The organism is Mycolicibacterium gilvum (assembly GCF_900454025.1).
In the GTDB taxonomy this organism is placed as follows: domain Bacteria; phylum Actinomycetota; class Actinomycetes; order Mycobacteriales; family Mycobacteriaceae; genus Mycobacterium; species Mycobacterium gilvum.
Window position 1 is genome coordinate 5,394,501 of sequence record NZ_UGQM01000001.1, and the last position, 115,343, is coordinate 5,509,843.

The window sequence follows — 115,343 nt, forward strand, 5'->3', positions numbered from 1 at the left end:
TCGCGCAATTCTGTCCGGACTTCGAGTTTCCGGCCGGTCTTGGACACCAGCTCCGCGCTGACCTCGTAGGGGACCCCCAGCAACACCGGCGCGTAGAACTCGGTATCGAACCTGCGGGTGACGGCCATCTCACCGACGACGTACAGCAACATGCCCACCATGTCGTCGAGTACGGTCATGACTGCGCCGCCATGTGCGATACCGGGTGCGCCGCGATGTCTGCCGTCGAAGATATGCCTGGCACCCACCCCGTCGCCATGCCGACGCGCTCGCAGGCGATGACCGTGCGGATTGTCTGTGCCGCAACCAAGGCACCACGGGTGGTGCGCATCAAGGTAGTCGCCGTCGGCGGCGACAGCACGATCCTGAAAGCTATGCCACCATGCGATGGCCGAATCTTCTTCCGCTTGCTCTTCGATGACGAAACCCTCCTAAATAGACCCTCGTAGCGCGTGGTTCACCACACGACTGAAGAATTGCGCCGGCGTCGACTGGGCTGATCGCCGGTAGATATGTATGTAGGACTCGTTAGCCCGCCGAGATCATCGCTGCGACACACCTTCCGATTAGGACACTGTCGGCTATCTGGTCCTGCCCGTAATCCCTTGGACTGCAGTGTATTCATAGCCGGCCAGATCGCGTCACAATGAACTGGCACACAGTCCGCAGCGCCTCACAACTCCTGGGAGAAGGCGTCACGCTGGGCTCCAGCGCCAGCCATGAGCGGGCCGTACCGGTGATGCAACTCTGTAACGATGTCGGTGAAGGGGAGATCGTGGTACCAACCGCGGTCGTTGAGGTACTCCATGTGTTGGCTTCCCCCACCGTCGTAGGCATGGAGGAGCGCATCGGTGTGGCCGTCGAAGTCGATCGGAGGTACACCGAATCGCGCGCAGAGCTCGGCATTGAACGCCGGAGTGGCCTTCACCCAGCGGTTGTTGAGTTGTAATTCGCTATATCCGTGGTAGACGAACACGTCGGTACCTCCCATCCGGGCACGCAATGTGGTGGTCTGCAGATGGTTGCGCACGTCCGCGAATCCGAGCCGGGCCGGAATGCCCGCCGCACGAGCTGCCGCGGTCAGCAGCACCGCCTTCGGTATGCAATACGCCCTCGACGCTGTCGCTACATAGCTCGCCCGATAATGCTCGGGATCGTCGTCGGTGCTATAGGGATCGTACCAAATCCTGTCCCGCACAGCGGTGAAGATCAACCTCGCCTTCTGCACAGGGTCACGAACGTCACCGACCGCGTCCTCGGTGAAGCGCTGTACATCGTCGTGCTGCCAATCGAGGAACCCAGTTGTCTCCAGGAAACTCGATTCGTTTGAAGTGTCGCTCACAGATAGCCTTTCAGATAAGCCTCGAGGCCGGTATCGACAGTGCCAACGGATCGACTGGCCGTTTCGAGGGCTTCGACGAGGCGTGTTTCGGAGTCCGGGATCGTCGCGGCGATTTTGGCCGCAGCGAGACTACGACTCCGTAGCGATGTGCCGGCATCGGTGGCTGCGGCCGCAAGCTCAGACCACGCTTGGGAAGCGTGTCGGGCCGCGGCCGCCGCTTCGGCTGCGGCGGCGTCCCCGAGGAGATCGGCGATATTCTGGCAACCTTGTGCTTGCAGCATACGAAAGAGCCCGCCACCGGTTCCGGCTTTCTCGATGAACGCCCCGAGCCCGAACAATGCCGCGGTCAGGGCGTCGTCATCAAACACCGTTGGCCAATGCCGTACGTCATCGGCGAACTCCTGCACACCCTTCAAACCGGAGGCCTCGACTTCAGCTGCCTCGATGCGCAGTAGCGGCGCACCTACGGCACCGCCGCGCATGAAAGCTGCGCTCGCGGCTAATGCAGTGGCGGCAATCGGCCCAAGGTCGGGCACTCGCTCCGGCCAGTCGACGTGATATGTGGTGTGCCGGGTCGGTGTAGGGAACCCTACCGAGGACCGCGCCCGGCGCAGGTCGTCATAAGCCACCGTTTGGGTGGTCTCGCGGTCATTATCGACCACATAGGCAACCCCTTGTTCGTCATCATATCCGGTGATGACGATGTCGTGACGGCTCATGTGCAATCGGACGCGCAGGTAAGGAAGTTCGCCGATGTCAGCCCAGACCATGACGGGTCGGCCCTTGTCGACTTCGTCGGTAACAAATGACCATCCCACGTCTGCGTCATCGGTCGATCGCACTACGCAGTTTGCACCAACTCGGGAGAGGTAGTCTTTTTCCAGGTCGCTTCCTCGTCCTACCAGGTAGATCTGGGGAAACAATTGCGTAGAGCGGACGTACGAGAAGTCCAAGGCTCCGCCGAGGGTGAAGACCAATCCTTCACTGAGTGTTTCTGTCCCCCATCCTAGTTGTGCCCATTCAGTAAGGTCACGCAGCGCACCGGAACCACAGTGCCCTCCTCTCCTGTGGGGATAGGGAATTTCAATCCTCGCCATCGCCGCTTCCTCTCTTGTCCAATAGCACTGTTAAGACTCATCGAAAGCTACGTTCCATCAAGGCGTCGCGGCTGGCGGTAGGTGCCAGAACTGGTCGACCGCAGCCAATCTCACCCGCGCAGCTCGACCGCCTATGACTATGGGAAACATTGCTTTCGATCGCTATCCGCATCAAAGCGTCAACGGTGAGAGCCCCTGACCCGCAGCATCGCCATCGTTGTACTGAGCTCGCTTGGTGCCGTTTTGCGCTTCCCTGCTTTCGGTGCTCTGTCAGAATCGGATGAGTCCTCGGATGTTGCGGCCTGACCGCATGTCGTCGTAGCCCTCATTGATCTCATCGAGGGTGTACTCACGGGTGATCAGCTCGTCGAGTTTGAGTTGTCCGGAGTTGTAGAGTTCGACGAGCCGCGGGATGTCGTGGGCGGCGTTGGACGAGCCGTAGAGGGCACCGCGGATCTGCTTTTCATACAGCGTTAATTCCAGCAGCGAGCCCGACATCGACGTGTCTTCGGGGTGTCCGATCGCGGTAATGACCACACGGCCGCGTTTACCGACCAGTGATAGCGCCTCAGCGGTGTAGGCCCCTTCGGCGACGTCGGTGGTCAAGACGCAGACGTCGGCGAGTTTGCCACGGGTGATGTCGCTGATCAGTGACCAGGCCTCATCGATGGTGGCAACGGCATGCGTCGCGCCGAAACCGCCAGCTTGTTCGCGCTTGAACTCCACTGGGTCGACAGCCACGATGGTCAACGCGCCAGCGATGCGGGCGCCTTGGATCGCATTCATGCCGATGCCGCCGGCGCCGATCACGACCACGGTATCCCCGGCGCGCACGTCACCGGTGCGTACCGCCGAGCCGTAACCGGTCGTGACACCGCAACCGATCAAGGCCGCCTTGTCCAACGGTGTCCCGTGGTCAACCTTGACCAAGGAGGCCTTCGGCACCACGGTGTATTCCGAGAACGTGCCCAGCAAGCACATCTGGCCGACATCCTCGCCGCGGGCATGGAAGCGGTAGGTGCCGTCGATCTGGGGTCCCATCATGATCGCCGCACCCATGTCGCACAGGTTTCCCATCCCGCGCGCGCAGTAAGAGCAGTGCCCGCAAGACGGCAGGAACGTCAGGATGACCGAATCGCCCTCGGCCAGGTCCTCGACACCTGCACCCACCTCGACCACGGTGCCGGCGCCTTCATGACCACCGACGACGGGCAGCGGAAACGGCAGATCACCGGTCACCAGGTGTTCGTCTGAATGGCACAACCCGCTGGCGGTCAACCGGACCAGCACTTCATCCGCACCGGGCGGATCCAGCTCGATCTCATCAACCTCCCACTTCTCTCCCAAGCCCCAGAGCACGGCAGCGCGTGTTTTCATGTGTGTCCTCTCCTCAACGTCGGTGCTTCCGTAGCAGTGGATGGTTCACGCCAGCGTCTCGACGGCGAGCTCACCGTCGGCATGCTGGCGGCGCAGCTTCTTCTTGTCGAACTTGCCAGTAGACGTCAACGGAACGTCGGCGACGAACGCCCACCGTTCCGGTAGCCACCACTTGGCCACCCGTGCACGCAGGAACTCAGTCAACTCCGCAGCGGTGGCGGTGCAGTCAGCGGCCAGGACCACCACTGCCAGCGGCCGTTCCTGCCACTTGTCGTCGGGCACTCCAATCACCGTGGCGGTGCGTACTGCAGGGTGAGCGGCCAACTCGTTCTCCAATTCCACCGAGGAGATCCACTCCCCTCCAGACTTGATCACGTCTTTGGCGCGGTCGGTGAGAGTGATGAACGCATCGGCGCTGATGGTCCCGACATCCCCGGTGCATAACCAACCGTCCGGCGACACCGCCGGACTGTCATGCTCGTAATAGGACTGAGTGATCCACGGGCCGCGGATCTGAATCTCCCCCACCGACAGTCCGTCCCAAGGTTGTTCTGCACCGCTGTCATCAACGATGCGCGCCTGCACACCGGCCACTACCCTGCCTTGGGTTCCCCGCAGGTAAAGGGACCTCTCCGGGGTGTCGGTGTTCCGCGGCAGAGCGACCGCAGCCAGCGGGGAGGTCTCAGTCATCCCCCAGGCCTGCACGATTCGGATGCCCAGTTCGTCATAGGCAGTCATCAACGACCTCGGAACCGCCGAACCACCGCACGCCACCATCTCCAGCGAACTCACGTCGTGGCCGGGATTGTCGCGCAGGTAGTGCAAGACATCGGTCCAGATCGTCGGCACAGCGCCCGCCATCGTGGGCCGGGCCGCCTCGATCATCTCCACCAATGGCCCCGCCTGCAGGAAACGGTCAGGCAGCAGAAGCTGCGCCCCCGCCATCATCGCCGCATACGGCAACCCCCAGGCATTAGCGTGGAACATCGGAACGATCGCCAACACCGTGTCGTCATGACCGATGCCCAAGGCGTTCGAGGTGCACGCCGATTGAGAGTGCAACCACGTCGAACGGTGGCTGTAGACAACGCCTTTCGGGTGCCCGGTAGTACCGCTCGTGTAGCACATCGCTGCGGCCGACTGCTCGTCGACGTCGGGCCAGTCGAACGTGCTCGGCTGGGCTGCCACCACATCGTCGTAGCGAAGGACGTCCTTTCCGCAGCCCTGCACTGCGGTAAGATCACCCGTGCCGGTCACCAGCACCGTGCGCACCGAGGTCATCGACGGCAACGCCGCCGCCAACAGGTTCAGCACCGTACCGTCGACGATGATCACCTGATCTTCGGCATGATTGGCGATCCACGTCAGCTGTTCAGGTGGCAGCCGCAGATTCAACGTATGTAGCACCGCACCCATCGACGGCACCGCCGCGTAACAGTCCAGGTGCTCCTGGTTGCTCCACTGCAGCGTCGCGACACGCTCGTCTCCACAAATGCCTATCTCGCGCAACGCATTCGCCAACCGCGCCGCACGCTGCCCCAACTCATGATACGACACCCCAGAGATCTGTTGGGGTCCGCGTGCGGTCAACACCTCGCGATCGCCATGGACTGCCGCAGCATGGGCCACGATCGCGGGCACCGTCAACGCAACGTCCTGCATCGTGCTCCTCATCGAGAGCCCGCCCGACAACCCTTGATGAGGCGACGGTCACGCATCGATGAGGTCCTGCCGATCCTGACTCTGCAGCATCAACCGGTACTCGGGGAACAGATTCTTGGCCTGCGGAATCAACTTGATCAACTTCGGCACCGGGCCCTTTGCGCGCACCGTCCCCTTGGCCATCGCCATCGTCAGGTTCACCTTGCCCAGCCAGAACTTGTTTCCAGTGTCCGCCGACATGAACAACTCCACGTTGGGCACCGCGGTACTGGCCGCTCCGGTCTCCACCACCTTCTTCGGCATGTCCACCGTTACCACCGCGTCCGGATCGGTGTAGTGCACCCGTAACACCACACCCGAATTTGCGAGCTTGTCCGCCAGTCCCTCCTTCTCCAAGCCCCGTTGAAAGATCCCACCCAAGAAGGCATAGACCTCGTCCTCGTCCTTGAATACCGCCACCGTCAATCTCCACCAATCTCGTTGTCAGAACAGAACAGTCGCGAGCATCGACTCAAGACGATGCTCCCCCCGCAAAAATCGTCACGCCTGTTGGCGACCTCCACTAGCTTCTGATGCGCTGCGGTAACACCGCCGAGGTGCCCGGCGGCATCCGCTAGCCAGTCCCCGCGGCCAGCGGAGTTGGATGGCGGTTCTCGCTGACGTTCGTCTCCGACACACGCGTCGCAATCGCAGTCGCCGTCCCATCGCCCATGCAGCCATGACCTCAGACCGAGCCGGCGAGCATGAGTTCGGCCCGTTCGACGGGGACCTGCTGCGTAATGACCCGCTTGCTGAACATGAAGTCGCGGGGGCGATTGATGCAGTCGGCGGCGATGAGCTCGCCGGCACGCAGGTAGAAGCAGGTGAAGTCGCGGTCGCGGGTCGGGTCGCCGCTGAGGACCACCTCGTCGTACCCGGTGTTGAGACCCGCGATCTGGAGCTTGAGGTCGTATTGATCTGACCAAAACCAAGGCAGCGCTGATATCTTCTTGGACTTCCCGCACAAAGTCGCCGCCGCGACTTTGGCCTGCTCGGCCGCACTGGGCACGGACTCCAGACGTATACGGCGGCCGTAACGAGCCATGTCGTGGCTGACGCAGTCCCCGGCGGCCATGATGGCGGAGTCGCTGGTCTGGGCTTGGTCGTCGATCACGACGCCGTTGTCGACGACCAAGCCCGCGGCAGCGGCGAGCTCGGTGTTCGGCTCAACGCCGATGCCGACAATGACGAGGTCGGCGGAAATCGATTCGCCACCGGCCAGGACTACTTCGCCGACTTTGCCGTCGCCAGACAGAGCCTCGACCCGCGCGCCCGTCTGGATGTTGACGCCCGCCTCCCGGTGGATCCGGTCGAAGAACGCCGATACCTCCGGGGCGGTCACCCGTTCGAGGACGCGCTCCGTCGCCTCGAGCACGGTGACCTCTAGACCCAACGCACGCAAGGAGGCAGCCGTCTCCAATCCGATGTAACCGCCGCCGATGATCACGGCTCGACGCCCCGGTCTGGTGGCGTCTCGGATCATCTCGACGTCCGCCGCGGTGCGTAGGTAGAAGACTCCGGCCAGGTCGGCGCCTGGGGTGGAGAGCCGACGGGGGCGCGCGCCCGTGCACAGCGCGAGCCTGTCGTAGGGCAGCACCTCGCCGGTGCTCAGCGAGAGGTGACCCGCTGCGCGATCGATTGCCTCCACCGTCGCATCCAGAACTTCGATTCGCAGCTTTGTGTAAAACTCGGCGCTGCGGATCGCGAGCTTGTCGACTGTGCAGTTCCCGGCCAGATATGCCTTCGACAGCGGAGGGCGTTGGTAGGGCGCTGCCGATTCATTGCCGACGAGGACGATCTCGCCGTCCCATCCTTCTTGACGAAGGCTGGCCGCCAGTTGGGCGCCCGCGTGGCTGGCGCCCACGATGACCGCTCGATGCAAAGTCATGCGCCGGCTTTCGGGGTGAGGCGGACCATCAGCTTGCTGATTCCCCTGACGAAGTTGGATTGCACGTATTCGGGCTCACCAATGACCTCGATCTTCTCGAAACGAGGAAGCAGCTCCTCCCACAGGATCCGCAACTGCATCTCGGCCAACCGGTTGCCCATACAGCGGTGGACGCCGAACCCGAAAGAGATGTGGTTGCGGGCGTTGTCCCGGTCGATGATGAAGTCGTCGGGCCGATCGAATACGCGCTCATCGCGGTTTCCCGATGCGTACCACATCACGACCTTGTCACCCTTGCGAATGAACTGACCATTCAGCATGGTGTCGGCCTTGGCGATCCGGCGCATGTAGGCGAGTGGCGTCTGCCATCGGATAATCTCGGAGTTCATGTTGGGGATCAGGTCGGGATTTGCTTTCAGCTTCTCGAACTGGTCCGGGTAGCGGTTCAACGCGAGAACGCCGCCGCTCATCGAGTTCCGGGTCGTGTCGTTGCCTCCGACGATCAGCAGCAGAAGGTTGCCCAAGAACTCCATCGGCCGGTCGATCAGGTCTTTGGTGCTTTCATTGCTCTGCAGCATGGTGATCAGATCGAACCCAGGCTCTTCTCCGGCACCGGTCCGGGCCGCCTTGTCGTGCCAGTGCCGGCTGAGATCTCGGGCCATGGCGCGCATGCCGACGAACGTCTCGTCAAGGTCCGAGGGACCGCCGTTGGTTTGCTCCATCGAGGTTGCCAGATCCGACCACTCGACAAGCTTGCGACGCTGCTCGTACGGAAAGTCCAGCAGGGTCGCAAGCATTCGAGCGGTCAGCTCGATCGAGACGTCGTGAACCCAGTCGAACGGCTGATCCACGGGGAGGTTATCCAGCACCTCCCTTACGCGCGAGCGAATCAGACCCTCCATTTCCCGTAGGTTCTTGGGTGCGACCACCCCTTGGACAGCCGCCCGCTGCAGGTCGTGGCGTGGTGGATCCATCGCGATGAACATCTTGATATCCAGGAAGCGGGGCGGCACCCCGATGACGATCAATGGCTCAGCGGAGAAGACCTCATGATTCTTGTCGACGGCCACGATGTCGGCATGCCGGGTGACGGACCAAAACGGGCCGAAGGCACTGTGCCGCTGATAATGGACCGGAGCTTCGTTACGCAGGCGCTCGTAGTATGACTGCCAGCGCCCCTGGCGATAGAGAAAAGGATTGCTGAGATCGATGTCGGCGAGTTCGACCTCCTCGGCCGGCGGAATAGGACGCTCTACAAAGAGTTTCTTCCCGTTCGTACCGGTCACCCAACGCCGAGTTTTGTCGTAGGCGTGTGCACCTTGAATCTGCAGGTCGATCGGGATGGTCGCCTGAACTTTCTCGGCGACCTTTTCAGAGATTTTTACCATGTTTGACCACTTCCCTTCGTCGTCACATCTGGAACTCCGGCAGATGGACGATCAAGCCGTCCCATGCCTCGGAGGCCGTCATCTGGCAGGACAGCCGAGAGGTCGGCTGACGCTCGGGGTTCATCGCGAGCATCTCCTCTTCGCCGACGCCGGAGGAGCCGACCTGATCGGACCACTGCGGATCGACGACGACGTGGCAGGTACCGCACGCCGCTTCGCCTCCGCAGTCGCCGTCGATGCCAGGCACTGCATTGTTGGTCGCGACCTGCATGAGTGACTGGCCTTCATCGAGAGGCACCTGGTGCTTGTCGCCGTCGTGGGAGACAAAAGTGACAACGGCCATTACCGACTCCTCTTAAGTTGCCCTGAATGTGAATACTTGTTAACAGGATTGTCCAATCCGAGCGCTTCCGCTATGTTTGCGCGGATCAGGAACTTGTGGATTGGGCTCAGGGGGCACGATCGGTGAAGTTCAGCAACGCCGGTGTGCCTCCGGTCGCGTTCGTGCAAATGCTGGAGAGCCAGGCACTCGACCCGGACGCCGTCGCGCGGCTTCGCACCATCATGGCGCGCGAGGGAACCGACGAGGCGACGCTGATGCAGCACGATGTCCAGGCGCCACTGCGGTGGTTTCGCGATCTGTACCCCGATCTAGACGTCGACCGGGCAACCCTGCTCGGCTTCTCGTTTGCAGGACAGGCACAGTTGACATCTTTCGGCCCGTTGAGCGTCCCGCTGGTCAGCGCAGGCTCGGTAGCCGAGATCGTCGAGCTGCTCACCTATCTACCGTTGATCACCACGGCGATCAATGCACAATTCCGTCCAAACGACCAAGGTCTCACCGTCGGGCTCTGGGGGCACACAGGCGATCGGGCCCTGGACTGCTTAGCAGTCACATATACCGGCTCGGCGTTGTTACGACTGCTGGACATGCTCGTCAGTGACGCGCTGACCGTCACGCTCCACTTGAGTTGGTCAGCGCCGGTCTCCCTGAACAAACTCGCGGCAGAGATGGTACTAGCCGGGCGCCTGTTCTTTGACGCACCGATGTCCTACCTTCATGTTCCCGTCAACGCGCTCAATGAAGTGTGCCGGTTCTCCGATCCCCTTGCGTATCGACTCGCCGTCGCCGAGCTGAGGCGGACCCTCGACGAGCAGAGCGGAGCCACGTCCTTCTCCAAGAAGGTGAGACGGTTGTTGGACGAGGATCCCGGACAGCGAAGTTGCCAGCGGGTCGCAGACGAACTCTCGGTATCCACCAGCACACTCAAACGCCGGCTCGCCGAAGAGGGCACCACGTTTCGCGAGTTGCGCCAGTCGTGTCTGCGGGAGAGCGCGATGATGCTGTTAATCACCCGATCAATGTCGGCAAGCCAGATCGCGACCGAGCTCGGATACGGCGATCTTGCTAACTTCTCACACGCCTTCAAGCGATGGACCGGCCGCTCTCCGAGCGAGTACCGACGCTCACAACGCTGAGGATGTCCCCGCACGCCCGGAGATAGCCGGTCATGGGTAGCTTCTTCTTCTGAAAAGAAGTAACCGGTGCTTAAGAATCAGCCACGACGTCACCGAACGGCCGTGGAGGCCGCTGACCGAAGTCGAGTGAGTCATCAGTAGCAGGCCAAACCGTGCCCGACACGGCGACTGAACGGCAGAGCCGGGCGCTGGTGTGAATAGTCATTCGCTATTGTCGATACATGCCAGCGAAGACAGTCCGCACCGAACTCACCTCGGGCGCCATCGAAGGATTCACGCGGGACGGCGTCAATCGCTGGCGTTCCATTCCCTACGCCAAGCCACCAGTCGGCGCGCTGCGGTTCAAGGCTCCCCAGCCGGTCGAAGCGTGGGACGGCGTCCGACCCTGCCACCGATTCCGCTACTGCGCTCCACAGCCCCGCCGATACACCATCGTCGGTCCGGGCAAGTTCCAGCCCATGAGCGAGGACTGCCTCACCCTCAATGTCGTTGCACCCGACGGCGGCTCGGACCGACCTCTGCCCGTGATGTTCTTCATTCACGGCGGGGCGTACTTCCTGGGCAGTTCCGCGACACCGATCTATGATGGCGCGTCGCTTGCCCGCAGCGGTTGCGTGTACGTATCGGCAAACTACCGCCTCGGCGCGCTAGGGGCTGTCGACCTGTCGTCGCTGTCCACCGCAGACATCCATATTGACGACAACCTCTACTTGCGTGACCTCGTGTCGGCGCTCAGGTGGGTACGCGAGAACATCGCGGCATTCGGCGGCGATCCCGATAACGTGACGATCTTCGGAGAGAGCGCGGGCGCGCACGCCGTTACCACTTTGCTGGCCGTGCCAGCGGCGAAAGGGCTTTTCGCACAGGCTATCTCACAAAGTCCGGCCGGCGCGCTATCCCGCTCCCAGGAGCTGGCCGCGGAGTTCGCCGCCAAGTTCGCATCCATTCTCTGCGCCGACGAGCGGGAGCCCGCCCGCCTCCTGTTGGCGGCGCGTCCGGCTCAACTGGTGAATGCATTCGATCGCTTGCTCACCACGAGTGCATCGGACCTTGCTGGCGGTTACCCGGTGGGATGCACATTCGGAACCGACTATCTACCGTCCGAGCCCATTCAAGCGATGCGCGACGGCAAGGCGTACCGTGTGCCGCTGATCGTCGGTACGAACGCCGACGAGGGCCGGTTGTTCACTCGCTTCCTCAAACTCCTCCCGACGAACGAAGCCAAGATCGAAGCGTTACTAGCGGGAGCGGAACCCACCTGTCGCGAGCGAATTACTGCTGCCTATCCCGAATATCCGGCCCCCGATGCCTGTATCCGACTGGGGGCCGACTTCACATTCGGATCGACACTGTGGCAGCTCGCGGATTCCCACAGTCGGCACGCCCCCACATATCTGTACCGCTATGACTTCGCCCCGCGAACTCTGCAATGGGCCGGGCTGGGTGCCACCCATGCGACGGAGCTTCTTGCGGTGTTCGACGCCTACCGCACGCCGCTCGGTCGGCTACTCAGCGCCGGAGCCGATCGCCGCTCGGCCCTACGCGTGAGCGACGACATGCAAGGGCGCTGGGATGCTTTCGCACGCACCGGAGTTCCAGGAGACGGCTGGCCGCGCTACACCAGCGACGCCCGTCCGGTCCTCGTCTTCGATCGCGCTTCGCGAGTGGACAACGACCCCCACGCCGACCGCCGGAAAGCATGGGAAGGTTTTCAAGTCCTCGGACGCTGACGAGCGGTTCCCCGCGGCGACGCATGCGTTCACAGCATTTGGCACCGATTGTTTCTGGGAGCCAAGGGTGAAACGGTGGCAAGGAGCACCTCCGGCGTGCCAATCCCAAAAGGCCGAAGAGGGCCACATTCTTGCCGAGGACTTGACGTACGAATGCAACCCCGTGTTGCGGCCTTGGGATCCGATCTCGTCAATCGCTCGAACCGAATGCGGCCGACGAGGTGGCGAACCCAACATTTACGGAGCTGGCCACGCCGGTCGGGTTGCGCCGCCGGACGCAACGCGTTCGCTCACCAACTGGTCCTCGCGACATTCTGCCGGGTAACGTACTGCGAGTGAACGAGCCCTCACATCGGGAGGGCGGGTGCCGATCAGGACGGGGATTGATGAGCGAGGAAGCGATCACCTACGAGGTCGTCGACGGGGTGGCCTGGTTGACGATCAATCGCCCCGAGGCACGGAACGCGCTCAACGGGGCGGTCCGGCAGGGACTGTTCCACAGCGTTCACCGCTTCAACGCCGACGACTCCGCCAAGGTTCTGGTGCTGACCGGGGCAGGCGATAAGGCGTTCTGCGCCGGAGGGGACCTTAAAGAGATGGCGGAGACGGCGCTCACGGTTCCGCCGCCAGACTTCGCGCCGCAATTCGGGCGCAACATCCAGGTCGCCAAGCCGACCATCGCCGCGGTGAACGGCGTCGCCTTCGCCGGCGGATTCCTACTGGCCCAGCAGTGCGACCTCGTCATCGCAGCCGAGCACGCCAGGTTCGCGGTCAGCGAGGTCAAGGTAGGCCGCGGCTCGCCATGGGCTGTCCCGCTGTCGTGGCTGCTGCCGCCGCGGATTGCGCTGCAGATTTTGATGACCGGCGACCCGATCACTGCCGAGCGCGCCCGCGAGGTAGGCATGGTGAACGAGGTCGTGCCCGCAGCGGAGCTGCGGGTACGAGTTCAGGAGATCGCCCTGCGGATCGCTTCCAACGCACCGCTGTCCGTACTCGCGGCAAAAAAGACCGTATACCTCTCCGCAGCGCACCACCTGACGGAGGCCTACGCCCACGCCGACCAGATATGGGAGCCGGTGTACCTCAGCGCCGACGCGCTAGAGGGTCCCGCCGCGTTCCGCGAGAAGCGCACACCGGTTTGGAAGGGACGTTAGACGTGGCCGTGCCGATGGAGTCCTTGATCACCGACATCGGGGCGGAAACGGCCGAGCTGTGGTCACTGATCGCCGAGCTGCCCGAGGGGCAAGCCGGGTGGGACGCGCCCACCCCCGCGGCAGGCTGGGCGGTCCGCGATCAGATCAGCCATCTTGCGTTCTTCGACGACGCCGCGGTGCGCTCAGCCACCGACCCCGAAGGGTTCACGGCCGAGGTGCTGCCCATGCTCGCCGACGGCCGGATCTCCCCGGACACCATCGCCGAGCGCTACCGGCCGATGCCGACAGCGGAGCTGCTGTCCTGGTTCGACGGCGCGCGCCGCGCCCTCGTCGCTGCCTTCGCAGCGATCGACCCCTCGATGCGGGTGCCGTGGTTCGGCCTCCCCATGAGCGCGGCTTCCTCGCTGACCGCGCGGATCATGGAGACCTGGGCGCACGGTCAGGACATCGCCGACGCGCTGGGAGTGACCCGTGTGCCCTCGGCCCGGTTGCGCCACGTCGCCCACATCGGCGTGGGAGCGCGGGCGTTCAGCTACATGGCCAACGGCCTGGAGGTGCCCGAGGAACCCGTCCGTGTCGAGCTCACCGCACCGGGGGGCACGCTGTGGACCTGGGGCCCCGACGGCGTGCCCAACCGGGTCACCGGCACTGCGCACGACTTCTGCCTGCTCGTCACCCAGCGCAGGCATCGCGACGACACCGCACTGCACGTCACCGGTCCGCTCGCCGACCAGTGGCTCTCCATCGCGCAGGCCTTCGCCGGACCTCCCGGTGGCGGGCGCACCGCAGGACAGTTCGACGGAGGTGTGTCGTGAGGGACCCGGTACGCATCGGAAATTGCTCGGGCTTCTACGGCGACCGGATCGCCGCGGCGCGGGAGATGGTCGAGGGCGGGACGGGCGAGCAGAGCATCGACGTGCTGTGCGGGGACTACCTCGCTGAACTGACGATGCTCATCCTGGCGAAGGCCCAGGCGAAGGATCCGGCGGGCGGTTACGCGCGCACGTTCCTGACCCAGATGGAGCAGGTGTTGGGCACCTGTTCCGACCGCGGTATCAAGATCGTGGCCAACGCCGGTGGGCTCAACCCGGCCGGGCTGGCCGTCAGATTGCGCGAGCTTGCGGACCGGCTCGGTATCACCGTCCGGATCGCCCACATCGAAGGTGACGACTTGCGCGGGAACCTCTCCGCGATCACCCCTGCGGTCGGTGAGGTCAAGCCGGTCTCGGCCAACGCCTACCTCGGGGGTTGGGGTATCGCCGAAGCGCTGGGTGCGGGCGCCGACGTCGTCGTCACCGGACGGGTGACAGACGCCTCGCTGGTCGTCGGCCCGGCCGCCTGGTGGCACGGGTGGGAGCGCACCGACTGGGACCGGCTCGCCGGTGCCGTCGTGGCCGGCCACGTCATCGAATGCGGACCACAGGCCACGGGCGGCAACTACGCCTTCCTCGACGAGATCACCGACCGTCGCTACCCGGGCTTCCCGATCGCGGAGGTGGCGGCCGACGGCTCGTCGGTGATCACCAAGCACGCCGACACCGGGGGGCTGGTGTCGGTCGGTACGGTCACCTCCCAGCTGCTCTACGAGATCGCCGAGCCGGCCTATCTGGGGCCCGACGTGGTGACTCACTTCGACACGATCTCGCTGGCCCAGCAGGCCGAGCACCGGGTGGCGATCACGGGTGTCACCGGCAGCCCGCCACCGGAGACGCTCAAGGTGGCGCTGAACGAGGTCGGGGGCTACCGGAACACCATGACGATGGTGCTCACCGGCTTGGACCTGGAGGCGAAAGCCGCGTTCGCGCAGCAGCAGCTGTTCGACATCCTCGGCGGCCGGGGATCCTTCGCCGAGGTCGACGTCCGGTTTCTGCGTTTCGACACACCGGACGCCCCCACCAACGACCAGGCGTGCGCGCACTTGCGGATCACGGTCAAGGACACCGACCCGCGCAAGGTCGGCCGGGCGTTCTCGAGCGCAATCATGGAGATCGCTCTGGCCGGGTATGCCGGCTTCCACACCACCACGCCACCCACGTCGGAGTCAGTGTTCGGCGTGTATCGCCCAGCGACCGTGCCCCGGTCGAGCGTGACGCAGGTCGTGGTGCTGCCCAACGGTGAGCGCCGGAGGATCGCCGATCCGCCGACCGGTAGCGTGCCGGCCGCGAAGGTCCGGGGCAGCGCGGCAGCCGCGCCGCCGACCGAGCCGACATGCCGCGCGCCGCTGGGCGCGGTTCTGGGCGCGCGGTCCGGCGACAAGGGCGGCAACGCCAATATTGGTCTCTGGGCCCGCGACGACGCCGGCTATGCCTGGGTGCGCGAGCACTTAACCGTCGAGCGACTGCGCGGGCTGCTCGGCCCGGAGGCTGCGCAGCTGCGCATAGAGCGATTCGAGCTGCCCAACCTGCGTGCGCTCAACGTTGTGGTGCACGGGCTGCTGGGGGAAGGCGTGGCATCCTCGACCCGGCCGGATGCCCAGGCGAAGGGCTTGTGCGAGTACCTGCGCTCCCGCATCGTGGACATACCGCAATCCCTTGTCGGCGCGACCTGACAAATCCCGAATTTGGAGTAGCCGGGCCACTCTGTCGACGTATCGCCAATCAAGTCGCCGTCCTCTGCCTGCTGCTTGACGTAGCCCCTTTGCCAAAGCCGTGTTGCCGAACGATGTGATGACGATCGGATGACGCCAACAGCGTCCGGCAGACGGAGAGATGGCTTTGTCCAGTTCCTTGCCGAACTGGACATCCAAAGAGGGCGCAGCGATCTGCCCACGCGGTTGCCGATCTTGGCCAATGAGCGGGCACATCCACGAATGGGGATCACACGCGCAGGCGCCAGCCACCTGCCACTGGGCGTCTACATTTCAACTCAACCTGGGATTGTGAGCAGGTGTTAACGTTCGTAGTGTAGCTCCCGGCGCTGCAGTGCTGCGCGAGCCCTGGTTGCGAGCGAAGGAAGGTAGTAGTGAACAAGGTGGTCGTTGCCGGACGTACCCGGGTCGGCGGCGAACGTCGGGAACGGATTCTCGCCTCTGCCACCGAGTTGATTGCCGAGCGGGGCTACCACGCTGTCTCCATGGCCGACATCGGCGTTGCATCAGGGGTTGTCGGGCCGGCCATCTATCGCCATTTCAACAGTAAGAGCGATCTACTGGCGGCCCTCTTCGAGCGAGTGGTGGACAAACTCCTTAAGCGTGCGACGGCGATCGTCGAGCAGTCCCGCGACGAGGCGGAGGCGCTGACCCTGCTGGTGTCAGACCAAGTCGCCTTGGTAATGGATCAACGCGAGCTGGCAATGGTGTATTACCGCGAAGTGCACAATCTGTCGGATCAGCACCAGAGCCGGTTGCGCCGAAAGCAGCGACTCTATCTAGAAGAGTGGGTACACCTCGTCGGAGAATTGCGGCCCGCGGTCGATGAGATTGAACTTCGGGCGATGGTTCATGGAGCGATCGGAGCCATTCAATCGATCTTGCACTACCGCGGCACTGGCCTGGCTCCCGAACAGACCTCTGCGCTGCTCGTTGCGATGGGTCACGCCGTGCTCGGCGTCCCCGCGTCGAGTCACCAGGTGCGCGGCGTGAACACTGAACCATCCTGTCCGCGTCCCGGTACGCCGCAGCACTAAGCAGGTCCAGGGTGTCAGCAACACACGAAGACGACCTCGCTCAGTATGTCTGCACGACGGTCTTGAGGGCGACAGCCGCCAGGAAAGGACTCATCTAATTGCCTGGCTGCATGCCCAGGGCTTCACGATTGATCAAAGCCGACTGGTGGCCCCAACCCCTCTCCTTCTTCCTACAAGCCGCGTACTGGGTGATGAGGGACGGTACGTCTCTCTGCGCGAGCTGAGCACGGAAACCGGAATCCAGACGAAACAGTCGCCATATTGCGGGCCCTCACGGAAGGCATCGGGCAGGCCACGGAGATGATGCGTGGCTTCGCGCGCTGAACATGTTGAAAGCTTCAGCCCGACGATTTGGAGAGGCTCGCGAATCGACTCGCGACTGCTGCGCGCGAGGCTGCCAACCCACCGGTTGAGATTCGTGAAACCCTCGGGGCGCGGTCATGCTGGTCTCATCACGACCGACGCCGCTGGTGACGACGATGCTGGACCTGATCGACAGCGCGTCAGCAAATGACCTGCCTTCCTTGAGGATTGGCGTGGCGTCCGGGTCAGCGGTCTCGCGCGCGGGCGACTGGTTCGGCAACCCCGTGAACCTGGCCAGCCGAGTGAGCGCGGCGGCGCGGCCAGGCGCAGTGTTGGTGGGACTCCACGCGGGTGATCGTCGACGACGCAGGCCTCCGGTGGTCGTCCGCCGGCGCATATCGTCTGAAGGGCGTCAGCAGCAAGGTCAACCTGTCTCGGGCGCGGCGCGCCCAGGCCGGCCGAGTAAGGCCCCCGTTTGAAGCGAGCTCGCCGGGTATCCGCCTAGTGAACAGTGACCGCCTAATGAACAGTCACCACCGACTTGATAAGCGAACGCCACCTCGCTATCGCGGCCCCTCGTAACCAATCTAGCGGTCGAATTCGATCTAAAGCGACCGAGCAATGATCTCCTTCATAATCTCGTTTGTCCCACCGTAGATCTTCTGAACGCGAGCATCGGCCCACATCCTGCCGATGGGATACTCGGTCATATAGCCGTAGCCGCCGTGGAGCTGCAAGCAGTCATCAAGGGCGACCATCGCACGCTCAGTAGTCCACCATTTCGCCATCGCGACGGTGGGGATGTCGAGTTCACCGCGCAGATGGCGGGCGACGCAGTCGTCGATGAAAACGCGGCTGATGTGGGCGTCGGTGGCGACCTCGGCGAGCTTGAACTTGGTGTTTTGGAAGGCGAAGACGGGCTTGCCGAAGGCATGCCGATCTTTGGTGTATTCCACAGTGAACTCGAGCGCTGTTTCTAGTACTGTCACTGCACCAAGCGCAAGGATCAATCGCTCTTGGGGAAGTTGCTGCATCAACTGAATGAACCCCTGGCCTTCAGTCGTACCCAGGAGGTTCTCAACCGGAATGTGCACATCTTCGAAATAGAGCTCGGAGGTGTCCTGTCCGCGCTGACCGACCTTGTCCAACACCCGACCCCGCCGAAAGCCCGGTCGATCGCCTTCGACCAAAACCAACGAGATTCCGTTCGCTCCGGCACTGGGGTCGGTCTTCGCAACGACGATGATGAGGTCGGCCTGAGCGCCGTTGGTGATGAACGTTTTGGAACCGTTGACAACGTATTCGTCTCCAACGCGCGATGCCTTGGTCGTGACAGATTGGAGATCGGAGCCAGTGCCCGGCTCCGTCATCGCAATCGCGCCAACCATCTCACCAGTTGCCAGTCTGGGAAGAAAGCGTTCCTTCTGCTCATCGGTGCCGTACTCGAGCAGGTAGTGGGCGACGATTCCACTATGAAGCGGCGCGCCCCATGCCGAATCGCCGATGCGGGCCTGTTCCTCAATCAAGACTGCTTCGTGAGCGAACGTTCCCCCACCTCCGCCGTACTGCTCGGGGATTGACATGCACAGCAACCCAAGATCACCCGCCCGGGTCCACAGGTCCCGATCCACGTGGTGCTGCTCGATGAAGCGGGCACTGTGCGGCGCGACCTCCTTCTCACAGAACGTACGTGCCAAATCCCGCAGTGCGTCGAGGTCGTCGTCCATCCAGCTAGAGCGGTTGGCTGCCATTACAAAGTCCTCACTGTGTTTGCTTGCGCACCGATCCCGCAATGGTCTCGCTTCGCCTGTGGGTACATGGTGTACCACGAATCGCACGCCGGGTACAACACGTACCCAGAACTTTCCAGAGCGCGGGGCGTTACGGTGACATCGTGGAGCGACAGCACTGGGTGGACACCACAGCGGTACGCCGCGCGGCCAGTAGGTTGCCGGGCCGTGAACTACGTCGTGAACAGATCATCGAAGCGGCGCTCAGCGCAATCGAAGAGAACGGGCCCCACGCACTCACGGGCCAAATCGCAGACAAGGCCGGTTTGGGACGCACACACTTCTACCGCCACTTCGCAAGTAAAGAAGAACTCGATCTTGCCGTGGCTCGTCACGTCCACCGCGAACTCACTGCGAAGATTCGCCTAACTCTGGATGTCCAGGGATCGCCGCTAGACGTGATACGCGCGCCGGTCACTCAGCACGTCATGTGGGCTGACGAACACCCCAACCTCTATCGGTTCCTGGTGAACCGACACTATCGGCGCAGCACCGAGAAGACCGCGCCCGGCAGCAGCGCATTCGCCTCTGAACTCGCCGTCGCGGGTGCCCGTTACTTTCCTCGCTACGGCGAGGACTCAGAGGCGGCAGACCGCAATGTCGCCGCCATCATGGGCTTGATGGACGCTTCGGTCCTATGGTGGCTGGACCATCGCGACTCCACTCGTGACGAACTCGTCATTCGGTTGACACGGCAAACCTGGTTGATAATCAATGACAGGCTGCAGGAACTGGGATTCCAGCTTGATCCCCACTTACCACTCTGCGAACCGAAAACCTGACCAGGTACAATTCGAGCCTCCCCACGCTAAACCCTCCGTCTTCGACACCGCCATCAACGATGATTGCGTTGGCGCCGCTCACCGACGCCGCGCATCAACGCGAAAGCTTTCAATCCAAGCGACGGCGCAGCATCGCTAGTGCGCGCAACTACGCCACGCCACCGAGGAACTACCCGGAATATCTGGCGACTCTCCAGCAACTCGAGTCCCGCGCGGGCCACGGCCGCAGCATCCATTGGACGCGGTCCGGCGAACAGAAGCGCCGCCCCAGGGTCGGCAACCCGGTCGGTGACCATTTTCGTACTTACCACGTCAGGGCATAGCGCCCGTGCGTGGATTGGCAATCCCGCATGGTCAAGGTCGCCCTGCAGCGATGTGGTGAACGACAATACGGCCGCTTTGGTTGCTGCGTACATCGCTAATCCAGGGATGGGCGCCAGAGCCGAGAGGGACGCGATGTTGAGGATCGCGCCCCCACCCGCGCCCATAGCGACAACTGCCGCGTGTGAGCCGGCAACGACACCTCGTACATTGACATCGAGGATCGACGCAATCTCGGCATCGCTGTGACTCCAGCTGTTACCCGCGAGTAGGATCCCAGCGTTGTTTACCCACACCGCCAGAGGGCCAGCGGCTAAAGCCTGAGCAGCGACTTCCCGATGACCCGACGGATCTCGTACGTCGTGCGTGGCGCTCCAAGCGCCACCGCCGACCTCGGTGGCAGCGCGCTCCGCTGCGTCGCCATCCACATCCGTGAGCAAAACCTTGTGACCGGCAGCGGCGAGTTGTCTCGCGATCTCCAGACCAATCCCTCGACCTGCTCCTGTGACGACGGCTGTTGATGGTTCTAGCATGACCATCCTTTCCGGCAGTTTGCGTAGGTTTGCCGACTACGGTTCGCCGGGGTTTGTTGAGGATCTCCGAGGCCACTTGGAGGACTGCGTCGATTCCGCCGGCGCCCTGTAAGGGCGATGTGCTCGGCTAAGCACTCAAAAGTCTCGTGGAATGACCTAGATATCATCGGCGACACAACGTAATAGGTAGGCCGTCGACAGGGAACAGGCAGGGACGTATTGTCCCACCGAACGCGGTAGCCGTCATCCAGACTCCAGGTGAATTCCCGCAGCATCTCGTGCAGTATTGCCTTCACCTCCAAGGTGCCGAAGTGCATCCCGATGCGCTTGTGCGCGCCTCCTCCGAACGGAAGCCAGGCGAAGCGGTGGGCCTGATCCTCGCGCCGTGGCGGCTCGAGTCGCGTTGGGTCAAACCGGTCCGGCTCGGTCGACACTGTGGGCGCAAAGTGGTTGACCGCAGGCGTGATGACGACGAGCACTCCGGAGGGGACGTAGTAGCCATCAATTAGGGTGTCGGTCACCGTCTTACGCATAACCAACGGTACCGGTGCAACTAGTCTGAGCGACTCCTTGATGACCAAGTCCATCGCCGTAAGCCCCTCCAGGTCCTCAATGTCCGACAGATCGTCGCCTAGACGGTCAGACTCAGCACGAAGTCGATCCTGCCATTCAGGATTCTTCGCCAAGAAGTACGCCACAGCGGCAGTGGTGATCGTTGACGTGTCATGAGCGGCCATCATCAGAAAGATCATTTGATTTATGCTGTCCGCATCAGTGAAGCGTTCGCCGTCCTGGCGCGCGCCTCACATAGCGCGGCGAGTAAATCACCATTCTGCCCCGAGCGTGCCGCCGGTAAGTTCCGGGCGAAGGCCAACGAGAGGCAATCCCTGATCGCCGATAACTGGCTTCAATCCGCTACCGGTCGGCGGCGCGGCAAGTTCGCGAACCGGCCATCGTCGACTCACTCCTGGATAGCGCGCTCGACGCGCTGCGGGAGGGGATTCAGTAGTACCGACAACAGCCGGTCACGGGACTTGCTTGCCGAACCGGACGGCGATTTGGTCATCGAGTGCCCCCTTGATGTTGTTTCTCGCATTATCGGAAGGATTTCACCCATCGTTTACACCGGTGACCACCCTGTCAACGGCGGTCACAGTTGCCGCTCGAATGTCAGCGACTCCCCGCCGTCCTCGGATACCCGTCACTGAACAGAGCCGCCACTAGTCGACGCTATCGGCCCCGCTTGGGGCATAGGGCATGTCGGCCAGATGGGTGTTGGCCGGCTCGGGTGTCCCCCTGCGCGACGAGTTCGCGGGCGCGGGACGCGACAGGACGTAAGCGCGCCGCTTCGGCCTGCGCGCACGAAGGCGATACAAGAAGGTCGGGCTGGGCCAGTTGGTAGAGATCGACCCCCGCGCCGAGCGATACCAGCTCGTGCACATAGTCCACACGGATCTGTCCAGGCGGCGACTCAACCGGTCGTTGAAGCGCTTCTCCACATCGGCACGGACCTCGATAACACTTCCTGGATGGGCACGGAGAACCTTCATCAACCTGACGATGTGTCGGGCCTGCGATTCGAGCATGTAGACGATGGACCCGGATCCCACGTTGGTGTTGGGCCCGTACATCATGAGGAAATTCGGAAACTCTGGCACCGATAGGCCGTAGTAGGCGTGCGCGCCATCCGCCCACACGTCCGACAATTTCCGGTCCGAGCGGCCGTAGACCTCCATCGGGGAAAGAAACTCGGTGGCACTGAAGCCAGTGCCGTAGATGATCACGTCGGCGGCGTGGAAGTCGCCGTTCACCGTGCGGATTCCGCCAGGTTCTACTGCCCGGATATCGTCGGTGACCAATGAAACGTTGGGACGTGCGAGCGCGGGGTAATAGTCGCTGGAGAACAGAATCCTCTTGCACCCGGGCGCATAGTCCGGCGTCAGGTGGGAACGCAGCCGGGCATCCGACACCTGGCGACCTAGGTGCCGGAGGGCGATGACTCCCAAGACTCGCGCTACTGGCTTCGCGTCGACGAGTGCCAACGCCAAGAACTCGAATATCGTCCAAATCATCAGACGTTCGCTGAGCCGCAGAATGGGCAACTTGCGCAGCAGTTGGTGATGCCGCCCACCGTACTGACGGTCGAATTTGGGCAGCACCCATGGGGCTGACCGTTGGAAAACGTCCAAGTGCTCAGCGCCTGCGGCGACCACCGGGACGAACTGCACCGAACTAGCGCCGGTGCCGACGACCGCAAGCCGCTTGCCGCTGAGATTCAGATCGTGGTCCCAATTCGCGGAATGAAACGACGGGCCCGCGAAGCCCGAGATTCCAGGAATATCAGGAACTGAGGGTCGGGACAGCTGGCCCACGGCCGAAATGACGACATCGCACTCCAATTCCTGACTGGTAGTCGTGGTCAGACGCCATGTGTTCGTGCGCTCATCGAAGGCCGCCTTAGCGATTTCGGTTTTGGTCCGAAGGAGGGACAGCAAACCACTTTCGTCGGCGACGCGGCGAAGGTAGGCGAGGATATCGCCTTGTTCTGCGTAACGCCGACCCCACCTGGGATTCGGCGCCGAGGAGATCGAGTACAACTGCGACGGGACGTCACAGGCCGCCCCTGGGTAGGTGTTCTCCCGCCAGACTCCCCCGACACCATCGCCCTTTTCGACAATGAGGACCCTGTCGAACCCTGCGCGTTTGAGGCGAAGTGCAAGGGTAATTCCGGCGAAGCCAGCGCCGATGATGACGATCGAGGGGTTACCAGGGGGATTGTCCTGGGTTGGTTCACGTTTCACGGGTTTCATCGTTAGCTCATACAACCTTCGTGCTGGGGCGCCTCGTGGTCAAGGCGTGCGCAGGGACGCTGTCAACGGACGGTGGCCGAAGTAGCCAAGAACTCGCCACCGAGCCTGAGGGCCTCACGTGCTTCTGGCAGTAGGCGAAACATCGCCTGGAAGACATGGATCTGGCCGCGGAAAACTTGCAACTGCGAGGAGACCCCTGCAGTTTGCAGACGTTTGGCAAAGACTCTGGAGTCGTCGAGCAACATCTCTCGTCCGCCGACCTGAATCAAAGTTGGTGGCATGTCCGTGAGATCAGCATCGAGCACGCTTATCCTCGGGTCGGCTGGATCGGCGCCCGCCACGTACAGACCAATTGTTCTCGACGCAGAGATGGCGGACGCAAAGGGGTCCCGTCTGCGCAGATCACGGTCCATCGCGAGTTGGCATGTCAAATCCAGCACCGGCGACATCAGCAGCATGGCATCCGGCGTCGGCAGTCGATGTTCCCGAGCGCCAAGCGCCGTCGCCGCAGCAAGCTGGCCGCCTGCGGAATCGCCGGCGAGCGCCACCGTGCCAGAAGACGCGGTGATCGCGCTTCCCTCTGTCAACCATCGATAGGCGATCAGTGCATCATCTGCGGCCGCCGGGAAGGGATATTTCGGGACCAATCGATAGCGCACGGCAAATACCGGCCTGCGGGCGGCCGCGGACAGTTCGCTGATGAGGCCACGGTGGGTCTCGGGAGAGCACATAGAAAATGCGCCGCCGTGTATATAAAGAATCGGCGGAGCATCCGAGGCCACGTTGGCCGCCTTGACCCAGTCGCCTCGCACACGTTCACCGGCGAAGGGCGTGTCTACCTTCTCGACACTGATTGCGCGCCTTGGCCGCGACACCACGAGTGTTCCCCGTAGCACGCGGTCCATGACCGCGAAGCCATGGTCGTTGGCCGGAATCACTTGCGTGAGAGGTCGAAGAACGCCTCGCGCCGTTGCCGCGACCAGGTGGCTCGCCATGCTCGGATTCGGCCTGGCAGGTGAACTCATCCGGCGGTGTCCACCTTCTGTGGGGCAGTGTCCGCCTTTTTCGCCGGTCGCCGTTCGAAACGGTAGTCGGCCAAGTCGAATCGTCGACTGCGCCAGATCGACTCGACCGTCGTCGTGGGACGCAGAGGCACGTCCCCATGCTTGTCGAAGTAATAGCTGTTCGCGCCCGCGCAGCTGTCCTGCCAGAAGACCTGCGTATGCCGCCGTGCCAGCATCTCCGCGAAGAAGCGTTGATTCGCCTCCTCGCGTACCTCGACGTAGTTCGAGTCGGCCGTCCTGGCATGCCGGAGGCAACGGAGAATGTGACCCGCCTGTGCCTCGATGAGTGCGAAGTAGGACGACCCGTTGTATCCGTACGGGCCAAACACTGAGAAATGGTTCGGGAATCCTGGCACGCTGACTCCCTCATATGCCTGGAGTCGGTTCTCGTCCCACCACTGTGCCTGGTCTCGGCCGGCGACACCTCTGAGCGAGTAGGTGGGCATGCTGTCCGATTCCATGACCTTGAATCCCGTTGCCAGGACGAGCACGTCGATCTCGTGTCTGACGCCATCGGCCGTAATTACCGCGGTCTCATCCACCCGGGTGATGGGGTTGGTTTCAAGAAGGACGTTCTCGCGGTTGAACGTCTTCAAATATTCGTTGTGAAAGCTTGGTCGCTTGCAGCCCAGCGCGTAACGCGGCGTCAGCTTCTCCCGAACGACCGGGTCGGTGACCTGCCGACGCATATAGCTGATCGCTGCACGCTCGATCGCCGACGCCAGCGGTATGGCGGTATGGAAGTGCGCTGCGACGGGAAAGGTGAGTTCGACAAAGGCCTGGCTGGCTCCCCGCGCGGCGATCTGCGCTCCGGGTGCGAGCCGGAGAAGAGCACTCAGCGGGCGGGGCACCGCGAAGTCGAATTTCGGCAGACACCATATCGGGGTGCGCTGAAAGACGGTGAGTGTGTCCACGTCCTTGGCTATCGAGGGGATCAGTTGCACCGCCGAGGCGCCCGTCCCGATGACGGCGACCCTCTTTCCGGTGAGGGTCTGCTGGTGGTCCCAGCGCGACGTGTGCATCGTGACCCCGCCGAAGTCCCCGACCCCCGGTATGTCCGGCGATTTTGGTCGCGTGAGAACCCCGGAGGCATTGATGACGAACCTCGCTGTCAGTTCCTCGTCCGTCGAGGTAAACAAACGCCACAATGTCGATTCTTCGTCGAACTCAGCCCTCACAACCGTGACTCCGAAGCGGATGCGCGACGCGAGGCCATATTTTTTCACGCAATGCTTCGCGTAGTTCTTCAGTTCGATCCCCGGCGCATAGGTACGGGACCACGACGGGCGTTTCTCAAAGGAGAATTGGTAACTATATGACGGAATGTCTACTGCAATCCCCGGGTAGGTATTCCAGTACCAGGTTCCACCCACCCCTTGGGCCTCATCAACGATGAGGAAGTCCGAGAAACCTTCCTTCAGCAGCTTGATGCCCACTCCGATCCCGGAGAATCCAGCTCCGATGACCAATATCTCGTGGGTGGGGACCTCGTACGTAGGGGCTCCGGAGGTGGGGGCATTCTCGTCGCCCGCAACATGGACACTCAAGCGTCTTTCCTCACTCTCGAGGCTGCGCGCTTAGGCGGTACCTTCCCGACGCCCACGTCCAGGATGTCGGCTTTGACGTCAGACCGCGTTGGCAGGGCGCCTGCGCTTTTTCGGCCCTGGGCTACCTTGGCCTTGCGGCCCTGGGCAACCTTGGCCACATTCGAGCCGTTTTGGGCGTGTTCGGTTGGGTGGTGCTCAGTTCGTGCGGTTGTCGGGGTCGTTACATAATCACCCATGTCGACCTTGGACAGTGCGCGCTTGAACTGGGTGGCGAAACCGGGGTACATGGTGCCGTTGTATCCGTCATTCGTGAGGTACCAGCTCTTGCAACCCGAATTCCAAGTCGTACTTCCCAACCGCTGCTGTACCTCGCCGTGGTAATTATTTTGCCGATCTTCGCGGACCTCGAGCGTACTGAGATCATTCGCGATGATCGCGCCGATGGCTTTGACGATGTAGTTGATCTCGGCCTCCATGTACACGAGGGCCGAGTTATGGCCGGGCCCTGAATTTGGTCCGAAGGTGAAGAAAAGATTGGGATAGCCTGCGACGGTGACGCTCCGGTACGCATAGGCGCCCTGGGACCACTCGTCGGAGAGCTCACGACCATGCGCGCCTCGGATGGGAAAAGGTGTGCCAGCCTTGCATACATCGAAGCCGGTGGCGAAGACGATGCAGTCCAGTTCGTGTTCGATGCCATCTGCGGTCCGTATGCCATTCGGCGACAGGGTCGCGATCGGCCATGAGACGAGCTTGCAGTTGTCGCGCTGAAGAGCGGGGTAGTAATCGCTGCTCATCAGCATCCGTTTGCAGCCGGCACGGAAGTTCGGCGTCAGCTGGCGCCTGAGCCAAGTATCCGATACCTGCCTCCGCAAATTCGCCTTCGCCAGTAGCTGGATGCCAGTGGTGACCGGGGTATCCCAGACCATGCCGACGGCCATGAGCTCGTGGCCCCAAAACCACGCCTGCCGTCCGACGTTCTGCACGCGAGGCAAGCGACGAAACGCCGTCCGCACCCACTGCGGATGGGAGAAGTCGGGCCGAGGGAGGACCCAGCCGGGGGTGCGTTGGAAGACCTTGACCGACCGCGCAGTCTTCACCAGTTCGGGAATGATCTGAACAGCGCTGGCTCCGGTGCCGATCACGGCGACACGTTTGTCGCTCATGTCGTAGTCGTGATCCCAACGCGCACTGTGGATCTTGTGACCATCGAAGGTGTCCAGTCCGCGGATGTCCGGCAGGCTCGCATTCGCCAGCGGCCCACTGGCCATCACTGCGGTGCGCGCCGTGAACTGCGAGCCGTCAGCTGTCTGCGCCGTCCACAGTGCGCTTTCCTCGTCGAACTCCAGACCGGTGACGTTCACTCCGAACCGGATGAAACGCGACAGCGAGTACTTGTCGACCATCGTCTTGATGTAGCCGAGGATCTCGGCGCTGCCCGAATACGCGCGGGACCAGTCCGGATTTTGCTCGAACCCGTAGGAATAGAGCAGCGACGGGATGTCGCACGCCGCGCCGGGATAGGTGTTGTCCCGCCAGGTACCACCCACCTCGTCGGCACGTTCAAGGACAACGAAATCGTCGATACCCTGTTGTAGCAACCGGATTGCGGTTCCCAGGCCGGCGAAACCCGCACCGACGATCAAGACGGTCGTGGTGTCGCTCATCTGGCCACCGGTTCGTAGGTCAGCTCTTCTGTCCACGTCGGTGACTTACCGAGCACCTCGGTGGGGAAGTGGTCGATCGCGGTACCCAGCCGCTGCGAAATGAAATGCAATGGCTGAGAACGCTTGATGCTGGCGGACATGTGAGCCTTCAAGATGTGGTAGCCCGGAACGCGGCGCGTGAACTCACTACGATCTCCGACGTTCTCGTACCGCATCACCGCGTTGTAGAGCTTCTCCTCCGACAATCCCATGGCGTTGAGATTGGTCAACATCCTGGTGAGCAACGGCACGTAGAGGACGCCGCCGAGAAGGATTCTCGGGTCGATGAGCGCCCCCATCGTCTGAGTCGCATGAATGCGCATGGGGCTGGCGCCGAGGTCGTTCAGAACCTGGAATCCCACTGCCAAGTGCCGCGATTCGTCGTTGTTGACCTTGTTGAAGACCTCGGCGCAGAGCGGATCCTGCACCTCGTCGAGAAGGAACTTGAGCAATGCTCCGTCGAGCGCAGTCTCCAAGGCTGGGATCGCCGCTCCGATCACCGTCAGCGGGAGGGCCTCGGCGTATCGGTCGATCCACTCGATGACCAGTCGAATATTCTTGTTCGGCACCGGGATTTCCCCTTCCTCGAGCATCCCCCACCGCTGCATGAGCGCCAGCTCCGCGTTGGCGTGCCGCTGCTCCTCGGCATGGAAATACCGGTAGATGTCACCTAGAGCCTCGAACGGCGCTTTCGGCGCCATGGCGGCGAACGCGCGTGCACCGACGTGTTCTATCCACACCACGTCAGCCATGAACTGCTTCAGTTCGGGCCGCTGCTCATCAGTGATTTTATCGGCGCCCGGCGCATCCCAATCGATGTCGGCCAGCGCCCACTGCCGATTCTTGATCGTCTCGAGCATATCGCTGTATTTGAATGCCATTGGAGTCTCCTTTGTCTTTGTCTGGAATGACTTAGCGCGCGATTCGCTCAACCAAACCGAGCGCACGGGTATACGTGGCAGGCACTGCCCGCTTAAATAACCAGAGAATCTTCGCGTCGACTTGGGGTAGGACGTGCAACTGACCGCGATCGTTCGCGTCCAACGTTTTGCGCGCCACCGATTCCGCCGACACGCCGGTCCACTTCATCAAATTCGTTGCCAGCTTGGCGGCCGACTCCTCAATACCAGGGTTATCGACGATGTTGGTCTTGACAAATGTCGGGCACAGTACAGTCACCGCCACACCAGTACCACTCAGCTCGGCCGCCAAAGTCTCGGATAGCGAGAGCACGCCGGCCTTGCTGACGTTATAGGCACCCATCCGGGGCGCTGCTCCAAAACTTGCAGCCGATGCGACGTTGATAATTCCCCCGCTGCCCTTCGCACGAAGTCGCGGTACGAAGATCTCGCAGCCGTAAATCACTCCCCACAAGTTGACTGAAAGTGTCGCTTCCCAGTCCCGCTTGGGCGTCGCGCCGATGACATTGCCACCGATTCCGATGCCCGCGTTGTTGATCACCAGGCTGGCTGCCGCGCCGAACCACTTCTCGGCGCTGTCGGCGAGTTCGCGGACCTGCTCTTCGTCCGTGACATCGCATGCGATGTCGAGCCCCTCGCCGCCGGCTTGGACGACGAGCCCGACCGTCTCCTTGGCACGCACCGGGTCGATGTCGGCACACACCACTCGTCCACCTCTACGGGCGAGCTCCACCGCGAAGGCACGGCCAATTCCGCTGCCCGCTCCCGTTACGACCGCGTTGGCGCGGCGGCTCAGGCGAGGCGGTCTGTCCCACCTCAAGATATCCATCACTACTGAATCCTTTGCAGATTACGGCGACGCCTGACCTGTGAGACAAGCCGGCCTGCAGCCATCTGGTGGCGGCGAACACAATTGTGGTCGCCTGCCACCAGTTTGATGCGGCGCTCCTGCCTTTGTCAAGATGTATTCGTGCGGACAAAGGCAGCAAGGTGGGGCGGGCGTACTGGCGCCGAACGACGGGCTGACCGGCGGCGGCGCCTAGTGAACGCGGCGACGGAGATCTGGACGGAAAGCGGATGGGCTGCCGTGACAATGCGTGGGGTCTGCTCCAGAGCCGCGCTGAACGACCGATATTTCTACGAGGAGTTCAAGACGCGCGATGAGTTGCTCGTAGCAGCGTGGGACAACGTGCGGGACGAGATGCTCGGCGAGGTTTCGGCAACATTTGCCGAACGCGTCGGTCAACCACCGATCGAAACCATTCGCGCCGCAATCTCGATCGTTGTTCTCCGCATCGCGCAGGATGCCGGGCGAGCACAGATCCTGCTGACACAGCACGTCGGCAGTTCAACATTGCAAGATCGCCGAGCGGTGGCCTTGCAGGAAGCAACCCAGCTCGTCATGGCCGCCAGCAAGCCGCATCTGAAGCCTGACGCAGACGAAATGGCTCTGCGTATGGACACGTTTGTAGCGGTCGGCGGCTTCGTCGAACTGATCAGCGCTTGGCACGCAGGACTACTGGTCGATGTAAGTCAGGTCGACATCGTCGAACATACGAGTAGACTTGCTGAGACGCTGGCTCGCCGCTACGTGGTTGATAAGTTTGGCTAGCTGGTACTCCGGAGGCAATTTCCCGGTGGCGGAGGCTGCATTGGCCGCAGGGGTCGTGACACACCGTTGACTTACCTTAGAAACGGTGGAAGGTCCGTCTCGTCGACCTGCCAAGCCGACGCTCCTGCTGTCGAATGGCGGCTTCACTCAGAGGCCAATCTGCTTGGCGATGATCTCCTTCATGATTTCGGTGGTGCCGCCCCCGATACCCAGGATGCGCGAATCGCGATAGTGCCTTTCGACCTCGGTCTCGCGTAGGTAGCCCATGCCACCGTATAGTTGGACGGCCGTGTCAACGGCGAGCGCGCAGGCCTCTACGGCTTGGTTCTTGGCCATCGAGACCATCCGCACGTCGGTGTCTCCGGCGACGATGCGGTCCACAGCGGCACGGGTGTACGTACGGGCGACGTCGACGGCCGTCGCGATATCGACGATCTTGTGCCGCACCACCTGTCGGGTGGATAGCGGTCGACCGAAGGTTTCGCGCTTCTTCACCCAATCCAGCGTCAGGTCGAGGCAGCGCTGGGCCGTGGCGTAGCACTGGACGGCGATGAAAGCACGTTCGACCTGGAACTGTTGCATGATCTGCAGGAATCCGCTGCCTTCGGGGCCAACCAGATTGACCACCGGCACGCGCACGTCGGTGAATCCGAGTTCGGCGGTATCGGAGCACAGCCAGCCCATCTTCTTCAGTGCCCGCGAGACCAAGAAACCCGTGGCGCCACGCTCCACCACGAGCAGAGAAATCCCCGACGGGCCCGGGCCGCCGGTACGCACGGCGGTGGTCACGAAATCGGCGCGGACACCCGAGGTGATGAACAGCTTCGCACCGTTGACCACGTAGTGGTCGCCGTCGCGCCGTGCGGTAGTGCGGATGCCGGCGACGTCAGAACCGGTGTCGGGTTCGGTGATGCCAAGGCTGCCGATCTTCTCCCCGGCCAGGGTCGGCGCCACGAAGCTGCGGATCTGCTCGGGATCGCCCTGCGCGGCCATATGGGGCACTGCGATGTGATGCGTAAGTAGGCTGGCCAGTAAGCCCGACGAGCCGCCGGCCTCCATCACGGCCTCGGTGAGCAGCACCAGGTCGCGCAGGTCACCGCCGGAGCCACCGATCTCTTCGGCGAACCCGATGCCCAGCAACCCCGCTGCGGCTGCGCGGCGGTGGAGTTCTCTAGGGAGCTCTCCGGCGTCCTCCCAGTCTTGCAGGTGAGGAACGATCTCCTTCTGGGTGAACGACATCGCGAGGTTGCGCAACGAGATGCGCTCGGGCGTCATCCACGGGTCGGCTGCGGCCGCCTCCGCTTCCCGCTGATCCGGCTGTTTCATGTGAGTTGCTCCTGCTGTGATCACTCGGGGACGGCACGATTGCCACGTCGACCCCATTGTCGTCGAATGTTAATGACCGATAACGTAGCGTGTCAGGAGATCGACGTTGATGTCACCTGGAGGAAAGTTGATTGACGTCCTGCCCGACCGGGTCGACACCCGCGCGCCGGTATACCTCGAGAATCGCGAGGGACTCATCGCGCAGCTCCATGCGCTCGCCGAACAGCTGGCGCTGGCCAACGGTGGCGGCGGCGAGAAGTACGTCGCCCGGCACCGTAGCCGCGGCAAGATGCTGGCTCGGGAGCGCGTCGAGCTGCTCATCGACCCCGACACGGCCTTCCTGGAACTCTGTCCGTTCGCGGCGTGGGGCACGAAGTTTCCGGTGGGCGGCAGCGTTGTGGTCGGCATCGGCATCGTCGAAGGCGTCGAGTCGATGATCATCGCGCACGACCCGACCGTGCGCGGCGGAGCCTCGAACCCCTACACCTTCCGAAAAGTGTTCCGGGGCATGGCAGTCGCCCGCGAGAACCGGCTGCCCATCATCAACGTCGTCGAGTCGGGCGGGGCGGACCTGCCCACGCAGGCCGAGATCTTCGTGCCCGGGGGCCAGCTATTCAACGACCTCACCCAGCACAGCGCGCAGGGCCTGCCGACACTGGCGCTGGTATTCGGTAACTCGACGGCAGGCGGCGCGTACATCCCCGGCATGTGTGATTACGTGGTGATGGTCCGCAACCGGTCCAAGGTCTTCCTCGGTGGTCCGCCGCTGGTGAAGATGGCGACCGGCGAAGTGTCCGACGACGAGTCGCTCGGCGGCGCCGACATGCACGCCCGCACCTCCGGGCTGGCCGACTACATGGCCGAGGACGAGCAGGACGCCATCCGGATCGGGCGGCGCATCATGGCCAGACTGAACTGGCGCAAGCTCGGGCCCGGCCCGACACAGCCACCGACCCCCCCGCTGCGAGACCCCGACCAACTCCTCGGGATCGCTTCGGTGGACCCGAAGGTTCCCTTCGACCCACGTGATGTCATCGCCCGAATCGTGGACGGGTCCGCCTTCGACGAGTTCAAGCCGCTATACGGCACCTCGCTGGTCACCGGTTGGGCCTCGATCCACGGATACCCGGTAGGGATCCTTGCCAACGCGCGCGGAATCCTGTTCAGCGAGGAGGCGGAGAAGGCCGCCCAGTTTATTCAGCTGGCGAACCAGATCGACACGCCACTGGTGTTTCTGCAGAACACCACCGGCTACATGGTCGGCGCGGAGTACGAGCAGGGTGGCATCATCAAGGACGGCGCGAAGATGATCAACGCCGTCTCCAACAGCGCTGTCCCACACCTGACGATCGTGATGGGCGCGTCCTACGGTGCGGGCAATTACGGGATGTGCGGGCGGTCCTACTTTCCCCGCTTCCTGTTCACCTGGCCCAACTCGCGTTCGGCCGTCATGGGCCCGGCCCAGCTCGCGGGCGTGCTGTCGATCGTGGCCCGCGAGTCGGCCGCCGACCGGGGGCTCCCGTTCGACGAGGAGGCCGACGCCCAGATGCGCGCTGCCGTCGAGGGCCAGATCGAGCGTGAGTCGTTGGCGCTGGCCAACAGCGGCAGGCTCTACGACGACGGGATCATCGACCCGCGCGACACCCGTACCGTTCTCGGGTTCTGCCTTTCCGTGGTCCACAACAGCGAGATCCGTGGCCAGCGTGGCTACGGCGTGTTCCGGATGTGATGGCGATGCCCGTGATCAAGAAGCTGCTGGTGGCCAACCGGGGAGAGATCGCCCGACGCGTGTTTCGCACCTGTCGCGAACTCGGCATCGCGACCGTCGCCGTGTACTCCGACGCCGACGCCGACGCCTGGCACGTGGACGATGCCGACGAGGCCGTCCGGCTACCGGGTTCCTCGCCGGCGGAGACCTACCTCGACGGTGACCGGGTGATCGCCGCCGCCCTCCTCACCGGCGCCGACGCCGTGCATCCCGGCTACGGCTTCATGTCGGAGAACGCCGGCTTCGCGCGGGCCTGCGCCGACGCCGGGCTCGTGTTCGTCGGCCCGCCGCCGGATGCCATCGACGCGATGGGTTCCAAGCTGACGGCCAAGGCGATGATGGCCGATGCGGGCGTGCCGGTTCTCCCGGGCGGCGACGCGACCGGCCTGGACCCCGACAAGCTGCGCAAGCTCGGCGCCGAGATCGGCTACCCGCTGCTGGTCAAGGCGAGCGCGGGTGGCGGCGGGCGCGGCATGCGGGTTGTCGAGTCGGCCGACGACCTCGACGGAGCCGTGGCCTCGGCCTCGCGCGAGGCGATGTCGGCGTTCTCGGACGGCACGGTGTTCCTCGAGCGGTACGTGCAGCGTCCCCGCCACGTTGAGATCCAGCTGTTGGCCGACATGCACGGCACGGTTGTCTCGCTGTTCGAGCGGGAGTGCTCGGTGCAGCGCCGCCACCAAAAGGTCATCGAGGAGGCGCCCTCGCCCGTCGTCGACGACGACCTGCGCGCCCGGATGGGCGCGGCGGCGGTCGCGGCGGCACAGGCCGTGGGTTACGTCGGGGCCGGAACGGTCGAGTTCGTCCTCGACGCGAACGGCGGCGATGACGACGGGACGTTCGCCTTCCTGGAGATGAACACCCGGCTGCAGGTCGAGCACCCGGTCACCGAACTCGTCACCGGGCTCGACCTCGTGCGCCTGCAGTTGCTGGTGGCGATGGGTCGGCCACTGCCTGCCGAGGTGAGCAAGCCGCGGATCACCGGCCACGCGGTCGAGGCCCGGCTCTACGCCGAGGACCCCACGAAGGGCTACCTGCCGCAGACCGGAACGCTGCGCACGATGCAGATCCCCGACCACGTCGGGGTCCGGGTGGACTCCGGCGTGCGCGACGGCTCGGTGGTCAGCCACCACTATGACGCCATGCTGGCCAAGGTGATCGCCTGGGCGCCCACCCGCGCCGAGGCGCTCGGCGCGCTGTCCGCCGCGCTCGCCGGCGCCCGGATCCACGGACTCACCACCAACCGGGATCTGCTGGTTCGCGTTCTGCGCCACGACGAGTTCGCCGGACGCGGCACCGACACCGGGTTCCTCGACCGCCACGACGTGGCCGACCTCGGCGCAGCCCTCATCGACCGCGACGGGGAGGGCTTGCACGCCATCGCGGCCACACTCGCCCAGGTCGCGGGACGCCGCGCGGCGGCCCCCGTCCAGCCGACGCTGCCTGCCGGGTGGCGCAACAACCCGTCCCAACTGCAGTCCACCGGATGGCTGACCGCCGACGGCCGCGAGCGTCGGGTGGGCTATGCGCTGCTCCGCGACGGCGTCGAGGTCGAAGTCGACGGCAAACCGGTCGAGGACGTCAGGGTGCTCGTGCAGCGGCCGGACCGGGTGGTCCTGGAGACCGGCGGGGTACGGCGCGGCTACGACGTCGTCCTCGACGGCGACATCGCCTACGTTGACAGCCCTGCCGGGTCCACTGCGTTCACCCAGGTACCGCGGTTCCTGGACCCCAGCACGCTCAAGCCGGCGGGCTCGCTGACGGCGCCTATGCCGGGTTCGGTGATCCGGCTGCCCGTCGCCGCGGGCGACGTCGTGACGGCCGGGCAGGCCTTGGTCGTGGTGGAGGCGATGAAGATGGAACACACCATCGCCAGCCCGATCGACGGGATCGTCGCCGAACTCTCGGTCGAGGTGGGTCAGCAGGTGTCCACCGGCGATGCCCTCGCGGTGGTCGGAGCGGCCGACAGTGCAGACGAGGATTGAGCACCATCAGACCCGTCACCGGCCCCGGTGGCGGGTGACTTCGAAGTAGGAGAGCGGTATGGAACTGCACGAGACCGAGGAACGGCGAGCGCTGCGCAAGGCCGTGTCCGAGATCGCCAAGGACTTCGGGCACGACTACTACGTGGCCAAGTCGCTCGGCGGGGAGAAGAGTTCGGAACTCTGGCAGGCCGTGGGCAAGCAGGGGTTCCTCGGGGTCAACATCGCCGAGCAGTACGGCGGCGGTGGCGGCGGCATCTACGACATGCAGATCGTCGGTGAGGAACTGGCCGCGGCCGGCTGCCCGCTGCTGATGACGGTGGTCTCCCCCACCATCTGCGGCACGATCATCGAGGCTTTCGGCAGCGACGAGCTAAAGGCGCGCTGGCTGCCGGGCATCGCCAGCGGCGAGATCATCATGGCGTTCGCGATCACCGAGCCGGATGCGGGCTCGAACTCTCACAACATCTCCACCCACGCCAAGCGCGTCGGTGGGGATTGGGTGCTCAACGGCACCAAGTACTACATTTCCGGCGTCGACGAGGCGGAGGCCATCCTGGTCGTCACCCGCACCGCGACCGACGACCGCGGCCGCGGACGGCTGAGCCTGCTGGTGGTCCCGACCGACGCGCCCGGGTTGACCAAGACCCTCATCCCGGTGCAGGCGGTGACACCGGAGAAGCAGTTCACGCTGTTCTTCGACGACGTGCGGGTGCCGGCCGAGAACCTGATCGGCGCGGAAAACGACGGTCTGCGTCAGGTGTTCATGGGCCTCAACCCCGAACGCATCATGGGCGCCGCCCTGGGCAACGGCATCGGCCGCTACGCGCTGGACAAGGCGTCGGCCTACGCGCGCGAGCGCAAGGTCTGGGACGTGCCGATCGGAGCCCACCAGGGCCTGTCCCACCCGCTTGCGCACGCCAAGATCCAGCTGGAGCTGGCCCGGCTGATGACCCAGCGGGCGGCCTCACTGCACGACGCCGGCGACCCCGGTTCCGCGGAGGCGTCGAACATGGCCAAATACGCTGCGGCGGAGGCCGGCATCCTGGCCCTCGACCAGGCGATCCAGACCCACGGCGGCAACGGGTTGGCCACCGAGTACGGGCTGGCCACTCTCTGGGGCCCGGTGCGGCTGATGCGCACCGCGCCGATCAGCCGAGAGATGATCCTCAACTATGTGGCTCAGCACAGCCTGAACCTGCCCCGCTCATACTGAGCATCCTTCATCCGTTCGTGTCCGCTTCGGTCTACAAGACGGACGGTGGTGATCGGTCGCCCGCCGGGGCCGGGTCCTGCCTTACCGAGCATTTGTCAACCAAAACTGCCGAGGAGGCAAATCAACATGGATCGCGGTATCGGTCAGTGGGTCACCAAACGGGCCTTCCTCAACGGGCAGCGCACGGCGTTCGTCTGCGGTGACACCAGCTTCACGTACTCCGACTTCGATCGGCGCACCAACCAGGTCGCTTCGAACCTGTTGCGTCTCGGCGTCCGCAAGGGGGACCGGGTGGCCATACTGCTGGTGAACTCGGTCGAGTTCATGGAGGTCCTCCTCGGCTGCGCGAAGATCGGCGCCATCACCATCCCGATCAACGTCCGACTCGCAGGCCCGGAGATCGGCTACATCCTCGCCGACTCCGGCGCCGACGTGTTCGTGTTCCACGAGCCGCTCGCGGCGGCGGCGGTCAGCGCGCTGGCCGAGCCGGGGGTCCGGGTCCGCCACACGGTCCGGGCCGGGGGCGCCCCGGCCGACGGCGAGATCGCCTACCCAGACCTGCTCTCCGGCGGCGCCCCCGAGCCTCTCGACAGCGACGTCGAGGGCCGCGACGCCGCGTTCATCATGTACACCTCGGGCACCACCGGCCGCCCGAAGGGCGCCATCCTCACCCACGACAACCTACTGTGGAACGCCATCAACGTGCTGGGCGCCGAACAAGGCCTGACCGGCAGCGACGTGACTGTTGCAGTCGCCCCCATGTTCCACATCGGCGGGCTCGGGGTACATACGCTGCCATTGCTCTACGTCGGCGGGACCAGCGTGATCCTCCCGTCGTTCAACCCGGTGAGCACGCTCAAGGCGATGGCCGAAAGCCGCGCCACCGTCCAGTTCATGGTGCCGGCGATGTGGTCGGCGCTGACCCAGGTGCCCGACTTCGACTCCTACGATCTCTCCGCGTTGCGTCTGGCCATGGGCGGCGGCGCACCGATGCCGCTGACTGTCATCGACTTCATGCAGCAACGTGGCGTCCCCTTCACCGAGGGATTTGGGATGACCGAGACTGCACCCATGGTCTCGGTCTTGGACGCCGCCAACATCACGACGCGGGCCGGATCAATCGGCCGGGTCGCCATGCACGTCGATGCCCGCATCGTGGACGCCGACGACCGGGACGTCCCGGCCGACACCGTCGGCGAACTCCTGGTGCGCGGACCCAACGTGTTCGTCGGGTACTGGATGAAGCCGGCGACCACCGCCGAGGCCTTCCGGGGCGGCTGGTTCCACACCGGCGACCTCGGCCGGATCGACGCCGACGGCTACATCACGCTCGTCGACCGCAAGAAGGACATGATCATCTCGGGCGGGGAAAATGTCTACCCCATCGAGGTCGAGCAGGTGCTGTTCCGTCACCCCGGTGTGCTCGACGCCGCGGTGGTCGGCGGTCCGGACGACAAGTGGGGTGAGCGCGTCGTCGCGGTGGTGGTGGCCGACCCAGCCGCCGAGCAGGAACCCAGCGCCGACGAACTGATCGCCTGGTGCCGCGAACGGCTGGCGCATTTCAAGTGCCCCCGCGAAGTGCACCTCCTTCCCGAGCTGCCCCGCAACGCCACCGGCAAGCTCCTCAAGACCGAGCTGCGCAAGCGATTCACCGGCGTCGAGGGCGGCGTCGTCCAGCGCTGAGGCACGACACCGGAGGCGGAGCGCGGGTTTGGGAAGTGTTGTCACGACGAGTAGCCACGGTCGCCGCTGCAAATAGCTGAAGATGTTAATCGTCGCTAACGTCTAGCGCGTGGCAAGACCACGCGCGCCACTTGTCGGATGTTCTTATCCTCGATCCACCGATGAATTGGCTGGTCGTGGGGTGTCGGAATGAGGAAAGTGCCCTCTGAGCTGCGATGATGAGTGTTCTCTACGCACTTATCGGCACAACTCGGAAAGGCACTTCCGGTGCAAGTGTCCCATAGGTTCGCCGCATCGTCGGCGGTCTTCGATGATGAGCGTCTGGTGTCGTGCGCAGGCCTGGTACCGGTGATGGCCCTTGCCGAGCAGACCGGACTGTCATCGTCATTGGCCGACAAAGTTCGGTTCAGCTGCGAGCGGGTCAAGTCCGGTGCGGCCAATCCGTCGCCGAAGCTGACCACGCTGATCGCCGGGATGTGCACCGGCGCGGACAGCATCGACGACCTCGACGTAGTTCGTAGCGGCGGGATGAAGACCCTGTTCGGCGAGGTGTACGCCCCGTCGACCATCGGAACCTTGTTGCGGGAGTTCACCTTCGGCCATGCCCGGCAACTGGAGTCGGTGCTCAGTGAGCACGTGGGCGCTCTGTGCGAGCGTGTCGATCTGTTGCCCGGCGCCGACGGGCGGGTGTTCATCGACATCGACTCACTGCTGCGCCCGGTCTACGGCCAGGCCAAACAAGGTGCGAGCTACGGCCACACCAAAATCGCCGGCAAGCAGATCCTGCGCAAGGGTCTTTCCCCGTTGGTGACCACCATCAGCACCGAACACTGCGCTCCGGTGATCACCGGAGCACGACTGCGGGCGGGCAAGACCAACTCGGGCAAAGGCGCGGCCCGCATGATCGCCCAAGCCGTCGCCACCGCCCGCGGCGCCGGTGTCACCGGGCGCATCCTGGTGCGCGGCGACTCGGCCTACGGCAACAGCAGCGTGGTCACCGCCTGCCGCCGCGCCGGTGCCCGGTTCTCGCTGGTGCTGACCAAGACCGCCGCAGTCGTCGCGGCCATCGCCGACATCAATGACACCGCGTGGATCCCGGTGTGCTATCCCGCCGCGATCCCGACACCGGTGCCTGGATCTCCGATGCCGAAGTCGCCGAAACCACCTGCACCGCTTTCAGTTCCACGAAGACTCCGATCACGGCACGGTTGATCGTGCGCCGGGTCAAAGACGCCCGATACCCCGACGCCCTGTTCCCGGTCTGGCGATATCACCCGTTCTTCACCGACACCGACGAACCCGTCGACGTCGCTGACATCACTCACCGCCGCCACGCGATCATCGAAACCGTGTTCGCCGACCTCATCGACGGACCCCTGGCCCACATGCCCTCGGGACGTTTCGGGGCGAACTCTGCCTGGATACTGTGCGCGGCCATCGCCCACAACCTGCAGCGCGCCGCCGGCATCCTGGCCGGCGGTGCACACGCGGTGGCTCGCGGCGCCACCCTGCGCCGACGCCTCATCACCATCCCGGCCCGACTGGCCCGCCCCCAACGCCGACCCATCCTGCACCTACCAGCCCACTGGCCGTGGGCGACGCACTGGCTCCGATTGTGGCGCAACACCATCGGCCACAGCCCGCCAGCAACCGCCCCCACCTGACCAATCCGCCGAAAGGCCACGACCGGAGCACACAGGAAAAAGCTGGACAGACCAGCCGATACCCCCTGCTCACAGCCAGCAAGCGACCACCAAACCATTCCAGCCTCAGCCACGACAGCTCATCGGTGGATCAAGGCTTATGCCTCCTGGTTGTCTGGGCCGACAAGTCGCAACCTGCGCCACGACTCGCCTGTCGCCTTGCGCGATGGGTGCTTGAGCGTGTCTGACGTCGATGAGCTTCGGTGAATGGGTTGCTTCAGCTCCGTACGGCGGCGATCGACGACTCCACTCGATCAGCCTGCCCGCAGCAGAGCCCCGCGGCAGCGTCGAAACATGAATCGAACTCGGATTATCAGGCCGGGCGGCGCCGGATCGTCGCGCTGACCATCCTCAGATTCGGCGTGTTCGTCAGTAGACGGCACAGTTACGCAGCAAGGGCGTTCGCGGGACACGAACGACTAGGACCGCCCCAAGGCTTGTGTTGGGTTCAGTGCTACTTCGCCGAGCCAATAGCACATCAGTAGGGCGACCTCGACGTCTAATCGTTCCGCGGCGATCGGGCGACCGCGGCGCTCGAGTGCTCGATTTACGCGATACTTGACGGTATTGGCGTGTATCTGCAATTCGTTGGCGGCGGCTTTGAAGCTGGAACCGGCACGCAAGAACACCCTCAACGTGTCTCGTAGACGCTGGTCCGATGCAGTGTTCTGAGCCAACGGGCCCAGCACATCGTAAATCCATTCCTTCAGAGTCGCGTCATCGGTCATCAGCATCGAGGCCAGGGCCACACCGGGATCTCGTGCAGCGACGATCCGGTGCCGTGAGGAGCCGTCGGCTGCCACCGCGACCACACGGGCCTGCTCAGCCTGTCGGTAGGTGCGGCGGAAGCCTTCAATCCCCGGAAGTGGTTCACCGACGGAAAGTCTTGGGCCGTCAGGTTGAGCCCGGACGAAGTCGCGCAGCTGCGATAAATAGTCCGACGGGCGGTGAACCGTCATCCATGCGCATCCGACGAGGCGGTCGATGGAGAAGTAGACCGATTGCTTCGCTCCAGTGGCGGAGACCGCGTGTTGCATGAAGCGCTCCATGGCGATGAACTCGTCGGTGTCGGCGCCCGCATCTCGGTCGAGCCATACCATGAGAGCCACATGCGTTGCGCCCAAGAAGTACCTCATAGCCGACGACGCTTCGGTCAGGTCTACGTCGCGTCCGTTGAGGATGTCTCGAATGGCTTGTGCACGCAAACTTCGTCGGCGCTCGTCCCACTCCGCGCGTTCAGTCTGATATGTCTCCAAGACCTGCTCAGACATCCAGTCGATGTAGCGGAAAGACACACGGGTGATGTGTTCAATGAGCGCCAATTTCTCCTCGGGCGGTAGGTCCGCGCTCCGAAGGCCAGCGATGATGAGGTTCAATCCATACTGGTGCCCGAGCCTGTATGCCCGCAGCAGCGCGTTGACGGGTACCTCGCGTTGCGCCATCCTCCGGGCGTGTTCAAGGGCGGCCGTCGGTGACTCCATGCGGTCGAACGGGATCGAGTGACGGACGACGGAGAACCAAGTGTCTACGTTCGCGGCGACGGTGTCACTCAGTAGCTCTTTGAGCTGTTGATCGGCAGCGAGTTCGGCAACTTGCTCAATCAGAAGGCCATGTATGGACTCGGGCAATTCTCTGACGAGGTCGCCGAGGTCTCGGAATAGGTGATGAACCGCGTGACCGGGGGTGTCTTGAACTTCGGATGAATCAAGCACAGCTGCGACCGTACTCGATTACTTGTCTTTGCGAGACAACAGACGCCCGCAGGTTCGACCCTTCGAGACATACCGATCGCGGATCCGGGTATCTACGCTGTTAAGGAGCGGTGAGCCACGTTTTACCATTTCAGCAGCCGAACGAGGCATTGCTGTGGGCCACGGCGAACGGATGCGCGTGAAGAGGAAGGCGGAGGCATGAGTTGTCTGCTCGCAATAACCTTGTTTGCGGCCTTCGCGGCCGGAGCAGCCCCATTGCGAGGAACGATCAGCACCGCCCTGGCCGCAATAGACGACTTTCTCGATCGTTTCGGCCACGAAGTTTCCGGAACTGCTCATGCGAAGGAACGCCCGCCGCTCTGACGAGGTGGTCGAATCGGGCGCCGGATATGCCCGCCCGCCTCCCGCATACCGAAGCTGAAGCCTGGATAGCAGTAGGCTGTCCTCTGGACTCGCCCCCGGCCGTCGACTGACTCCAAGATCCCAACAGCAGCGCCGATCTGATCCGGGTCGCCCCGGCGGCGGGTGTGTTCGTCAAGGTGTGCGGGCACTGGTTCGGAGAACTCCGACCGCTCGATCCGACCTGGACAGCGCCCACCAGCAAAATGCTTCGGTTCGAATGATAATTCGGCCCAGGCGATGGTCGAACCATACGGTTTGGCATCGCTGCCTTCGGATGCGCCGATACTGCGCCGCCGGGGTTCCGTTCATGGAGGTAGTTCTGACACCTCGACAACGAACCAGAGTGGCCGGGCCGCGGCCATCGCAGGGCCCTGAAAGACGCTCAGTCCGACGAGTCGTTCAGCGTGCGGTCGAGAAAATCTGCGACTGCCGAAGTGAAGGCGTCGTTGTCGTCGCCCGCAACCATGTGGCCCGTGCCCGAAACGTCGACAGCCTCGGCGTGCGGTACGACTTCGAGGAACTCCTCGACCGACTGCTGCGACGTCACGTCGGAGTGAACGCCGCGAATGAGAAGCGTTGGTGCTCGCACGCGGCGGGCCCCTTCGATGAGAAGGTCGCTTATGGCGCCGAATTCTTTGGCACCAGTTGCTGGGTCGCCCTGCAGGAACTCGAAGTTGGAAGCTATGAACGCCGGATCCCATCGCCAGATCCACCGACCGTCGTCGCGCTGCTGCAAGACCTTTCGGAGACCGTCCAAGTTCTTGGGCCGAGCGCGATGCCGGTTGTACTGGGCAATGACGTCCGCGGCCGCGTCGAGCGTATCGAATCCGTCGGGATGGGCGCCCATGAAAGACACGACGCGGCGTGCTCCGTGAAACTCCATTCGCGGAGTTATGTCGACCAGTACGACGGCTCCCCACAGATCGGCAGGCGCCACCAAATGCGTTCCCAACACCGTCATGCCGCCCAAGGATGCGCCAACGACAGCTGGCGGGCGGCCATCGCTGGCATATCGGCGAATCGACAGCAGGTCGGATGCAAGTCGGTCGAGATCGTATCGACCATCGGGGTCCCACTCGCTGTCGCCGTGACCGCGGGCGTCGTAAGCGACGACGGTATACCCGCGCGCGTGTAAGCGGCGCGCGGTAGTCGCCCAGGCATGGCGGTTCTGTCCACCGCCGTGCAGCAGTATGACGACCGCGCGGGCGGATTCGTGTCGGTAGACATCGGCTGCAAGGGCGGTTCCGTCTTCGTTGCGGACGCGCTCGAACGTTGAGGTCATTTGCTGTGTCCTCGATGGTCGCCTTGGGCAGCGTTCTCGTTCCGCGACCGGATCACGAGGCGCTCTGGGCGACGACGGTCACTGTTCCCTGTGCGGCGCATACCGGGCGTCCCGTATTGGTGATGTCGATCCTGGCGACGCCGCTACGCTTCCCCAGCGCGATGATGTCGGCGACCGCAACGCAGACTCCACTGGACACCGGACGTAGGAGGTTCAGTTTGAATTCGGTTGTGGCCACCCATGACCCAGGTGGGATCACCGGATAGAACACCACGCCCAAGCAGTGGTCGACCATCGCTGACAGGCATCCGCCATGCAGAGTGCCGAAAGGAGTCAACAAATCGGCTCGGGCGTCCATTTCCACTACCAGTCTCCCGGCGGAGAACTCGATGTGGCGGAAGTCCAAGTACTTGGCGAGCCCTCCCGAGGTTCCCCCCGCGTGCTGGAGCTCCTCGGCTATTTGCTTGTTGAACTGGGGGAAGTCCATGGTCAGCGCCTCGTTTCGTTCAGCGATACCGATGCCATCGCTGAGACACTACTCCGCAGTTGTCGCAGCAATGCAACTGTGAGTGTCGGCCAGTAGCGCGGGAAGCAGGAATCGGCGCAAGAAAGCATCGATTCCTTCGGGGCTGCGGTGCCGGGGGCCGCGAACCGCGAGCAAGCTGAGGATGATGCGCAAAATCCATTCGGCGGCGTCATCGACCGAAACGCCGGCTTCGAGTTGATGCCAGTGTGCGGCGAACACGGGTCGCAGAAACTCGGCGACGAGTTCGAACAGCGCCACCGACGTTCCCTCGGCCAGTCCCACGCCGGCGAGTTCATCGTCGCTGGCGAAGAGCATGCCGATTATCGGTTCGCGGCGTGCCGCGCGCACCGTGACTGCAACGAAGTCCAATATGGCAGAGCCCAAGTCGGTGTGCGCCAAGATCCGTCCGCTGGTGCGGTGCAGGTAGCGTTCCGCTGCGCGGACGATGACACCGGATACGACGGATTCGCGACTAGCGAAGTAGCGATAGACCGTGGCGCGCGATACGCCCGCATGCCTGGCGATATCCTCCATCGTGGTGCCCGACAGCCCCTTGCCTTGCAGGCACGTTTCGGCGGCGTCGAGTAGGCGATCGCGCGCCATATCGCGGTTTCGCCCAGGAGTCGCGTCGCCCCGCCGCAACGATCTCTTCGTCACGGGTACGAGTATGCCCTGTCAAGGGACCCGCTCTGTCGAACACCCGCGGTTGTCGCATGGAAACGGATGTGACAATATCGCAGTCGTGTCGCATAGAAGACCTCGACGATGAGCGTGATCTGACCGTTGGCCATCCCACCACGCACTCCGGTTGTCGTCGGCGTCGGTGAACTGACACATCGCGGTGAAGGCACCGTCGATCCCATCGATTTGGCCGCCGAGGCCGCGCGTCGAGCGCTGCATGATGCTTCGGCCGCGATCGGGCATCGCATCGATACCGTGGCGACGCCCGGAATCTTGATGATCCCACGCGACAACCCCGCGTCGAGGATTGCCGAAGCGACTGGGCTGACGCCGGATCATCGCATCAGTTGTCCGGTCGGCGGCAACACCCCCCAGTATCTGGTCGAGGTCCTCGGCCGCCGCATTTGGCGCGGCGTCAGCGACGGGGCTCTGATCGTCGGAGCGGAAAGCGGCGCGTCAGCACGCAAAGTCGCATCCGGTAGCGCACTTTTGGAGCCCAAACCCATCGCAGCACAGGACGAGTCACTCGGTGACACCCGCCCGGGACTGAGCGAAGCCGAGGTGGGCGCCGGGTTACATTGGCCGCACGAGGTGTACCCGATCTTCGAATCCGCGATCGCGGCCCGATCAGGCCGCACATTCGACGAACAGCGCCGCTGGCTGGGTGACTTGATGGCTCCGTTCACGGTTGAGGCGTCCCGACATCTCGAGCAGGCCTGGTTTCCGCGTGCCCGTAGCGCAGACGAGCTCAGCACGGTCTCCCCGGCTAACCGGATGGTGTGCGAGCCGTATCCGAAGCTGCTCAACAGCATCATCGCCGTGGATATGGCTGCCGCTTTCGTGATCATGGCCGCCGAAGTCGCCGAGGAACTCGGAGTGCCCAGTGATCGTTGGGTCTTCCCGTGGTCGTCGGCCACATGCAACGACGTGTATTTCCCGGTTCAGCGGCCTGATCTGGGTCGTTCCGCCGGAATAAGGGCCGCCGGCAAGGCGGTATTGGCGGCCAGTGGACTTCACATCGACGACATTAGATGGTTTGATTTCTACTCTTGCTTTCCTTCCGCGGTCGAGGCGGCGATCGACGCCTTGGATCTCGACCCGGCGGATGACCGCGGGTTCACGGTGACCGGCGGACTGCCCTACCACGGAGGGCCGGGTAACAACTATGTCAGCCATTCGATCGTCGAGATGGTGCGACGCTGCAGGAGCGACCCGGACGCCGTCGGGCTCGTGTCCGGACTGGGCTGGTACATCACAAAGCACTCGCTGGGTCTGTGGTCGGCGACTCCACCGCCAACGGGATGGCAGACTCCGGACATGGCCGATGCGCAGTCTGCGATCGACGGCACCTCCCTCCCGGTCGCTTCTCCCGCCGACGCATCCGGAGAGGCGACCATAGATGGATACACGGTCGTGCACGACCGTGACCAAGGCCCCTCCTGGGTGCCGATTTTCGCGCGCATGACCGACGGCCGCCGCGTCGCGGCGCGCAGTGACGATGCCGAGGTGGCGGTGGCAATGTCACGAGACATGTGCGTCGGACACCAAGTCGCCGTGCGGCAGGCGGACGGACACGTCGAATTCGAACTGTCGTGAACGCCGACGCGCTCGTGCTGACCAAGCCGCGCACCCTTGAACGGCGGCATCTTCCGGTGCCGCGCATCGACGACGAGTCCGGTCTCCTGCGGATCGAGGCGTGCGGGCTCTGCGGAACCGACCACGAGCAGTTCAGCGGACACCTGCCGACGGGGTTCGCCTTCATCCCCGGACACGAGATCATCGGCGTCATCGAGGGAATCGGTGACGCCGCGCGCGAGCGTTGGGGCGTCTCGGTGGGTCAGCGAGTCGCCGTCGAGGTGTTCCGATCGTGTCGGGAGTGCGACTCGTGCGGCCGCGGCGAGTATCGCAGGTGCTCGAGCAACGGCCTCGCCACCATGTTCGGCTTCGTCGACGTGAACATCCCGCCCGGCCTGTGGGGAGGCTATGCAACCCACCTGCATCTGCCGTTCGATTCCATGCCGTTGCCGGTCCCGGACGGACTCGACCCGATCGTCGCGACGTTGTTCAATCCGCTTGGGGCAGGGATCAAATGGGCTGCCATGTTGCCCGAGACAAGCCCGGGCGACGTCGTCGCGGTCCTCGGACCAGGGATCCGCGGGATTTGTGCTGCCGTAGCCGCCAAGGAGGCCGGAGCGGCATTCGTCGCGATGACCGGGGTCGGCCCTCGCGACCGAACTCGGCTAGCCGCAGCCCACCAGTTCGGCGTGGACCTGACCATCGACGTCACCGAAGACGACCCGGCGCAGGCCCTGCAAATGGCGACCGGCCGGCTCGCAGATGTCGTCGTCGACGTCACCGCGAAGGCGCCAGCCGCATTCGCGGACGCCGTCGCACTCGCGCAGCCCGGCGGACGCGTGGTGGTCGCGGGCACACGCGGCGGCGGCGGAGCGCCGGGCTTCGAGCCAGACCTGCTCGTATTCAAGGAACTACGCATCTTCGGTTCGTTGGGGGTCGACTACCCCGCCTACCAGAGCGCCATCGAGCTGCTGGTCTCTAGGCGTTGGCCCTTCGAAGAATTGCACCGCGAGATCACCGGTTTCGCCGGCCTGCCCGGGCTGCTCGACCTTCTGGCCGGCAACGAGCCGGACCGGGTCCCCGCTCTGCACAACGTCTTTGTGCCGATCGCCTGACAGCGCCAACTAGCGCCCAACCGGAAGGATCCACCGTGAGCAGCCAAAGCCGGGTTGACATGCTTGCCCTGACAGATGCCCGCGAGCGCGCCGCTCAATGCGGGATTCCGGACGCCATGGCTGAACTGTCTGTTTTCAGGATCGCGCTTCATCAGCCCCCTGTAGCCGTCGCATTGCATGGAATGCTGGAGGCGTTGCTGTGGAAAGGCGCGCTGGATGCGCGGCTACGGGAGCTGATCATCATGCGAATCGGCTGGGTCACTGATTCGGTCTATGAGTGGACGCAACACTGGAGGGTTGCCCGCTTGCTCGATGTGCCCGAACGCGACCTGCTCGGGGTGCGCGACTGGCAGAACGCCGGCCACTTCGGCGAAGCCGAGCGGGCGGTACTGGCGGCGACAGACGAGACGTTGCGTGACGGCACCATCTCGGATGAAACCTGGGCTGAGTGTCAGCGCGCGTTGCACGGGGACCCGGCCGTCCTCGTCGAACTCGTCGCCGCGATCGGGAATTGGAGATTGTTCTCAGCGCTGCTGCGGTCCTTGCACGTGCCGCTAGAAGACGGCCTCGAAGGATGGCCCCCTGACGGAGTTCGACCCTCCGTTGACTGAAGGGTGATCGGCTCGCCATGTCGACTCCGTGCTATGACTCTGCCCCTAGCACCTGTTGGTCGGGATCTGACGATGTCGAACGGTCGGGCGGTTGCATCTGCAGACGGCGATTCCACCACCGAGGATTGCGCCGGGCCTGAAGACTGAGCCGACGGAATTCCATCCGCTGCAGTCGAAGGAGAACTGGAACACCCAGCAGCGGGACGATCGCACCACGGACCGCACCTCGGCGACCATTCTCCAGCAATCCGGCTACAGCACTGAGCCCCGAAATGTAAAGAATACCGTTGTAAGGCACCAGGATTGGGCCGCATAGTCCTTCGCACTCGGACAGGCTTGGCACACCAAATCTCCAGCGCTTCGGCCAGTGTATGAAGTGAGCCAACACGGTCGTCAGGAACAGGCCGTTCACAACACCGAGGACAGCCTCGTGACGCTTATCGGCACGTTCCGCCATGCGAAGTACTACTGCGGTGCTCATGCCCCAACCCGTCGCTGCCGGCACCGGACCAATCACCGACGCGAACGGCATCGCAACTCCGGACAGCAATTCGTAGAAGACATGCGCGCTCGCTGACACGGCGCCAACTTGTGTGCAGATTTGCCGGGACGTCTTCGGACGCTGACGGGACGGCGGTAATGGCCCTTCCGCCCGCATCAGCGGAATGCCTGAACGCGCGATGCGGCCACGGCGCAACGCACTTCTTCGTGAAGAGGTCGTTCCATATGGCGGCTTTCACCACAAAAGTACTTGTCGACCTACACGTTACTCCGTAGCTGTTGGCCGCCATCGGCGTCGAAGAGTTCCTTGGTCCAACGTTCGAGGATTTCTGCGCTATCCCAGTCGTCGGGATGGAACCCGGCGTGGGTGTAGGAACGGAAGCGCTCAATCGCTGCTCGGCTGAACAGCGGGTTATGACGGAAGGCTCGAAGGCTGCGCAGCAACCGCACCGGGTTGTAGGCGGCACGATCGCCGGCCAGAGAGCGGGTGGTCTGGATGACCAACTCGGTGAACAATAGGAGACTGGCGATCCGCATTCCCCAGACCCTGGTGCGTTCGCTTCCACCGACCGTCTCGTAGACATCGAAAGCGACGGCCTTGTGCTCGCATTCCTCCAGTGCGTGCCAAAGCAGAATCGGCCGCACCTCGGTGTAGCCGATCAGTTCTTGAGCTTCGTCGCTGGTGAGAATGATCTCGGCGAATGTCGCCGTGTAGTGCTCGAGGGCTGCCGTCACAGCCAGGCGCATCTTGGGAGAAAAACGCTTCTCGAGTCGGCCAACCAACTTCTTGATATGCCGATCGATCCCCTCGGTGGGATAGCCCATCGCTTGAAGGCGATCGTTGAGCAGCCGATGCTGGTGCCGGTGGGTGGCCTCTTGAGCGATGAATCCCTTGACCGCCTCCTTCAGGTCAGCGTCGCTGATGTGGTCCCGGTACTCGCGGACTGACCGGATGAAGAAGTCTTCGCCTTCGGGGAACGTGGCCGACAAGGTGGACACAAAGTGGCTCATCACCAAGTCGCCATCGACGAAGTGCTGCCGACTGGTCTCAGCAGGCATGTCGAATCGGACACGGCGGGGCTTCGGGACGACCCGCGTGGTGGGCCGTGTGGACGAATCGTCGCTCATGTTGTTCTCCTGTTGTCATGGGCACTGATGATCTGACTTTACGCCTAGTCAGAATTAGATGGCAAGCTATGCGTTGTGCGATCGGTGCGGGTGTACAGCGGGATGTCCGCCGAGGAGCGTCACCGGAACAGGCGCACGCGTCTCATCGAGGCCGCGATGGAGTTGATCGGCACGCACGGCGTTGCCGCCGCCACGGTGACTGCCGTATGCGCTGAGTCCGGCGTGACGTCACGCTACTTCTATCAGCATTTCCCTGACAGAGACGCCCTCTTGCGAGCTGTCTACCAGCAGCTCTACGCAACCTTCCAGGAGGTGATAGTTGACGCGATCCCCGATGCCGGCGCCCCACCCGAGGTGCTCGCGTACGCGCCGATCCGCGGGCTGGTCAGCATGATCAACAATGATCCTCGACTGGGTCGGATCTTGTTCGTGGAATCTGCAACGGAGCCGCTGCTTCGGGAGTTACGCAGCGACATGATGACCGGTTTCACCGACCTCGTATTGCGTGAGGCCAGACTTCACCTTGACATCGCCGACTCCGCAGTGGGCGTTGCCCATTTGGCCTCGACATTGGGTGTGGGTGGGTTATTCGAAGTCTTGCGCCGCTGGCTCGACGGAGAACTCGAGTTCACCACCGATGAACTCGTTCAGCACTGCGCAGGTTTCCTGGGCAGCCTCGGCAGCTATGTGCTGCTGCAGAACGCAGTCGAGTCGGCCACGACCAAAGCCAAACCTCAGAGTTAGCTTCTGGCGCCTCCCGGCCGCGCTTCGCGAATGTCGAGGTGCCTCCGCTTGCTTCATTCCGGACTGAACACATGAACGCCGCTGTACAACATTAGAGGCCAGCGTCGTCGACCAAATAACGTTCGGCGAGCGTCTCGGCAAGCCGACTCGTGTGCTCCACGATCTCCCCCTGGATGACGTCAAGCAAACCTGCATGCCATGCGGTGATCAATTCGACGAAGCCACCAACGGCCACCAGTGTGTCCATCCGAAGGGCGGTTTCATCGGCTTCCGGCCTCAGGTGTGGCTCACTGGCTGCGATCACCAGGTGTGTCGCCTCCTGCAGTGCGACAGCGCGCCGATCCTGAAGCGGGGAACTGCCCACGTGTTGAGCCAGTAGAATCTTCGCCCTGCCCGGATCCTCTGCAATCCGGTCGACCACCGCGGCGATGGTCACGCGGATGGTCTCCATCGGCGGCTGCCCGATGCGTTCTGCGAGCGTCGCAGAAACCTCACCGAGCATCTCGTTGCGCACGCCGTCCCATGCAGCGACAAGTAACTCGTCGCGGGTCTTGAAGTCTTCGTAGAAGTAACGGTCGTTCAGGCCGGTTTTGGCGCACACTCCTCTCATCGTGACTGCTGCCCAACCGCTTTCACTCCAGATTTCCGTCGCGGCATCAATGAGGCGCTGACGGCGCTCCGCCCGGCGTTCAGCACCGGTACGCCCGCCCCATCTCTTCGACCGCGTCCGCACATGTCCATCTTGGCAAGCCACAGTAGGTCGCAACACTTTGGTAGCATCCGCCCCCAATGGGGGCGCGTGCCACCATAGGACTCCGCGGAGGGCAGCGATTGACGATCAGAACGCTCAAACTTCGAGTTCTCAGAGACGTGGCAGCGGCTGTCGTCATTCCCGCCCCCAGCAGTGATCGTGCGGCACTGGCGACGGTGGCGGTAGGAGGCGCCCTGCACGCCGTGCAGGTATTCGCGGCCGACTGGCCCGCCGCAATCCCGTAGGGAGTCGACTCATGACGCTCTTGAGCGAGGCCCCCACCGGTCGCCGTCACCACTTGCACTACGTGCGGTAGCGTACCGATACCGGCAGTATCGCTACCAGTGGAGGCCAAGTGACCGACGGCAGTGCAGATGCCCCAAGCCAGGCCAAGCGGCCTGGTCGGCGCGCCAACGGATCCACCGACCCGGCCGACACTCGCGAGTACAGCGAACGGTTGGCGACCCTGGCCCGGTTCACCCTCCGACACAAAGCGCTCGTCATCGGGGTATGGCTAGGCGCCGCGGTGGTTCTCGCGCTGCTGTTCCCACAGCTGGAAACCGTGGTGCGCCAACAGTCGGTGGACCTCATTCCTCGCGACGCCCCGTCCTTGCAGACGGTTGACCGCATGAGCGCCGCGTTCGGCGAAGAAGGCTCGAAAACCATGGTGTTCGTCGCCATGGAAGACCCCACTGGCTTGACTCCAACTGCACGGCAGCGCTACGGCGAACTCGTGCGCCGGTTGCAGGCCGAGGGCGACCACGTCCTGCTGGTGCAGGACCTGCTGGCCGATCCGATTACCGAAGCTCAGGCAGTCAGCGCCGACCGCAAAGCCTGGTATCTGCCCGTCGGTGTCACCGGCACCCTCGGAGACCCCACGGCAGCCGAATCCTTGAACGCGGTGCGCGACATCGCCGCGGAGGTGTTCACCGGATCGACCACGACCGTCCAAGTGACGGGACCACCGGCGACCTTCAGCGACATGATCGCCTCCGCCGAGCACGACCTGCTGTTGATCTCGATCGCTACCGCCGGCGTGATCGCCCTGATCTTGCTGATCGTCTACCGGTCAGTGTTCACCGCGCTGTTGCCACTGCTGGTAATCGGGTTGAGCCTGGCGGTTGGGCGCGGCGTGCTATCCGCCCTCGGCGAGATGGGCATGCCGGTCTCCCAGTTCACCGTCGCATTCATGACGGCGATCCTGCTCGGCGCCGGAACTGATTACACAGTTTTTCTGATCAGCCGGTACCACGAGCAGCGCCGCGCCCAAGTACCCGCCGATCAGGCGATCATCCACGCCACCGCCAGCATCGGGCGCGTCATCCTGGCGTCCGCCGCCACCGTGGCACTCGCGTTCTTGGCCATGGTCTTCGCGCGGCTCAGCGTCTTCGCCGCCCTGGGCCCCGCGTGTGCCATCGCCGTGCTGTTCGGATTTCTGGCGACCGTCACCCTGCTGCCACCCGTGCTGTCGCTAGCCGCCAAACGCGGCATCGGTGAACCCAAATCCGATCGCACCCGCCGCTACTGGAACAGCGTCGCCGTCGCCGTGGTCCGCCGTCCGGTGCCACTGCTGATCGTCAGCCTGGCCATCCTGCTCGCCCTGTCGGCAGCCGCTGCGACCATCAAAATCAGCTACGACGACCGCAAGGGACAACCAGACACCACGGCCAGCAACCAGGGCTACCAACTTCTGGACCGCCACTTCCGCAAGGACGTCGTCATCAGCGAGTTCCTCGTCGTAGAGAACCCGACCGACATGCGGACCGGGAGGGGGCTGGCCGATCTCGACGAGATGGCCTCTCGCGTCTCCCAGATCCCCGGCGTCACCAGGGTGTCCGGAGTCACCCGCCCCACCGGGGAGCGCCTCGACCAAGCAGAACTGGCCTGGCAGAACGGCCAGATCGGCGAGAAAATGGCCGGCGCGGTCGCCGAGGGCAACTCACGCAAGGACGACCTCGCCAAACTCACCGGCGGCGCCGACCAGCTCGCCGACGGCCTCGCCCAACTCGATGGCACGGTGCGCACCGCCCTCGCGCCACTGGCCGGAATCCTCACCCAAGCTCAATCCGCGGGAACTCAGGTCAACCAGTTCCGCCCACTGCTGCAACAACTTTCCGCCACCGCCCCCGCCGTCGACCAAGCCATCCAATCCGGCCCAGGACTGCGACCGCTGGCCAACCAGGCGCAGAACGCGATCACCCAGCTCGATCCACTCGTGGGCGCGCTCAACACCTCACCGTGGTGTGCCGCCACCCCGCAGTGCGCCCAAATTCGTGACCAGGTGAAGATTTTGGTCAGCCTGCGCGACAGCGGATTCTTCGACCAGATCGCCGACCTCGGGGACCGCTACGATCCCGCGACCAATGCCACCGTTGGTGGCACCCTCTCCAACGTCCAGAACGCAGTCGCCTCGCTGGACAAGGCATTCGGAGCCCTCGGTGACCCCGCCGACCTAGCCACCAATCTCCGCCGATTGCAGGAGGGAATCGGACAGCTCGCCTCCGGCGCTCAAGCACTCGCGACCGGTGTCCGCACCCTCGCCGACAGCAACATCGAAATGCTGTCCGGTATGAGCCAGATCGCCACCCAACTACAGAATTCCTCACGCGCAGCGGCGGACTCCGACTCCTCGAGCGGTTTCTACTTGCCCGCTAATGCATTCGAGAACCGGCAATTCACCGATGTTGCCAAGCAATTCCTCTCACCGGACGGCAAGACCGCGCGGTTCATGATCGAAAGCAGCCACGACCCTTACAGCGTCGAAGCCATGGAGCTCGCCAGCCGCATCACCGACACCGCCAACACCGCACGACCCAACACGTCGCTCGCCGACGCCACCGTATCCGTCGCCGGCTTCCCCGCCGTCAACTCCGATATCCAACGATTCCTATGGGCCGACTTCGCACAACTGGCCGTCGCCACCATAATCATCGTCGGCGTCATCCTGGTCCTACTGCTGCGCGCACTCCTGGCACCGCTCTACCTCTTAGGCACCGTCGTGCTCAACTACCTCGCCTCGCTCGGCATCGGCGTTGTGGTATTCCAATGGGGACTGGGCTACGAAATCGCTTGGCCCGTACCATTACTGGCATTCATCATCCTCGTCGCCGTCGGCGCCGACTACAACATGCTGCTCGTCTCACGGCTCCGCGAAGAATCCGGGACCAACATCCGCGTCGGCGTCCTGCGCACCGTGGCAAACACCGGAGCCGTCATCACCTCAGCTGGTCTGATATTCGCCGCCAGCATGTTCGGCCTCATGGTCGGCTCAGTCGCAATCATGATCCAAGCCGGCCTCATCATCGGCTTCGGATTGCTGCTCGATACCTTCCTCGTGCGCACCCTCACCGTGCCCGCCATCGCCACACTTCTACGCGAAGCCAGCTGGTGGCCTTCCAAAGCAACGCGGACCCCAGTAGCTGACACCGCCACGCAGAAATAAGGAGCAACGCACTACTAGTGGAAGCGAGGAATGCGAGGAACGCGAGGTCCATTCGCAGACGTGATCTTTGGTTGCGGATCCGTCGTGATCTGGTGTTGCAAGCCCGTCGAGTAAGCGTCCAAACTGACATCCTGATTTCAAGGTTCCCGCTCTCGGTAAATCAAAGGCGGCCTTGACCACCAAGGTGTCTCAGTCCGCAGGCAGTCCGCAGTAGATTTTCGCGACTCCTGCGCGCGCCAACCCACCCAATGCAGCTGAGCTGGGAAAACTTACGCGGGCCAACGTACCCAACGTCATCAAAACCCCAGGTGGCGTGGTTCGGGACGAAGAGGTCGTGGGTTCGAATCCCGCCACCCCGACTCGTGTGAACAGCGACAGGCCCTGACCGGATATCTGGTCGGGGCCTTTTGCTTTCCGCAGCGCTCGATCGGGCCATGTATGAGCCGGCCGAACCCGGGCATCCCCCGCAGGGCCACATGCCCGCCCCGTGACAGGAGAACCCGATGTCCTCGACCCTCACCGACGACGCCAAGACGATGTTGTCCAAGCCCAATCCCGCCGTCATCGCCACCGTGCGCAGCGACGGGCATCCCGTCTCGGCGGCGACGTGGTACCTCCTGCGCGACGACAGGTTGCTCGTCAACATGGACGTCGCCCGCAAGCGGCTCCAGCATCTGCGCAACGATCCCCGGGTCTCGCTGACCGTGCTCGACAGCGACGACTGGTACACCCACGTGACGGTCATCGGGCACGTCACCGAGATCTATGACGACGACGGCCTCGCCGACATCGACGCGCTGTCCCGGCACTACCAGGGCACGCAGTACCCGGACCGGGAGCGTCCGCGGGTCAGCGCACTGATCGCGATCGACCGGGTGCACGGCTGGGGAGCGCAGAAGAACAACGACCAACCCGACGGACGTCCGAAGTAGGCGACGCGGCTATCTCAGGAAGATCGTGTCGATCAGCACGTAGCCCGCGACGACGAACACGAGGTAGGCGAACCAGCGCTGCAGCCTTTCGGTGTCGGTCCTGGTGCCGACGTAGCCCGCGATCAGCGAGGTGACCATCGCGGCGGCGACGAACAGACCGGTGACCTGCCAGTCGACGCTGATCGACTGCAGGTGGGAGAAGATGCCGGCGACGGAGTTGGCGATGATGATCAGCAGCGAGGTGCCGATCGCGGTGGACATCTCGACTCCCAGCACCACCACCAGTGCGGGGATGATGAGGAACCCGCCTCCGACGCCGAACAGGCCGGTCAGCAGCCCGACCACCAGGCCCGCCCCGATCGAGCGGGGTGCACACCGGCGCCAGTTCACCTTTCCTTCCCGTATCTCGCAGGCGGTTCCGGTGGAGCTCTGGTCGGTCAGCATGCGGATGCCGGCGACGACCATCACCGCCGCGAAGCCGATCAGCAGCGCGGATTCGGGCAGGTGCCTGCTGATCGCGCTGCCCGCGAGGGTCGCCGGTATCCCGGCGGCGGAGAAGATGCCGGCCATCCGCCAGCGGACCTGCCGGGCGCGGATCTTGGGTAGCACCCCGACGGCCGAGGCCGCCGCGACGACGATCAGCGAGATCGGGATCGCCTGTTCGACTCCGAGACCGAGCCCGTAGACCAGGGCGGGTACGGCGAGGATCGATCCTCCGCCGCCCAGCAGTCCGGGCAGGACGCCGATCAGTGCGCCGAGCGCCACTCCCACCGCGATCACGACGGGTCGGCTACCCGGTTCACCGCCGCCAGAATCCGGACCCTGTTCGGCGCGGCTGCTCGGTCTTGCGGGGACACCGGCACTGCTGCGCGGCCGGCACTTCGCGCATCACGTCGTCGACGTGTTGACCGCACCCATCCCATGTCGTCTTTCCGCAGGCCTTACAGGTCACGGCGTAACACATGACCGCCTCCTTTCCCGTCGGGAACTCTCGATCCCACCATAATACCCCCACGGGTATTCCGGCCAGATCAAACGGCGGTCCGGAGTCCGCGCCGCTACCCCGCGTTGACGTCCGACGGGTGCACCGCGAGCGGTGTCACGTGGATCGCCATGTACGGGAACAGCGGCAACCCCGAGAGGATCTGGTGCAGTTCGTCATTGGAGTCGACGTCGAAGATCGAGTAGTTCGCGTACTCGCCGACGATGCGCCAGATGTGGGGCCACTTGCCGTCACGCTGCAGCTGCTGTGAGTACTCCTTCTCACGATGCACCGTCTGGGCCCGCACCTGCGGGTCCATGTCGGGCGGAATCGCGACGTCCATCCGAACGTGGAAGAGCATAAGCGCATCACGCCTTCGCCGGGTCGAGGACGAAGTTGTAGACGACGCGCTGCGAGCCGTCGGCCTGCTCGGTGGGGTTGAGGATCAGTTCAGGCTTGACGGCCCCGGCGATGTCGTCGTCGTTGTGCGGGTCGCCGGGGAAGTACAGCTGCGCGGTCAGCAGCTCATGGCCCGGAGCGGACACCTTGACGTGCAGGTGCGCCGGACGCCACGCGTGCCAGCCTGCCGCGGCGATGAGCTTGCCGCAGGAGCCGTCGGTCGGGATCTGGTAGGGCGCTGGGCGAATGGTGTTGATCTCGAACACACCGTCGGCGCCCGTGCTGAAGGACCCGCGCAGATTCCACTCGGGCAGGTTCGGGGCGAACTGCGAATAGAAGCCGTCGGCGTCGGCGTGCCAGAGTTCGACCTTGCCCTGCAACGGCGTCCCGTCGGTGGAGGTGATGACGCCGTCCCAGACCAGGGGTGTGCCCTGCTCCGCGTCGCGCATCGGAATGACCCCCCGCGCACCGCATTCGGGTGAGTTCGGCACGTAGTAGGGGCCTTCGATGGTGCCCTTGCTGCCCTCACGGTGGTCGGTCGCCACGTCTTCGACGACGTGCTCCACCCAGACGTCGAGGAACAGCGGCCATTCGCCGTCGGCGCCGACGCTGATCAGCCACGCCTTCAACGCGTTGTACTCGTCGTAGGTGACGCGATGGCGGCGGATGGTGTCGTGGACTGCTGAAAGCACCTCGCGTGCAAGCAGATCGACACGCTCCTTCGGGGTGTCGCGGACCGCGTCGAACGGTGACTTGTCGGACCGGAAGCGTTCGGTGGCCGAGGCCCCGGAGGCGGCGGCGGAGGCTTCGGACGAGGTGGTGTCGATCGGGCTCTCGATGGTGGTCATGGCTGTGTCCTTCTGGTTCATCGTGTTTCAGTGATCGGTGCGGTAGTGGTCGAGCTTGTCCGGGTCGATCTCGATTCCGAGGCCGGGTCCCGGCGGCACGTGCAGTCGTCCGTCGCGGATGCGCAACGGGTAGGCGAGCAGGTCGTCGGACATGTCGAGGAAGTTCGACAGCTCACCGGCCCGCCTCGACGTCAGCTCGAACGCGGCGCCGAACGCCACCGCGCAGGCGGTGCCGAGCTGGCCGTCGATCTGGTTGCCCATCACGACCTCCAGGCCGAGCCCTTCGGCGAGGTGGTGGACGCGCCGGGATCCGGTGAAACCGGTGCGGGCGGTCTTGATGCTGATCGCGGTGGCCGATCCGCCGAGCACCTCGCGGGTGACATCGGCCGGTGTCGGCACGGATTCGTCGGCGATGAAGGGGATCTCGGTGTGTTCGACCAGCCACCGCCGGCCCAGCACGTCGTCGGCGGGGCACAACTCCTCGGCGAACAGCAGGTCGAGATCCGCCATGTCCTTGAGTGCGCGCAGCGATTCCGACGCGGTCCAGCCGCGGTTGCCGTCGACGTAGAGCTCGACGGTGTCACCGAAGCGCTCCCGCAGGGCCCGCACCACCGCGGTGTCCAGCGTGACGGGGCGCCGGCCGACCTTCACCTTGAACGTGGAGATGCCGTACTCGTCCCGGATGCGCTCGGCCTCGGCGACCATCGTGTCGGGGGTGTCGAAACCGAGCATGTGGCTGACGCGCATGTGGTCGCCGTAGCCGCCGAGCAGCGCGCTGACCGACAGGTCGAGGCTGCGACCGAGCGCGTCCCAGATCGCCATGTCCACTGCGGCTTTCGCGGTCGGGTTGCCGACGGTGCGGGCCAGCCGCGCGTTCACCACCTCGCGTTCGGTGAGCGTGAGGCCCACGATCTGCGGGGCGAAGATCTGGCGGATCACCGCGAGGATGCCGTCCTGGGTCTCGCCGTAGGTGAAGGGGCGCGGCGGCGCCTCGGCGACACCCACCACACCTCCGTCGGTGTGCACCCGCACCAGTACGTGCTCGGCGGTGTGCACCTCGCCGGAAGCGAACTTCAGGGGTTTGGTGTAGGGAATGGCGAACGGGATCGCCTCGACGGCAGTGATTTTCACGATTGCTCCTGGAGTGCGGAATGGTCGAGGGAGGTCAGGGCGCCGGCGAGCACCGCGACGACCGCGTCGACCACCGGGTTGTCGACGCCGTCGCGCCAGGCGAGCGCCAGGTCGACGGTGCCGCCGTCGACGAGGTCACGGAACACCACGCCGTGCAACGGCAGCGCCCGCACCGACGCCGGGACGACGGACACCCCGAGGTCGGCGGCGACGAGCGCGAGGAGGACCGCGGTACCGGGGGCGCTGTGTTCGCGGTGCGGCACGAAACCGGCCGCGCGGCAACTGCGCGTCACCGCGTCGTTGACGGCCGAATCCTGGCCGGTGTAGCCGATGAAGGGTTCGCTGCGCAGGTCGGCCAGCGACACCACCGGCTCGGCGGCCAGTCGGTGATCGGCGGACACGGCGAGGACGAGGGGCTCCGCGGCGATGGTGCGGGTCGCCACGTCCCCACCGACCGCGGGCGGGCGGAGCACGCCGACGTCGAGCGCGCCGGTGCGCAGTCCCTCGCACTGGTCGGGGGTCAGCAGGTCGGCGTGGATGTCGAGCGCCACCGCGGGCAACTCCTGCCGGACGATCCGGGCGATCTTCGGCAGGTGGGAGAACGCCGCCGTCCCCGTCAGACCGAGCCGCAACAACCCGCTGCGGCCGGCGGCGATGCGGCGCACCCCTCTTTGCGCCGCATCGACACCGTCGAGGATCCGCGTGGCCTCCACGCGGAGGAACTCACCGGCCGGCGTCAACGCGACGTGACGGGTGGTCCGGGTGAACAGGGTGGCGTCCAGGCTGTTCTCGAGTTGCCGGATCGCGTACGACAACGCCGGCTGCGCGATGTGCAGCTGCTCGGCGGCCTGCCCGAAGTGGCAGGTCTCGGCCACCGCGAGGAAGTAGCGCAGGTGACGCAGCTCCATGGGTGGCTCCTTGATCGTCCGGTGGGCGCCAGGTGTGTGGCGGATCGTTTGTCGGCCGTCCTGTGACCGCCGACACCATTGACGGTAGACCCGGCATCCATACATGACAAAGACCTGTTGGCCGGGTTTTGAATGAATCTATTTATCAATCTGCGTCCAGGTCAGGACTGGGCATAGCCCTAGTGTGACCGCCACCACTCGCTGCCAGTGTGCAGATAGACATCACTCACGAACCCCAGCGGAGGTCCCCGATGACGCAGACGACGGCATCACCCCAACCCAGGACGCACCTGGCGGCTGTCCTCGCCGACGCCGTGATCGACGACCCGGAGGCCGGCGTCTTCCGGGCCAACCGGCGCATCTTCACCGACGAAGAGATCTTCGAACTGGAGATGAAGCACATCTTCGAGGGCAACTGGATCTACCTGGCGCACGAGAGCCAGGTCGCGAATCCGGGTGACTACTTCACCACCTACATCGGGCGCCAGCCCGTGGTGATCACCCGCTCCAAGGACGGCAGCCTGAACTGTCTGATCAACGCGTGCGCGCACCGCGGCGCGATGATCTGCCGGCGCAAGACCGACAACCGCATGACACTGACGTGCCCGTTCCACGGCTGGACGTTCCGCAACGACGGCGCGCTGCTCAAGGTGAAAGATCCCGACGGCGCCGGCTACCCGGAGGCGTTCAACGTCAACGGCTCGCACAACATGACGACGGTCGCACGCTTCGAGAGCTACCGCGGCTTCCTGTTCGGCAGCCTCAACCCCGATGTGCTGCCGCTGACCGAGCATCTCGGCGACGCGACCAAGATCATCGACATGCTCGTCGACCAGTCCCCCGACGGCCTGGAGGTGCTGCGCGGCTCCTCGACCTACACCTACGACGGCAACTGGAAGGTCCAGGCGGAGAACGGCGCCGACGGCTACCACGTCACCGCGACGCACTGGAACTACGCCGCGACCACGAGCAGGCGCGGGACCGGCGAGTCCAAGAACGAGACCAAGGCGCTCGACGCCGGCGGCTGGGGCAAATCAGGCGGCGGCTACTGGTCCTTCCCGCACGGCCATCTGTGCCTGTGGACCTGGGCCGCCAACCCGCAGGACCGTCCGCTGTGGGACAAGCTCGACGAGCTCAAGGCCACCCACGGTGACGCGAAGGGCGAGTTCATGGTCAAGGGGTCGCGCAACCTGTGCGTCTACCCGAATGTGTATGTGATGGACCAGTTCTCGACGCAGATCCGCCATTTCCGGCCGATCGCGCCGGACAAGACCGAGGTCACCATCTACTGCATCGCTCCCAAGGGTGAGAGCGCGCAGGCCCGCGCCAACCGGATCCGTCAGTACGAGGACTTCTTCAATGCCTCCGGCATGGCCACGCCCGACGACCTCGAAGAGTTCCGGTCCTGCCAGTTGACCTTCCGCGCCGAGGCCGCGCCGTGGAACGACATGAGCCGCGGCGCCCAGCACTGGCTCGACGGTCCCGACGACGTCGCCCGCTCGCTGGGGCTCGACGCGGTGATCTCGGCCGGGGTCAAGAACGAAGACGAAGGGCTCTATCCGGTGCAGCACGGGTACTGGCTGGAGACGATGCGCGCCGCGGCGCAGAAGGAAGCTCGCTGACATGACGAACACTGACATGACCACCATCGAGACAAACACCGGCACAACGACACTCATCACCCAGAACGCCATCGAGCAGTTCCTGTATCGCGAGGCCCGCTATCTGGACGACCGTGAGTTCGAGAAGTGGCTGGACTGCTACGCCGACGACGTCGTCTACTGGATGCCGGCGTGGACCGATGACGACAAGCTCGTCGAGGATCCGCAGCGCGACATCTCGCTGATCTACTACTCGAACAAGGGCGGCCTGGAGGACCGGGTGTTCCGGATCCGCACCGAGCGCTCGTCGGCGACGTCGCTGCCGGAACCCCGGACCAGCCACAACATCTCGAACGTAGAGGTCATCGAGCGCCGCGGCGACATCGTGGACGTCCGGTTCAACTGGCACACCATGTACTTCCGCTACAAGACCGTCGACCCCTATTACGGCACCTCCTTCTACACCATCGACTTCGGCGGCGAGCAACCGTTGATCCGCCGCAAGACCGTGGTGCTCAAGAACGACTACATCCACCACGTGGTGGACGTCTACCACTTCTGAGGTGAGCCCTGTGACCGAAACCTATTCGGTGGCACTGTCGTTCGAGGACGGCGTCACGCGATTCATCAACTGCCGACCCGACCAGACCGTGGCCGACGCGTCCTACCGGCAGCGTATCAACATCCCGCTGGATTGCCGCGACGGCGCGTGCGGTACCTGTAAGGCGTTGTGCGAGACCGGCAGTTATGACGGCGGGACCTACATCGACGACGCGCTGGCCCCCGACGAGGCGGCCGCCGGATACGTGTTGCCGTGCAGCATGAAACCGCGCTCCGACCTGGTCCTGCAGATCGCGGCCACCTCGGACTCCGCCAAGACCGAGGCCGCCACCTACCAGGGCACGCTGACCCTGCTGGAGCGGCTCTCACCGACCACCGTCAAGATCGGGATCGAGATCCCCAACCGCGGTGAACTCGCCTTCCTGCCCGGCCAGTACGTCAACATCGCCGTACCGGGTACCGATCAGACCCGCTCGTACTCCTTCTCGAACGCACCGCACGAGGAGCTGCTGACCTTCCTGGTCAAGCTCAGCCCCGGCGGCGCGATGTCGGACTACCTGGCGCACCGCGCGCAGGTCGGGGACGCGGTGACGTTCACCGGTCCCAACGGATCCTTCTTCCTGCGGGAGGCGCAGCGCCCCGTGCTGCTGCTGGCCGGCGGCACCGGGCTGGCACCGATCCTGGCGATGCTGCGCACCATGCGCGCGGCGGGCAGCACCCGCACCACCCACCTGATCTACGGCGTCAGCTCCGACGACGACCTGACCGCCGTCGACGAGATCGAGGAGATCGGCGCGCAGCTCCCGTCGTTCACCTGGGACTACTGCGTGTCCGATCCGGCGAGCTCGGCACCCAACCGGGGGCCCGACCGGGCCTACGTCACCAGCCTGATCGCCCCGCACCACCTCCATGACGGGGATCTGGCCATCTACCTGTGCGGACCGCCGCCGATGGTGGAGGCGGTGCGCACACACCTGAACACCGCCGGAGTCGAACCCACCGGCTTCTACTACGAGAAGTTCGGACTGGCGACGACGAGGCCGACCGCGTCGTCCGCCTCTTTGCCCACCCCGACCGCCGATTCCCCGGCCATCGAGGCCGAGGCGCTCCTCCCGGTGCCCGACGCGCGTTCGGTGGCGGGGCAGGTCGTGTTGCGGCCCGCCGATCTGCGGCCCGTCCAGAACCGACCGACCCTGGTCGACGACGGCGCGATCCGTCGCCTCGCCGGGCAGACCGTCTTCGGCCCACTCGCCGAACCGGCCGACGATGCGACCGTGGTCAGCGACGACGGCTACCAGATCGGCGAGGAGCATCCCGAGGTCCGGGAGTCCGACGCGATCTTCGAGGCCCGCTCGGCACTGGAGTTGGGGGCGCTGGAACTGACGATGGGCCGGCTGTCGAGCGCCCAGCTCGCCGGGTACCGGTTGCTGGCCGAGTCGACGTTGCCCTACGTCGACGGGGATCGCTTCGTCGACGCCGAGCAGTACACCGAGACCAACGCCGCGTTCCACGACTACCTGTTCACGCTGACCCGCAACGACCATCTGCTGCAGGCGTATCAGGCGCTGGGCGTGAAGGGCCGGATGTCCGAGGTACTGCGCCACGCGACGTGGTGCCATCCGCGGTGCGCGCAGGACCACGTCGACATCGTCGCCGCGTTCGAGGCCGGGGACCGCGACGCGGCCCGCAGCCTGATCGCCGCGCACGCCGAGCGGTCCAAGCAGACGATGCGCCGGGCGATGGCCGAGACCGCGGAGGCGTCGGCGCCGGTGTTCGTGACCCCGGGCCGGTTCGCCGGCAAGGTCGTGGTCGTCACCGGCGCGGCGCAGGGCATCGGTGAGCGCACGGCGCGCCGCATCCACGCCGAGGGCGGTGTCCTGGTGCTCGCCGACCGTTCCGAACTCGTCAAGGAGCTCGCCGACGAGCTGGCGGCCACCTCGGCCGCGGTGGCCGTGACGGCCGACCTCGAACACCATGAGGGTGCGGAATCGGTCGTACAGCAGGCCCTTTCGGCGTTCGGACGGATCGACGTCCTGATCAACAACGTGGGTGGGGCGATCAACTTCAAACCGTTCACCGAGTTCACCGCCGCCGAGGTGCGCGCCGAGATCGACCGGTCGTTGATGACCACGCTGTACTCGTGCCATGCGGCGCTGCCCTCGATGGTGTCGCGGGGGCGCGGCGTCATCGTCAACGTCTCCTCGGCCGCGACAAGGGGTATCCACCGGATCCCGTATTCGGCGGCCAAGGGCGGGATCAACGCGATCACCGCGTCGCTGGCGATGGAGTACGCCGACGCCGGCATCAGGGTCGTCGCCACCGCGCCGGGCGGCACCGCCGCACCGCCGCGGCGGATCTCGCGGGGCACACCCGTCCCGCGTGATGAGACCGAGCAGGCGTGGTTCGACGCGCACATCACCCAGACCCTGGACTCCTCCCTGCTCAAGCGGTACGGCACGCTCGACGAGCAGGCGGCGGCGATCTGCTTCCTTGCCTCCGACGAAGCGGCCTACATCACCGGCACCGTGTTGCCCGTCGCCGGTGGCGATCTGGGCTGATCGCCCGGGAGCCGGTATCGCCCGCCCCTACGATGGGTGGGTGCCCATGGCGCCTGTCACGTTCGTCGGTCGCTCCGGTGACCTCGACGAGTTGATCCGGCGGACGGCGGCGACGGTGAGCGACGGGTCCGCCGTGGTCACGGTCCGGGGCGCCCCGGGGATTGGGAAGACCGCGCTGCTCCGGCAGGTCGCCGCCACGGTGCCGAACTCTCGGTGGGCCACCGCGGTGCCGTGGGAGAGCACAGTCGACGGCGCGGTGCTGTCGCAGCTGTCCCCCGAACCCGGAGCCGAACAGCTGGCCCGCGCGCTCGCCGGCGACGATCCGACCCTGCTCGTCGTCGACGACGCACAGCATGCCGATTCGGCGTCGCTGCAGGCACTTTCGACACTGATACGTCACCACCGGTCGCTACCGGTGCTCCTCGTCCTCGTGACCGACGGGCACCCGCTGCCTGTCCCGGGGCTGGACGGTGACGAGCTGGTGATGACCGGGCTGGACGTTCGCGAGGTGGCCGCGCTCGCCTCGGCGCGCGGGCATGTGCTGCCGGCGCTGATGGTGGACCGCCTCACCCGTCACACCGCGGGCCACCCCGGCCATGTGCGGGCCCTGCTCGACGAACTGCCGGCGCAGACGTGGAGCCGGCTGGACGCCCCGCTGCCCGCCCCGCGGAAGGTCGTCGCACAGGTCGAGCGGGAGCTGGCCGCGGCGGGTGACGGCGGACGGGCGCTGGCGTTCGCGCTCGCCGTCCTCGGCGAGGAGGCGACGCTGTCGGAGGCCGTCCTGCTCGCCGGCATCGACGACCCGTTGGCCGCCGTGGCGGCGGCGACCGGCGCCGGCCTGGTGCGTACCGGTGACCCGCTGGAGCCGCGGTTGCGCGATCCGCTCGCCGTGGCAGCCGTACTCGACGTGTGCGGTGTGCAGGCGACGGCGGACGCTCATCGCCGTGCCGCCGACGTCGTCACCGATCCTGTTGCGCGGCTTAGTCATCGCGTCGCGGCCACCCCCGTTCCCGACGAGGCGCTGGCCGACGAGGTGGATGCGCTGGCCCGCTCGTCGGGCGCCGACGGCGAGTGGAGCCGCGCCGCCGTGCTGTTCCGTGACGCGGCCCGGCTGACGGCCGCCCCACTGCTGCGCGACGAACGACTCACGTGTTCGGTCGACGCGCTGGTGGCCGCGGGGGACTGCGTGGGCGCGGCGGCGATGGTGCCGACCGTGGAGAATCTGCGCGAAACACCCCTGCGCAACGCCACATTGGCCTACCTGGCGATCCTGCGGGGCCGCGCCACCGAGGCCGAGGTGCGGCTGCGTCGCGCCTGGGACATCGTCCACATCGACCGCGACACCGACACCGCGGCGTTCATCGCCCAGCGTCACGTCCTGCACGCACTCGTCCACTGTCAGGGCGAGGAGTTGGTGGCCTGGGCCGATCGCGCGCTGGCGCTCGCGGAGCGCGACTCCCCGGCGGGCATCGAGGCCGCCGCGATCCGCGGGCTGGGTCTGCTGGCGTCCGGGCAGCCGCGCCGCGCCGCCGCAGAGTACGACGACCTGCACGAGCGGGTCCGGCACGGGGCGCAGGCGCAGCGCGTCGTGATGGGGCGCGGGTGGGTTCAGCTCATGCGCGACGACGTCGAGGGCGCCCGGTCCAGTCTCGAAAGTGCCGTCGCGGCGGCAGGTCTCGGCGGTTCGACGCGCATCACGCTGTGGTCGCACGCGTGGCTGGCCCGGACCCAGTTCAGCCTCGGGGAGTGGGACGCGGCACTGGCGAGTGTGGCGCACGGCCGTCGGCTGGCCGAGACGAGCGGAATCGTGTTGGTCACACCGCTGCTCGAGTGGACCGCCGGACAGATCGCCGCGTTGCGCGGCGACTGGGAGGCTGCGCACGCGGCGGCGCACGCCGCTGCGGTGGGTGGCGAGTACGCGATGATGCGCATCCCGGCGCTGCTGGTGCGCGCGCAGATCGCCGAGGCGCAGGCCGACTACGCCACGGTTCGCCGTGTTCTGGAGCCGCTCACGACGCTGGCCCCCGGCACCTCGCTGCAGGAGCCGGGGTACTGGCCGTGGGTCGACGCCCTGGCCAACGCGATGGTGCTCACCGGTGATCTGGCGGCGGCGGAGGATTTCCTGCGTCCCCACGCCCAGCGCGCCAAGAGCCGGGGGCACCGCAGTGCGCAGGCCCGTCTCGGGTGGGTGCGCGGCCGCCTTCTCGGCGCCCGGGGTGACATCGCCTCGGCCCGCGAGGCTTTCGAGCAGTCCTTGGCGCTGCTCGACGGGCTGCCGCTGCGCTACGAGACGGCGCGGGTGAACTTCGCGTACGGGCAGACCCTGCGCCGGGCCGGCAAGAGGCGGGAAGCGGACACGGTGATCAGCGCGGCACGGGAGCTCTACGTCGCCCTCGGCGCCGACACCTACGTGGCGCGCTGCGATCGCGAGCTGAAAGCCGGTGGCCTGCACCAGAGCCGCGAGTCACGCCACACCGTCGAGCTCACCCCGCAGGAGGAGGCGGTCTCGACGCTGGTGTCCCGGGGACTGTCGAACCGCGAGGTCGCCGCGGAACTCTACGTCTCCCCGAAGACGGTGCAGTACCACCTGACCCGGATCTACGCCAAGCTCGGCATCCGGTCACGCTCGGAGCTTGCCGCGCTGAGACGGTGACGGTGGTCGCTGACGGGCGCGCCGGTCTTCGCGGCCACCTCGTCGAGGTCGACTCCGGGGGCGAGCTCCACCACGCCGAACTCGGTGCCGGTCACATCGAAGACACCGAGGTCGGTGATGACCCGTTGGACGACGGCCTTCCCGGTCAGCGGCAGATCGCACGACGAGACGAGTTTGGCGGCACCGTTTTTCGAGACGTGGTCCATCAGCACGATCACCTTGGCGGCGCCGTTGACGAGGTCCATGGCCCCGCCCATTCCCTTGACCATCGAGCCGGGCACCATCCAGTTGGCCAGATCGCCGTTGACGGCGACCTGCATTCCGCCGAGCACCGCGACGTCGACGTGCCCGCCGCGGATCATCGCGAAGCTGGTCGCCGAGTCGAAGAACGACGCCCCGGCGACCACCGAGACGGTCTGCTTGCCGGCGTTGACCAGATCGGGATCGACCTCGTCGTCGTACGGGAACGGTCCGACGCCCAGGATGCCGTTCTCGGCGTGCAACGTGACGTCGGAGCCTTCCGGCAGATGGTCGGGAATCAGTGTGGGCAGCCCGATTCCGAGGTTGACGTAGTCACCGTCGCGCAGCTCACGCGCCGCGCGCGCGGCCATCTCGGTCCGTGTCCAGCTCATGCCGATACCTCCTGCGGGATCCGCGGTCGGGTGGTGCGTTTCTCGATGCCCTTGCGGGCGGCCTGATCCGGGCTCAGCTCGACGACACGCTGGACGAAGATGCCGGGCAGGTGCACCTCGTCGGGGTGCAGCTCACCGACCTCGACCACCCGCTCGGCTTCCACCACGGTGATCCGTCCGGCCATCGCCGCGGGCGGGTTGAAATTGCGTGCGGCGGCGTGGAACACACAGTTGCCGGCTCGGTCGGCGACGGCGGCGCGCACGAGCGCGAAGTCGGTGACGATCGACTCCTCCAGCAGCATCTGCCGGCCGCCGAAGGTGCGCACCTCCTTGGGTGGAGAGGCCAGCGCGACGCTGCCGTCGGGGTGATAGCGCCACGGCAGGCCGCCGTCGGCGACCAGCGTGCCCACCCCGGTCGGGGTGAAGAACGCGCCGATACCGCTGCCGCCGGCGCGCAGTCGCTCGGCCAGGGTGCCCTGCGGGGTCAGTTCCACGGTGAGCTCACCGGACAGGTACTGGCGGGCGAACTCCTTGTTGTCCCCGACGTAGGAGGCGATGACACGGGTGATCCGGTGCGCCTCCAGCAGGAGTCCGAGGCCCCCGCCGTCCACACCGCAGTTGTTGCTGACGATGGTCAGATCGTCGGCGCCCTGCTCCAGCAGCGCCTCGATCAGGAACCACGGGATGCCGGCCAGGCCGAAACCGCCGACGGCCAGGCTCGATCCGGACGGGATGTCGTCGACGGCGCCACGCGCCGATCCGACCACTTTGTCGAGGGTCATCGCTGCTCCAGGTGTTCGATGATGGCGGGGGTGATCTGCTCGGGCTGCTCGGCGTTGGCCAGGTGCGCGGCGCCGTCGACGACCAGCAGCCGGGCACCGGGGATTCCGGACACGATCTGTTGAAGCTTGGCCGGCGGGGTCGCCGGGTCGTCGGCGCCGGCGATCGCGAGTGTCGGCGCGGTGATCGTCGGGAGTTGTTCGCGCAGGTCGAGTTCGGCGATCGCCTCACAGCACGAGGCATACCCCTCGGCCGGGGTGGCGGCGATCATGTCCACCCATTCGGCGCGCTCGGCCGGATGGGTTTCCAGGTGGCTCAGCGTGAACCAGCGGGCGATCACCGCGGGTGCGACGGATTCGGCGCCGCCGGCCCGCACCGCCGCGGCACGGTCGGTCCAGGCCTGCGCGGGCGCCAGTTCGGCTGCGGTGCACAGCAGCACCATCCGGTTCACCCGGTCGGGGTTGCGCGCGGCGACCCGCATCGCGGTCATCCCACCCAGCGACAGGCCGACCAGATGCGCGGTGTCGATGCCGCGGCGGTCGAGGATCCCGACCACGTCGTCGGCGAGGTCGTCGATCGAGTACGGTCCGTCGGGCACCGGGGAGGCGCCGTGGCCGCGGGTGTCGTAGCGCAGCACCCGGAATCGGCGTTCCAGCGCGTCGAGTTGGGCGTCCCACATGCGGTGGGTCGCCCCGAGTGAGTTGGACAGCACCACCGCGGGCCCGTCGGGCAGGCCGCTCTCGATCACGTGGACGTCGACGGCGCTCATCGTGTCACCTCGAACACCGCGGCCAGGCCCTGTCCCCCGCCGATGCACATCGCCTCCAGGACGTATCGCGCGTCACGCCGGCGCGCCTCGTAGGCGGCGGTGGCGAGAATCCTGGCGCCGGTGGCGCCGATCGGGTGCCCGAGCGAGATGCCGGAGCCGTTCGGGTTGAGACGGTCGTCGAGCGGGTCGATCTTCCATTCGGCGAGCACGGCGAGCACCTGCGCGGCGAAGGCCTCGTTGACCTCGATGAGGTCCATCTCGTCGAGGGTCAGGTCAGCGCGCTCCAGCGCCGCGGCGGCCGCGGAGACCGGACCTATCCCCATGGTCTCGGGTGCGCACCCGGTCACCGACCAGGAGCGCAGCGTCAGAAGGGGCTCCAGCGAACGTTTTTCGGCTTCGGCGCGGGTGGTCACGACGCACATCGCCGCGCCGTCGTTCTGGCCCGACGCGTTGCCCGCGGTGACCGTGGAGCCGGCGTCCACTCGGGACCGGATGGGTCGCAGCGCGGCGAGTTTGTCGGCCGTGAGATCGGTGCGCGGGTGTTCGTCGCGGTCGACGACGGTGTCCGCGCCGCCCCGTGCGCCGGGGACGGTGACGGGAACCATTTCGTCGACGAATGAACCGTTCTCGTGGGCGGCCACCGCGCGCCGATGGGACCGCAGCGCGAGCTCGTCTTGCTCCTCACGCTCGATCCCGTATTCCCTCCGCAGGTTCTCGGCGGTCTCGATCATGCCGCCGGCGACGGGATGGCTTGTCCCGCCCGCGGTTTCGCGCGCCCGGTCGAGCCGGTCCTGCAGCGCGATGCCGCCCTGGCGCACGCCGGTGCGCAGACCGAGTGCGTAGTGCTCGACGTTCGACATCGATTCGGCGCCTCCGGCGATCACGGTCCGGGCCGCACCGGTGGCGACCTGGCCGGCGGCGTAGAGCACGGCCTGCAGTCCGGACCCGCAGCGCCGGTCGATCTGCAGGCCGGGGACGGCGGTGCCCAGCCCGGCGTCGAGCGCGGCGACGCGACCCAGCGCCGGCGCCTCGCCGTTGGCATAGCCGTTGCCGAGGATCACGTCGTCGACGTCGCCCTCGCCGAGACCGGTGCGGTCGATCAGCGCACGCAGCGTGACGATGGCCAGGTCCGCGGCAGTCAGGGGCGACAGGGCGCCGCCCATGCGGCCGACCGGTGTACGTACCGGGTTGCAGATGACGACGTCCATGCCTCGACGGTAGGCCGATCGAGGCATATTCTGAAATACATAAATGTCATCTATTGATATGTAGAGAATATGGAACTGCGTCATCTGCGGTACTTCCGCGCCGTCGCCGAGGAACTCCACTTCGGGCGCGCGGCGCAGCGCCTGCTGATCGCCCAGCCGCCGTTGTCCCAGCAGATCCGTCAGTTGGAACGCGAGGTCGGGGTGGACCTTCTCCGGCGGACGACGCGCAGCGTCGAGCTGACCGAGGCCGGACGGGCGTTCCTGGAGCGGACCGTCCGCATCCTCGACGCCGTCGACGATGCGGTCGACCAGGCGCGTCGCATCGGCACGGGCGCCGAGGGGCGGTTGGTGGTGGGCTGCGTCGGGTCGGCCACCTACTCGCTGCTGCCGCGGCTGGTCCGGGAGCTGAGGGCCGCGCTGCCCGCCGTCGATCTCCGCGTGCGCGGCGAGATGCTGGCTCCCGAGCAACTGGCGGCGCTACACGACAAGGACATCGATCTCGCGCTGATGCGCCCGCCCGTCGACGACCCGGCGCTGACCGCGGTGTCGCTGCGCCGCGACAGGCTGCTCGTCGCCCTTCCGGCCGGCCACCGCTGCGCCGACCGCGACGAGGTGTCGCTGGCCGATCTGCGCGACGAGGACTTCATCAGCCATGCCGGCGGCGGCCGATCCCGGATGAGCGCGCTGCTGGCCGCGCTGTGCGCCGACGCGGGGTTCAGCCCCCGCATCCGCGACGAGGTCGACGAGACCTCGACGCTGGTCACGCTGGTGGCCGGGGGGCTGGGCGTCGCGCTCGTCCCCGAGCCGACCGCGGCTCTGGAGATCGGCGGGGTCACCTACCGGCCGCTGGTGGCGAAAGCCGGTGCGACGATCGAACTGCTGGCGGTATACCGGAGCGCTGACGCGACCCCGCTGACGGCGAAGGTCGTCGACGTCCTGCGCGCCACCGTCTGAGTCCGTCAGGACGTCGCGGCGGCCTGGGTCATCTGTTTCCCGCAGCAGACCTCGCGGTGTTCCATCTCAGGTGGGCACGGGCACGCCTTCTCGTAGACGAGAGCCGCCCCGCACTCCGTGCACTCATACCGGTCGCCAATGCTGCGTGCCATCGCTGTCTCCTTTGTTCCGATGTCCGCACGCTACGTCCCGCGGGCAGCACCGGATACGGCCGAAAGTCCCCTGGGTGAGCCGGACCGGAACGCAGAGGCACCGCGGCCCTCGGGTCGGCGGGTCAGCGCGGGTCTGTCGGTGCGCTGCGGCACGATATCGGCATGCTTCCCGGCGACACGCGAGACGATGCCGCGCTGCGCAAGTCGCGCGGCGCGTTCTTCACCCCGCCGCCGGTGGCCCGCTTCCTCGTCGACTGGGCGGTGCGCGATCCCGGACACGCCGTCCTGGAACCCTCCTGCGGTGAGGCGGTGTTCCTGCACGAGATCGGGCGCCGCGGCGACGGGGGCCGGCCTCATACCGGTCCGCTCGTCGGGGTGGAGATCCACCCCGGCTCCGCCGCCGCGGCCGAGCAGAGCCTGCGCGCCGCCGGTGTCGGGGCGACCATCCACGCGCGGGACTTCTTCGGCCACAACGAGTTCGGCCGCTACGACGCGGTGGTCGGCAATCCCCCGTACGTCCGCTATCAGGACTTCGCCGGCGAATCCCGGGCCCGCGCCCGCGAGGCCGCGCTGCGGGCGGGGGTCACGCTGTCCAACCTCGCGTCGTCGTGGGCGGCGTTCACCGTCCACTCGGCGCTGCACCTCAGGACGGGCGGACGCCTCGGCCTCGTCCTGCCCGCTGAGCTGCTCAGCGTCAACTACGCCGCCGGGGTGCGGCAGTTCCTGATGGACCACTTCTCCTCGGTGGGCCTCGTACTGTTCGACGAACGCGTCTTCCCCGGCGTGCTCGAAGAGGTCGTGCTGCTGCTCGCCGACGGATACGACGCGGCCGGCGGCAACGGCGCCACCCACATGCAGCTGTCCCAGGTGCGCGATGCCGAGGGGCTGGCCCGGCTCACCGCGTCACGACGATGGACTCCCCCGGCGGGCGGCGCCAAATGGTCGGCGGGGCTGCTCTCAAGCGCGGGACTGTCCGCGTTCGACGCCGCCGTCGGCAGCGACGCCTTCACCGTGCTGGAGACCTGGGGTGACACCACGCTGGGCATGGTGACCGGCAGCAACCGGTTCTTCACGCTGTCCCCGGCCAAGGTGGCAGCGCTCGGGCTCGCCCCGTCCGACGTCCTGTCGTTGTCTCCGCCGGGTTCCCGTCACCTGCGCGGTCTCGGGCTGACACCGCAGGCGCTGCACACCCTGGGCGCGGACGGCCGCTCGACCTTCCTGTTCCGTCCCAAGGGTGAGCCGTCGCCGGCGGCGTGGCACTACATCCGGTCGGGGGAGGATCTCGACGTCCACCAGGCCTACAAGTGCCGCGTCCGCAAGCCGTGGTGGCGCGTGCCGTATCTGCGGCCCGCCGACCTGTTCCTGACCTACATGAACGCCGACACCCCCCGTGTGACGAGCAACCGCGCGCAGGCCCACCACCTGAACTCCGTGCACGGGGTGTACCTGCGCGACGACCTGCGCCGTGACGGCATGAGCCTGCTTCCGCTGGCCGCGTTGAACTCGGTGACCCTGCTCGGCGCCGAGACCGTGGGCCGCGCCTACGGTGGGGGGATGTTGAAGATCGAGCCCCGGGAAGCCGACGTGCTTCCGGTGCCGTCACCGGAACTGGTGCGCCGCAACGCCGATGGGCTGCGGGCGGTGCGGTCCGCGGTGGCCGCACGCTTGCGTGACGGCCGACTGCTGGATGCGGTCGCCCTCGTCGACGACGCGTTGTTGCTGTCGACGTCGAGCCTGAGCGTGCGTCAGCTCCGCGCCCTGCGCCGGGACCACGGCGCGCTGACCGCCCGTCGCGTCGCCCGCGGAAAAGTTAACGGTGGCAGGTAAACCCAGCGCGAAAGCGCTCGCGTGGCCGTTGTTCGACGCGATCGTCGACCAGTCGGCGTTCAAGTCGGTCAATCCGTGGGCGGCCGACGGCTCGTTCTCCCCCGACTACGGCGCGCTGCGCAAACTGCTCGCCGTCCCGATCCTGTTGGGCGCCGAGAGCCGTTCCGGCGTACCGGCCCTCGCCCTGGACGTCTGGGTCGCCTACGAGCTACGCCGGGCCGGGCTGGAACCCGATGCGGTGTGGCCGCGGGCCGAAGCGCCGCGGGTCGTCGACCGGGACGTGTTGAACTTCGTCAGATCCATCCCGAGGTCGGCGGGGCGCGACGAGCTGATGGAGCGTTTGCGCACGGGAACCTCCGGCGGTGTCGGCACGGCGTCGGCGAACATCGCGGGCAAGAACTACTTCAAGCAGGTCGACGTGATCATGTCGTCCTGGCAGACCGGACCCGAGCTGCTGATCTCGACCAAACGGATGGACTCGTCGTTCGGCAAGAACGCCGCCAACCGCGTCGAGGAGTCCTACGGTGACGCGAAGAACCTCGCCCTGCGCCACCCCCTCGCCGCGCTGGGTTTCATGTATTCGCTGCGCTCCACCGCGTATACCGAGGAACGCCGGCAGTTCGACTGGATCGTCGACCTGCTGATCAAGCTCGGCCGAGAAGCCGACGCGTACGACGCATGCGCGCTGGTGGTGCCCGAGTGGGAGGGCGACGCCCCACCCGACCCCGTGCAGCCGCCCGACGACGCGATCCTGGAGCTCTTCGAGGTCGACTTCGGCGACGACGCCGGGGACGAGCAGGAGGCGGCCGTGACGGACGTCGCGGCGCAACTGGCCGCGCTGCCGGAGGTCACGTTGCGCACCGACCTGGTGCCCGACGAGCTCAGTCCGGCCCGGTTCTTCGCGGTGATGCTGACGATCGTGCTGGACAACTCGAACATCACCCAACACGAGGAGGCTCGCCGCCGGCGGAGTCGGCTCTGAGCGGGCCGTTCGTGAGGTAACTTTCCAACAGCCGGAGGCACGTGGCCGCGGGGATTCGAGGGGACTTTCATGAGGGCAGGCGTCCGGTCTTGTCTGACGGCGAGCGTCGCACTGGTCGGTGCGGGCACCATCGCGATCACCCCGGTGAACCCGCTGACCACCGACGTCCTGCCGATCACCCAGCACGCGGTGTCGCTGGCCGCCGTCCCGAACCCGATCCAGCTGTACTCACAGGTGTTCCAGAGGTCGCTCGACAACGCCGGCGCCCTGGCCCAGCAGTACTTCGCCGACCCGTTCCCGATCACCGGCGCCATCCTGCGCAACCAGGGGGTCGCGGTCGCCGACGCCCTCGCCGCGCTGCAGGCCGGCGACTCCGAGGCGTTCGTCGCCGCCGCGACCGATGTCGTCCTCGAGCCGTTCCGGGGGACGGGCGCCGCGCTGTCACACCTCGGCGCGCTGCTGAACCAGCCGTACGCCGTCGAGGGTTTCTTCCTCATCGCGATCAGCCCCGTACTGGCCGGCGTCGCCGCGACGCAACGCGCCTTCGAAGAGGTGATCGACGCGCTGGTCGGCTTCGATCTCGTCGGCGCGGCCTATGCCGTCCTCAACATTCCGGGGCGCGTCATCGACGGAGTGCTCAACGGCGTCCCGGGGGCGTCATTCGGGATCCTGGAGGATCTGCCCGGGCTGCTCAGCCCGCTGTCGGAAACCGGCCTCCCTCCGGGTCCGATCGCGGTCGGGACCAGCCTCGACCAGGACATGGGTGCGGCCATCCCGCCCCGCGAGCCCGCCACCGGCGTCAGCGACGTCCCCGACCTGGCCGCGGCCACGATCACGCTGGACGCCGACGAGGTGCCCGCCGAGGACTCCGGTCGCAGTGACGCCGACGACGCGCCGGCCGAGGACACCACCGAGACCGAGGGTACCGACGAGGAGTCCGGTGATTCCGCCGACGCCGAATCCTCCGAGGGCGGGGCCGAATCCTCCGAGGGCGGGGCCGAGGGGGCCGAGGCTGAGTCGGGGCAGGCCGCACCTGCGCGCACCTCGGCCAAACCGGACAGCACGCGCTCGGATCGGACACGAGCGGATGCCGGCACGTCCGATACGTAGTAGCAGGCACGGCAGCCGCGCTGCCGCGCACGAGATGGCATGAGAGGATCGGGCACTCGTGCACACCGATCTTCTCCACCCCGACGAGACGCGCCGCCGGCTGATCCACGCCCGCCGACGCTGGACGGTCATCGCGATCTGCGCAACGGTCTTCTTCGTCGTCGTCTACCTGCTCTCGGCGTGGACCACGACAGGCCAGGCCGTCGAGAACGCCGCACTCAACGGAGCCGACCAGGTCGGACAGCGCGCCTACCTGGCCGCGAGCAAAGCGCTGAGCACCATCACGTACACATCTCTGGCGCTGGCCACGGTGCTGGTCGGGGTGATCGGGCTGCTGAGACGCCAGGTCCATCTCGCGGTCGCGGGGATGGCGGTGATCCTCGGAAGCCAGGCGATCACCCAGATTTTGAAATATGTTGTGCTGCAACGGCCTGAGTTGCTGACCACCGACGAGTATCTGCAGAACACGCTGCCCAGCGGCCACACCACCGCGGCGATGTCGGTGTTGTTCGCGACGCTGATCGTGATGCCCTACCGCTTCCGCGGTGTCGCGATGTTCTTCGCGCTCACGTGGGCGGTCGGCATCGGCGCCTACACGGTCATCGCGCAGTGGCACCGGCTGTCGGACACGCTGGCGGCCGACGCGGTCACCCTCGTGGTCGCCTGTCTCGCATCACATTTCCTGGCCCGCACCGGGCGCATCCGCGCCGTCGAGTCTCCCGGCGCGGCGCGCTTCACGTTGCGCACCGTGTTCGTCGCCCTCGTAGCCGCCGTCGGCGCGGTGAGCTTCGCGCTGGGCGGCACGGCGTTGTTGGCGGCGCTGCGCAGACCCATCGACGGCGACCTGGAATGGACCCTGTTCCTCAGCGCCCAGTGGGTGGCCGCCGCCGGCTCGATCTTCGCGGCGCTGCTGTTCTGGTGGACGTGGCACCGGTTGGAGACCAAGCGGCGTAGCGACCCGGTGTCCGTGCGCTAGGCGGTGGGTTCGCCGGCGCTCTTGTCGACGTCGGGGGTGTCGTTGTCCGGATCCTTCTCGGAATCCTCGGCTTTGGACGCTGTCGAGCCGTCTTCGTCGTCGTAGATGCCTTGACCTCGGGTCATGGGAGCCTCTCAGTCGGACGTGCTTGCAGTTAGTGGGATGCCGAGCGGAGCTTGTCGAGCAGCGGCGTTGCTGCCTCGGCGAGGAACTGGTCCTGGGTGTCGCCGCCGACCTGGACGAGCGCGATGTCGGTGAAGCCGGCCTCCCAGTACTCACGGACCGCCTCGACGATAGCGTCCAGATCGGGACCGCACGGGATCGACTCCGCGACGTCCTCCTTGCGCACGAACTGCGTCGCGCCGTCGAAACCGGCGGTGGTCGGCAGATCGGCGTTCACCGCCCAGCCCCCGGCGAACCAGCGGAACTGGTCGTGTGCGCGGTCGATGGCGGCGTCGCGGTCGGGGTCCCAGCAGATCGGGATCTGGCCGATGACGCGGACGTCGCCGGGCAGCCCGGTGCCGCGTCGCGTCTCGTGCCAGGCGTCGACGATGCTCTTGTCGGGCTGCACGGCGATCAGATGGTCGGCCAACGGGGCGAACTGCGCCACCGAGCGCTCGCCGGACACCGCCGCCGCGATTCGCACCGGCACGTCGGGCACGTCCCACAGCCGGGCCGAGTCGACTTCGAAGTACTCGCCCTTCCAGTCGACCATCTCGCCGGTCTGTAGCTCGCGGATGATCTGGATGGCCTCGGAGAGCATGTCCTGGCGACGGGCCACCGTGGGCCAGCCCTTGCCGACGATGTGCTCGTTGAGGTTCTCGCCGCTGCCCAGTCCGAGGGTGAACCGGCCATCGGCGAGGATCTGCAGCGTGGCGGCCTTCTGCGCGACGATGGCGGGGTGGTAGCGCACCGTCGGGCAGGTGACATAGGTCATCAGCTCCACGCGTTCGGTCGCATGGGCGACCGCACCGAGCACCGACCACGCGTAGGGCGCGTGACCCTGCGACGACAGCCACGGGAAGTAGTGGTCGCTGGACACCTCGAAGTCGAAACCGACGTTCTCTGCCGATACCGCATACCGGACAAGGTCTTTCGGTCCGCTCTGCTCGGTCATCAGGGTGTAGCCGAAACGGGTCATGCGCGAGGTGTACCCGGGCCTGCATGCGCAAAACAGCCGCCGCCGGCAGCCACGTTGTCAATTCCGCCGGTGATCGACAGGATGGTGATCATGACCTACGACGCGGGCGGTTACGGCCCGGCAGGGTTCCCGCCGCCCGGGTACCCCCCGCCACCGGGGTACGGTCCGCCACCGGGATGGCAGCCGCCCGGGTACGGCGCGCCGGGCTATCCCCCGCCCTACGGCGGCCCTCCGGTGCTCAAACCCGGCGTCGTCCCGCTGCGGCCGCTGACGCTGTCCGACATCTTCAACGGCGCCGTCGCGTACGTCCGGGCGAATCCCAAAGCGACACTGGGCCTCACCACCATCGTGGTCGTCGCTGCCCAGATCCTGTCGCTGGTGCTGTCGCTGGTGCCCTTCACGTTCACCGACATGGTGGCCGACGGTCTCGGCGAGGACGAGGCCTCGGTCCAGGTGATCGTGGGCTGGGTCGCGTCGAGCCTGGCCGGCGGCATCGCCACCGCACTGGCGGCCACGGTGCTGGCCGGGATGCTGACGGTGGTGATCGGACGGTCGGTGTTCGGTGCCGGCATCACCGTCGGCGAGGCCTGGAAGCGGCTGCGGCCGCGCTTCTGGCCGTTGATCGGGTTCACCGTGCTCAAGATGCTCGTCTTCCTGGTCGGCCTCGTCCTCGTGGTCGGGATCATCGGTGCCACCGGCGCGCTGACCACCGGGGTCGTCGCGTTCGCGGTCGCCATCCCGCTCGTCCTCGCCGCAGTGCTGGCGGCGGTCTGGCTCTCGGTCATGCTGACGTTCGCCCCGGTCATCATCGTGCTGGAGCGGCGCGACATCGTGACCGCGGTCAAGCGGTCGTTCACCCTGATCAAGGCGGACTTCTGGCGGGTGTTCGGCATCTGGCTGCTCGCCGCGATCGTGGCCCAGTTCATCGCCGGCGCGGTCTCCATCCCGTTCACCCTCGGCGGACAGATCGCGTTCAGCGCGTCGGCGACGACGGCGTCGGCGATGCTGGCGTTCGCCCTGTTCGCGATCGGAGGCGCGATCGGGCAGATCATCACCGGGCCGTTCACCGCCGGGGTGTCGGTGTTGCAGTACGCCGACCGCCGGATCCGGGCCGAGGCGTTCGACCTGGTGTTGCAGACGGGCGCGACGGCCGGCCCGTACGCGCCGGCCGACTCCACCGACGACCTCTGGCTGACCCGCTGACGTGTCGACCGTGGACATCGACCGCGACGCGGCGCACGACGCCGCGCAGGCGGAGCTCAGCAAGTCGATCTACCCGAAGCCGTCACCGATGGACCTGCTCTCGGAGTGGTTCGACGAACTGCTGTACCGGCTGACCGCCGGTGCGGCGAAGATCCCCGGCGGCTGGTTCACCGTCGCGGTGCTGATCGTCCTGCTCGCCGTCGCGGTCATCGTAGCGATCCGCATCGCGCGGCGTGCGATGCGCAGCAGCCGCGGCGGCGATCCCGCGCTGTTCGGCGATCAGACCCTCAGCGCCGCAGAACACCGCGCCACCGCCGAACGGTATGCCGCAGCGGGCGATTGGGCGCCGGCCGTCCGTCACCGTGTCCGCGCGATCGCGCGGCAGCTGGAGGAGAACGGTGTCCTCGACCCCGTTCCGGGCCGCACCGCCACCGAGCTCGCCCGCACCGCCGGCCGCACCCTGCCCGCGCTCACGGGTGAGTTCATCACTGCCGCAGAGACTTTCAACGATGTGACCTACGGCGAGCAGCCCGCCACCGAACCGCAGTACCGTATGCTGGCCGCGCTCGACGACAGCGTCGGCACCCAGCGGTCCCCGAGCCCGTCCGGGACCGACAGCCGCGACCCGCAGCAGCCGTGGGCCGAGGTGCGATGAACGCGTCGACGACGGCGGTGGGCTCGACGATCCCCGAGCGGTGGCGCACACTGCGGTGGGTGCTGCTCGGCCTGGCCGCGATCGTCGCCGTCGCCGCGCTGAGCACCTGGTTGACGGCACCGCGTGACGGCGGCCGCCTCGACCCGGCGTCGACCTCGCCCGACGGCACCCACGCGTTGGTCACCCTGCTGCGCGACCGCGGCGTCACCGTCGTGGAGGCCGCGTCGATCTCCGACGTCGAGGACGCCGCCGGGGAGAACACCCTGGTGGTCGCCGCCCAGACCTACCATCTGTTCGACGACGAACTGCTGCAACGCCTTTCCGAAGTCCCCGGCGACCGTCTGCTGATCGCCCCGATCGGCCGGACCCGCGAGGCGCTGGCGCCGCGGCTGCGCAGGACCGACGCGGCGGAGTTCGCCGGCCTGGACCCGGGATGCGACCTGCGCGAGGCGACCCGGTCGGGCACCGTGCAGCTCGGAGCCGCCGACACGTTCGAGGCCGACGGATCTGCGGACGTCACCAGCTGTTACGACGGGGCGCTCGTTCGCTACACCGAGGACGGCCGCACCGTGACGGTGGTGGGCAGCGACGAGTTCGTGCTGAACTCCGGTCTGTTGCACGAGGGCAACGCGGCGCTGGCGATGAACCTCGCGGGCAGCCAACCCCGGATGATCTGGTACGCGCCGCAGTTCAACGAGGGCGACGGATCGGCCGGTGACGCCCCGTTCACCGATCTCATTCCCCCGCAGGTGTATTGGATGGTTCTGCAGCTGGCGCTCGGCGTCGGACTGCTGGCCTGGTGGCGCGGCCGGCGCGTGGGCCCGCTGGTCGCCGAGCAGCTGCCTGTGGTGGTGCGCGCGTCGGAGACGGTCGAAGGCCGCGGCCGGCTCTACCGGTCCCGGCGCGCCCGCGACGTCGCGGCCGAGTCCCTGAGGACCGCGGCCCGCCACCGCATGCTGCCGCGTCTGGGCCTCAACCACGCGGCGCCGCCGCCGGCCGTGATCCAGGCCGTCGCGGATCGGTGCGGCCTGGACACGGCAGCCCTCGCCCATACTCTGTACGGACCACCCCCGGCCACCGACGCCGATCTGGTGAACCTGGCACGCGAACTCGACGACATCGAAAGGCAGGTCGCACAGTCGTGACTCAGTCCGCCCAGCACGAGGGCGCCCGCAACGCGCTGATGGCCCTTCGCGCCGAGATCGGCAAGGTGGTCGTCGGCCAGGACGCCGTCGTCAGCGGCCTGGTGGTCGCGCTGTTGTGCCGCGGCCACGTGCTACTCGAAGGCGTCCCCGGCGTTGCGAAGACCCTCCTCGTCAGGACCCTGGCCGCGGCGCTGCGGCTGGACTTCACACGGGTGCAGTTCACTCCCGATCTGATGCCCGGCGACGTCACCGGATCCCTGGTCTACGACGCCCGGACCGCCGAATTCGAGTTCCGTTCCGGCCCGGTGTTCACCAATCTGCTTCTGGCCGACGAGATCAACCGCACCCCGCCCAAGACCCAGGCGGCGCTGTTGGAGGCGATGGAGGAGCGTCAGGTCAGCGTCGACGGGCACCCCCGTCCGCTGCCCGACCCGTTCATCGTCGCGGCCACGCAGAACCCGATCGAGTACGAGGGCACCTACCAGCTGCCGGAGGCGCAGCTCGACAGGTTCCTGCTGAAACTCACTGTCCCCCTGCCGCCCCGGGATCAGGAGATCGCGATCCTGAGCCGGCATGCCCGCGGGTTCGACCCGCGTGACCTGTCGTTCGTGCAGCCGGTGGCCGGGCCCGCCGAGCTGGCCGCCGGCCGCGACGCCGTGCGGCAGGTGCTCGTGGCCGACGAGGTGCTCGGCTACATCGTCGACATCGTCGGCGCCACAAGGAATTCCCCGTCGCTGCAGCTCGGGGTGTCACCACGTGGGGCGACGGCCCTGCTGGCGACGGCGCGCGCGTGGGCGTGGCTGTCGGGCCGCGGCTACGTCACCCCCGACGATGTGAAGGCGATGGCCCGGCCCACACTGCGGCACCGGGTGGCGCTGCGGCCCGAGGCCGAGCTGGAAGGGGCCAGCGCCGACGGAGTGATCGAGGGCATCCTGTCCGCGGTGCCCGTGCCGAGATAGCCGCCGGCAGTGATCCTGACTGGTCGCGCCGGACTCCTCGCACTGCTGTGCGCGGTGCCGGTGCTGTCCTCTCCCTCTCCCGCAGTGGTTTTCTGGACCCTCGCGGGACTGCTGACGATCGCGATCGTCTGCGATGTCGCGCTCGCGGGCAGCCCGCGCGCGTTGCGGTTGACCCGCGGCGGCCCGACGTCGGCGCGGCTGGGCCAGCCGGTGACGGTCGATCTGACTGTCGAGAACGGTGGCCGGGCCCGGTTCCGCGGCGTGGTGCGCGACGCGTGGGCACCGAGCGCTCGGGCGCACCCGCGGACGCATGCGGTCGACCTTCCTGTCGGACAACGGGTTCGGATATCGACCGAGCTGACACCGGCGCGGCGCGGAGATCAGGTGTCCGCGCTGGTGACCGCCCGGTCCGTCGGCCCGCTCGGGCTGGCCGGACGCCAGGGTTCGCATCGGGTGCCGTGGCAGGTGCGCATCCTGCCGCCGTTCCTGTCCCGTAAGCATCTGCCGTCGCGGCTGGCCCGGCTGCGGGAACTCGAAGGCATGACCCCGGTGTTGATCCGCGGGCAGGGCACCGAATTCGACTCGCTGCGTGAGTATGTCGTCGGCGACGACGTCCGCTCGATCGACTGGCGCGCGACCGCCCGGCGCGCCGATGTCGTGGTGCGGACGTGGCGGCCCGAACGCGACCGGCGCGTGCTCATCGTGCTCGACACCGGGCGCACGTCGGCCGGCCGGGTCGGCGTCGACCCCACGCTTCTCGATCCCGGAGGGTGGCCCCGCCTCGACTGGTCGATGGACGCCGCGCTGCTGCTGGCCGCACTGGCCGCCCGCGCCGGCGATCACGTCGACCTGCTGGCACACGACCGGGAGACACGCGCGGCCGTCGTCAACGCCTCCCGCACCGAGCTTCTGGCACAACTGGTCTCGGCGATGGCACCGCTGGAGCCCGCACTCGTGGAGTCCGACGCCCGGGGGATGGTCGCGGCGGTGCAGCGGCGGGTCCGGCGTGCCGCGCTGGTGGTACTGCTGACCGACCTCAACGCGTCGGCCCTCGACGAGGGTCTGCTCAGCGTGCTGCCGCAGTTGACGGCCAAGCACCGGGTGATCGTCGCCGCGGTCGCCGATCCGCGCGTCGAGAAGCTCGCGGCCGGGCGCGCCGACGCCGTGGAGGTGTACGACGCGGCGGCCGCCGAACGCGCCCGCAACGACAGGAGCGCGGTCGCGTCGCGGCTGCGGTCCCTGGGCGTCGACGTCGTCGACTCCCCACCCGAGGAGCTCGCCCCCGACCTGGCCGACCACTACCTCGCGATGAAAGCCACCGGCCGCCTCTAGGGGGTGGGTGGTCACCTTTCCCCGCGAGCAGACACATACTCGGGCGTGTCGCCGGCGCGTCGTGCGAGTTTGCGTCTGCTCGCCGCCGAAAAACCATCCCCACATCCGACTTCATCCCCAGCACAAGCAACTGGTGCGCCACCGCACCCCCGCGTCAGCCCGACGATTCGGGCATGCGGAAAGTCCTCGACGAGGTCCTGCGACGCTGTAACGGCTACGCGACGACGGCGGCGCTACTCGACGTGATGAGCCGCCAGCAGCTCGACGGCCTGGTCCGCAGACGAGAACTGGTGCGCGTCTGGCACGGTGTCTACGCCGTCGCGCAACCCGACTCCCGCGGCCGTCTGAACTCTCTCGACGCGTTCCTCGGGCAGCACGCGGTGGCATGCCTCGGGACAGCGGCGAGCCTCTACGGATTCGACACCGAAGCCACCGAGACGGTCCACATCCTCGACCCCGGCGCCAGGGTGCGACCGGTCGACGGGTTGATGGTGCACCAACGCGTCGGCGCACCGCTTCGGCGCGTCGACGGGCGGTTGGCGACGGCGCCGGCGTGGACGGCCGTCGAGGTCGCGCGCGTGCTCCCGCGGCCCCGAGCGCTCGCCACCCTCGACGCGGCCCTGCATTCGGGACTGTGCACCGCGGTCGAGCTCGGGGCCGCGGCACACGAGCAGCGCGGTCGCCGCGGCATCGTCAAGGTGCGCGAATTGCTCGCGATCGCGGACGGCCGCGCCGAGTCGCCGATGGAAAGCGAGGCGCGACTGGTGATGCACGACCACGACCTGCCGCGTCCCGAGCTCCAGTACGTCATCGACGGGACCCACGACGACATGTGGCGGGTGGACTTCGCGTGGCCCGAGCACCATGTCGCCGCCGAGTACGACAGCATGGACTGGCATTCGGGTCGCGTCGCGATGCTCAGGGACAGAGCGCGGTACGCCGGTATCCAGCACGCCCGCTGGACGGTGATCCCGATCGTCGTCACCGATGTCCGCGTTCACCCGGCCCGACTGGCGGCACGTATTGCCGACCACCTGCTGCGGGCCGCCTCGTGACGCCGCGAACAGACGCAGAGTCGCACGGCGCGCCGGCGACACGCCCGAGTGTGCGTCTGCTCGCGGGGAAACTCAGCCCGTCGGCACGACGTCGGGGGCGTCCTCGATGTCGCCGGTCTCCCCTGCCGCCACCGCGCGGCGGCCGAAGTACACGACGTAGCCGACGAATGCGCCGAATGCGGCGACACCGATCGCGACCCGGACGATCGTCGGCAGCGACGACGGCGTGACGAAGCCCTCGATCACGCCCGCGACCAACAGCACGGCGACGAGTCCGATCGCGACCGCGATCACCGCACGGCCCTGCTCGGCGAGGACCTGCCCGCGCGGACGGTCCCCCGGTGCGATCACCGACCAGCCCAGCCGCATCCCGACGCCGGCCGCGACGAACACCGCCGTCAACTCGATGAGCCCGTGCGGGGTGATCAGGCCGAGGAAGACGTCGCCGCGGCCGGCCTCGAACATCAGCCCGGCGTTCAGCCCGAGGTTGGCCGCGTTCTGAAACAGGATGTACGGGATCGGGATTCCGAGCAGGATCGACATCGCGATGCACTGAGCGGTCACCCACGCGTTGTTCACCCACACCTGCAGCGCGAACGACGAGGCGGGGTGTTCGCTGTAGTAGTTCGCGAATTCGTGGTTGACCAGCTGGGCGATCTCAGACGGCGTGCCGACGGAGGCCTGCACCTCGGGCGAGCGGGCGATCCACACCGCGATCACCGCGGCCACCAGATAGAACGCCGCCCCCGACGCCACCGACCAGCGCCGGGACCGGTACACCACCACGGGGAACGACACCGTCCAGAAGCGGAGGAACTCGCGCCACAGCGGGGCGTGCGCACCGGTGACGACCGCCCGGGCCCGCGCGACGAGCCCCGAGAGCTTGCCGACCAGCACCGCGTCCGAGGACGACGACCGCACGATCGACAGGTGGGTCGACACCCGCTGGTACAGATCGACCAGCTCGTCGACCTCGGCGCCGGTCAGGTGCCGCTTGCGTTTGACCAGGTGGTCGAGGCGGTCCCACGTCGGGCGGTTCGCGAGGACAAACGCATCGACATCCACCCCCGGGATTTTAGTAGCGTTGCTGATTATGGTCGGCCAGCAACAACCCGTGGTAACCGGCGACGCGGTCGTCCTCGACATCCAGATCGCCCAGCTACCGGTGCGGGCGCTGTCGGCGTTGATCGACGTCTCCGTCGTGGCGCTGGTCTACGTCATCGGGGTGATCCTGTGGGCGATGACGCTGTCGCAGTTCGATCCGGCGTTCTCGGCGGCGGTGCTGATCATCTTCACGGTGCTGGCACTGGTCGGGTATCCGACGATCTTCGAGACGGCCACCCGCGGCAAGACGCTGGGGAAGATGGTGCTCGGTCTGCGGGTGGTGTCCGACGACGGCAGCCCTGAACGCTTCCGGCAGGCGCTCTTCCGTGCGTTGGCGGGCGTGATCGAGATCTGGATGCTCACCGGTGGTCCGGCCGTGCTGTGCAGCCTGTTGTCCAGCAAGGGCAAACGCATCGGGGACATCTTCGCCGGCACCGTCGTCATCAGTGAGCGCGCGCCGCGACAGGCGCCGCCGCCGGCGATGCCACCGCAGCTGGCGTGGTGGGCCTCGAGTCTGCAGTTGTCCGGGCTGGCTCCGTCGCAGGCCGAGATGGCCCGTCAATTCCTCGCGCGCGCAGGGCAGTTGGATCCGCAGATCCGCGATCAGATGGCCTACCGCGTCACCTCGGACGTGGTGGCGCAGATCTCGCCGCCTCCGCCGCCGGGGGCACCGCCGGCGCTGGTTCTCGCGGCTGTGCTGGCCGAACGGCACCGCCGCGAGCTGGCGCGGTTGCAGCAGCCGGTCCCGGGACCCGGGTGGTACACAACGCCGCCCACGGCCCCACCTCCCCCGCCCCCGGGAACCGGCGGAGGGTTCACGCCGCCGTCCTGACTAGGCGGAGATCCAGTTTCCGTGGAATCCGTATGGAACTCGTTGCGGGAGAGCGATTCTCGCCATGGGCGGGCCGCTGAAGTCGGACGCGTCGATGATGACGAGGTCGCTGCCGTTGCGCTCGGGGTCGTAGACGTAGCCGAGGTACCAGCCGCTGCTCTCGTCGGCGGGCCCGGACGTCGACGGGACGAACACGGCCTCACCGGGCCCGCCGGAACCGAACCGGTGTTCCTCGGCCGCACCGGTGGTGAGGTCGTGACGGATCAGGTTCTTGTCACCGACGGACACCGCGTAACGGGCGGGCAGCGTCGCCAGACGGTCGTCGATGCGCGGGAACTCGACGCTGCGGTCGTCGAGTTGACTCTCGCTCACGGTGCCGGTCCGCAGGTCGATGGTCCACGTCCACATCACGCCCTCGGCGTCGAATCCACCGTTCTCACGCCATAATTCGGGGTATCGGACCGCCTGCAGCACCAGTTTGTCCCCGTCGGCCGACGCCGTCTCGTAGGCGTTGGCGACGTGGAAGATGTAGCACGGGTCGATGTCGAACCAGCGCACCTGCCCGAACGGGTCGTCGCGGCGCAGCAGTCCGAACCTCGCGCCGTAACCGTCGTCCCAGCGGTAGGGCATGTCCCCCGCGCCGCTCAGGGCGATGTCGAGGTTGAACACGATCGGCAGGTCCATGAACACCACGTGGTTCTGCGTCAGCGCGAAGTCGTGCATCATCGTCAGCGCCGGAACGTCGAGCGGACGGTTGATCACCAACTCCCCGTTGGCATCTGCGCGGTGGTAGGTGACGTGGGGGGTGAAGATGTTGCCGTAGCCGAAGAAGTGCAGTTCCCCGGTGGTCGGACAGATCTTGGGGTGCGCGGTCATCGCGTCGGTGAGCTTGCCGTCGAAGTCGTACGCCCCGAGGGTTTCCAGATCGTTGGTGATCTCGTAGGGCAGTGACGATTCCACCAGCGCCAGCGTCTTGCCGGCGTGGTTGACGACGTGGGTGTTGGCGACGCTGGCACGCAGGTCGCGGGTGCCGTCCTCGCGGTAGAGCGGGAACGGCTCGATGAAGCTGTCGGTGCGCACCCAGCGGTTGCGGTACCAGGCGGCTCGGCCGTTCTCGATCCGCACGCCGTGGATCATCCCGTCGCCGGTGAACCAGTGCCCGGTGGCGTCGCGGGGGTTGGGACCGTTGCGCAGGTACCAGCCGTCGAGTTCGGCGGGAATCGCACCCTCGACGGGCAGGTCGAACGCGGTGAGTTCGTCGGGCACGGGCGCGTAGTTGCCGACCTGGAAGATGCTTCGGTCGGCTTCGGTCTGATCCGGCGCGGTCTCGGTCATGGGCTGAACCTCCTGTCGCGATAACCCACCCTCACACCCCACCTCTGACATGTCAATAGTGGAACGTTTACGAGTCGTGCGGCGGACACCGATGGAGGAAGATCACGGAATGCCGGACCGCCGACACTCCGCCGCGCTGTTCAGGTCGGTCGTCGGCCGGGACGCGGCCAGCATCGTCGACGAGTTACGCCGGGTCATTCTCGACGGCGCCGCGCCGCCGGGCACCCAGATACCGGTCGCCGACGTTGCCGAGATGTTCGGGGTCAGTCACATCCCCGTGCGCGAGTGTCTGAAGACCCTGACCGCGGAGGGCCTTGTGCAACACCGACCGAACTCCGGGTACGCCGTCGCGCAGTTGACCGCGAGCGAACTGGCAGAGATGTACCTGGTCCGCGCGACGCTGGAATCCACGGCGATGTCGGCTGCTGTGCTGCGCGCGACGGACACCGACCGGGCCCACCTCGCCGAGGTCCACGAAACCCTGCAGCAGGCACTGAAATTCGACGACGCACAGGCCTACCACCGGCACAGCCGGGAGTTCCACATGGCGCTGAGCCGGCCCTCCCGCATGCTGCGCCTGGTGCACATGCTCGAATCCGCCTGGAACATCACCGAACCCGTGCAGTTGATGGTGCACGTGGAGCCGAGCCAACGGATGCTGCTCCATGACGACCACCGGGTGATGCTCGACGCGTTCCTCGCCGGTGACGCCGAATCCCTGCTGTCGGCCGCCGCCGTCCACAACACACGCCTCGACGCCGCCGTCGAATCCCTGCCTACCGATACCGGGCTGGTGCTCGGCGATCGGTGACTCGGCCAGAAATATATTCTTGACGCAACGGTCCGGAAACACACCGAAATTAGCTTCCCTGCAACGAAACTCTCCGTTCCACAGGCAGGAAGCGCTGCAATGTCAGAGACCCGGGATCTCCCTCCCAGCGCCGTCGTCGGCGCCCACGACATCGTCGAAGCCGCAGGCCATCCGGTCGGCTCGGGCGTCATCAAGGACGACTACGACCCGCGACTGACCAACGAGGACCTCGCACCGCTGGGAAAGCAGACGTGGAGCTCGTACAACATCTTCGCGTTCTGGATGTCCGACGTGCACAGCGTCGGCGGCTACGTCACCGCGGGCAGCCTGTTCGCCCTCGGCCTGGCCAGCTGGCAGGTGCTGATCGCGCTGCTGGTCGGCATCGTCATCGTGAACATCTTCTGCAACCTGGTGGCCAAGCCCAGCCAGCAGGCCGGCGTCCCGTACCCGGTGGTGTGCCGCAGCTCCTTCGGGGTGCTCGGCGCCAACATCCCCGCCATCATCCGCGGCCTGATCGCGGTGGCGTGGTACGGCATCCAGACCTATCTCGCCTCGGCGGCCCTGGATGTCGTGCTGCTCAAGCTGTTTCCCGGTCTGGCCCCCTACGCCGACGTCGACCAGTACGGGTTCACCGGTCTGTCGCTGCTGGGCTGGTGCAGCTTCATGCTGCTGTGGGTGCTGCAGGCATGCGTCTTCTGGCGCGGCATGGAGTCGATCCGCAAGTTCATCGATTTCTGCGGCCCGGCCGTCTACGTGGTGATGTTCATCCTGTGCGGCTACCTGCTGTGGAAGTCGGACTGGCACATCGGGTTGAGCCTCGGCGGGGAGAAGCAGGGCAACACCCTCGTGGTCATGCTCGGGGCGATCGCGCTGGTCGTCTCGTACTTCTCCGGCCCGATGCTCAACTTCGGCGACTTCGCCCGCTACGGCCGCAGCTTCGAGGCGGTCAAGAAGGGCAACTTCCTGGGCCTCCCGATCAACTTCCTGGTGTTCTCGCTGTTGGTGGTGCTGACCGCGTCCGCGACCGTACCGGTGTTCGGCGAGCTGCTGACCGACCCGGTCGAGACCGTCGCGCGCATCGACAGCACCACCGCGATCGTGCTCGGTGCGCTGACGTTCTCCATCGCGACGATCGGCATCAACATCGTCGCGAACTTCATCAGCCCGGCGTTCGACTTCTCCAACGTCAGCCCGCAGAAGATCAGCTGGCGCATGGGCGGCATGATCGCCGCGGTCGGATCGGTGCTGCTGACACCGTGGAACCTGTACTCCAACCCCGAGGTCATCCACTACACGCTGGAGACCCTCGGCGCGTTCATCGGTCCGCTGTTCGGCGTGCTGATCTGTGATTTCTACCTGGTCCGCAAGCAGAAGATCGTCGTCGACGACCTGTTCCGGATGACCGGCACGGGCAACTACTGGTACACGAAGGGCTACAACCCGGCCGCGGTGGCGGCGACGATCGTCGGTGCGCTTCTGGCCGTGATCCCGGTCCTGCTGGGCGGTTACGTCGCCGGCATGTCCACTGCGGCGCAGTACAGCTGGTTCATCGGGTGCGGCGTGGCGTTCGGTCTCTACTACCTGTTCGCCACGCGTGGGCCGTGGCGGATGACGGCGCTGCGGCTGCCGCAGGGCGCCGAACTCGTCGAGGGCTGATCAGTACGGCCCCGATAGTCCACTAGTGGAATATCGGGGCCGTACTATTCGCCCATGAGCCTTCGGATGGCGGCGCTGGGCCTGCTGGCCCAACACCCCGCTAGCGGCTATGACCTGCTGAAGAAGTTCGAGGCATCGATGGCCAACGTGTGGCCGGCGACGCAGAGCCAGCTCTACTCCGAGCTCAACAAGCTGGCCGACGACGGATTGATCGAGGTCACCGCGATCGGTGCGCGGGGTCGCAAGGAGTACGGCATCACCTCGCCGGGGCGCGACGAATTGCGCCGCTGGGTGATGGATTTCCACGACGATCCGCCGCAGCGCAGCAGCGCCCTGCTGCGGGTTTTCCTGCTGTCCGCGGTCCCGCCGGAGGAGGCGGGCAAGTACATGCGCGCGGTCGCCGACCACGCCGAACGCGATCTCGCGCGCTACGAGGCGCTGCGCGACGCCGTGCCGTGGAACCCGTCCGATGACGACGACTTCTACGGGCGGGCGGCGCTCGAGTTCGGGCTGCGCCAGGCGGCGATGACGGCCGACTGGGCGCGCTGGGTGGCCGACGGGATCCACGACCGGCACCGGTGATCGTTGCATCGCGATAGCTTCCGATATATCGTCACCATATCGGAAGCTGGTTTAGGCTTCCCCGACGAAAGATCGACACCCATGAGCTCCCCGTTCTCACCCCCTGACAATCCGTTCGAGCGCCGCGGTTTCGGCTTCGGCTTCGGGCCCGCCGACCGGCGCGTCCTGCACGAACGGCGCCGACAGGCCCGCCGCGAGTTCCGTGACCACGTCCGCGAACACCGCGGCGACGCCGGCTTTGGGGCCGGCTTCGGCGCGTTCGGCGGAGGCGCCGATTTCGGACCCGGCTTCGGGTTCGGCCCCGGCGGGCGCCGCGGTGGCCCCCGCGGACGCAGCCGGCGCGGCGACGTCCGTGCCGCCATCCTCAAGCTGCTCACCGATCGACCGATGCACGGCTACGAGATGATCCAGGAGATCAACGAGCGCAGCCGCCACATGTGGAAGCCCAGCCCGGGCTCGGTGTACCCGACCCTGCAGCTTCTCGTCGACGAAGGGCTGATCGTCTCGACCGAGGCCGAGGGCAGCAAGAAGCTGTTCGAGCTGACCGACGAGGGGCGTGCAGCCGTCGAGAAGATCGATACCGCCCCGTGGGACGCGATGGCCGATCAGGCCGATCCCGCCGCGCTCTCCCTGCGCAACGCCGCCGGTCAGCTGATGGGCGCTGTCGCGCAATCGGCGCACGCCGCGACGGCCGAGCAGCAGCAGCGCATCCTCGACATCGTGAACAACGCCCGCCGCGAGATCTACACCGTCCTCGGAGAAGACTGAGGAATTCGGCGCGCCGAATCCGTGTATGGACTAGGTATGGACACGTTCCCCCTCGGCTCGTACACGGTCGGTCGCGTCGGTTTCGGCGCGATGCAGCTTCCCGGCCCCGGCGTCTTCGGCCCGCCCCGCGATCACGCTCAGGCCCTCGCGGTGCTCCGGCGCGTCGTGGAGCTCGGCATCGACCACATCGACACCGCGCAGATCTACGGACCGAACGTCGCCAACGAACTGATCAGGGAGGCGCTGCACCCCTATGCCGACGGCCTCGCGCTGGTCAGCAAGGTCGGCGGCAAGCGCGACGAGCAGGGCAACTGGCTGCCCGCACAGGAGCCCGACGACCTGCGCAGGCAGCTCGAGGAGAACCTGCGCACGCTCGACACCGACCGGCTCGCGGCGGTGAACCTGCGCGCGTTCAACCACGACGACCCGTCGGTACCCGCCGAGCTGGACCGGGACCTGTTCGACCGGCAGCTCACCGCGATGATCGCCGCGCGCGACGAGGGCCTGATCGCGGGTATCGGGTTGAGCAATGTCAGCGCCGAGCACCTGCGCGCCGCGCTGGAGCGCACCGAGATCGTGTGCGTTCAGAACGCCTACAACCTGCTCGACCGCACGTCGCAGCCGGTACTGGACCTCAGCCGGGAGCACGGCATCGCGTTCGTGCCGTTCTTCCCGCTCGGCTCGGGCTTCCTGCCCGACAACCCGGTGCTCAACCACCCGGCCGTGGTGCGCGAAGCGCGCAGGCTCGGACGCACGCCGGCGCAGATCGTGCTGGCGTGGACGCTGTCGGTGGCGTCGAACGTGCTACTGATCCCGGGCACGTCCTCGGTGGCGCACCTGGAGGAGAACACGGCCGTGCGCGACATCGTTCTCGACGACGAAACCAAGCGGGAGCTGGACGCCGCGGCGTGAGCGATTATCGGTTTGGTGACCTCGGCCAATAAGATCGACGCCATCATGACCAACTCCACCGCCGATGCGTCGACGACGGCGGCCAAACGATCCGATCGCGTCTCGACCGAAGCGCAGCGCCGCAGAACGTTCGCCGTCATCAGCCACCCCGACGCAGGCAAGTCCACTCTGACCGAAGCGCTGGTCCTGCACGCCAAGGCGATCACCGAGGCGGGCGCCATCCACGGCAAGCAGGGCCGCCGCGCCACCGTGTCGGACTGGATGGAGATGGAGAAGGCCCGTGGCATCTCCATCACCTCGACCGCGCTGCAGTTCCCGTACACCACGCAGTCCGGCGACACCTGCGTGATCAATCTGCTGGACACCCCGGGCCACGCCGACTTCTCCGAGGACACCTACCGGGTGCTGACGGCCGTCGACTCCGCGGTGATGCTGATCGACGCGGCCAAGGGCCTGGAGCCGCAGACGCTCAAGCTGTTCCAGGTCTGCGCGCACCGGCGAATCCCGATCATCACGGTGATCAACAAATGGGACCGGCCGGGCCGGCACGCCCTCGAGCTGATGGACGAGATCAACGAGCGCATCGGATTGCGGCCGACGCCGTTGACCTGGCCGGTCGGCATCGCCGGAGACTTCAAGGGCGTGCTGGACCGCCGCACCGGAAAGTTCATCCGTTTCACCCGCACCGCGGGCGGTGCGACCGCCGCGCCCGAGGAGCACATCGACGCCGACAAGGCCCACGACGCGGCCGGAGTCGACTGGGACAACGCGGTCGAGGAGTCCGAGCTTCTTGAGGCCGACGGCGCCGACTTCGATCCCGACTCGTTCCTCGACTGCACCTCGACGCCGGTGCTGTTCACCTCGGCGGCGCTGAACTTCGGGGTCAACCAGCTGCTCGATGTTCTCGCCGCGCTGGCACCGTCCCCGAGCGGCCAGCTCGACGTCGACGGCAACCGCCGCGAGGCGGCGGCGCCGTTCTCCGCGTTCGTCTTCAAGGTGCAGGCGGGCATGGACTCCGCCCACCGCGACCGGATCGCCTACGCGAGAGTGTGTTCGGGCACCTTCGAGCGCGGCGATGTGCTCACCCACGCGACCACCGGCAAACCCTTCGTGACGAAGTACGCCCAGTCGGTCTTCGGACGGGAGCGTTCGACGCTGGACACCGCGTGGCCCGGCGACGTGATCGGGTTGGCCAACGCCAACGCGCTGCGGCCCGGCGACACCCTGTATCAGGATGTCGCCGTGCAGTTCCCGCCGATCCCGAGCTTCTCCCCGGAGCACTTCTCAGTCGCGCGCGGCACCGATCCGAGCAAGCACAAGCAGTTCCGCAAGGGCATCGAGCAGCTCGACCAGGAAGGCGTCGTGCAGGTGCTGCGATCGGACCGTCGCGGCGATCAGGCGCCGGTGCTCGCGGCCGTGGGACCGATGCAGTTCGAGGTGGCCAGCCACCGGATGGCGGCCGAGTTCAGCGCCCCGATCGAGCTGGAGTCGCTGCCGTATCAGGTCGCACGGATCTGCGACCCGGCCGACGCCGAGGCGCTGCAGAAGATGGCCGCTGTGGAGGTGTTCACCCGCACCGACGGTGTGCTGCTCGCGGTGTTCTCGACGAAGTGGCGTCTGGAGACGGTGCAGCGCGACAATCCGGACATCGTGCTGCGCGAACTGGTCGCGGCGGGCCAAGAGTAGCGCCGGCTCACTCGACGTCGACCCAGTCCAGCGTGCGGTGCACCGCCTTCTGCCAACCGGCGTAGCCGTCGGCGCGCTGCTCGTCGGACCACTCCGGTGACCACCGCTTGCCCTCCTGCCAGTTCGCCCGCAGGTCGTCCTCGCCGTCCCAGAACCCGACCGCCAGCCCCGCCGCGTACGCCGCGCCCAGCGCCGTCGTCTCGGCGACGACGGGCTTGACGACGTCGACGTCGAGCACGTCGGCCTGGATCTGCATGCACAGGTCGTTGGCCGTGATCCCGCCGTCGACCTTCAGAACCTCAAGGGGCACACCGGAATCGGCGGCCATCGCGTCGACGACGTCGCGGCTCTGGTAGCAGATCGCCTCCAGGGTGGCGCGCGCGACGTGGGCGTTGGTGTTGAACCGGGACAGCCCGACGATCGCGCCGCGCGCATCGGAGCGCCAGTACGGCGCGAACAGACCGGAGAACGCGGGCACGAAGTACACGCCGCCGTTGTCGTCGACCTGACGCGCCAGCGACTCGCTCTGCGAGGCGCCGCTGATGATTCCGAGCTGGTCGCGCAACCACTGCACCGCCGAACCGGTGACCGCGATCGAACCCTCAAGGGCGTACACAGGTTTGGCGTCCCCGAACTGGTAGCAGACGGTCGTCAACAGCCCGTTGTCGGACCGGACGATCTTCTCGCCGGTGTTCAACAACAGGAAATTGCCTGTGCCGTAGGTGTTTTTCGCCTCGCCGACCTGGAGGCAGACCTGACCCACCATCGCCGCTTGCTGATCGCCGAGGATGCCGGTGATGGGAATCTCGCCGTCGGCGGGACCCGTCTCGACGGTCACCCCGTACGGTTGCGGCGACGAGGAGGGCCGGATCTCGGGCAGCATCTGGCGCGGGATGTCGAAAAACCCCAGCAGCTCGTCGTCCCAGTCGAGGGTCTCCAGATTCATCAGCATGGTGCGGCTGGCGTTGGTGACATCGGTGACGTGCACGCCGCCGCGGTGCCCGCCGGTCAGATTCCACAGCACCCAGGTGTCGGTCGTGCCGAACAGCGCGTCACCCTTCTCGGCGTCGGCCCGCAGCCCGTCGACGTTCTCCAGCAGCCACTGCAGCTTGCCGCCGGAGAAATAGGTCGCCGGCGGCAACCCTGCCTTGCGCCGGATCACGTCGCCGCGGCCGTCGCGGTCCAGAGCGGAGGCGATCCGGTCGGTGCGGGTGTCCTGCCAGACGATCGCGTTGTAGTAGGGCCGGCCGGTGTGGCGGTTCCACACCAGCGAGGTCTCGCGCTGGTTGGTGATACCGAGCGCCGCCAGATCCGTCGTCGCGAGCTTGGTCGCGTTCAGCGCGGAGGCCAGCACCGAGCCGGTGCGCTCCCAGATCTCCACGGGATTGTGCTCGACCCATCCCGCCTTCGGCAGCAGCTGTTCGTGTTCGAGCTGGTGACGGCCCACTTCGGCGCCGTCGTGATCGAAGATCATGCACCGGGTGCTGGTGGTGCCCTGGTCGATTGCAGCGACGAAGTCGGCCATTCGTCCATGATGGACTACGTGAACACACCCGCCGTGCAATCGGCACCCGACATCACGTCGATGCCGCGCGGCGGACCGCGGGCGTCCTGCCTGGACCGACTCCTGGAGACCGACCGTCAGGAGTATCTGGATCGCGAGGATGCCGACGAGCGGGTGAAGCGCAGCGTGATCCGCGCGCTCCAGTGGTCCGGCGAGACGTTCGGCCATCAGAACCGGTTCGCCGAGATCGCCCTCGCTGAAATAGCAGATGTCGCCGATCCCACCATCCTCGAGCTGGGCGCCGGCCACGGCGGGCTGTCGCGCACGCTGCTGGACTGGCACCCGACGGCGCAGCTGACGATCACCGACATCGCGTCGGCCTCCGTCGCGGCGATCGCCGCCACGGATCTCGGAACGCACCCCCGGGCGACGGTGCGGCAGATGGACGCCACCGCGCTGGACGCCGCCGACGGCGAATTCGACCTCGCCGTGTTCGTGCTCTCGCTGCACCACCTGCCTCCCGCGGCCGCGGCCCGGGTGATCGCCGAGGGCACCCGCGCCGCCGACAAGCTGCTCATCATCGACCTGCCCCGTCCCCCGGCCCCGCTGCACCTGCTGCGTCTGGCGACCATGCTGCCGTGGGCGCCGCTGGTGCCGTTCGTGCACGACGGGGTGATCAGCTCGCTGCGCGCCTACAGCCCGTCGGCGCTGCGCGCGCTGGCCGCGGCCGCCGGCCCCGACATCGACATCGACCTGCGCGGCGGAATGTTCAGTCCGCAGGTCGCGGTCGCCACGCGCCGATAGGCTCGGCCCGTGGGCCAGGAGATCAGCGCGACACTGAAGCAGACCGAGTTCAGCCGCGCGCACCGGCGCGAGTACCGCCGCAAGGTGCAGCTGTGCCTCGACGTGTTCGAGACGATGCTCGCCCAGGCCAGCTTCGACTTCGAAAAGCCCTTGACGGGCATGGAGATCGAGTGCAACCTGGTCGATTCCGCCTACCAGCCCGCGATGAACAACTCCGAGGTCCTCGACGCGATCGCCGATCCGGCATATCAGACCGAACTCGGCGCCTACAACATCGAATTCAACGTACCGCCGCGGCGACTGCCGGGCCGGGCGGCGCTCGATCTGGAAGCCGAGGTGCGCGCCAGCCTGAACGCCGCGGAGTCCAAGGCGGGCACCGACGGCTCCCACATCGTGATGATCGGGATCCTGCCCACGCTGATGCCCGAACATCTCACCGGCCACTGGATGAGCGAGTCCACCCGCTATCAGGCGCTCAACGACTCGATCTTCACCGCCCGCGGTGAGGACATCATGATCGACATCTCCGGGCCCGAGCGCCTCAGCCTGCAGACGGCGTCCATCGCACCCGAATCCGCCTGCACCAGTATGCAATTGCATCTGCAGGTGTCCCCCGCCGATTTCGCCAACAACTGGAACGCCGCCCAGGTGGTGGCGGGCCCACAGCTGGCGCTCGGCGCGAACTCGCCCTACTTCTTCGGCCACCACCTGTGGGCCGAGACGCGCATCGAGCTGTTCGCGCAGGCCACCGACACCCGGCCCGACGAGCTCAAGACGCAGGGGGTCCGTCCCCGGGTCTGGTTCGGCGAGCGATGGATCACCTCGATCTTCGACCTGTTCGAGGAGAACGTGCGCTACTTCCCGTCGCTGCTACCCGAGCTCTCCGACGAGGACCCGGCGGCCGAACTGGCGGCCGGACGCACCCCGAAGCTGTCGGAACTGCGGCTACACAACGGCACCATCTACCGCTGGAACCGGCCGGTGTACGACATCGTCAACGACCGTCCGCACCTGCGGGTGGAGAATCGGGTGCTGCCCGCGGGTCCGACGGTGGTCGACATGATGGCCAACGCGGCCTTCTATTACGGGGTGCTGCGGACGCTCTCGGAGGAGGACCGTCCGTTGTGGACGAAGATGAGTTTCGCTGCGGCGGAATCGAACTTCATGGCCGCCGCGCAGCACGGCATGGATGCGCGGCTGTACTGGCCCGGCGAGGGTGAGGTGACTCCCGACGAGTTGATCCTGCGCCGGCTCCTGCCGATGGCCGAGGAGGGCCTGCGCCGGTGGGAGGTCGCCGCCGAGGTGCGTGACCGCTACCTCGGGGTGATCGAGGGCCGGGCCAAGACGGGCCGCAACGGCGCGGTCTGGCAGTCCGAGGCGGTGACGGCCCTGCAGGACCGCGGCCTGAGTCGTCCGGAGGCGCTGGCGGAGATGCTCAAGCTGTACTGCGAGCGCATGCACGCCAACGAGCCGGTGCACACCTGGGATCTGCCGGTCTGAGGCGTACCTTGGCAGCCATGGCCGAGGTGATGGACTGGGACAGCGCGTATCGCGGTGAGGGCGAGTTCGAGGGCGAACCGCCGTGGAACATCGGGGAACCCCAACCGGAGCTGGCGGCGTTGTGGCGCGACGGCCGGTTCCGCAGCGAGGTTCTCGACGCCGGCTGCGGCCACGCCGAGTTGTCGCTGGCGCTCGCCGCGGACGGTTACACGGTGACGGGCGTCGACATCAGTCCGACGGCGGTGGCCGCGGCGTCCGCCGCCGCCGCCGAGCGGGGCCTGTCGGAGCGGGCGAACTTCGTCGCCGCCGACATCACCGCGCTGTCCGGTTTCGACGGACGGTTCGCCACCGTCGTCGACAGCACGCTGTTCCACTCGCTGCCCGTCGAATCCCGTGCGGCCTACCTGGAGTCGGTGCATCGGGCGGCACAGCCCGGCGCCGGGTTCTTCGTGCTGGTGTTCGCGAAGGGCGCGTTCCCCGCCGAGATGGAGCAGGGCCCCAACGAAGTCAGCGAGATCGAGCTGCGCGACGCGGTGTCCCCGTACTGGACCATCGACGACATCCGGCCCGCGCTCATCCACACCAACATTCCGAAAATCCCCGGCATGCCGCCACCGCCGCTGGACCTGCTCGACGAGCGCGGTCATCTGCGTATGCAGGCGTTCCTGCTGTCGGCGCACAAGGAGTCCTGACCTACCCCGTGGTGGCGGTTCCCGAGCGGGCGGCGTCCCTGTCCCGCGGGGCGGCCTCGTCGTCGTCATCGAGCATCGTCGCCTCGTCGAACGGGCGGTCCCCGTCGAGCACCTCGTTGAGGCGCTGCTTGTCCACCGAATCGGTCCACGACCCGACCAGCACCGTGGCCACCGCGTTGCCCGAGAAGTTGGTCAGCGCACGGGCTTCGGACATGAAGCGGTCGATGCCGACGATGATCCCGACGCCGTCGAGCAGCTCGGGACGATGGCTCTGCAGCCCGGCCGCCAGGGTGGCCAGCCCGGCGCCGCTGACCCCGGCGGCGCCCTTGGACGCGATGATCATGAACGCGAGCAGCCCGAGCTGCTCGGGGATCGACAGTGGATCACCGAGGGCATCGGCGATGAACAGCGACGCCATCGTCAGGTAGATCGCGGTGCCGTCCAGGTTGAACGAATACCCGGTGGGCACCACGATCCCGGCGGTCGCCGGCTTCACCCCGGCGTGTTCCATCTTCGCGATCAGCCTGGGCAGCGCCGATTCCGAGGATGACGTCGCGACGATCAACAGGTATTCGCGGGCGAGGTAGCGGGCCAGCTTGAAGATCGACACCCGCGCCACCGCCCACAGCAGCGCGCCGAGCACCCCGAAGATGAAGATCACGCAGGTGATGTAGAACGCGGCCATCAGCACGCCGAGTTGGATCACCGCGTCGAAGCCGGTGTCGCCCACCACTTCTGCGATCGCGCCGAACGCACCGATCGGAGCGAGCCACAGCACGCCGATGAGGATGCGGAACACGAGCTTCTGCAGCGCCTCGATGCCGCGCAGCAACCATTCACCGTGCGCGCCGATGCCCTGAATTCCGAACCCGACGAGCAGCGCGACGAACAACGCCTGCAGCACGTTGCCCTCCGTGACCGCCGAGAACAGCGTCGACGGGATGATGTCGGAGATGAACGCCATTGTGCCGCCGGCTGATTCGGCCTCGCCGGCCAGTTCGGCACCCTTGCCGGGATCGTGCGGGACGTTGAGTCCGGTGCCGGGGCTGATGAGATTGCCGACCACCAGGCCGATGGCCAGCGCGACGGTCGACATGACCAGGAAGTAGCCGATCGCCAGGCCGCCGACCTTGCCGACCGACGCCGCCGCGCGGACCTTGCCGATGCCGAGCACGACGGTGCAGAAGATGACCGGCACGATCATCATCTTGATCAGCTTGACGAACAGCTCCCCGAGCACGCCGAGCGAGGCGGCGGTGTCCGGCGCGACGAGCCCGACGACGATGCCGGCGACGACGGCGATGATCACCAGGATGTAGAGCCAATGGGTGCGGTCGCGCTTGCCCGGTTTCTTCTCGTCCGTGGCCGCGCGTGGGGCGGGCCGGCCCGCGTCGTCGGTGGCAGTCATCGATCCCCCTCCGCTGTGGTGGTGCAGGGGTAACCGAAAGCGCCCGGGATCAACCCCCTCTTGACCCGGCGGGAGCACGCCGTTTAATTTGAACGCAGTTCGAAACCGAACGCTGTTCGAAACCAATGTCCGGAGACGAGGCCGCCGTGGCAACCAGAACCCGTCGCTCCTCCTCCGTGCTGCCCTACGGCGCACTCGACCGCGAGCACGTGGTCAAGCACCTCCTCGAGCTCGCGCGCCGGGTCGGGGTCGACAACGTCACGATGCGCGGCCTCGCCGCCGAGGCCGGCACGTCGGCGTCGTCGCTGTACTACCACGTCAAAGACAAAGCGGCCCTGATGGATCTGCTCGCCGAGTCCGTCATCGAGAGCATCGAGGTCCCCGCCGACGGCGACTGGAAGCAGCGCATCGGCGCGCTCTACACCAACGCCTGGACGGCGATGTACGACATCCCCGGTGTCGCGGCGATGCTGCAGCAGCGTCCGCTCACAGGTGCGGCCCACGCCATGGACCGCACCGCGAAGGCCATCATGGCCGAGTCCGGGTGGCCGGCCGAACAGATCGCCCGAGCGCACGCCGTGCTCTACATCCACCTGCTCGGCTCGATCCAGCTGGAGCACCACCTGCGCGACGCCGGCATCAGCGGCGGCTCCGAGGACGGCGGCTATGCGGTGTTCCAGCACGGGTTGCGCGTCATCCTCACCGGTCTGCAGCACACGTCATCCTCGCCGTGATCCGACCCCCCGTCACTTCGCTCGCCCAGCGTGCAATTCCCCGTCGCTCGCTCGCCCAGGAGGAGATCGCCTTGTCCCATCCCCTGCACTCGCCGGCGTTCTACGCCGGTGACCCGTTCCCGGCCTACCGGGAACTGCGGGCCACCGACCCGGTCAGCTGGAACGACGAGCACGGATTCTGGGCGCTGCTCAAATACGAGGACATCCGGTACGTCTCCACCAATCCCGCGCTGTTCTCGTCGGCGCACGGGATCACGGTCCCCGACCCCGCGATCGAGAACCCGGTGATGGAGGGCAGTCTGATCTTCACCGACCCGCCGCGACACCGGCAGCTGCGCAAACTGATCAACTCCGGGTTCACCCGCCGCCAGGTCGCGATCCTGGAACCGAAGCTGCGCGCGTTCGCCCGGACCGCACTCGACGCGATCGACCCCGCGGCGGACACCGAGTTCGCCGAGCAGATCGCGGCCCCACTCCCGACCCGCATGATCGCCGAACTGCTCGGCGCCCCCGACGAGGACTGGGAGCAGTTCCGCCGATGGTCGGATGCGGCGGTCGGGATGGACGATCCCGACGTCGAACTCGACACGTTCACCGCGATGGGTGAGCTCTACCAGTACTTCGAGAATCTGATCGCGCTGCGCCGCAGCGGCGCGCTCCGCGACTCCGACGACCTGCTGTCGGTGCTGGTCGCCGCCGAGGTGGACGGGGTCCGGCTCAGCGATCAGGACCTGCTGCAGTTCTGCCTTCTGCTGCTGGTCGCCGGCAACGAGACGACGCGCAACCTGATCGCGCTCGGCACGCTCGCGTTGATCGAGCACCCGCAGCAGTTCCGGATGCTGCGCGAGCACCCCGAGCTGATCCCCACCGCGGTCGAGGAGTTCCTGCGCTACACCTCGCCGGTCGCGAACATGACGCGGTGCGCGACCCGCGACGTCGAGATCCGCGGGCGGTTGATCAAGCAGGGCCAGTACGTCACCATGCTGTACGGGTCGGCCAATCGCGACGAGGACATCTTCGGACCGACCTCAGAGCAGCTCGACATCACCCGAAACCCCAATCCGCACCTGGCTTTCGGATGCGGACAGCACTCGTGTCTGGGCGCGCAGCTGGCGCGTCTGGAAGCCCGGGTGCTGTTCGAGGAACTCCTCGAGCGCTTCGAGCACATCGAGCTCGACGGCGAGGTCCTGCGAATGCAGGCCACCATGGTGCCCGGGGTGCGTGCGATGCCGGTGCGCCTGGCAGCCGCCGAGCGCCGCCACGCGACGGCGTAGGCCGGAAAACGCACCCTGCCTCGGTACCTCCCCGACGTCGCGCACGAAGGTGGACAATGGCGTGACCACCTCAGCCCGCGACGAGATGAGACGACCATCCACTCCGCAGGACCGACCGCCGCCTCGGCCACCCGGCTCGACGCCGCGGTCACGGGCGAAGGTCTGGTACCGGCGTTCCAACCCGTCGTCTCCCTGCCGGACGAAACTCTCGTCGGATACGAGGCACTCGCACGTTGGCCGGCTCACGGTGATCTGTCCCCGCTGGATGTGTTCGCCCACGCTGCCGCCACCGGGCACCTCGACACCCTCGACCACGCGTGCATCAGGTCGTCCGCGCACGCCGCGCTGGCCGCCACCTCGAATTCCGGCATGTTGTTGCTCCTCAACTGCGAGCCGACGGCCCGCGACATCGACATCTCGCCGGGCACCGAGCTGGCCGAAGCGACACGCAGATTCACCACGACCTTCGAGCTGACCGAACGCGGGCTGCTCCTCGACCCGCCGGCTCTGTTGCGAAAGGTGTCGGCGCTGCGCGCCCGTGGCGTCCGGATAGCGCTCGACGACATCGGAGCGCACCCGGATTCCCTTGCGCTGCTGGACATCATCGCGCCGGACATCATGAAGATCGACCTCGGACTCGTTCAGCGCCAACCCGATCAGTGGCAGACCCGCACCATCGCAGCCGTCATCGCCCACCACGAACGCACCGGAGCAGTCATCCTCGCCGAGGGGATCGAGACCGACGAGCACCTGGAGCAGGCGCTGGGGTACGGGGCCACGCTCGGCCAGGGCTACCGTTTCGGCCGTCCGGGCGCGCTGCGCACGGTGCCGCGCGGTGACCGCGTCCCCGGCCTGGCCGCCCCGTTCCTGCACGAGCCGGCGGATAAGACGCCGTTCGAACTGGCCACGACGGGGCACTCCGCGCGCACGTTGCGCAAGCGGACGCTGATCGAGATGTCGCGCCACATCGAACGTCTCGCCGCGGCGTCGGAGAGTCCGCCGATCGTGTTGTTCACCCTGCAGAGCATGGACAACTTCCAGGGGACGACCCGGGAGCACATCCTCGAGCTCGCCGAGACGTCGCCGCTCGTCGTCGCCTTCGCCGTCGATGCGCCCCGGGAACCCGAGCGCACGTTCCGCTGGGTCGACGTCGACATCCACGACCGGATGGCGCTGGAGTGGACGATCGTGGTTCTGGGCCCCGACACCGCCGCGGCGCTGGTGGCCCGCGAACTCGAACCTGCCGGCTCCGGACCGGAGAACGACCGACGCTTCGAAGCGGTCATCACCTTCGACCGCTCCCGCGTCGCCCAGGCAGGACGCTGCCTGCTCAGCCGGGTGTGACCGCCTCGAGAGCTTCGGCGACCGCGGCGAGGTCAGCGGCGGTGACGTCGACGTGGGGCGAGATCCGCAGCGCCGGATGGTGCATCTCGCGGGGAGCACGTTCCGTCCCGAGGTAGGTCGTCACGATCGAGTGTTCGGCGATCAGCCGCGCCCTCACGTCCTGAGCGTCGACCCCGTCGGGCGGTCGCAGCGTGGTGATCGCGCTCGGCTCGTCGACAGGCTCGAGCACCCTCCATCCTCCCACGCCGGCCAGGGCCGTCCGGGTGGCCGCACCGACCTCGCGGAGCCGGGCCTGGATCGCGCCGGCACCCGCCGCGACGTGCTCACCCAGGGCAACCGAAAAGCCCACGTGCATGCCCACATTGGCTTCGGTGTGGCTGACCCGCAGCCGCGTGGCCTCGGACAGGAAGCCGGGCTTGGCGGCGAGCACCCCGACCCCGCGCGGACCCGCCGTCCATTTGCGCGACGACGAGTACAGCGCGTCGGCGCCGATTCCGGAGACGTCGATGTGCGCGAATCCCTGTGCGGCATCGACGATCAGCGGAATGCCGTGACCGTGGCAGGCCGATGCCATCGCCCGTGCCGGCTGTACGGTGCCGCTGTGACTCCCCAGCACGGTGAAGTGCACGAGCGCAGGGGGGTCATGAGCCAGCGCCGCGCCGATCGCGTTGACGTCGAGCCGTCCCGACTCCTCGATCGGCAGCGTCCGGATCTCGAATCCGTGCCGCGCCATGATCGCGAGGTTGGGTCCGAACTCACCCTGCAGACACGCCACGGTCCGCGCACCCGGCCAGTCGGCGAGCAGGATGTCGAGCGCATCGTTGGATCCGGTGGTGAAAAGGACCTCGGCGTCGGGCATTCCGGCCAGCACCCGGACAGCGGCACGGCCCGCGTCCAGCGCGGGGGCGGCGGCCTCGGCGGCGACATAGCCGCCGACCTCGGCTTCGTGGCGTGCATGCTGAGCGGTGGCCTCGATCACCGCGAAGCTCTGGCGTGAGCAGGCCGCACTGTCGACGTGGATTCCGGCGGCCGGTGGGCGCGCCTCCCTCCAGCCCTGCGCGAGCGGGGTGTCGGCGAGTGCACCGTCGTCGCTCGTCATCACAGCTCCGCGAGCGAGAGCCCGAAGTCGCCGGCTTCGTCTGTCCACCAATGGGTTCGACGCAAGCCGGCGGCGGCCAGTTCCTCCTCGACACCGGAGGGACGGAACTTGCACGACACCTCGGTCAGCATCTGCTCACCGTCGGTGAAGTCGACCTCAAGGTCCAGGGCCGCGATACGCACCCGCTGGTCCCGGGTGGACCGCAGCCACATCTCGATGCGCTCCTCGTCGGCGTTCCAGACGGCGACGTGCTCGAACGCGTCGGTGTCGAAGTCCGCGCCGAGTTCACGGTTCACCACGGTCAGCACGTTGCGGTTGAACCGCGCCGTCACCCCGGCACTGTCGTCGTAGGCGCGCACGAGCCGGTCGGTGTCCTTGACCAGATCGGTGCCCAGCAGCAGCGTGTCGCCGGGCTGCATCATCTGCGCGACCGACGCCAGGAACTCCGCCCGCGGTCCCGGGGTGAGGTTGCCGATCGTCGAGCCCAGGAACGCCACCAGACGCCGGCCACCGCCGGGGATCTTACCCAGATGCTCCTCGAAATCGCCGCACACGGCGGTGATCTCGATTCCCGGGTACTCGGTCTCGATCGCGGCGCCGGCCGCTTCGAGCACACTGGAATCGACGTCGAACGGGATGAACCGGCGCAGCGAGCCACCCTCGCGCAGCGCGTCGAGCAGCATCCGTGTCTTCTCCGACGTGCCGCTGCCGAGCTCGACCAGCGTGTCGGCTCCGGACGCGGCGGCGATCTCGGCCGCCCTCGCCCTCAGGATCTGCGCTTCCGCGCGGGTCGGGTAGTACTCGGGCAGCCGGGTGATCTGATCGAACAGATCGCTGCCCGCGGCGTCGTAGAACCATTTGGGCGGAAGCGATTTCGGCTGCTGCGCCAGCCCGTGCGCGACGTCACGGCGTAACGCCTCCTCGGCGGCGTCGGCGGCGAGGTGGTTCTCCAGTGAAAACACCATCACGATCCTTTCAGCGGTGTCATGTGCACGTGCGCGTCCGAGACCTCGACCAGGTGCCGGTCGGGGATCTCCTCCCACGCCGGATCGTCGTCGTACGGTTCGCTGGCCAGCACGACGCCGTCGTCGCGGCGCAGCACCGCCAGGGTGTCACCCCAGGTGGTGGCGAGGACACGGGAACCGTTGGCGGCCAGGATGTTCAGCCGGGCGTTCGGATCGTCTGCGGCGACGGCGGCGACCGTCTGCCCGAGCGTATCGAGGCCGCGCTCGAAGATCAGCGCGGCGAGCAGCGCGGAGTCGTTGGTGGATTCGGCGTGACGGGCGGCGGGCAGTACCGCGCGGTCGACGAGCCCGTTGTGCGACAGCAGCCAGGTGCCGTCGCTGAACGGGGCCGACGCGGACGCCTCGATGGGCATCCCGACGCTCGCCGACCGCACCGCGGCGACCACGCATCGGGAGAACAGCGCCGGGGCCACCGACGCGAAGGACGCATCGCCCCACAGCGGTGCCGCACTGCGCCAGCGCCTCGGCACACCGTCGTCGTCGAAGAAACCGACGCCCCAGCCGTCGGCGTTCATCAGCCCGTGCTTCTGCCGGCGCGGCGCATACGACTGGACCAGCAGCCCGGACGGCGGATCGAGCATCAGAGCAGCCGGCGACACCGGCTCCCCCAGCCACGCCAGATGCCTACACATCCCACGCCAACCGGACGCCGGAGAAGATCTGCCGGCGGATCGGGTGATCCCAGTTCCGGAAGCTCGGTCGCAGGATCCCGGCCGCCACGGCCCACGACCCGCCCCTCAGCACGCGGTACTCACCGGAGGCGGTGCCCTCGAAGAACGGCTCCGAATACTGCCGGTAGATCATCGGGGTGAAGCCGGGCCACGGCCGAAGCGGTGAGCTCGTCCACTCCCAGACGTCGCCCAGCATCTGCTCCACGCCGTAGGCCGAGGCCGACGCGGGAAAGGCGCCGACCGGGGCGGGCCGCAGCGCGCCACCGCCGAGATTGGCGACATCGGCACCGGGTTCAGCTGTGCCCCAGGGGAATCGACGCCGGACGCCGGCGGCGGGATCCCAGGCGCATGCCTTCTCCCATTCGACCTCGGTGGGTAGGCGCGCACCGGCCCAGGCCGCGTACGCCTGCGCTTCGTAGAACGTGACGTGCTGGACGGGCTCGTCGCCGGGGATGTCCTCGACGTGACCGAACCGGGTGCGGGTCCCGTCGGCGTTCCAGAACAGCGGCCGGGTCAGATCGGCCTGCTGCCGGTGCGCCCAGCCCGCGTCCGACCACCAACGGCGCTCGGTGTACCCGCCGTCGTCGATGAACCCCCGCCACTCGGCGTTGGTCACCGGGACCCGCCCGATGCGGAAGGCCGGCACGTCGACGATGTGGGCGGGGCGCTCGTTGTCCAGTGAGAACGGCTCGGTCACCGCGTCCACACCGAGGACGAACTCGCCGCCGGGGACCAGGACCGACGTGCCCGCGACACCGGAACGGCCGGGCGGCAACGGATCTCCGCGGTCCAGCAGCGGGGCGCCCGAGCGCAGGCTCAGCGCCTGCAGCATCGTCTCGTCGTGCTGGTTCTCGTGGCTGATCACCAGTGCGTAGGCGAACTCGTCGGGATGTCCGTCGGGCAGTGCCTCCAGGGTGTCGAGCGCTCTGCCCCGGACCGTGGCGCAGTAGTTGCGGGCATCGGTGGGCGGCAGCAGGGGCAGATCGACCCGCGCGGCGCGGGAGTGCACGAACGCGTCATAGAGCTGGTCGACCTCGGGGCTGAGCAGGCCGGGCCGGCGCGGATCGCCGCCGCGCAGCAGCCACAGCTCCTCCTGCTGCCCGATGTGGGCGAGATCCCAGACCAGCGGGCTCATCAACGGGTCGTATTGGCGACGGAGTTCGGCGTCGTCGAAGTCGACGAGTCGCAGGGTGCGGTCCCTGGCCCTGATCAGTTCGCCGGCGAGCGTCTCGCGGGTCGTCACATCTCTCCTCGTGCCAGTCGCGTGACCGCGGCCGCGATCCCGTCTCTCACGGCCCGGTCGGCGAAGTCGTCGCCCGGGCTGCGTCCCTGCTCGACCGAACGCGTCAGCACGTCCATCGATTCCACGAGTGCGGCCGGCGCGCGTTCGGCAGCGGCGTACACACACCGCACCGCGGCGGTGTGCAGCCGCCGGTCGTCCAACCCCAGCTGGGCGGCCCGATCCCAGGAGGTGGCCACCGGTTCGGTGGCCTCGGCGGCGACGTCGGCGGCCACCGGGTCGTCGAGCAGGGTCGCCAGGGTGAACACGACCGCGGGCCACACGGCGTCGGGCACGCTGTCGAGGTAGCGCACCTCCAGGAAGCCGCGCGGCCGCACGGGTGGGAACAGCGTGGTCAGGTGGTAGTCGAGATCGGCCAGGGTCGGCCGGCGATCGTCGAGCAGCACCCGCCCGTCGGCCCAGTCCGCGAACGGCACCCACTGTGTCACCGGCACCGCATCGGGGGTGTGGACGAGCATGACCGGCGCCCGCAGCGCATAGCGGGCCCAGTCGCTGGCCGGGTCGTCGCCGTCGGCGCCCAGGATCGGCCCGCAGCGCGCCGAGTCGAGCTGGCTCCAGACCAGCTGACGGGTGGAGCGCCAGCCGGTGAACTTTCCGGCGAGGACGGGAGAGTTCGCGGCGATCGCGATCATCGTCGGTCCCAGCGCGTGCGCGAGCCGGACGCGCTCGGCCCAGCCCGTCCGCGGCCCGGCCTCGAGATTGACCTGAACCGAGGCCGTCGACGTCATCATCGCCGCCCCGGCCTCCGGCGTACCGCTCTCCGCGAAGAAGCGTTCCATGGCCGCATACCGGGAACCGGGGTTGACCCGTCCCGCGGGCCGCACCGGGTCGGCGCCCACGAGCACCAGGCCCAGCCCGACCCGCTCGAACGCCTCCCGCAGCACCGACCGGTCCGCGGACATGCCCGTCACGGCCTCCGCGGTGCCGGCCGCCGGCGGTCCGGAGAGTTCGACGGCACCGCCGGGTTCCACGGTCACCAGGCTGCCGCCGGGCAGCTGCGGCAGGTTCGCGATCGTGGCGGTCAGCTCGTCCCAACCCGGTCGGCGCACCGGATCGGACAGGTCATAACAGTGGGCCTCGATCTCCAGTCCGACCGGTCCGACCGGTACGTCTTTCAGGCAGGTGTCGACGATGTGCTGCGCGGCGTCTTCCGCGCTGGTCAACGGGTCTACGCCGTGCTCGAGCACCCCGTCGGATGCCATGGTGTGTGCCATCAGCCACCCCCTCCGGGTGTGGAACGGTCGCTGCGTCTTTACCCATCTTCCAGACAAGTACACGGGTTTTATTCAGTGACCTGTCGGTGACGCCCTATTGGCCGAGGGTGTTCTGCATCGCTCCCGCCAGCACGTTGACCGCGGGGCCCCCGTTTCCGGACTGGCACACCTTCGCCTGGAGCAGCACGTTCTCGCGCAGACGGGTGGTCACGAAACAACGCCGGTCGGTGCCGGCCTCCTGTTTGACCCAGTTGGCCTCGGTGGCCGTGGTCGGCCCGGCGGAGAACGTCCACACCTGGGTGGTGAAGTTGTTCAGGTGCATCGCCGTGGTCTGGCCGGCGCAGCCGACGGTCCGGTCCACCACGCGGTGCATGGCCCGGTTGGCCGCCTCGGTGGTCGCGAACACGCCAACGGACTGCTTGACCAGATGCGTGGCGTCGGCCGGTGATTCCTGCGTCGTCGCACCGCTGAACGCCGCGAGGTCCGGATCGTTGTACACCTCGGGCAGACCGATGTCAGCCCAGTTGTTGCACATCGGATTGTCGACGTAGAACGCCTGGAACGGCGCCGCGAAGGTCGACTCGAAGCCCATCCGGGCACCGACGATGTTGCCGACCGAACCCTTGTTCATCACCGCGTAGTTGACGACGCCGGGGTCCGACGGCCGGGCGGCCGCCGGTGCGGCGAGAGCCGTTGCGGCGAGAGCGGCGCCCAGCGTGCCGAGAAACATTCGACGACGACGCAGCCGCAGATCTCCTCCGATGCTCATTCACCCGATCATGCCAGCCGCGCCTCCGGTGGATGCCAGTCGCCGAAAGGATCGTCATAGCGGCACCAGTCCTGCGGGCGGGCCATCTCGTCGTCGGTGAGCAGGGCGCCGTCGAGCGCCGTACAGATTGTGTCGGGGTCCGCACCGCACAGCAGCACGGTCATCGACGAATGCCGGTCACCATGTCTGTCGTCCCAGATCATGTCGGCCATCGCACGTCGTTCCGCGCCGACATAGGCGACTTCGCGGGACGTCATCGCCGCCAACCACTTTCCCGCCGGTGTGACGCGCAGGCCGCCACCGGCGGACTCCAGCAGCATCGCCGTCTCGGGCCGGTGGGCCAGCCACAGCCGTCCGCGGCTACGGACCACACCGTCGAGAAGATGGTCGACGGCGGCATGCAGGCGGGTGGGGTGGAAGGGCCGGCGGGCGTGGAACTCGATCAGACGCACCCGGCCGGCAGGCTCGAGCGGTGGCTGACCCGCCAGCAGCGACCCGTGGGGATCCTGGCCACGGCCTCGGCGGGCGTCGTCGTCGAGGTTGGCCAGCGCGAGAGCGAAACGCCCGGTGCCGACGGTGATCCGTGCCCGGGGTGTCAGCCTGCGCACGACCGCGAGCGTGTCCCGGTCCGGTTCGGCGAGCACGACCACGTCGGCGAACTCGACCTGCGCGACGACGACCTGCGCCACCGTACGACCGTCGGCGAGCTCGTCGTCGCCGGTCGCCTGATGCAGCCAGACGGAGGTGTCGACGGTGGCGACCACTGCCGACACCACCACGTCACGGGCTGCCGGCGAGTGGGCGATCGCGAAGCACACCGGCTCCGGCTCCGTCCACGGGTTCAGCCGCACCGCAACACGATTGACGTCCGGTCTGCGGTGCAGCGCCCGAAGGTGGCTCAGCAGGTCCTCGCGCACCGTGCACGACAGGCAGCAGTTGGTCAGCTCCAGCACCGAGACGGCCTTGACGACGACCCCGCGCTGCACCAGCGTCGTGGTGCGGTGCACGACGTGGCCGTCGAAATGATGTTCCACCACTGCGGTTCCCGCGTCGCCGAGTAGCTCCTCGACGATGTCGCCCGTGTCGCTCTGACCGGTCACGACGACCACCGGAGTGCGCATCAACCCTCCTCTAATGGGAATGATTTTCAATAACTGCGGGTTCACGCTACAGTTCGTGCACGCAGTTGTCGAAAATCATTTTCAATAAGACGTCGAGAGGAGCCCTCGTGTCCGCCCACTGTCAGGTGACCGGTCGTAAGCCCGGCTTCGGCAACACGGTGTCGCACTCGCACCGCCGCACCCGCCGCCGCTGGGACCCCAACATCCAGCGCAAGACCTACTACCTGCCGTCCGAAGGACGCAGGATCACGCTGCGGGTCAGCGCGAAGGGCATCAAGGTCATCGACCGCGACGGTATCGACGTGGTGGTCGCCCGCCTCCGCAGGAATGGACAACTCTGATGGCACGCAACGAGATTCGACCGCTGGTGAAGCTGCGTTCGACCGCCGGCACCGGCTACACCTACGTCACACGCAAGAATCGCCGCAACGATCCGGACCGGATCGTGCTGCGCAAGTACGATCCGGTCGCGCGCCGGCACGTCGACTTCCGCGAGGAGCGCTGATGGCCAAGAAGTCCAAGATCGTCCGCAATGAACACCGCCGCCGGGTCGTGTCCCGCCACGCCGAGCGCAGGTCCGAACTGAAGGCGATCATCAGGTCACCCGATACCTCCGACGAAGCCCGGGCGGCTGCGCAGTCAGAACTCAATCGTCAGCCGCGGGACGCGAGCCCGGTGCGCGTACGCAACCGCGATGCGGTCGACGGCCGCCCCCGCGGGCATCTGCGCAAGTTCGGCCTCTCGCGGGTGCGGGTTCGCGAACTCGCCCACCGGGGTCAGCTGCCCGGCGTCCGGAAGTCGAGCTGGTGAAGCGCGCCAGACGGGCGGCACCCCCGCCGAAGAAGCGCCGAAACATGTTCGCCCAGCTCGGCATCGAGCACGTCGACTACAAGGACACGTCCACCTTGCGCCAGTTCCTCTCCGAGCGCGGAAAGATCCGGTCGCGTGCGGTCACCGGACTGACCGTGCAGCAGCAGCGCCACGTCACCACCGCCGTCAAGAACGCCCGCGAGATGGCGCTGCTGCCCTACCCCGGTCAGGGATAGCCGGTCAGCTGCCGCGCACGCCCTCCTCCACCATCTTGCCGAGGTCGGGGTCGACGTTTCGCCAGTACTCGAACACCCGGGACAGCACCGGTTCCTTCACGCCATCGGACACATGACCGATGATGTTGTGTGCCAGCCGATCCCGCTCCTCGTCGGAGAGCACGTCCCGGAACAGGGCGCCCGCCTGACCGAAGTCGTCGTCGTCGGCACGCAACGCATACGCCTGGCGCACCATGTCGCCGTCGGACGCCCAGCGCACCTCGGAGGCACGCCGTGGGTCGACTTCCGGACCGCCCATCGAGTTCGGCGTGTACACGGGGTCGGTGGCGTTGCGGATCCGCATCGCCCCGTCCTTGGAGTACGCGTTCACCTCGACGTGGGGCTCGTTGACCGGTATCTGCTTGTAGTTGACCCCGAGCCGAGCGCGATGTGCGTCGGAGTAGGAGAACCCGCGCGCCAACAGCATCTTGTCCGGGCTCAGGCCGGTGCCGGGGACCACGTTATTCGGCTCGAACGCCGCCTGCTCCATCTGGGCGTGGTAGTCGACGACGTTGCGGTTCAACGTCATCCTGCCCACCTCGTGCAGCGGGTAGTCGCCGTGCGGCCACACCTTGGTCAGGTCGAACGGGTTGTACCGGTAGGTCTTGGCATCCTCGAACGGCATGATCTGCACGTGCAGCGTCCAGCTCGGGAAATTGCCGTCCTCGATCGCGGTGAACAGATCGCGCTGGTGGTAATCGGCGTCCTCACCGGCCAGCCGGTCGGCGTCCTCCTGCGTGAGGAAGTCGATGCCCTGGTCGGTCTTGAAGTGGTACTTCACCCAGAACATCTCGCCGTCGGCGTTCATCCAGCTGTAGGTGTGGCTGGAATATCCGTTCATGTGCCGCCACGTCTTCGGGATGCCCCGATCGCCCATCAACCAGGTGACCTGATGAGCCGATTCCGGTGACAGCGTCCAGAAATCCCACTGCATGTGGTGATCGCGCAGATTGCTGGCCGCCATCCGCTTCTGGCTGCGGATGAAGTTCTGGAACTTCATCGGGTCCCGGATGAAGAAGACCGGCGTGTTGTTGCCGACCATGTCGAAGTTGCCCTCGGACGTGTAGAACTTCAGCGCGAACCCGCGCGGGTCGCGCCACGTGTCCGGGCTGCCCCGCTCACCGGCGACCGTCGAGAAGCGGGCCACCATCTCGGTTTTCGCGCCGGGCTGCAGAAACGCCGCCTTGGTGTAGCGGCTCACGTCGTGGGTCACCTCGAACTGACCGAACGCACCGCCGCCTTTGGCGTGCGGTTGACGCTCGGGGATCCGCTCGCGGTTGAAGTTGGCCATCTGCTCGATCAGGTAGTGGTCCTGCAGCAGGATGGGTCCGTCCGAACCGACGGTCAGTGAATGTTCGACGCTGGGGGCCGGCGCACCGGAATCCGTCGTCGTGTACTTCTCGGGCATATCCCTCCTCGGGAAGGGCAGCGTGTCGTGGGCTGAGGCTGCCGTCCTCGAGGTCCGGTCTACCCGAATTCGTCCCCAAACATCCCTTTTACGAACGATTCGGTGCGGCGGCCGTGGTCAGGGACGCGGCGACGGTGTCGGTGCGTTCCCGGTGGTCGGGCTCGGCGACTGCGGGATGTCCATTCTGGGACCGCCACCGAACGGGCCGGCGAACCCGGGGCCCCCGGGGCCGTGGTGCATACCGCCGGGCGGTCCCATCGGGAAGCCGGCGGGACCGGGTTGCATCATGCCGGGTCCGCCGTGGTGCACGCGCCCTCCACCGTCGACGTTCTTACCGAGCAAGAAGCCGGCGAAGAACACGACGGCGACGATGAAGACGGCGCCGGCCGCGATGCCGACCCACGCGGCGGCCTTGTTCAGCCGATTCGACTCCTGCGGGACAACGACCGGCGGGGCCGTGGCCGCAGGTGCGGTCGGCACCGGTGTGGTTGCGGGCTCTGACTGTTGGGGTGTCACATCACTCATGGTCTGATGGTGCGCCGCGATCTCCAGCGTGCGTTAGGTGTCGGCTGTGAATCAGCTATGAGGCCCGCCGAGTCAGCGTTACCAGGGCTTTATCGGGTTCACCGCGTACTGGATCACCCGGTACGGCGTGCCACCGCGTGCCATGGTGTTCCACTGGCTGACGAAGACGCGCACGGCGTCCGGCGTCGAGCCGGGTGAGATGTAGCCGCCGTAGGGCTGGGCGAGCCTGTTGTCCTGCGGCGGTGGGAGCGCATCGACCGGATCCGGCCACGGCGCGGCCACCACGACCGTCGTCATCGGCGCCGTCCCCAGCTGTGTCGGGTCGCTCGCGACGCGGATCTCCATGTTGCCGGTCGTCGCGTTGAAGTAGGACAACATCGTCAGCCCGTCGATCTGGCGCACGCTCATCTCACCGACCCGGTCCGACCACAGCGGTGCCGGTTCTTCACCCCACCCCGCTCCGGTCCACCCCTGCCATGCGGACCGGTCGGTGAACGTCTGCGGTGTCGCCCGGTAGAGCACCGCCGGGCCGCTGCGGTCGAAGTTGTTGGCCACGATGTAGACCCAGCCGCGCTCCGACTCGGCGGTCGGGATCGGGTCGTAGTACCCGCTGATCTGCGTCTGTCGCCCGCCGGCAAACCCCGCCTCGCGCTCGGATCCGGGTACCGTCTTCCAGTTCCCCTGTCCCGCTTCGGCTTTGACGAGTCGCGACCGCTGCGGGACGAGATCCCTGGTCGTCGTCACCAACATCCAGTTCTCACGGTTGATCTCGATGATCCCGGCCGGCAGTTGCGACTCGCCCGGCAGCGTCGACTCGGCCAGCAGCGGGGTGTCCACACCGGTCACCCCGTTGTAGCGGACACCACCGGGGTCTTCGAGCGTGTCCCCGACGACGTGCAGCGCTATCGGCGAGTACCAGCCGCCGAAGCCGACGGCCTGACCGGCGAAGCTGTCCCCGCAGACCTGCAGGATGCCGCTCGGGAACTCCATGAACTCACACAGGTCGGTCGCGCCGATGCCGTAGTCGGCCGTCGCGGTTCCGGTTCCGGCCGCCACGCCGAGCCTCAGCACCTGCCCGGGCAGCAGCGGCTGCGGCGCCACGGGTGTCCCCTGCGCCACCCCCGCCGAAATTGCATTCCAGCAGAGAAAGGCCGAGAGAAGGCCTGCTGGAATGCAAGTTCGGCGCAAATCAGACCTGAGCGGCGAGTAGTTCGGCGATCTGAATCGTGTTGAGCGCCGCGCCCTTTCGCAGGTTGTCCCCCGAGACGAACAGCGCGAGTCCGCGGCCGTCGGGCACGCCGGGGTCCTGACGGATCCGGCCGACCAGCGAGTCGTCGGCGCCCGCGGCCGCCAGCGGCGTCGGCACGTCGACCAGCGTCACACCGGGTGCGCCACCCAGGATCTCGGCGGCCCGCGCCACCGAGATCGGCTCGGAGAACTCGGCGTTGATCGACAGCGAGTGCCCGGTGAACACCGGGACGCGCACACAGGTGCCCGACACCAGCAGGTCAGGGATGCCCAGGATCTTGCGGCTCTCGTTGCGCAGCTTCTGATCCTCGTCGGTCTCCCCGGAGCCGTCGTCGACGAGCGAACCGGCCAGCGGTACGACGTTGAACGCGATCGGCGCGACGTACTTGTTCGGTGCCGGAAAGTCGAGCGCCGACCCGTCGTGCACGAGCTTCTCGGCGCCGTCGATCACCGCACGCGCCTGCGACGCAAGCTCTTCCACGCCGGCCAGCCCGCTGCCCGACACCGCCTGGTAGCTCGAGACGATCAGCCTGGTCAGTCCGGCTTCGTCGTGCAGCGGCTTGAGCACCGGCATCGCGGCCATGGTGGTGCAGTTCGGGTTGGCGATGATGCCCTTGGGTCTATTGCCAGCGTCGCGCTCGAAGTTCACCTCCGAGACGATCAGCGGGACGTCGGGGTCCTTGCGCCAAGCCGACGAGTTGTCGACGACGACGGCGCCCGCGGCGGCGAACCGCGGCGCCTGCACCCGCGACATCGTCGCACCGGCGGAGAACAGGGCGATGTCGAGCCCGGACGGATCGGCGGTCTCGGCGTCTTCGACCTCGATCTCCTCGCCGCGGAACTCCAGCTTCTTACCCGCCGAGCGCGCGGAGGCGAAGAAGCGGACCTCGGTGGCGGGAAAGTCGCGTTCGGCCAACAGGTTCCGCATCACCTGGCCGACCTGGCCGGTGGCTCCGACCACTCCGATACGGGTCATCGTCCGGTCCCCGCGTACACGACCGCTTCCTCGTCGCCGCCGAGCCCGAAGGCCTCGTGCAGCGCGGCGACGGCGCGATCGAGCTCGGTGTCCTTGATGAGCACCGAGATCCGGATCTCCGAGGTGGAGATCAGATCGATGTTGATCCCCGCGTTGGCCAGCGCCTCGCAGAACGTCGCCGTCACACCGG

The 115,343-nt window shown here is 66.5% G+C and carries 107 protein-coding genes and 2 pseudogenes (2 of these 109 cut by a window edge); 53 read left to right on the forward strand and 56 right to left on the reverse strand.

Annotated elements, in window-relative coordinates; translation table 11 throughout:
* A protein-coding gene (locus DYE23_RS25385) for a PaaI family thioesterase (protein WP_078281697.1) crosses the window boundary here: on the reverse strand, window positions 1-248 show its 5' portion. 136 nt of this gene lie to the left of the window's left edge; 248 of the gene's 384 nt are visible here — the first part of the coding sequence; the start codon lies at window positions 246-248; its stop codon lies off the left edge, out of view.
* On the opposite strand from DYE23_RS25385, the gene DYE23_RS30950 reads away from it, so the two are divergent.
* Entirely contained in the window at window positions 216-449 is a 234-nt protein-coding gene (locus DYE23_RS30950; RefSeq protein WP_162291742.1) for a hypothetical protein, read from the forward strand. The genes DYE23_RS25385 and DYE23_RS30950 overlap by 33 nt on opposite strands.
* 224 nt (window positions 450-673) lie before the next feature.
* On the opposite strand, the gene DYE23_RS25390 is transcribed toward DYE23_RS30950, so the two are convergent.
* The 8 genes from DYE23_RS25390 to DYE23_RS25425 all read right to left on the reverse strand — a co-directional run bounded on the left by DYE23_RS25390 (window position 674) and on the right by DYE23_RS25425 (window position 9,136).
* Complete coding sequence (locus DYE23_RS25390) at window positions 674-1,342, reverse strand: transglutaminase-like domain-containing protein (RefSeq protein WP_043985051.1); 669 nt, start codon at window positions 1,340-1,342, stop codon at window positions 674-676.
* Window positions 1,339-2,439: a BtrH N-terminal domain-containing protein gene (locus DYE23_RS25395; RefSeq protein ID WP_067992202.1), complete on the reverse strand. Its 1,101-nt coding sequence runs from the start codon at window positions 2,437-2,439 to the stop codon at window positions 1,339-1,341. The genes DYE23_RS25390 and DYE23_RS25395 overlap by 4 nt, the downstream gene beginning before the upstream one ends.
* Window positions 2,440-2,709: 270 nt before the next feature.
* Window positions 2,710-3,816 carry an NDMA-dependent alcohol dehydrogenase gene (locus tag DYE23_RS25400; RefSeq protein WP_067992199.1) on the reverse strand — a complete coding sequence of 369 codons (1,107 nt, stop codon included), beginning with the start codon at window positions 3,814-3,816 and terminating at the stop codon, window positions 2,710-2,712.
* 45 nt (window positions 3,817-3,861) lie between these two features.
* Complete coding sequence (locus DYE23_RS25405; RefSeq protein ID WP_078290122.1) at window positions 3,862-5,478, reverse strand: fatty acid--CoA ligase; 1,617 nt, start codon at window positions 5,476-5,478, stop codon at window positions 3,862-3,864.
* A gap of 48 nt (window positions 5,479-5,526) precedes the next feature.
* The gene (locus tag DYE23_RS25410) at window positions 5,527-5,937 is read right to left on the reverse strand and encodes an SCP2 sterol-binding domain-containing protein (RefSeq protein WP_067992196.1); all 411 of its coding nucleotides are present in this window, start codon (window positions 5,935-5,937) and stop codon (window positions 5,527-5,529) included.
* Between the two features lie 265 nt (window positions 5,938-6,202).
* Window positions 6,203-7,405, reverse strand: a complete 1,203-nt coding sequence (locus DYE23_RS25415) for an NAD(P)/FAD-dependent oxidoreductase (protein WP_067992193.1) — start codon at window positions 7,403-7,405, stop codon at window positions 6,203-6,205.
* Entirely contained in the window at window positions 7,402-8,793 is a 1,392-nt protein-coding gene (locus tag DYE23_RS25420; protein ID WP_011895434.1) for a cytochrome P450, read from the reverse strand. The genes DYE23_RS25415 and DYE23_RS25420 overlap by 4 nt, the downstream gene beginning before the upstream one ends.
* 22 nt (window positions 8,794-8,815) lie before the next feature.
* The gene (locus DYE23_RS25425; RefSeq protein ID WP_011895435.1) at window positions 8,816-9,136 is read right to left on the reverse strand and encodes a 2Fe-2S iron-sulfur cluster-binding protein; all 321 of its coding nucleotides are present in this window, start codon (window positions 9,134-9,136) and stop codon (window positions 8,816-8,818) included.
* Between the two features lie 122 nt (window positions 9,137-9,258).
* Between DYE23_RS25425 and DYE23_RS25430 the strand changes: the two genes are divergently transcribed.
* From DYE23_RS25430 to DYE23_RS31540, 7 genes are all read left to right on the forward strand, one after another.
* Window positions 9,259-10,272 carry a helix-turn-helix domain-containing protein gene (locus tag DYE23_RS25430; protein ID WP_041800299.1) on the forward strand — a complete coding sequence of 338 codons (1,014 nt, stop codon included), beginning with the start codon at window positions 9,259-9,261 and terminating at the stop codon, window positions 10,270-10,272.
* Window positions 10,273-10,493: 221 nt separating this feature from the next.
* On the forward strand, window positions 10,494-12,002 hold the full coding sequence (locus DYE23_RS25435; protein ID WP_067992190.1) for a carboxylesterase/lipase family protein: 1,509 nt from the start codon (window positions 10,494-10,496) through the stop codon (window positions 12,000-12,002).
* 386 nt (window positions 12,003-12,388) lie between these two features.
* Window positions 12,389-13,156, forward strand: a complete 768-nt coding sequence (locus tag DYE23_RS25440) for an enoyl-CoA hydratase/isomerase family protein (protein ID WP_011895438.1) — start codon at window positions 12,389-12,391, stop codon at window positions 13,154-13,156.
* A gap of 2 nt (window positions 13,157-13,158) precedes the next feature.
* Window positions 13,159-13,971, forward strand: a complete 813-nt coding sequence (locus tag DYE23_RS25445; RefSeq protein ID WP_011895439.1) for a TIGR03084 family metal-binding protein — start codon at window positions 13,159-13,161, stop codon at window positions 13,969-13,971.
* Entirely contained in the window at window positions 13,968-15,704 is a 1,737-nt protein-coding gene (locus DYE23_RS25450) for an acyclic terpene utilization AtuA family protein (protein ID WP_067992188.1), read from the forward strand. The genes DYE23_RS25445 and DYE23_RS25450 overlap by 4 nt, the downstream gene beginning before the upstream one ends.
* A 413-nt stretch (window positions 15,705-16,117) precedes the next feature.
* Complete coding sequence (locus tag DYE23_RS25455; protein WP_011895441.1) at window positions 16,118-16,780, forward strand: TetR/AcrR family transcriptional regulator; 663 nt, start codon at window positions 16,118-16,120, stop codon at window positions 16,778-16,780.
* Window positions 16,781-16,886: 106 nt separating this feature from the next.
* The gene (locus tag DYE23_RS31540; protein WP_231963591.1) at window positions 16,887-17,084 is read left to right on the forward strand and encodes an adenylate cyclase regulatory domain-containing protein; all 198 of its coding nucleotides are present in this window, start codon (window positions 16,887-16,889) and stop codon (window positions 17,082-17,084) included.
* A 604-nt stretch (window positions 17,085-17,688) separates the two neighbouring features.
* On the opposite strand, the gene DYE23_RS25465 is transcribed toward DYE23_RS31540, so the two are convergent.
* Window positions 17,689-18,834: an acyl-CoA dehydrogenase family protein gene (locus DYE23_RS25465; RefSeq protein WP_011895443.1), complete on the reverse strand. Its 1,146-nt coding sequence runs from the start codon at window positions 18,832-18,834 to the stop codon at window positions 17,689-17,691.
* A 143-nt stretch (window positions 18,835-18,977) separates the two neighbouring features.
* Between DYE23_RS25465 and DYE23_RS25470 the strand changes: the two genes are divergently transcribed.
* A complete protein-coding gene (locus tag DYE23_RS25470) occupies window positions 18,978-19,655 on the forward strand; it encodes a TetR/AcrR family transcriptional regulator (RefSeq protein ID WP_225397498.1) in 678 nt (225 codons plus the stop codon).
* 53 nt (window positions 19,656-19,708) lie between these two features.
* Here DYE23_RS25470 and DYE23_RS25475 read toward each other — a convergent pair whose 3' ends face one another.
* The 8 genes and pseudogenes from DYE23_RS25475 to DYE23_RS25510 all read right to left on the reverse strand — a co-directional run bounded on the left by DYE23_RS25475 (window position 19,709) and on the right by DYE23_RS25510 (window position 29,385).
* Complete coding sequence (locus DYE23_RS25475; RefSeq protein ID WP_109558230.1) at window positions 19,709-20,509, reverse strand: SDR family NAD(P)-dependent oxidoreductase; 801 nt, start codon at window positions 20,507-20,509, stop codon at window positions 19,709-19,711.
* Window positions 20,510-20,672: 163 nt separating this feature from the next.
* Window positions 20,673-21,377 (reverse strand): annotated as a pseudogene (locus tag DYE23_RS25480) (cytochrome P450); the annotation flags it as partial.
* Between the two features lie 352 nt (window positions 21,378-21,729).
* On the reverse strand, window positions 21,730-23,319 hold the full coding sequence (locus DYE23_RS25485) for a flavin-containing monooxygenase (protein WP_068001988.1): 1,590 nt from the start codon (window positions 23,317-23,319) through the stop codon (window positions 21,730-21,732).
* A 62-nt stretch (window positions 23,320-23,381) separates the two neighbouring features.
* Window positions 23,382-24,344: an alpha/beta hydrolase gene (locus DYE23_RS25490; RefSeq protein WP_067992185.1), complete on the reverse strand. Its 963-nt coding sequence runs from the start codon at window positions 24,342-24,344 to the stop codon at window positions 23,382-23,384.
* Window positions 24,341-25,855 (reverse strand): flavin-containing monooxygenase, encoded by a 1,515-nt coding sequence (locus DYE23_RS25495; protein ID WP_041800854.1) that lies wholly within the window; start codon window positions 25,853-25,855, stop codon window positions 24,341-24,343. The genes DYE23_RS25490 and DYE23_RS25495 overlap by 4 nt, the downstream gene beginning before the upstream one ends.
* A 71-nt stretch (window positions 25,856-25,926) precedes the next feature.
* Window positions 25,927-27,597 (reverse strand): flavin-containing monooxygenase, encoded by a 1,671-nt coding sequence (locus DYE23_RS25500; protein ID WP_011895450.1) that lies wholly within the window; start codon window positions 27,595-27,597, stop codon window positions 25,927-25,929.
* Window positions 27,594-28,517, reverse strand: a complete 924-nt coding sequence (locus tag DYE23_RS25505) for a hypothetical protein (RefSeq protein WP_011895451.1) — start codon at window positions 28,515-28,517, stop codon at window positions 27,594-27,596. The genes DYE23_RS25500 and DYE23_RS25505 overlap by 4 nt, the downstream gene beginning before the upstream one ends.
* A 31-nt stretch (window positions 28,518-28,548) precedes the next feature.
* Window positions 28,549-29,385, reverse strand: coding sequence for an SDR family NAD(P)-dependent oxidoreductase (locus tag DYE23_RS25510; protein ID WP_011895452.1), 837 nt, complete (start codon window positions 29,383-29,385; stop codon window positions 28,549-28,551).
* Window positions 29,386-29,526: 141 nt separating this feature from the next.
* Between DYE23_RS25510 and DYE23_RS25515 the strand changes: the two genes are divergently transcribed.
* The gene (locus DYE23_RS25515; protein ID WP_085981139.1) at window positions 29,527-30,168 is read left to right on the forward strand and encodes a TetR/AcrR family transcriptional regulator; all 642 of its coding nucleotides are present in this window, start codon (window positions 29,527-29,529) and stop codon (window positions 30,166-30,168) included.
* Between the two features lie 147 nt (window positions 30,169-30,315).
* Here the strand turns inward: DYE23_RS25515 and DYE23_RS25520 are convergent, their stop codons facing one another.
* Window positions 30,316-31,515, reverse strand: a complete 1,200-nt coding sequence (locus DYE23_RS25520) for an acyl-CoA dehydrogenase family protein (protein ID WP_370492758.1) — start codon at window positions 31,513-31,515, stop codon at window positions 30,316-30,318.
* A gap of 106 nt (window positions 31,516-31,621) precedes the next feature.
* Here DYE23_RS25520 and DYE23_RS25525 point away from each other — a divergent pair, with 106 nt between their 5' ends.
* The 5 genes and pseudogenes from DYE23_RS25525 to DYE23_RS25545 all read left to right on the forward strand — a co-directional run bounded on the left by DYE23_RS25525 (window position 31,622) and on the right by DYE23_RS25545 (window position 39,804).
* Complete coding sequence (locus DYE23_RS25525) at window positions 31,622-33,223, forward strand: acyl-CoA carboxylase subunit beta (RefSeq protein ID WP_067992181.1); 1,602 nt, start codon at window positions 31,622-31,624, stop codon at window positions 33,221-33,223.
* A 5-nt stretch (window positions 33,224-33,228) separates the two neighbouring features.
* Window positions 33,229-35,244, forward strand: a complete 2,016-nt coding sequence (locus tag DYE23_RS25530) for an acetyl/propionyl/methylcrotonyl-CoA carboxylase subunit alpha (RefSeq protein ID WP_172527842.1) — start codon at window positions 33,229-33,231, stop codon at window positions 35,242-35,244.
* Window positions 35,245-35,302: 58 nt separating this feature from the next.
* The gene (locus DYE23_RS25535) at window positions 35,303-36,457 is read left to right on the forward strand and encodes an acyl-CoA dehydrogenase family protein (RefSeq protein WP_067992172.1); all 1,155 of its coding nucleotides are present in this window, start codon (window positions 35,303-35,305) and stop codon (window positions 36,455-36,457) included.
* A gap of 126 nt (window positions 36,458-36,583) precedes the next feature.
* Window positions 36,584-38,140: an acyl-CoA synthetase gene (locus DYE23_RS25540; RefSeq protein WP_067992169.1), complete on the forward strand. Its 1,557-nt coding sequence runs from the start codon at window positions 36,584-36,586 to the stop codon at window positions 38,138-38,140.
* 267 nt (window positions 38,141-38,407) lie between these two features.
* A pseudogene (locus DYE23_RS25545) lies at window positions 38,408-39,804 on the forward strand (IS1380 family transposase).
* A 458-nt stretch (window positions 39,805-40,262) separates the two neighbouring features.
* On the opposite strand, the gene DYE23_RS25550 reads toward DYE23_RS25545, so the two are convergent.
* The 5 genes from DYE23_RS25550 to DYE23_RS25565 form a co-directional block, all read right to left on the reverse strand.
* A complete protein-coding gene (locus DYE23_RS25550) occupies window positions 40,263-41,555 on the reverse strand; it encodes a PucR family transcriptional regulator (protein WP_078290120.1) in 1,293 nt (430 codons plus the stop codon).
* Window positions 41,556-41,573: 18 nt separating this feature from the next.
* Window positions 41,574-41,873, reverse strand: a complete 300-nt coding sequence (locus tag DYE23_RS30670; protein WP_131805205.1) for a hypothetical protein — start codon at window positions 41,871-41,873, stop codon at window positions 41,574-41,576.
* A gap of 466 nt (window positions 41,874-42,339) precedes the next feature.
* The gene (locus DYE23_RS25555; protein WP_011895462.1) at window positions 42,340-43,239 is read right to left on the reverse strand and encodes an alpha/beta fold hydrolase; all 900 of its coding nucleotides are present in this window, start codon (window positions 43,237-43,239) and stop codon (window positions 42,340-42,342) included.
* Window positions 43,240-43,291: 52 nt separating this feature from the next.
* A complete protein-coding gene (locus DYE23_RS25560; RefSeq protein WP_011895463.1) occupies window positions 43,292-43,726 on the reverse strand; it encodes a PaaI family thioesterase in 435 nt (144 codons plus the stop codon).
* A gap of 48 nt (window positions 43,727-43,774) precedes the next feature.
* Window positions 43,775-44,368, reverse strand: a complete 594-nt coding sequence (locus DYE23_RS25565) for a TetR/AcrR family transcriptional regulator (RefSeq protein ID WP_011895464.1) — start codon at window positions 44,366-44,368, stop codon at window positions 43,775-43,777.
* Between the two features lie 180 nt (window positions 44,369-44,548).
* On the opposite strand from DYE23_RS25565, the gene DYE23_RS25570 reads away from it, so the two are divergent.
* Genes DYE23_RS25570 through DYE23_RS25580 form a run of 3 tightly spaced genes read left to right on the forward strand, consistent with a single transcriptional unit; the run spans window position 44,549 to window position 47,747 of the window.
* Entirely contained in the window at window positions 44,549-46,042 is a 1,494-nt protein-coding gene (locus DYE23_RS25570; RefSeq protein ID WP_067992167.1) for an acetyl-CoA acetyltransferase, read from the forward strand.
* Window positions 46,039-47,136: a zinc-dependent alcohol dehydrogenase gene (locus DYE23_RS25575; protein ID WP_043985022.1), complete on the forward strand. Its 1,098-nt coding sequence runs from the start codon at window positions 46,039-46,041 to the stop codon at window positions 47,134-47,136. The genes DYE23_RS25570 and DYE23_RS25575 overlap by 4 nt, the downstream gene beginning before the upstream one ends.
* Window positions 47,137-47,171: 35 nt before the next feature.
* Window positions 47,172-47,747 (forward strand): carboxymuconolactone decarboxylase family protein, encoded by a 576-nt coding sequence (locus DYE23_RS25580; protein ID WP_041800308.1) that lies wholly within the window; start codon window positions 47,172-47,174, stop codon window positions 47,745-47,747.
* Between the two features lie 31 nt (window positions 47,748-47,778).
* Here the strand turns inward: DYE23_RS25580 and DYE23_RS30675 are convergent, their stop codons facing one another.
* Window positions 47,779-48,327 carry a hypothetical protein gene (locus DYE23_RS30675; protein ID WP_052537336.1) on the reverse strand — a complete coding sequence of 183 codons (549 nt, stop codon included), beginning with the start codon at window positions 48,325-48,327 and terminating at the stop codon, window positions 47,779-47,781.
* Window positions 48,328-48,506: 179 nt separating this feature from the next.
* Window positions 48,507-49,376: a metal-dependent hydrolase gene (locus tag DYE23_RS25585; RefSeq protein ID WP_011895469.1), complete on the reverse strand. Its 870-nt coding sequence runs from the start codon at window positions 49,374-49,376 to the stop codon at window positions 48,507-48,509.
* A gap of 102 nt (window positions 49,377-49,478) precedes the next feature.
* Here DYE23_RS25585 and DYE23_RS25590 point away from each other — a divergent pair, with 102 nt between their 5' ends.
* Window positions 49,479-50,120 carry a TetR/AcrR family transcriptional regulator gene (locus DYE23_RS25590; protein WP_011895470.1) on the forward strand — a complete coding sequence of 214 codons (642 nt, stop codon included), beginning with the start codon at window positions 49,479-49,481 and terminating at the stop codon, window positions 50,118-50,120.
* A 91-nt stretch (window positions 50,121-50,211) separates the two neighbouring features.
* Here DYE23_RS25590 and DYE23_RS25595 read toward each other — a convergent pair whose 3' ends face one another.
* Window positions 50,212-50,853 carry a TetR/AcrR family transcriptional regulator gene (locus tag DYE23_RS25595; RefSeq protein WP_085981140.1) on the reverse strand — a complete coding sequence of 214 codons (642 nt, stop codon included), beginning with the start codon at window positions 50,851-50,853 and terminating at the stop codon, window positions 50,212-50,214.
* A 373-nt stretch (window positions 50,854-51,226) separates the two neighbouring features.
* Between DYE23_RS25595 and DYE23_RS25600 the strand changes: the two genes are divergently transcribed.
* Window positions 51,227-54,313 (forward strand): MMPL/RND family transporter, encoded by a 3,087-nt coding sequence (locus tag DYE23_RS25600; RefSeq protein ID WP_067992162.1) that lies wholly within the window; start codon window positions 51,227-51,229, stop codon window positions 54,311-54,313.
* A 503-nt stretch (window positions 54,314-54,816) separates the two neighbouring features.
* Window positions 54,817-55,245, forward strand: coding sequence for a PPOX class F420-dependent oxidoreductase (locus tag DYE23_RS25605; RefSeq protein WP_115328473.1), 429 nt, complete (start codon window positions 54,817-54,819; stop codon window positions 55,243-55,245).
* Between the two features lie 9 nt (window positions 55,246-55,254).
* Here DYE23_RS25605 and DYE23_RS25610 read toward each other — a convergent pair whose 3' ends face one another.
* From DYE23_RS25610 to DYE23_RS25635, 6 genes are all read right to left on the reverse strand, one after another.
* Window positions 55,255-56,025, reverse strand: a complete 771-nt coding sequence (locus DYE23_RS25610; RefSeq protein ID WP_115328474.1) for a sulfite exporter TauE/SafE family protein — start codon at window positions 56,023-56,025, stop codon at window positions 55,255-55,257.
* A 19-nt stretch (window positions 56,026-56,044) separates the two neighbouring features.
* Window positions 56,045-56,209, reverse strand: coding sequence for a DUF8730 family Cys-rich protein (locus DYE23_RS32085; RefSeq protein ID WP_011892258.1), 165 nt, complete (start codon window positions 56,207-56,209; stop codon window positions 56,045-56,047).
* Window positions 56,210-56,303: 94 nt separating this feature from the next.
* Window positions 56,304-56,588: a muconolactone Delta-isomerase gene (gene catC / locus DYE23_RS25620; RefSeq protein WP_115328475.1), complete on the reverse strand. Its 285-nt coding sequence runs from the start codon at window positions 56,586-56,588 to the stop codon at window positions 56,304-56,306.
* A gap of 7 nt (window positions 56,589-56,595) precedes the next feature.
* Window positions 56,596-57,474, reverse strand: coding sequence for a catechol 1,2-dioxygenase (catA, locus tag DYE23_RS25625; RefSeq protein WP_115329105.1), 879 nt, complete (start codon window positions 57,472-57,474; stop codon window positions 56,596-56,598).
* Window positions 57,475-57,501: 27 nt separating this feature from the next.
* Window positions 57,502-58,605 carry a mandelate racemase/muconate lactonizing enzyme family protein gene (locus DYE23_RS25630; RefSeq protein WP_115328476.1) on the reverse strand — a complete coding sequence of 368 codons (1,104 nt, stop codon included), beginning with the start codon at window positions 58,603-58,605 and terminating at the stop codon, window positions 57,502-57,504.
* On the reverse strand, window positions 58,602-59,513 hold the full coding sequence (locus DYE23_RS25635; protein WP_115328477.1) for a LysR substrate-binding domain-containing protein: 912 nt from the start codon (window positions 59,511-59,513) through the stop codon (window positions 58,602-58,604). Before DYE23_RS25635 ends, DYE23_RS25630 begins: the two co-directional genes overlap by 4 nt.
* Window positions 59,514-59,764: 251 nt before the next feature.
* Between DYE23_RS25635 and benA the strand changes: the two genes are divergently transcribed.
* From benA to DYE23_RS25655, 4 genes are read left to right on the forward strand one after another with little or no spacing between them, the layout of a single operon-like run.
* Window positions 59,765-61,135, forward strand: coding sequence for a benzoate 1,2-dioxygenase large subunit (benA, locus tag DYE23_RS25640; protein ID WP_013472947.1), 1,371 nt, complete (start codon window positions 59,765-59,767; stop codon window positions 61,133-61,135).
* Between the two features lies 1 nt (window position 61,136).
* On the forward strand, window positions 61,137-61,676 hold the full coding sequence (gene benB / locus DYE23_RS25645; protein WP_011892252.1) for a benzoate 1,2-dioxygenase small subunit: 540 nt from the start codon (window positions 61,137-61,139) through the stop codon (window positions 61,674-61,676).
* Between the two features lie 10 nt (window positions 61,677-61,686).
* A complete protein-coding gene (gene benC, locus DYE23_RS25650) occupies window positions 61,687-64,233 on the forward strand; it encodes a benzoate 1,2-dioxygenase electron transfer component BenC (RefSeq protein WP_115328478.1) in 2,547 nt (848 codons plus the stop codon).
* A 46-nt stretch (window positions 64,234-64,279) separates the two neighbouring features.
* The gene (locus tag DYE23_RS25655) at window positions 64,280-66,886 is read left to right on the forward strand and encodes a helix-turn-helix transcriptional regulator (RefSeq protein ID WP_115328479.1); all 2,607 of its coding nucleotides are present in this window, start codon (window positions 64,280-64,282) and stop codon (window positions 66,884-66,886) included.
* Here DYE23_RS25655 and DYE23_RS25660 read toward each other — a convergent pair.
* The 4 genes from DYE23_RS25660 to DYE23_RS25675 are packed head-to-tail and all read right to left on the reverse strand — an operon-like array spanning window position 66,832 to window position 70,275.
* Window positions 66,832-67,518, reverse strand: a complete 687-nt coding sequence (locus DYE23_RS25660) for a 3-oxoacid CoA-transferase subunit B (protein WP_115328480.1) — start codon at window positions 67,516-67,518, stop codon at window positions 66,832-66,834. The genes DYE23_RS25655 and DYE23_RS25660 overlap by 55 nt on opposite strands.
* The gene (locus DYE23_RS25665) at window positions 67,515-68,300 is read right to left on the reverse strand and encodes a CoA transferase subunit A (protein WP_011892247.1); all 786 of its coding nucleotides are present in this window, start codon (window positions 68,298-68,300) and stop codon (window positions 67,515-67,517) included. The genes DYE23_RS25660 and DYE23_RS25665 overlap by 4 nt, the downstream gene beginning before the upstream one ends.
* On the reverse strand, window positions 68,297-69,067 hold the full coding sequence (gene pcaD, locus DYE23_RS25670) for a 3-oxoadipate enol-lactonase (RefSeq protein ID WP_115328481.1): 771 nt from the start codon (window positions 69,065-69,067) through the stop codon (window positions 68,297-68,299). The genes DYE23_RS25665 and pcaD overlap by 4 nt, the downstream gene beginning before the upstream one ends.
* Window positions 69,064-70,275 carry an acetyl-CoA C-acetyltransferase gene (locus DYE23_RS25675; RefSeq protein WP_115328482.1) on the reverse strand — a complete coding sequence of 404 codons (1,212 nt, stop codon included), beginning with the start codon at window positions 70,273-70,275 and terminating at the stop codon, window positions 69,064-69,066. The genes pcaD and DYE23_RS25675 overlap by 4 nt, the downstream gene beginning before the upstream one ends.
* A gap of 69 nt (window positions 70,276-70,344) precedes the next feature.
* Here DYE23_RS25675 and DYE23_RS25680 point away from each other — a divergent pair, with 69 nt between their 5' ends.
* Window positions 70,345-71,229 carry a LysR substrate-binding domain-containing protein gene (locus DYE23_RS25680; protein WP_115328483.1) on the forward strand — a complete coding sequence of 295 codons (885 nt, stop codon included), beginning with the start codon at window positions 70,345-70,347 and terminating at the stop codon, window positions 71,227-71,229.
* Between the two features lie 5 nt (window positions 71,230-71,234).
* Here DYE23_RS25680 and DYE23_RS30955 read toward each other — a convergent pair whose 3' ends face one another.
* Entirely contained in the window at window positions 71,235-71,381 is a 147-nt protein-coding gene (locus DYE23_RS30955) for a hypothetical protein (protein ID WP_172527843.1), read from the reverse strand.
* A 162-nt stretch (window positions 71,382-71,543) separates the two neighbouring features.
* Between DYE23_RS30955 and DYE23_RS25685 the strand changes: the two genes are divergently transcribed.
* The 4 genes from DYE23_RS25685 to DYE23_RS25700 all read left to right on the forward strand — a co-directional run bounded on the left by DYE23_RS25685 (window position 71,544) and on the right by DYE23_RS25700 (window position 76,276).
* The gene (locus DYE23_RS25685) at window positions 71,544-73,208 is read left to right on the forward strand and encodes an N-6 DNA methylase (RefSeq protein WP_013472952.1); all 1,665 of its coding nucleotides are present in this window, start codon (window positions 71,544-71,546) and stop codon (window positions 73,206-73,208) included.
* On the forward strand, window positions 73,198-74,190 hold the full coding sequence (locus DYE23_RS25690; protein ID WP_115328484.1) for a hypothetical protein: 993 nt from the start codon (window positions 73,198-73,200) through the stop codon (window positions 74,188-74,190). Before DYE23_RS25685 ends, DYE23_RS25690 begins: the two co-directional genes overlap by 11 nt.
* Before the next feature lie 69 nt (window positions 74,191-74,259).
* On the forward strand, window positions 74,260-75,300 hold the full coding sequence (locus tag DYE23_RS25695) for a hypothetical protein (RefSeq protein ID WP_115328485.1): 1,041 nt from the start codon (window positions 74,260-74,262) through the stop codon (window positions 75,298-75,300).
* A gap of 58 nt (window positions 75,301-75,358) precedes the next feature.
* Window positions 75,359-76,276, forward strand: coding sequence for a phosphatase PAP2 family protein (locus tag DYE23_RS25700; protein ID WP_011892240.1), 918 nt, complete (start codon window positions 75,359-75,361; stop codon window positions 76,274-76,276).
* Here the strand turns inward: DYE23_RS25700 and DYE23_RS31795 are convergent.
* Together DYE23_RS31795 and DYE23_RS25705 are read right to left on the reverse strand one after the other, a co-directional pair.
* On the reverse strand, window positions 76,273-76,401 hold the full coding sequence (locus tag DYE23_RS31795; RefSeq protein ID WP_255206839.1) for a hypothetical protein: 129 nt from the start codon (window positions 76,399-76,401) through the stop codon (window positions 76,273-76,275). The genes DYE23_RS25700 and DYE23_RS31795 overlap by 4 nt on opposite strands.
* A 29-nt stretch (window positions 76,402-76,430) precedes the next feature.
* On the reverse strand, window positions 76,431-77,417 hold the full coding sequence (locus DYE23_RS25705) for an LLM class F420-dependent oxidoreductase (protein ID WP_011892239.1): 987 nt from the start codon (window positions 77,415-77,417) through the stop codon (window positions 76,431-76,433).
* Between the two features lie 90 nt (window positions 77,418-77,507).
* Between DYE23_RS25705 and DYE23_RS25710 the strand changes: the two genes are divergently transcribed.
* The 6 genes from DYE23_RS25710 (at window position 77,508) to DYE23_RS25735 (ending at window position 83,766) form a co-directional block, all read left to right on the forward strand.
* Entirely contained in the window at window positions 77,508-78,620 is a 1,113-nt protein-coding gene (locus DYE23_RS25710; protein ID WP_013472956.1) for a DUF7847 domain-containing protein, read from the forward strand.
* 1 nt (window position 78,621) lies between these two features.
* Complete coding sequence (locus tag DYE23_RS25715; RefSeq protein WP_115328486.1) at window positions 78,622-79,275, forward strand: DUF4129 domain-containing protein; 654 nt, start codon at window positions 78,622-78,624, stop codon at window positions 79,273-79,275.
* The gene (locus DYE23_RS25720; protein WP_115329106.1) at window positions 79,272-80,420 is read left to right on the forward strand and encodes a DUF4350 domain-containing protein; all 1,149 of its coding nucleotides are present in this window, start codon (window positions 79,272-79,274) and stop codon (window positions 80,418-80,420) included. The genes DYE23_RS25715 and DYE23_RS25720 overlap by 4 nt, the downstream gene beginning before the upstream one ends.
* 38 nt (window positions 80,421-80,458) lie before the next feature.
* A complete protein-coding gene (locus DYE23_RS25725; protein ID WP_235660632.1) occupies window positions 80,459-81,379 on the forward strand; it encodes an AAA family ATPase in 921 nt (306 codons plus the stop codon).
* A gap of 9 nt (window positions 81,380-81,388) precedes the next feature.
* Window positions 81,389-82,711, forward strand: a complete 1,323-nt coding sequence (locus tag DYE23_RS25730; RefSeq protein WP_011892234.1) for a DUF58 domain-containing protein — start codon at window positions 81,389-81,391, stop codon at window positions 82,709-82,711.
* 173 nt (window positions 82,712-82,884) lie between these two features.
* Complete coding sequence (locus DYE23_RS25735) at window positions 82,885-83,766, forward strand: type IV toxin-antitoxin system AbiEi family antitoxin (protein ID WP_011892233.1); 882 nt, start codon at window positions 82,885-82,887, stop codon at window positions 83,764-83,766.
* A gap of 72 nt (window positions 83,767-83,838) precedes the next feature.
* On the opposite strand, the gene DYE23_RS25740 is transcribed toward DYE23_RS25735, so the two are convergent.
* Window positions 83,839-84,831, reverse strand: a complete 993-nt coding sequence (locus DYE23_RS25740; RefSeq protein WP_013472960.1) for a stage II sporulation protein M — start codon at window positions 84,829-84,831, stop codon at window positions 83,839-83,841.
* Between the two features lie 28 nt (window positions 84,832-84,859).
* Between DYE23_RS25740 and DYE23_RS25745 the strand changes: the two genes are divergently transcribed.
* Window positions 84,860-85,702, forward strand: a complete 843-nt coding sequence (locus DYE23_RS25745) for an RDD family protein (RefSeq protein WP_115328488.1) — start codon at window positions 84,860-84,862, stop codon at window positions 85,700-85,702.
* On the opposite strand, the gene DYE23_RS25750 is transcribed toward DYE23_RS25745, so the two are convergent.
* The gene (locus DYE23_RS25750) at window positions 85,703-87,037 is read right to left on the reverse strand and encodes a carotenoid oxygenase family protein (protein ID WP_115328489.1); all 1,335 of its coding nucleotides are present in this window, start codon (window positions 87,035-87,037) and stop codon (window positions 85,703-85,705) included.
* Window positions 87,038-87,146: 109 nt separating this feature from the next.
* Between DYE23_RS25750 and DYE23_RS25755 the strand changes: the two genes are divergently transcribed.
* From DYE23_RS25755 to DYE23_RS25780, 6 genes are all read left to right on the forward strand, one after another.
* Entirely contained in the window at window positions 87,147-87,848 is a 702-nt protein-coding gene (locus DYE23_RS25755) for a GntR family transcriptional regulator (RefSeq protein ID WP_115328490.1), read from the forward strand.
* 99 nt (window positions 87,849-87,947) lie between these two features.
* Complete coding sequence (locus DYE23_RS25760; RefSeq protein ID WP_115328491.1) at window positions 87,948-89,504, forward strand: NCS1 family nucleobase:cation symporter-1; 1,557 nt, start codon at window positions 87,948-87,950, stop codon at window positions 89,502-89,504.
* Between the two features lie 54 nt (window positions 89,505-89,558).
* Window positions 89,559-90,086 (forward strand): PadR family transcriptional regulator, encoded by a 528-nt coding sequence (locus DYE23_RS25765; RefSeq protein WP_115328492.1) that lies wholly within the window; start codon window positions 89,559-89,561, stop codon window positions 90,084-90,086.
* An 81-nt stretch (window positions 90,087-90,167) separates the two neighbouring features.
* Window positions 90,168-90,854, forward strand: coding sequence for a PadR family transcriptional regulator (locus DYE23_RS25770; RefSeq protein WP_115328493.1), 687 nt, complete (start codon window positions 90,168-90,170; stop codon window positions 90,852-90,854).
* Between the two features lie 36 nt (window positions 90,855-90,890).
* Window positions 90,891-91,766: an oxidoreductase gene (locus tag DYE23_RS25775; protein WP_115328494.1), complete on the forward strand. Its 876-nt coding sequence runs from the start codon at window positions 90,891-90,893 to the stop codon at window positions 91,764-91,766.
* A gap of 45 nt (window positions 91,767-91,811) precedes the next feature.
* Window positions 91,812-93,452, forward strand: a complete 1,641-nt coding sequence (locus DYE23_RS25780) for a peptide chain release factor 3 (protein ID WP_115329107.1) — start codon at window positions 91,812-91,814, stop codon at window positions 93,450-93,452.
* A 7-nt stretch (window positions 93,453-93,459) separates the two neighbouring features.
* On the opposite strand, the gene glpK is transcribed toward DYE23_RS25780, so the two are convergent.
* A complete protein-coding gene (gene glpK / locus DYE23_RS25785; RefSeq protein WP_115328495.1) occupies window positions 93,460-94,977 on the reverse strand; it encodes a glycerol kinase GlpK in 1,518 nt (505 codons plus the stop codon).
* A gap of 9 nt (window positions 94,978-94,986) precedes the next feature.
* Here glpK and DYE23_RS25790 point away from each other — a divergent pair, with 9 nt between their 5' ends.
* The 3 genes from DYE23_RS25790 to DYE23_RS25800 are packed head-to-tail and all read left to right on the forward strand — an operon-like array spanning window position 94,987 to window position 97,952.
* Window positions 94,987-95,760, forward strand: coding sequence for a class I SAM-dependent methyltransferase (locus DYE23_RS25790; protein WP_235660634.1), 774 nt, complete (start codon window positions 94,987-94,989; stop codon window positions 95,758-95,760).
* A 9-nt stretch (window positions 95,761-95,769) separates the two neighbouring features.
* Window positions 95,770-97,260 carry a glutamate-cysteine ligase family protein gene (locus tag DYE23_RS25795; protein ID WP_115328496.1) on the forward strand — a complete coding sequence of 497 codons (1,491 nt, stop codon included), beginning with the start codon at window positions 95,770-95,772 and terminating at the stop codon, window positions 97,258-97,260.
* Between the two features lie 17 nt (window positions 97,261-97,277).
* Window positions 97,278-97,952, forward strand: a complete 675-nt coding sequence (locus DYE23_RS25800) for an SAM-dependent methyltransferase (RefSeq protein ID WP_115328497.1) — start codon at window positions 97,278-97,280, stop codon at window positions 97,950-97,952.
* Window position 97,953: 1 nt separating this feature from the next.
* On the opposite strand, the gene DYE23_RS25805 is transcribed toward DYE23_RS25800, so the two are convergent.
* Entirely contained in the window at window positions 97,954-99,360 is a 1,407-nt protein-coding gene (locus tag DYE23_RS25805) for a cation:dicarboxylate symporter family transporter (RefSeq protein ID WP_115328498.1), read from the reverse strand.
* Between the two features lie 146 nt (window positions 99,361-99,506).
* On the opposite strand from DYE23_RS25805, the gene DYE23_RS25810 reads away from it, so the two are divergent.
* The 3 genes from DYE23_RS25810 (at window position 99,507) to DYE23_RS25820 (ending at window position 102,712) form a co-directional block, all read left to right on the forward strand.
* Window positions 99,507-100,094, forward strand: a complete 588-nt coding sequence (locus tag DYE23_RS25810; RefSeq protein WP_235660494.1) for a TetR family transcriptional regulator — start codon at window positions 99,507-99,509, stop codon at window positions 100,092-100,094.
* A gap of 83 nt (window positions 100,095-100,177) precedes the next feature.
* Complete coding sequence (locus DYE23_RS25815; RefSeq protein ID WP_115329109.1) at window positions 100,178-101,368, forward strand: cytochrome P450; 1,191 nt, start codon at window positions 100,178-100,180, stop codon at window positions 101,366-101,368.
* Window positions 101,369-101,530: 162 nt separating this feature from the next.
* Window positions 101,531-102,712 (forward strand): sensor domain-containing phosphodiesterase, encoded by a 1,182-nt coding sequence (locus DYE23_RS25820; protein ID WP_235660635.1) that lies wholly within the window; start codon window positions 101,531-101,533, stop codon window positions 102,710-102,712.
* Here DYE23_RS25820 and egtE read toward each other — a convergent pair.
* From egtE to mrf, 7 genes are all read right to left on the reverse strand, one after another.
* Window positions 102,699-103,811: an ergothioneine biosynthesis PLP-dependent enzyme EgtE gene (gene egtE, locus DYE23_RS25825; RefSeq protein WP_115328501.1), complete on the reverse strand. Its 1,113-nt coding sequence runs from the start codon at window positions 103,809-103,811 to the stop codon at window positions 102,699-102,701. The two genes, DYE23_RS25820 and egtE, sit on opposite strands and share 14 nt — an antisense overlap.
* Window positions 103,811-104,776: an L-histidine N(alpha)-methyltransferase gene (egtD, locus tag DYE23_RS25830; protein ID WP_115328502.1), complete on the reverse strand. Its 966-nt coding sequence runs from the start codon at window positions 104,774-104,776 to the stop codon at window positions 103,811-103,813. Before egtD ends, egtE begins: the two co-directional genes overlap by 1 nt.
* Window positions 104,776-105,468, reverse strand: coding sequence for an ergothioneine biosynthesis protein EgtC (gene egtC / locus DYE23_RS25835; RefSeq protein WP_115328503.1), 693 nt, complete (start codon window positions 105,466-105,468; stop codon window positions 104,776-104,778). Before egtC ends, egtD begins: the two co-directional genes overlap by 1 nt.
* Entirely contained in the window at window positions 105,461-106,750 is a 1,290-nt protein-coding gene (egtB, locus tag DYE23_RS25840; protein ID WP_115328504.1) for an ergothioneine biosynthesis protein EgtB, read from the reverse strand. The genes egtC and egtB overlap by 8 nt, the downstream gene beginning before the upstream one ends.
* The gene (egtA, locus tag DYE23_RS25845; protein ID WP_115328505.1) at window positions 106,747-108,021 is read right to left on the reverse strand and encodes an ergothioneine biosynthesis glutamate--cysteine ligase EgtA; all 1,275 of its coding nucleotides are present in this window, start codon (window positions 108,019-108,021) and stop codon (window positions 106,747-106,749) included. The genes egtB and egtA overlap by 4 nt, the downstream gene beginning before the upstream one ends.
* Window positions 108,022-108,115: 94 nt before the next feature.
* Window positions 108,116-108,751 (reverse strand): sensor domain-containing protein, encoded by a 636-nt coding sequence (locus tag DYE23_RS25850; protein WP_235660636.1) that lies wholly within the window; start codon window positions 108,749-108,751, stop codon window positions 108,116-108,118.
* A gap of 47 nt (window positions 108,752-108,798) precedes the next feature.
* On the reverse strand, window positions 108,799-109,911 hold the full coding sequence (gene mrf, locus DYE23_RS25855; protein ID WP_115328507.1) for a ribosome hibernation factor-recruiting GTPase MRF: 1,113 nt from the start codon (window positions 109,909-109,911) through the stop codon (window positions 108,799-108,801).
* A gap of 107 nt (window positions 109,912-110,018) precedes the next feature.
* Between mrf and rpmB the strand changes: the two genes are divergently transcribed.
* From rpmB to rpsR, 4 genes are read left to right on the forward strand one after another with little or no spacing between them, the layout of a single operon-like run.
* Window positions 110,019-110,252 carry a 50S ribosomal protein L28 gene (rpmB, locus tag DYE23_RS25860; RefSeq protein WP_115328508.1) on the forward strand — a complete coding sequence of 78 codons (234 nt, stop codon included), beginning with the start codon at window positions 110,019-110,021 and terminating at the stop codon, window positions 110,250-110,252.
* Window positions 110,252-110,416, forward strand: coding sequence for a 50S ribosomal protein L33 (gene rpmG / locus DYE23_RS25865; protein WP_115328509.1), 165 nt, complete (start codon window positions 110,252-110,254; stop codon window positions 110,414-110,416). The genes rpmB and rpmG overlap by 1 nt, the downstream gene beginning before the upstream one ends.
* Window positions 110,416-110,721, forward strand: coding sequence for a 30S ribosomal protein S14 (rpsN, locus tag DYE23_RS25870; RefSeq protein ID WP_115328510.1), 306 nt, complete (start codon window positions 110,416-110,418; stop codon window positions 110,719-110,721). The genes rpmG and rpsN overlap by 1 nt, the downstream gene beginning before the upstream one ends.
* On the forward strand, window positions 110,718-110,957 hold the full coding sequence (rpsR, locus tag DYE23_RS25875; RefSeq protein WP_115328511.1) for a 30S ribosomal protein S18: 240 nt from the start codon (window positions 110,718-110,720) through the stop codon (window positions 110,955-110,957). The genes rpsN and rpsR overlap by 4 nt, the downstream gene beginning before the upstream one ends.
* A gap of 4 nt (window positions 110,958-110,961) precedes the next feature.
* On the opposite strand, the gene DYE23_RS25880 is transcribed toward rpsR, so the two are convergent.
* The 5 genes from DYE23_RS25880 to DYE23_RS25900 form a co-directional block, all read right to left on the reverse strand.
* A complete protein-coding gene (locus DYE23_RS25880; protein ID WP_115328512.1) occupies window positions 110,962-112,404 on the reverse strand; it encodes a catalase in 1,443 nt (480 codons plus the stop codon).
* 117 nt (window positions 112,405-112,521) lie between these two features.
* Complete coding sequence (locus tag DYE23_RS25885) at window positions 112,522-112,929, reverse strand: hypothetical protein (RefSeq protein ID WP_115328513.1); 408 nt, start codon at window positions 112,927-112,929, stop codon at window positions 112,522-112,524.
* 78 nt (window positions 112,930-113,007) lie between these two features.
* Window positions 113,008-114,117, reverse strand: coding sequence for a DUF4185 domain-containing protein (locus tag DYE23_RS25890; protein ID WP_115328514.1), 1,110 nt, complete (start codon window positions 114,115-114,117; stop codon window positions 113,008-113,010).
* Between the two features lies 1 nt (window position 114,118).
* The gene (locus DYE23_RS25895) at window positions 114,119-115,153 is read right to left on the reverse strand and encodes an aspartate-semialdehyde dehydrogenase (protein WP_115328515.1); all 1,035 of its coding nucleotides are present in this window, start codon (window positions 115,151-115,153) and stop codon (window positions 114,119-114,121) included.
* Window positions 115,150-115,343, reverse strand: partial view of an aspartate kinase gene (locus tag DYE23_RS25900; protein ID WP_115328516.1) — the end only. Its footprint extends 1,072 nt past the window's final position; 194 of the gene's 1,266 nt are visible here — the last part of the coding sequence; the start codon falls outside the window, past its right edge; its stop codon occupies window positions 115,150-115,152. The genes DYE23_RS25895 and DYE23_RS25900 overlap by 4 nt, the downstream gene beginning before the upstream one ends.

Bases quoted from the DNA above. Each gene is read 5' to 3' on its own strand.
- DYE23_RS30950 (WP_162291742.1), top strand. From the start codon at position 216: ATGTCTGCCGTCGAAGATATGCCTGGCACCCACCCCGTCGCCATGCCG.
- DYE23_RS25395 (WP_067992202.1), bottom strand. From the start codon at position 2,439: ATGGCGAGGATTGAAATTCCCTATCCCCACAGGAGAGGAGGGCACTGT.
- DYE23_RS25400 (WP_067992199.1), bottom strand. From the start codon at position 3,816: ATGAAAACACGCGCTGCCGTGCTCTGGGGCTTGGGAGAGAAGTGGGAG.
- DYE23_RS25405 (WP_078290122.1), bottom strand. From the start codon at position 5,478: ATGCAGGACGTTGCGTTGACGGTGCCCGCGATCGTGGCCCATGCTGCG.
- DYE23_RS25415 (WP_067992193.1), bottom strand. From the start codon at position 7,405: ATGACTTTGCATCGAGCGGTCATCGTGGGCGCCAGCCACGCGGGCGCC.
- DYE23_RS25420 (WP_011895434.1), bottom strand. From the start codon at position 8,793: ATGGTAAAAATCTCTGAAAAGGTCGCCGAGAAAGTTCAGGCGACCATC.
- DYE23_RS25425 (WP_011895435.1), bottom strand. From the start codon at position 9,136: ATGGCCGTTGTCACTTTTGTCTCCCACGACGGCGACAAGCACCAGGTG.
- DYE23_RS25435 (WP_067992190.1), top strand. From the start codon at position 10,494: ATGCCAGCGAAGACAGTCCGCACCGAACTCACCTCGGGCGCCATCGAA.
- DYE23_RS25440 (WP_011895438.1), top strand. From the start codon at position 12,389: ATGAGCGAGGAAGCGATCACCTACGAGGTCGTCGACGGGGTGGCCTGG.
- DYE23_RS25465 (WP_011895443.1), bottom strand. From the start codon at position 18,834: ATGGCAGCCAACCGCTCTAGCTGGATGGACGACGACCTCGACGCACTG.
- DYE23_RS25475 (WP_109558230.1), bottom strand. From the start codon at position 20,509: ATGCTAGAACCATCAACAGCCGTCGTCACAGGAGCAGGTCGAGGGATT.
- DYE23_RS25485 (WP_068001988.1), bottom strand. From the start codon at position 23,319: ATGAAACCCGTGAAACGTGAACCAACCCAGGACAATCCCCCTGGTAAC.
- DYE23_RS25490 (WP_067992185.1), bottom strand. From the start codon at position 24,344: ATGAGTTCACCTGCCAGGCCGAATCCGAGCATGGCGAGCCACCTGGTC.
- DYE23_RS25500 (WP_011895450.1), bottom strand. From the start codon at position 27,597: ATGAGCGACACCACGACCGTCTTGATCGTCGGTGCGGGTTTCGCCGGC.
- DYE23_RS25505 (WP_011895451.1), bottom strand. From the start codon at position 28,517: ATGGCATTCAAATACAGCGATATGCTCGAGACGATCAAGAATCGGCAG.
- DYE23_RS25510 (WP_011895452.1), bottom strand. From the start codon at position 29,385: ATGGATATCTTGAGGTGGGACAGACCGCCTCGCCTGAGCCGCCGCGCC.
- DYE23_RS25530 (WP_172527842.1), top strand. From the start codon at position 33,229: ATGCCCGTGATCAAGAAGCTGCTGGTGGCCAACCGGGGAGAGATCGCC.
- DYE23_RS25535 (WP_067992172.1), top strand. From the start codon at position 35,303: ATGGAACTGCACGAGACCGAGGAACGGCGAGCGCTGCGCAAGGCCGTG.
- DYE23_RS25540 (WP_067992169.1), top strand. From the start codon at position 36,584: ATGGATCGCGGTATCGGTCAGTGGGTCACCAAACGGGCCTTCCTCAAC.
- DYE23_RS25555 (WP_011895462.1), bottom strand. From the start codon at position 43,239: ATGACCTCAACGTTCGAGCGCGTCCGCAACGAAGACGGAACCGCCCTT.
- DYE23_RS25560 (WP_011895463.1), bottom strand. From the start codon at position 43,726: ATGGACTTCCCCCAGTTCAACAAGCAAATAGCCGAGGAGCTCCAGCAC.
- DYE23_RS25565 (WP_011895464.1), bottom strand. From the start codon at position 44,368: ATGGCGCGCGATCGCCTACTCGACGCCGCCGAAACGTGCCTGCAAGGC.
- DYE23_RS25585 (WP_011895469.1), bottom strand. From the start codon at position 49,376: ATGAGCGACGATTCGTCCACACGGCCCACCACGCGGGTCGTCCCGAAG.
- DYE23_RS25590 (WP_011895470.1), top strand. From the start codon at position 49,479: ATGTCCGCCGAGGAGCGTCACCGGAACAGGCGCACGCGTCTCATCGAG.
- DYE23_RS25605 (WP_115328473.1), top strand. From the start codon at position 54,817: ATGTCCTCGACCCTCACCGACGACGCCAAGACGATGTTGTCCAAGCCC.
- DYE23_RS32085 (WP_011892258.1), bottom strand. From the start codon at position 56,209: ATGTGTTACGCCGTGACCTGTAAGGCCTGCGGAAAGACGACATGGGAT.
- catC (WP_115328475.1), bottom strand. From the start codon at position 56,588: ATGCTCTTCCACGTTCGGATGGACGTCGCGATTCCGCCCGACATGGAC.
- catA (WP_115329105.1), bottom strand. From the start codon at position 57,474: ATGACCACCATCGAGAGCCCGATCGACACCACCTCGTCCGAAGCCTCC.
- DYE23_RS25635 (WP_115328477.1), bottom strand. From the start codon at position 59,513: ATGGAGCTGCGTCACCTGCGCTACTTCCTCGCGGTGGCCGAGACCTGC.
- benA (WP_013472947.1), top strand. From the start codon at position 59,765: ATGACGCAGACGACGGCATCACCCCAACCCAGGACGCACCTGGCGGCT.
- benB (WP_011892252.1), top strand. From the start codon at position 61,137: ATGACGAACACTGACATGACCACCATCGAGACAAACACCGGCACAACG.
- DYE23_RS25655 (WP_115328479.1), top strand. From the start codon at position 64,280: ATGGCGCCTGTCACGTTCGTCGGTCGCTCCGGTGACCTCGACGAGTTG.
- DYE23_RS25660 (WP_115328480.1), bottom strand. From the start codon at position 67,518: ATGAGCTGGACACGGACCGAGATGGCCGCGCGCGCGGCGCGTGAGCTG.
- DYE23_RS25665 (WP_011892247.1), bottom strand. From the start codon at position 68,300: ATGACCCTCGACAAAGTGGTCGGATCGGCGCGTGGCGCCGTCGACGAC.
- pcaD (WP_115328481.1), bottom strand. From the start codon at position 69,067: ATGAGCGCCGTCGACGTCCACGTGATCGAGAGCGGCCTGCCCGACGGG.
- DYE23_RS25675 (WP_115328482.1), bottom strand. From the start codon at position 70,275: ATGGACGTCGTCATCTGCAACCCGGTACGTACACCGGTCGGCCGCATG.
- DYE23_RS25680 (WP_115328483.1), top strand. From the start codon at position 70,345: ATGGAACTGCGTCATCTGCGGTACTTCCGCGCCGTCGCCGAGGAACTC.
- DYE23_RS30955 (WP_172527843.1), bottom strand. From the start codon at position 71,381: ATGGCACGCAGCATTGGCGACCGGTATGAGTGCACGGAGTGCGGGGCG.
- DYE23_RS25685 (WP_013472952.1), top strand. From the start codon at position 71,544: ATGCTTCCCGGCGACACGCGAGACGATGCCGCGCTGCGCAAGTCGCGC.
- DYE23_RS25695 (WP_115328485.1), top strand. From the start codon at position 74,260: ATGAGGGCAGGCGTCCGGTCTTGTCTGACGGCGAGCGTCGCACTGGTC.
- DYE23_RS31795 (WP_255206839.1), bottom strand. From the start codon at position 76,401: ATGACCCGAGGTCAAGGCATCTACGACGACGAAGACGGCTCGACAGCG.
- DYE23_RS25705 (WP_011892239.1), bottom strand. From the start codon at position 77,417: ATGACCCGTTTCGGCTACACCCTGATGACCGAGCAGAGCGGACCGAAA.
- DYE23_RS25710 (WP_013472956.1), top strand. From the start codon at position 77,508: ATGACCTACGACGCGGGCGGTTACGGCCCGGCAGGGTTCCCGCCGCCC.
- DYE23_RS25720 (WP_115329106.1), top strand. From the start codon at position 79,272: ATGAACGCGTCGACGACGGCGGTGGGCTCGACGATCCCCGAGCGGTGG.
- DYE23_RS25725 (WP_235660632.1), top strand. From the start codon at position 80,459: ATGGCCCTTCGCGCCGAGATCGGCAAGGTGGTCGTCGGCCAGGACGCC.
- DYE23_RS25735 (WP_011892233.1), top strand. From the start codon at position 82,885: ATGCGGAAAGTCCTCGACGAGGTCCTGCGACGCTGTAACGGCTACGCG.
- DYE23_RS25745 (WP_115328488.1), top strand. From the start codon at position 84,860: ATGGTCGGCCAGCAACAACCCGTGGTAACCGGCGACGCGGTCGTCCTC.
- DYE23_RS25750 (WP_115328489.1), bottom strand. From the start codon at position 87,037: ATGACCGAGACCGCGCCGGATCAGACCGAAGCCGACCGAAGCATCTTC.
- DYE23_RS25755 (WP_115328490.1), top strand. From the start codon at position 87,147: ATGCCGGACCGCCGACACTCCGCCGCGCTGTTCAGGTCGGTCGTCGGC.
- DYE23_RS25760 (WP_115328491.1), top strand. From the start codon at position 87,948: ATGTCAGAGACCCGGGATCTCCCTCCCAGCGCCGTCGTCGGCGCCCAC.
- DYE23_RS25765 (WP_115328492.1), top strand. From the start codon at position 89,559: ATGAGCCTTCGGATGGCGGCGCTGGGCCTGCTGGCCCAACACCCCGCT.
- DYE23_RS25770 (WP_115328493.1), top strand. From the start codon at position 90,168: ATGAGCTCCCCGTTCTCACCCCCTGACAATCCGTTCGAGCGCCGCGGT.
- DYE23_RS25775 (WP_115328494.1), top strand. From the start codon at position 90,891: ATGGACACGTTCCCCCTCGGCTCGTACACGGTCGGTCGCGTCGGTTTC.
- DYE23_RS25780 (WP_115329107.1), top strand. From the start codon at position 91,812: ATGACCAACTCCACCGCCGATGCGTCGACGACGGCGGCCAAACGATCC.
- glpK (WP_115328495.1), bottom strand. From the start codon at position 94,977: ATGGCCGACTTCGTCGCTGCAATCGACCAGGGCACCACCAGCACCCGG.
- DYE23_RS25790 (WP_235660634.1), top strand. From the start codon at position 94,987: ATGGACTACGTGAACACACCCGCCGTGCAATCGGCACCCGACATCACG.
- DYE23_RS25800 (WP_115328497.1), top strand. From the start codon at position 97,278: ATGGCCGAGGTGATGGACTGGGACAGCGCGTATCGCGGTGAGGGCGAG.
- DYE23_RS25805 (WP_115328498.1), bottom strand. From the start codon at position 99,360: ATGACTGCCACCGACGACGCGGGCCGGCCCGCCCCACGCGCGGCCACG.
- egtE (WP_115328501.1), bottom strand. From the start codon at position 103,811: ATGACGAGCGACGACGGTGCACTCGCCGACACCCCGCTCGCGCAGGGC.
- egtD (WP_115328502.1), bottom strand. From the start codon at position 104,776: ATGGTGTTTTCACTGGAGAACCACCTCGCCGCCGACGCCGCCGAGGAG.
- egtC (WP_115328503.1), bottom strand. From the start codon at position 105,468: ATGTGTAGGCATCTGGCGTGGCTGGGGGAGCCGGTGTCGCCGGCTGCT.
- egtA (WP_115328505.1), bottom strand. From the start codon at position 108,021: ATGGCACACACCATGGCATCCGACGGGGTGCTCGAGCACGGCGTAGAC.
- DYE23_RS25850 (WP_235660636.1), bottom strand. From the start codon at position 108,751: ATGTTTCTCGGCACGCTGGGCGCCGCTCTCGCCGCAACGGCTCTCGCC.
- mrf (WP_115328507.1), bottom strand. From the start codon at position 109,911: ATGCGCACTCCGGTGGTCGTCGTGACCGGTCAGAGCGACACGGGCGAC.
- rpmG (WP_115328509.1), top strand. From the start codon at position 110,252: ATGGCACGCAACGAGATTCGACCGCTGGTGAAGCTGCGTTCGACCGCC.
- rpsN (WP_115328510.1), top strand. From the start codon at position 110,416: ATGGCCAAGAAGTCCAAGATCGTCCGCAATGAACACCGCCGCCGGGTC.
- DYE23_RS25880 (WP_115328512.1), bottom strand. From the start codon at position 112,404: ATGCCCGAGAAGTACACGACGACGGATTCCGGTGCGCCGGCCCCCAGC.
- DYE23_RS25885 (WP_115328513.1), bottom strand. From the start codon at position 112,929: ATGAGTGATGTGACACCCCAACAGTCAGAGCCCGCAACCACACCGGTG.
- DYE23_RS25895 (WP_115328515.1), bottom strand. From the start codon at position 115,153: ATGACCCGTATCGGAGTGGTCGGAGCCACCGGCCAGGTCGGCCAGGTG.